General features: G+C 69.9%; 106 protein-coding genes, 2 tRNA genes and 1 other RNA gene (1 of these 109 only partly in view). 57 read left to right on the top strand and 52 right to left on the bottom strand.

The genetic code is table 11. From position 1 onward, the window contains the following. From ABD235_RS21375 to ABD235_RS21400, 6 genes are all read right to left on the bottom strand, one after another. Nucleotides 1-1,129, bottom strand: partial view of a hypothetical protein gene (locus ABD235_RS21375; RefSeq protein WP_344176683.1) — the 5' portion only. 644 nt of this gene lie to the left of the window's left edge; only the first 1,129 of its 1,773 coding nucleotides appear in the window; the start codon lies at nt 1,127-1,129; the stop codon falls past the left edge of the window. Then, nucleotides 1,122-1,952, bottom strand: a complete 831-nt coding sequence (locus ABD235_RS21380; protein ID WP_344176685.1) for a hypothetical protein — start codon at nt 1,950-1,952, stop codon at nt 1,122-1,124. The genes ABD235_RS21375 and ABD235_RS21380 overlap by 8 nt, the downstream gene beginning before the upstream one ends. Further along, nucleotides 1,952-4,282: a glycosyltransferase gene (locus tag ABD235_RS21385; protein WP_344176687.1), complete on the bottom strand. Its 2,331-nt coding sequence runs from the start codon at nt 4,280-4,282 to the stop codon at nt 1,952-1,954. The genes ABD235_RS21380 and ABD235_RS21385 overlap by 1 nt, the downstream gene beginning before the upstream one ends. A 191-nt stretch (nt 4,283-4,473) precedes the next feature. After that, nucleotides 4,474-5,235 carry an N-acetyltransferase gene (locus ABD235_RS21390; protein ID WP_344176689.1) on the bottom strand — a complete coding sequence of 254 codons (762 nt, stop codon included), beginning with the start codon at nt 5,233-5,235 and terminating at the stop codon, nt 4,474-4,476. 17 nt (nt 5,236-5,252) lie between these two features. After that, nucleotides 5,253-6,392: a dTDP-4-amino-4,6-dideoxygalactose transaminase gene (gene rffA / locus ABD235_RS21395; RefSeq protein ID WP_344176691.1), complete on the bottom strand. Its 1,140-nt coding sequence runs from the start codon at nt 6,390-6,392 to the stop codon at nt 5,253-5,255. A gap of 11 nt (nt 6,393-6,403) precedes the next feature. Then, complete coding sequence (locus ABD235_RS21400) at nt 6,404-7,399, bottom strand: glycosyltransferase family 2 protein (protein WP_344176693.1); 996 nt, start codon at nt 7,397-7,399, stop codon at nt 6,404-6,406. A gap of 149 nt (nt 7,400-7,548) precedes the next feature. Here ABD235_RS21400 and ABD235_RS21405 point away from each other — a divergent pair, with 149 nt between their 5' ends. Both ABD235_RS21405 and ABD235_RS21410 read left to right on the top strand, forming a co-directional pair. Then, entirely contained in the window at nt 7,549-9,792 is a 2,244-nt protein-coding gene (locus tag ABD235_RS21405; protein WP_344176695.1) for a hypothetical protein, read from the top strand. 58 nt (nt 9,793-9,850) lie between these two features. Next, nucleotides 9,851-12,100, top strand: a complete 2,250-nt coding sequence (locus ABD235_RS21410) for a hypothetical protein (RefSeq protein ID WP_344176696.1) — start codon at nt 9,851-9,853, stop codon at nt 12,098-12,100. Here the strand turns inward: ABD235_RS21410 and ABD235_RS21415 are convergent. Further along, entirely contained in the window at nt 12,085-13,113 is a 1,029-nt protein-coding gene (locus ABD235_RS21415) for a PseG/SpsG family protein (protein WP_344176698.1), read from the bottom strand. The genes ABD235_RS21410 and ABD235_RS21415 overlap by 16 nt on opposite strands. 183 nt (nt 13,114-13,296) lie before the next feature. On the opposite strand from ABD235_RS21415, the gene pseB reads away from it, so the two are divergent. The 8 genes from pseB to ABD235_RS21455 all read left to right on the top strand — a co-directional run bounded on the left by pseB (nt 13,297) and on the right by ABD235_RS21455 (nt 21,454). Then, nucleotides 13,297-14,280 carry a UDP-N-acetylglucosamine 4,6-dehydratase (inverting) gene (pseB, locus tag ABD235_RS21420; protein WP_344176700.1) on the top strand — a complete coding sequence of 328 codons (984 nt, stop codon included), beginning with the start codon at nt 13,297-13,299 and terminating at the stop codon, nt 14,278-14,280. 4 nt (nt 14,281-14,284) lie between these two features. Then, nucleotides 14,285-15,409 carry a UDP-4-amino-4,6-dideoxy-N-acetyl-beta-L-altrosamine transaminase gene (pseC, locus tag ABD235_RS21425; RefSeq protein WP_344176701.1) on the top strand — a complete coding sequence of 375 codons (1,125 nt, stop codon included), beginning with the start codon at nt 14,285-14,287 and terminating at the stop codon, nt 15,407-15,409. A 37-nt stretch (nt 15,410-15,446) separates the two neighbouring features. Next, nucleotides 15,447-16,910 (top strand): hypothetical protein, encoded by a 1,464-nt coding sequence (locus ABD235_RS21430; RefSeq protein ID WP_344176702.1) that lies wholly within the window; start codon nt 15,447-15,449, stop codon nt 16,908-16,910. Then, nucleotides 16,910-17,773 carry a hypothetical protein gene (locus ABD235_RS21435; RefSeq protein WP_344176704.1) on the top strand — a complete coding sequence of 288 codons (864 nt, stop codon included), beginning with the start codon at nt 16,910-16,912 and terminating at the stop codon, nt 17,771-17,773. Before ABD235_RS21430 ends, ABD235_RS21435 begins: the two co-directional genes overlap by 1 nt. Further along, nucleotides 17,770-18,501 (top strand): cytidylyltransferase domain-containing protein, encoded by a 732-nt coding sequence (locus tag ABD235_RS21440; protein WP_344176706.1) that lies wholly within the window; start codon nt 17,770-17,772, stop codon nt 18,499-18,501. The genes ABD235_RS21435 and ABD235_RS21440 overlap by 4 nt, the downstream gene beginning before the upstream one ends. Before the next feature lie 84 nt (nt 18,502-18,585). Then, nucleotides 18,586-19,386, top strand: coding sequence for a class I SAM-dependent methyltransferase (locus ABD235_RS21445; protein WP_344176708.1), 801 nt, complete (start codon nt 18,586-18,588; stop codon nt 19,384-19,386). Between the two features lie 89 nt (nt 19,387-19,475). Further along, the gene (locus tag ABD235_RS21450; RefSeq protein ID WP_344176710.1) at nt 19,476-19,817 is read left to right on the top strand and encodes a DUF485 domain-containing protein; all 342 of its coding nucleotides are present in this window, start codon (nt 19,476-19,478) and stop codon (nt 19,815-19,817) included. Next, a complete protein-coding gene (locus tag ABD235_RS21455) occupies nt 19,814-21,454 on the top strand; it encodes a solute symporter family protein (protein ID WP_344176712.1) in 1,641 nt (546 codons plus the stop codon). Before ABD235_RS21450 ends, ABD235_RS21455 begins: the two co-directional genes overlap by 4 nt. A gap of 3 nt (nt 21,455-21,457) precedes the next feature. On the opposite strand, the gene ABD235_RS21460 is transcribed toward ABD235_RS21455, so the two are convergent. Further along, entirely contained in the window at nt 21,458-22,096 is a 639-nt protein-coding gene (locus ABD235_RS21460; protein ID WP_344176715.1) for a winged helix-turn-helix transcriptional regulator, read from the bottom strand. Between the two features lie 49 nt (nt 22,097-22,145). Here ABD235_RS21460 and ABD235_RS21465 point away from each other — a divergent pair, with 49 nt between their 5' ends. From ABD235_RS21465 to ABD235_RS21475, 3 genes are all read left to right on the top strand, one after another. Further along, nucleotides 22,146-22,586, top strand: coding sequence for a pyridoxamine 5'-phosphate oxidase family protein (locus tag ABD235_RS21465; RefSeq protein ID WP_344176716.1), 441 nt, complete (start codon nt 22,146-22,148; stop codon nt 22,584-22,586). 159 nt (nt 22,587-22,745) lie between these two features. Further along, the gene (locus tag ABD235_RS21470; RefSeq protein ID WP_344176718.1) at nt 22,746-26,357 is read left to right on the top strand and encodes a discoidin domain-containing protein; all 3,612 of its coding nucleotides are present in this window, start codon (nt 22,746-22,748) and stop codon (nt 26,355-26,357) included. 153 nt (nt 26,358-26,510) lie between these two features. After that, nucleotides 26,511-27,023, top strand: a complete 513-nt coding sequence (locus ABD235_RS21475) for a hypothetical protein (RefSeq protein WP_344176719.1) — start codon at nt 26,511-26,513, stop codon at nt 27,021-27,023. Nucleotides 27,024-27,195: 172 nt separating this feature from the next. Here ABD235_RS21475 and ABD235_RS21480 read toward each other — a convergent pair whose 3' ends face one another. After that, nucleotides 27,196-28,008, bottom strand: a complete 813-nt coding sequence (locus tag ABD235_RS21480) for a hypothetical protein (RefSeq protein ID WP_344176723.1) — start codon at nt 28,006-28,008, stop codon at nt 27,196-27,198. 52 nt (nt 28,009-28,060) lie between these two features. Here ABD235_RS21480 and ABD235_RS21485 point away from each other — a divergent pair, with 52 nt between their 5' ends. Next, on the top strand, nt 28,061-28,426 hold the full coding sequence (locus ABD235_RS21485) for a Pr6Pr family membrane protein (RefSeq protein ID WP_344176725.1): 366 nt from the start codon (nt 28,061-28,063) through the stop codon (nt 28,424-28,426). On the opposite strand, the gene ABD235_RS21490 is transcribed toward ABD235_RS21485, so the two are convergent. Further along, nucleotides 28,359-29,345: an ArsR/SmtB family transcription factor gene (locus ABD235_RS21490; protein WP_344176728.1), complete on the bottom strand. Its 987-nt coding sequence runs from the start codon at nt 29,343-29,345 to the stop codon at nt 28,359-28,361. The genes ABD235_RS21485 and ABD235_RS21490 overlap by 68 nt on opposite strands. A 97-nt stretch (nt 29,346-29,442) precedes the next feature. Here ABD235_RS21490 and ABD235_RS21495 point away from each other — a divergent pair, with 97 nt between their 5' ends. Continuing rightward, nucleotides 29,443-30,369, top strand: coding sequence for a superoxide dismutase (locus ABD235_RS21495; protein ID WP_344176730.1), 927 nt, complete (start codon nt 29,443-29,445; stop codon nt 30,367-30,369). Here the strand turns inward: ABD235_RS21495 and ABD235_RS21500 are convergent. From ABD235_RS21500 to ABD235_RS21510, 3 genes are all read right to left on the bottom strand, one after another. Beyond that, the gene (locus tag ABD235_RS21500) at nt 30,366-30,839 is read right to left on the bottom strand and encodes a MarR family winged helix-turn-helix transcriptional regulator (RefSeq protein ID WP_344176732.1); all 474 of its coding nucleotides are present in this window, start codon (nt 30,837-30,839) and stop codon (nt 30,366-30,368) included. The genes ABD235_RS21495 and ABD235_RS21500 overlap by 4 nt on opposite strands. Next, nucleotides 30,800-32,638: an asparagine synthase (glutamine-hydrolyzing) gene (gene asnB, locus ABD235_RS21505; RefSeq protein WP_344176734.1), complete on the bottom strand. Its 1,839-nt coding sequence runs from the start codon at nt 32,636-32,638 to the stop codon at nt 30,800-30,802. Before asnB ends, ABD235_RS21500 begins: the two co-directional genes overlap by 40 nt. Before the next feature lie 88 nt (nt 32,639-32,726). After that, nucleotides 32,727-33,326 (bottom strand): NAD(P)-dependent oxidoreductase, encoded by a 600-nt coding sequence (locus ABD235_RS21510; protein ID WP_344176736.1) that lies wholly within the window; start codon nt 33,324-33,326, stop codon nt 32,727-32,729. 79 nt (nt 33,327-33,405) lie between these two features. Here ABD235_RS21510 and ABD235_RS21515 point away from each other — a divergent pair, with 79 nt between their 5' ends. Beyond that, nucleotides 33,406-33,771, top strand: a complete 366-nt coding sequence (locus tag ABD235_RS21515) for a winged helix-turn-helix transcriptional regulator (protein WP_344176738.1) — start codon at nt 33,406-33,408, stop codon at nt 33,769-33,771. Here the strand turns inward: ABD235_RS21515 and ABD235_RS21520 are convergent. Then, nucleotides 33,761-34,009 (bottom strand): hypothetical protein, encoded by a 249-nt coding sequence (locus tag ABD235_RS21520; RefSeq protein ID WP_344176740.1) that lies wholly within the window; start codon nt 34,007-34,009, stop codon nt 33,761-33,763. The genes ABD235_RS21515 and ABD235_RS21520 overlap by 11 nt on opposite strands. A gap of 205 nt (nt 34,010-34,214) precedes the next feature. On the opposite strand from ABD235_RS21520, the gene acs reads away from it, so the two are divergent. The 5 genes from acs (at nt 34,215) to ABD235_RS21545 (ending at nt 38,956) form a co-directional block, all read left to right on the top strand. Beyond that, nucleotides 34,215-36,191 (top strand): acetate--CoA ligase, encoded by a 1,977-nt coding sequence (acs, locus tag ABD235_RS21525; RefSeq protein WP_425553158.1) that lies wholly within the window; start codon nt 34,215-34,217, stop codon nt 36,189-36,191. An 83-nt stretch (nt 36,192-36,274) separates the two neighbouring features. Continuing rightward, nucleotides 36,275-36,928 carry a hypothetical protein gene (locus ABD235_RS21530; RefSeq protein ID WP_344176742.1) on the top strand — a complete coding sequence of 218 codons (654 nt, stop codon included), beginning with the start codon at nt 36,275-36,277 and terminating at the stop codon, nt 36,926-36,928. Continuing rightward, entirely contained in the window at nt 36,925-37,365 is a 441-nt protein-coding gene (locus ABD235_RS21535) for a hypothetical protein (protein ID WP_344176744.1), read from the top strand. Before ABD235_RS21530 ends, ABD235_RS21535 begins: the two co-directional genes overlap by 4 nt. A gap of 251 nt (nt 37,366-37,616) precedes the next feature. Then, nucleotides 37,617-38,105, top strand: coding sequence for a hypothetical protein (locus ABD235_RS21540; protein ID WP_344176745.1), 489 nt, complete (start codon nt 37,617-37,619; stop codon nt 38,103-38,105). Then, a complete protein-coding gene (locus ABD235_RS21545; RefSeq protein ID WP_344176746.1) occupies nt 38,102-38,956 on the top strand; it encodes a hypothetical protein in 855 nt (284 codons plus the stop codon). The genes ABD235_RS21540 and ABD235_RS21545 overlap by 4 nt, the downstream gene beginning before the upstream one ends. A 59-nt stretch (nt 38,957-39,015) precedes the next feature. On the opposite strand, the gene ABD235_RS21550 is transcribed toward ABD235_RS21545, so the two are convergent. The 3 genes from ABD235_RS21550 to ABD235_RS21560 form a co-directional block, all read right to left on the bottom strand. Beyond that, the gene (locus ABD235_RS21550) at nt 39,016-39,777 is read right to left on the bottom strand and encodes a GntR family transcriptional regulator (RefSeq protein WP_344176749.1); all 762 of its coding nucleotides are present in this window, start codon (nt 39,775-39,777) and stop codon (nt 39,016-39,018) included. Between the two features lie 201 nt (nt 39,778-39,978). Then, complete coding sequence (locus ABD235_RS21555; RefSeq protein ID WP_344176750.1) at nt 39,979-41,268, bottom strand: ArsB/NhaD family transporter; 1,290 nt, start codon at nt 41,266-41,268, stop codon at nt 39,979-39,981. A 37-nt stretch (nt 41,269-41,305) separates the two neighbouring features. After that, nucleotides 41,306-41,752: a CBS domain-containing protein gene (locus ABD235_RS21560; RefSeq protein WP_344176752.1), complete on the bottom strand. Its 447-nt coding sequence runs from the start codon at nt 41,750-41,752 to the stop codon at nt 41,306-41,308. Between the two features lie 286 nt (nt 41,753-42,038). Between ABD235_RS21560 and nhaA the strand changes: the two genes are divergently transcribed. The 3 genes from nhaA to ABD235_RS21575 all read left to right on the top strand — a co-directional run bounded on the left by nhaA (nt 42,039) and on the right by ABD235_RS21575 (nt 44,748). Then, a complete protein-coding gene (gene nhaA, locus ABD235_RS21565) occupies nt 42,039-43,253 on the top strand; it encodes a Na+/H+ antiporter NhaA (RefSeq protein WP_344176754.1) in 1,215 nt (404 codons plus the stop codon). A 191-nt stretch (nt 43,254-43,444) separates the two neighbouring features. Next, the gene (locus tag ABD235_RS21570; RefSeq protein ID WP_184801666.1) at nt 43,445-43,846 is read left to right on the top strand and encodes a phage holin family protein; all 402 of its coding nucleotides are present in this window, start codon (nt 43,445-43,447) and stop codon (nt 43,844-43,846) included. A gap of 113 nt (nt 43,847-43,959) precedes the next feature. Further along, complete coding sequence (locus ABD235_RS21575) at nt 43,960-44,748, top strand: alpha/beta fold hydrolase (RefSeq protein ID WP_344176758.1); 789 nt, start codon at nt 43,960-43,962, stop codon at nt 44,746-44,748. An 18-nt stretch (nt 44,749-44,766) separates the two neighbouring features. Here ABD235_RS21575 and ABD235_RS21580 read toward each other — a convergent pair whose 3' ends face one another. The 7 genes from ABD235_RS21580 to ABD235_RS21610 all read right to left on the bottom strand — a co-directional run bounded on the left by ABD235_RS21580 (nt 44,767) and on the right by ABD235_RS21610 (nt 52,158). After that, nucleotides 44,767-45,486 (bottom strand): hypothetical protein, encoded by a 720-nt coding sequence (locus tag ABD235_RS21580; protein WP_344176760.1) that lies wholly within the window; start codon nt 45,484-45,486, stop codon nt 44,767-44,769. Further along, nucleotides 45,483-45,977: a SigE family RNA polymerase sigma factor gene (locus ABD235_RS21585; protein ID WP_344176763.1), complete on the bottom strand. Its 495-nt coding sequence runs from the start codon at nt 45,975-45,977 to the stop codon at nt 45,483-45,485. The genes ABD235_RS21580 and ABD235_RS21585 overlap by 4 nt, the downstream gene beginning before the upstream one ends. 717 nt (nt 45,978-46,694) lie before the next feature. Next, nucleotides 46,695-47,867, bottom strand: coding sequence for a MarP family serine protease (locus tag ABD235_RS21590; RefSeq protein WP_344176766.1), 1,173 nt, complete (start codon nt 47,865-47,867; stop codon nt 46,695-46,697). Then, complete coding sequence (locus ABD235_RS21595; protein ID WP_344176768.1) at nt 47,864-48,631, bottom strand: NUDIX hydrolase; 768 nt, start codon at nt 48,629-48,631, stop codon at nt 47,864-47,866. Before ABD235_RS21595 ends, ABD235_RS21590 begins: the two co-directional genes overlap by 4 nt. Beyond that, nucleotides 48,628-49,197, bottom strand: coding sequence for a TlpA family protein disulfide reductase (locus ABD235_RS21600; RefSeq protein ID WP_344176770.1), 570 nt, complete (start codon nt 49,195-49,197; stop codon nt 48,628-48,630). Before ABD235_RS21600 ends, ABD235_RS21595 begins: the two co-directional genes overlap by 4 nt. Then, nucleotides 49,194-49,979, bottom strand: coding sequence for an endonuclease III (nth, locus tag ABD235_RS21605; protein ID WP_344176772.1), 786 nt, complete (start codon nt 49,977-49,979; stop codon nt 49,194-49,196). The genes ABD235_RS21600 and nth overlap by 4 nt, the downstream gene beginning before the upstream one ends. A gap of 310 nt (nt 49,980-50,289) precedes the next feature. Further along, a complete protein-coding gene (locus ABD235_RS21610; protein ID WP_344176774.1) occupies nt 50,290-52,158 on the bottom strand; it encodes a hypothetical protein in 1,869 nt (622 codons plus the stop codon). 184 nt (nt 52,159-52,342) lie between these two features. Here ABD235_RS21610 and ABD235_RS21615 point away from each other — a divergent pair, with 184 nt between their 5' ends. Further along, entirely contained in the window at nt 52,343-53,020 is a 678-nt protein-coding gene (locus ABD235_RS21615) for a cyclic nucleotide-binding domain-containing protein (protein ID WP_184801658.1), read from the top strand. A gap of 117 nt (nt 53,021-53,137) precedes the next feature. Here the strand turns inward: ABD235_RS21615 and ABD235_RS21620 are convergent, their stop codons facing one another. From ABD235_RS21620 to sp36, 4 genes are all read right to left on the bottom strand, one after another. Then, complete coding sequence (locus tag ABD235_RS21620; protein WP_344176776.1) at nt 53,138-53,926, bottom strand: MBL fold metallo-hydrolase; 789 nt, start codon at nt 53,924-53,926, stop codon at nt 53,138-53,140. After that, nucleotides 53,926-54,759 (bottom strand): NUDIX hydrolase, encoded by an 834-nt coding sequence (locus tag ABD235_RS21625; RefSeq protein WP_344176778.1) that lies wholly within the window; start codon nt 54,757-54,759, stop codon nt 53,926-53,928. Before ABD235_RS21625 ends, ABD235_RS21620 begins: the two co-directional genes overlap by 1 nt. Nucleotides 54,760-54,865: 106 nt before the next feature. Then, complete coding sequence (locus ABD235_RS21630; RefSeq protein WP_344176781.1) at nt 54,866-55,327, bottom strand: RidA family protein; 462 nt, start codon at nt 55,325-55,327, stop codon at nt 54,866-54,868. Next, nucleotides 55,324-55,485, bottom strand: a complete 162-nt coding sequence (gene sp36 / locus ABD235_RS21635) for a Sp36 family protein (RefSeq protein WP_012918129.1) — start codon at nt 55,483-55,485, stop codon at nt 55,324-55,326. The genes ABD235_RS21630 and sp36 overlap by 4 nt, the downstream gene beginning before the upstream one ends. Before the next feature lie 62 nt (nt 55,486-55,547). Between sp36 and bagA the strand changes: the two genes are divergently transcribed. The 5 genes from bagA (at nt 55,548) to ABD235_RS21660 (ending at nt 63,519) form a co-directional block, all read left to right on the top strand. Beyond that, nucleotides 55,548-56,498, top strand: coding sequence for an ATPase BagA (gene bagA / locus ABD235_RS21640; RefSeq protein ID WP_344176785.1), 951 nt, complete (start codon nt 55,548-55,550; stop codon nt 56,496-56,498). Then, nucleotides 56,495-57,616, top strand: a complete 1,122-nt coding sequence (gene bagB, locus ABD235_RS21645; RefSeq protein WP_344176787.1) for an ArsA family ATPase — start codon at nt 56,495-56,497, stop codon at nt 57,614-57,616. Before bagA ends, bagB begins: the two co-directional genes overlap by 4 nt. 160 nt (nt 57,617-57,776) lie before the next feature. Next, the gene (locus ABD235_RS21650; protein ID WP_344178706.1) at nt 57,777-58,427 is read left to right on the top strand and encodes a phosphotransferase; all 651 of its coding nucleotides are present in this window, start codon (nt 57,777-57,779) and stop codon (nt 58,425-58,427) included. An 85-nt stretch (nt 58,428-58,512) separates the two neighbouring features. After that, entirely contained in the window at nt 58,513-60,867 is a 2,355-nt protein-coding gene (gene lon, locus ABD235_RS21655) for an endopeptidase La (protein WP_344176789.1), read from the top strand. A 252-nt stretch (nt 60,868-61,119) separates the two neighbouring features. Continuing rightward, nucleotides 61,120-63,519, top strand: a complete 2,400-nt coding sequence (locus ABD235_RS21660) for a transglycosylase domain-containing protein (protein ID WP_344176791.1) — start codon at nt 61,120-61,122, stop codon at nt 63,517-63,519. A gap of 69 nt (nt 63,520-63,588) precedes the next feature. Here the strand turns inward: ABD235_RS21660 and ABD235_RS21665 are convergent, their stop codons facing one another. After that, entirely contained in the window at nt 63,589-64,056 is a 468-nt protein-coding gene (locus ABD235_RS21665; RefSeq protein ID WP_344176794.1) for a GatB/YqeY domain-containing protein, read from the bottom strand. A 26-nt stretch (nt 64,057-64,082) separates the two neighbouring features. Here ABD235_RS21665 and ABD235_RS21670 point away from each other — a divergent pair, with 26 nt between their 5' ends. Then, nucleotides 64,083-65,018: a metallophosphoesterase gene (locus ABD235_RS21670; RefSeq protein ID WP_344176796.1), complete on the top strand. Its 936-nt coding sequence runs from the start codon at nt 64,083-64,085 to the stop codon at nt 65,016-65,018. A gap of 46 nt (nt 65,019-65,064) precedes the next feature. Continuing rightward, nucleotides 65,065-65,138: transfer RNA gene (locus tag ABD235_RS21675), tRNA-Pro, on the top strand. A gap of 46 nt (nt 65,139-65,184) precedes the next feature. Here the strand turns inward: ABD235_RS21675 and ABD235_RS21680 are convergent. Continuing rightward, nucleotides 65,185-66,309: a serine hydrolase domain-containing protein gene (locus tag ABD235_RS21680; RefSeq protein WP_344176798.1), complete on the bottom strand. Its 1,125-nt coding sequence runs from the start codon at nt 66,307-66,309 to the stop codon at nt 65,185-65,187. Between the two features lie 37 nt (nt 66,310-66,346). Between ABD235_RS21680 and lipB the strand changes: the two genes are divergently transcribed. From lipB to ABD235_RS21710, 6 genes are all read left to right on the top strand, one after another. Further along, nucleotides 66,347-66,985 carry a lipoyl(octanoyl) transferase LipB gene (gene lipB, locus ABD235_RS21685; RefSeq protein ID WP_344176800.1) on the top strand — a complete coding sequence of 213 codons (639 nt, stop codon included), beginning with the start codon at nt 66,347-66,349 and terminating at the stop codon, nt 66,983-66,985. 17 nt (nt 66,986-67,002) lie between these two features. Continuing rightward, complete coding sequence (locus tag ABD235_RS21690; RefSeq protein WP_344176802.1) at nt 67,003-67,470, top strand: hypothetical protein; 468 nt, start codon at nt 67,003-67,005, stop codon at nt 67,468-67,470. Then, nucleotides 67,463-68,161: a carbohydrate-binding family 9-like protein gene (locus ABD235_RS21695; protein ID WP_344176804.1), complete on the top strand. Its 699-nt coding sequence runs from the start codon at nt 67,463-67,465 to the stop codon at nt 68,159-68,161. Before ABD235_RS21690 ends, ABD235_RS21695 begins: the two co-directional genes overlap by 8 nt. A gap of 54 nt (nt 68,162-68,215) precedes the next feature. Next, on the top strand, nt 68,216-69,241 hold the full coding sequence (locus ABD235_RS21700) for a hypothetical protein (RefSeq protein WP_344176806.1): 1,026 nt from the start codon (nt 68,216-68,218) through the stop codon (nt 69,239-69,241). 156 nt (nt 69,242-69,397) lie between these two features. Beyond that, on the top strand, nt 69,398-70,186 hold the full coding sequence (locus ABD235_RS21705) for a CoA transferase subunit A (protein WP_344176808.1): 789 nt from the start codon (nt 69,398-69,400) through the stop codon (nt 70,184-70,186). A 1-nt stretch (nt 70,187) separates the two neighbouring features. After that, a complete protein-coding gene (locus ABD235_RS21710; protein WP_344176810.1) occupies nt 70,188-70,817 on the top strand; it encodes a CoA transferase subunit B in 630 nt (209 codons plus the stop codon). Here ABD235_RS21710 and ABD235_RS21715 read toward each other — a convergent pair. Next, nucleotides 70,807-72,054: an alpha/beta hydrolase family protein gene (locus tag ABD235_RS21715; protein ID WP_344176812.1), complete on the bottom strand. Its 1,248-nt coding sequence runs from the start codon at nt 72,052-72,054 to the stop codon at nt 70,807-70,809. The two genes, ABD235_RS21710 and ABD235_RS21715, sit on opposite strands and share 11 nt — an antisense overlap. A gap of 69 nt (nt 72,055-72,123) precedes the next feature. After that, complete coding sequence (locus ABD235_RS21720; protein WP_344176815.1) at nt 72,124-72,780, bottom strand: SDR family NAD(P)-dependent oxidoreductase; 657 nt, start codon at nt 72,778-72,780, stop codon at nt 72,124-72,126. 77 nt (nt 72,781-72,857) lie between these two features. Here ABD235_RS21720 and ABD235_RS21725 point away from each other — a divergent pair, with 77 nt between their 5' ends. Further along, nucleotides 72,858-73,745 (top strand): carbohydrate kinase family protein, encoded by an 888-nt coding sequence (locus ABD235_RS21725; RefSeq protein ID WP_344176817.1) that lies wholly within the window; start codon nt 72,858-72,860, stop codon nt 73,743-73,745. Here ABD235_RS21725 and ABD235_RS21730 read toward each other — a convergent pair. Further along, on the bottom strand, nt 73,742-74,425 hold the full coding sequence (locus tag ABD235_RS21730) for an NUDIX hydrolase (protein WP_344176819.1): 684 nt from the start codon (nt 74,423-74,425) through the stop codon (nt 73,742-73,744). The two genes, ABD235_RS21725 and ABD235_RS21730, sit on opposite strands and share 4 nt — an antisense overlap. Before the next feature lie 101 nt (nt 74,426-74,526). Between ABD235_RS21730 and ABD235_RS21735 the strand changes: the two genes are divergently transcribed. The 5 genes from ABD235_RS21735 (at nt 74,527) to ABD235_RS21755 (ending at nt 80,630) form a co-directional block, all read left to right on the top strand. Next, complete coding sequence (locus tag ABD235_RS21735; RefSeq protein ID WP_344176822.1) at nt 74,527-75,522, top strand: SPFH domain-containing protein; 996 nt, start codon at nt 74,527-74,529, stop codon at nt 75,520-75,522. Continuing rightward, nucleotides 75,519-76,394 (top strand): NAD(+)/NADH kinase, encoded by an 876-nt coding sequence (locus tag ABD235_RS21740; RefSeq protein ID WP_344176824.1) that lies wholly within the window; start codon nt 75,519-75,521, stop codon nt 76,392-76,394. The genes ABD235_RS21735 and ABD235_RS21740 overlap by 4 nt, the downstream gene beginning before the upstream one ends. A gap of 161 nt (nt 76,395-76,555) precedes the next feature. Further along, complete coding sequence (locus ABD235_RS21745; protein WP_344176826.1) at nt 76,556-78,496, top strand: CocE/NonD family hydrolase; 1,941 nt, start codon at nt 76,556-76,558, stop codon at nt 78,494-78,496. 114 nt (nt 78,497-78,610) lie between these two features. After that, nucleotides 78,611-79,192: a TetR/AcrR family transcriptional regulator gene (locus ABD235_RS21750; protein WP_344176829.1), complete on the top strand. Its 582-nt coding sequence runs from the start codon at nt 78,611-78,613 to the stop codon at nt 79,190-79,192. Continuing rightward, the gene (locus ABD235_RS21755; protein ID WP_344176831.1) at nt 79,176-80,630 is read left to right on the top strand and encodes an apolipoprotein N-acyltransferase; all 1,455 of its coding nucleotides are present in this window, start codon (nt 79,176-79,178) and stop codon (nt 80,628-80,630) included. Before ABD235_RS21750 ends, ABD235_RS21755 begins: the two co-directional genes overlap by 17 nt. Here the strand turns inward: ABD235_RS21755 and ABD235_RS21760 are convergent. Beyond that, on the bottom strand, nt 80,620-81,789 hold the full coding sequence (locus tag ABD235_RS21760; RefSeq protein ID WP_344176833.1) for a trypsin-like serine protease: 1,170 nt from the start codon (nt 81,787-81,789) through the stop codon (nt 80,620-80,622). The genes ABD235_RS21755 and ABD235_RS21760 overlap by 11 nt on opposite strands. A 397-nt stretch (nt 81,790-82,186) precedes the next feature. Between ABD235_RS21760 and ABD235_RS21765 the strand changes: the two genes are divergently transcribed. Then, nucleotides 82,187-83,179: a helix-turn-helix domain-containing protein gene (locus tag ABD235_RS21765; RefSeq protein ID WP_344176835.1), complete on the top strand. Its 993-nt coding sequence runs from the start codon at nt 82,187-82,189 to the stop codon at nt 83,177-83,179. Between the two features lie 96 nt (nt 83,180-83,275). Here the strand turns inward: ABD235_RS21765 and ABD235_RS21770 are convergent, their stop codons facing one another. Beyond that, on the bottom strand, nt 83,276-84,376 hold the full coding sequence (locus tag ABD235_RS21770) for an aspartate-semialdehyde dehydrogenase (RefSeq protein WP_344176837.1): 1,101 nt from the start codon (nt 84,374-84,376) through the stop codon (nt 83,276-83,278). Then, the gene (locus tag ABD235_RS21775) at nt 84,373-85,641 is read right to left on the bottom strand and encodes an aspartate kinase (RefSeq protein WP_344176839.1); all 1,269 of its coding nucleotides are present in this window, start codon (nt 85,639-85,641) and stop codon (nt 84,373-84,375) included. The genes ABD235_RS21770 and ABD235_RS21775 overlap by 4 nt, the downstream gene beginning before the upstream one ends. 273 nt (nt 85,642-85,914) lie before the next feature. Here ABD235_RS21775 and ABD235_RS21780 point away from each other — a divergent pair, with 273 nt between their 5' ends. Continuing rightward, nucleotides 85,915-86,277: an ArsR/SmtB family transcription factor gene (locus ABD235_RS21780; RefSeq protein ID WP_344176842.1), complete on the top strand. Its 363-nt coding sequence runs from the start codon at nt 85,915-85,917 to the stop codon at nt 86,275-86,277. Further along, nucleotides 86,270-86,794: an SRPBCC domain-containing protein gene (locus tag ABD235_RS21785; RefSeq protein WP_344176845.1), complete on the top strand. Its 525-nt coding sequence runs from the start codon at nt 86,270-86,272 to the stop codon at nt 86,792-86,794. The genes ABD235_RS21780 and ABD235_RS21785 overlap by 8 nt, the downstream gene beginning before the upstream one ends. A gap of 338 nt (nt 86,795-87,132) precedes the next feature. Here the strand turns inward: ABD235_RS21785 and ABD235_RS21790 are convergent, their stop codons facing one another. Continuing rightward, nucleotides 87,133-88,338 (bottom strand): MFS transporter, encoded by a 1,206-nt coding sequence (locus tag ABD235_RS21790; RefSeq protein WP_344176847.1) that lies wholly within the window; start codon nt 88,336-88,338, stop codon nt 87,133-87,135. Between the two features lie 101 nt (nt 88,339-88,439). On the opposite strand from ABD235_RS21790, the gene dinB reads away from it, so the two are divergent. Next, nucleotides 88,440-89,642, top strand: a complete 1,203-nt coding sequence (gene dinB / locus ABD235_RS21795; protein ID WP_344176849.1) for a DNA polymerase IV — start codon at nt 88,440-88,442, stop codon at nt 89,640-89,642. Here the strand turns inward: dinB and ABD235_RS21800 are convergent. Genes ABD235_RS21800 through ABD235_RS21815 form a run of 4 tightly spaced genes read right to left on the bottom strand, consistent with a single transcriptional unit; the run spans nt 89,617 to nt 93,608 of the window. Beyond that, nucleotides 89,617-90,804 (bottom strand): Cmx/CmrA family chloramphenicol efflux MFS transporter, encoded by a 1,188-nt coding sequence (locus tag ABD235_RS21800; RefSeq protein ID WP_344176851.1) that lies wholly within the window; start codon nt 90,802-90,804, stop codon nt 89,617-89,619. The genes dinB and ABD235_RS21800 overlap by 26 nt on opposite strands. 25 nt (nt 90,805-90,829) lie before the next feature. Next, entirely contained in the window at nt 90,830-91,405 is a 576-nt protein-coding gene (locus ABD235_RS21805; protein ID WP_344176854.1) for a TetR/AcrR family transcriptional regulator, read from the bottom strand. A 35-nt stretch (nt 91,406-91,440) separates the two neighbouring features. Continuing rightward, nucleotides 91,441-92,091, bottom strand: a complete 651-nt coding sequence (locus tag ABD235_RS21810) for a hypothetical protein (protein ID WP_344176856.1) — start codon at nt 92,089-92,091, stop codon at nt 91,441-91,443. A gap of 47 nt (nt 92,092-92,138) precedes the next feature. Beyond that, nucleotides 92,139-93,608: a serine/threonine-protein kinase gene (locus ABD235_RS21815; RefSeq protein WP_344176858.1), complete on the bottom strand. Its 1,470-nt coding sequence runs from the start codon at nt 93,606-93,608 to the stop codon at nt 92,139-92,141. 120 nt (nt 93,609-93,728) lie between these two features. Between ABD235_RS21815 and ABD235_RS21820 the strand changes: the two genes are divergently transcribed. Further along, nucleotides 93,729-94,763, top strand: coding sequence for an SLAC1 family transporter (locus ABD235_RS21820; protein ID WP_344176860.1), 1,035 nt, complete (start codon nt 93,729-93,731; stop codon nt 94,761-94,763). Here the strand turns inward: ABD235_RS21820 and ABD235_RS21825 are convergent. The 7 genes from ABD235_RS21825 to ABD235_RS21855 all read right to left on the bottom strand — a co-directional run bounded on the left by ABD235_RS21825 (nt 94,651) and on the right by ABD235_RS21855 (nt 104,076). Next, nucleotides 94,651-95,295 carry a DUF5063 domain-containing protein gene (locus ABD235_RS21825; RefSeq protein ID WP_344176863.1) on the bottom strand — a complete coding sequence of 215 codons (645 nt, stop codon included), beginning with the start codon at nt 95,293-95,295 and terminating at the stop codon, nt 94,651-94,653. The genes ABD235_RS21820 and ABD235_RS21825 overlap by 113 nt on opposite strands. Next, nucleotides 95,288-95,887, bottom strand: coding sequence for a recombination mediator RecR (recR, locus tag ABD235_RS21830; protein ID WP_344176866.1), 600 nt, complete (start codon nt 95,885-95,887; stop codon nt 95,288-95,290). Before recR ends, ABD235_RS21825 begins: the two co-directional genes overlap by 8 nt. 1 nt (nt 95,888) lies before the next feature. Continuing rightward, complete coding sequence (locus ABD235_RS21835; RefSeq protein WP_344176868.1) at nt 95,889-96,320, bottom strand: YbaB/EbfC family nucleoid-associated protein; 432 nt, start codon at nt 96,318-96,320, stop codon at nt 95,889-95,891. Between the two features lie 1,048 nt (nt 96,321-97,368). Next, nucleotides 97,369-100,662, bottom strand: a complete 3,294-nt coding sequence (locus ABD235_RS21840; protein WP_344176870.1) for a DNA polymerase III subunit gamma and tau — start codon at nt 100,660-100,662, stop codon at nt 97,369-97,371. Between the two features lie 292 nt (nt 100,663-100,954). Further along, nucleotides 100,955-101,371, bottom strand: coding sequence for a nuclear transport factor 2 family protein (locus ABD235_RS21845; protein ID WP_344176872.1), 417 nt, complete (start codon nt 101,369-101,371; stop codon nt 100,955-100,957). Between the two features lie 95 nt (nt 101,372-101,466). Then, complete coding sequence (gene rfbA / locus ABD235_RS21850) at nt 101,467-102,342, bottom strand: glucose-1-phosphate thymidylyltransferase RfbA (protein ID WP_344176874.1); 876 nt, start codon at nt 102,340-102,342, stop codon at nt 101,467-101,469. Nucleotides 102,343-102,450: 108 nt separating this feature from the next. Continuing rightward, on the bottom strand, nt 102,451-104,076 hold the full coding sequence (locus ABD235_RS21855; protein WP_344176876.1) for a long-chain fatty acid--CoA ligase: 1,626 nt from the start codon (nt 104,074-104,076) through the stop codon (nt 102,451-102,453). A 142-nt stretch (nt 104,077-104,218) separates the two neighbouring features. Here ABD235_RS21855 and ABD235_RS21860 point away from each other — a divergent pair, with 142 nt between their 5' ends. Then, the gene (locus ABD235_RS21860) at nt 104,219-104,686 is read left to right on the top strand and encodes a MarR family winged helix-turn-helix transcriptional regulator (RefSeq protein WP_344176878.1); all 468 of its coding nucleotides are present in this window, start codon (nt 104,219-104,221) and stop codon (nt 104,684-104,686) included. Nucleotides 104,687-104,688: 2 nt separating this feature from the next. Further along, nucleotides 104,689-105,087, top strand: a complete 399-nt coding sequence (locus ABD235_RS21865) for an SRPBCC family protein (protein ID WP_344176880.1) — start codon at nt 104,689-104,691, stop codon at nt 105,085-105,087. 3 nt (nt 105,088-105,090) lie between these two features. Here ABD235_RS21865 and ABD235_RS21870 read toward each other — a convergent pair whose 3' ends face one another. Further along, the gene (locus tag ABD235_RS21870; RefSeq protein WP_344176883.1) at nt 105,091-106,263 is read right to left on the bottom strand and encodes an acyl-CoA dehydrogenase family protein; all 1,173 of its coding nucleotides are present in this window, start codon (nt 106,261-106,263) and stop codon (nt 105,091-105,093) included. 94 nt (nt 106,264-106,357) lie between these two features. Here ABD235_RS21870 and ABD235_RS21875 point away from each other — a divergent pair, with 94 nt between their 5' ends. After that, nucleotides 106,358-107,227, top strand: coding sequence for an alpha/beta fold hydrolase (locus tag ABD235_RS21875; protein ID WP_344176885.1), 870 nt, complete (start codon nt 106,358-106,360; stop codon nt 107,225-107,227). Nucleotides 107,228-107,255: 28 nt separating this feature from the next. Here ABD235_RS21875 and nadE read toward each other — a convergent pair whose 3' ends face one another. Further along, a complete protein-coding gene (nadE, locus tag ABD235_RS21880) occupies nt 107,256-108,071 on the bottom strand; it encodes an ammonia-dependent NAD(+) synthetase (RefSeq protein ID WP_344176887.1) in 816 nt (271 codons plus the stop codon). 130 nt (nt 108,072-108,201) lie between these two features. Here nadE and ffs point away from each other — a divergent pair. Beyond that, nucleotides 108,202-108,298: signal recognition particle sRNA small type (gene ffs / locus ABD235_RS21885), an RNA gene on the top strand. A 102-nt stretch (nt 108,299-108,400) separates the two neighbouring features. Beyond that, entirely contained in the window at nt 108,401-109,297 is an 897-nt protein-coding gene (locus tag ABD235_RS21890) for a TIGR03620 family F420-dependent LLM class oxidoreductase (RefSeq protein ID WP_344176889.1), read from the top strand. A gap of 111 nt (nt 109,298-109,408) precedes the next feature. Here ABD235_RS21890 and ABD235_RS21895 read toward each other — a convergent pair whose 3' ends face one another. Beyond that, the gene (locus ABD235_RS21895; protein WP_344176891.1) at nt 109,409-110,263 is read right to left on the bottom strand and encodes a GNAT family N-acetyltransferase; all 855 of its coding nucleotides are present in this window, start codon (nt 110,261-110,263) and stop codon (nt 109,409-109,411) included. Between the two features lie 107 nt (nt 110,264-110,370). Beyond that, nucleotides 110,371-111,015 carry a CatB-related O-acetyltransferase gene (locus ABD235_RS21900; RefSeq protein ID WP_344176893.1) on the bottom strand — a complete coding sequence of 215 codons (645 nt, stop codon included), beginning with the start codon at nt 111,013-111,015 and terminating at the stop codon, nt 110,371-110,373. 410 nt (nt 111,016-111,425) lie between these two features. Here ABD235_RS21900 and ABD235_RS21905 point away from each other — a divergent pair. The 3 genes from ABD235_RS21905 to ABD235_RS21915 all read left to right on the top strand — a co-directional run bounded on the left by ABD235_RS21905 (nt 111,426) and on the right by ABD235_RS21915 (nt 114,018). Continuing rightward, a tRNA-Ser gene (locus ABD235_RS21905) sits at nt 111,426-111,513 on the top strand. 935 nt (nt 111,514-112,448) lie between these two features. After that, complete coding sequence (locus tag ABD235_RS21910) at nt 112,449-113,342, top strand: aminoglycoside phosphotransferase family protein (RefSeq protein ID WP_344176896.1); 894 nt, start codon at nt 112,449-112,451, stop codon at nt 113,340-113,342. 334 nt (nt 113,343-113,676) lie between these two features. Next, nucleotides 113,677-114,018, top strand: a complete 342-nt coding sequence (locus ABD235_RS21915; protein WP_344176898.1) for a VOC family protein — start codon at nt 113,677-113,679, stop codon at nt 114,016-114,018. The last annotated feature ends 107 nt before the right edge of the window (nt 114,019-114,125 follow it).

The raw sequence follows: 114,125 nt of genomic DNA on the forward strand, positions 1-114,125 counted from the left end.
CGTCCCAGCGCGGGAGGACGTTGCTGGTCTGCGAACGAGCCCAGTCACCCAGCCGACCGGCAAGGTCCCGGAAGCCGGGCACGTCCTCAGCAGCCGCCAGACGGAAGAGCAGGGTCTCCGCAGTGACCCCACCTGGAACAGTCGCCGGAACAACCGAGGAATCAAAAGCCAAAGCACCTTCAGCTTCAACTTCATCCCCAGCAACTACCACCTTCCACACATCACCATCCGCATCAGCGGTCAGTACGGCCGGGTGGCCGGTGGTCTGGGCGTAGATGCTGTGGCTGGGGGTGCCGCCTCGGAGGGCCAGCCAGCCGGTGGGCGTCGACGCCAGGAGGCCGGCGCGGGCGGCGGCTTCGGCGGAGTCGGCGATGGGGGCGAGCAGCGGGACGACCGTCGACGCTGCTTCCAGTGCCTCGACAGCGAGGCGGGTGGGGAGCTGGCCGGGACGGGCTTCCGCGGCGAGGTCCGTGGCGAGCAGGGCGTGCGGGGTCTCGGCGACCGAGAAGCTGGCGTACGTGACCGCACCGGTCAGGCCGACCCGGTCCAGCTCGGCGAGCAGCTGCTCGGTGGAGACCGGACGGGTCGGGTCGTCGTGCAGCGGGCGCCACTCGTCGTCGCCGTGGCGCTGGTCGGCAGGGCGACGGTCCAGCAGGTTCGTGAGGGAGAACTCGTTCTCCAGGCCCAGCACGACCACGGCGTCCGGCGAGCAGACGGCGGCCAGCGCGTCCAGCCGCTGCGACCAGTTCAGGTCCGGGCTGTCGTATCCGATCACCCGGTCCAGACCGTCAGCAGCGACGACCACGTCGTACGACGGACGCCCGGCCTCGGCCAGACCGTCCAGCGCACCCGCCACGACCTGCAGGCGCTCACCGAAGGTCTCGCCGAGCTCACCCGCGTCAGAGACCGAACGGACCAGCAGGGTCGCCTCGGACGCCTTGGCGACGACCGCTTCGACCAGGTCGGCGCCGTGCGGGCCCACGATCAGCGTGCGTGCCCCGTCGGGCAGGACGTCCGTGAGCAGCGCGCGCAGCGCCGGCCCCTGGACAGCCCCCCGCTTGCCGGAGTAGTCGCTCCACGGCTGCATCTCACCGCGGACGACCTCGACGGCCAGCTGGTTGTCAGACACGCTCTCTCCAATCGAACAGCATCCGCAGTTCCGCGGGCGGCATCATCCACGGCACGCCCAGTTCCAGGTCGGTGGTCGCCCGGGCGGCGTCCATGTCCAGCTCCTTGCCCAGCATCTCCGGCCACAGCCGGGCGATCCGGCTCTGCCCGCCGAAGAGCGGGTTCTCGCCTTCCATCTCCATCGGGTCGCCGTACACCGCGGCCTCGCAGCCGGCGGCGATCCCGTAGAAGATCGCGGTCGACAGCCGGTTGGCCGCCACCCGCTTGTGCTTGCGCAGCTCGGCCAGCTGCTTGTAGAGGAACTTCGGGTCGGTGCCCTCGTAGGAGAACCCGCGGCGGCCGAACGAGACCACCCGGAACCCGGCGTCCTCGTAGGACTTGCGCACCTCGGGCCGGTCGTACTCGGTGTAGTACAGGCTGAAGGTGACCGGGCCCGGCTCGGTCTCCCGGATCTCGTCGATCAGGCGCTTGTGGTCGCCCTGGATCTTGCCGCCCTCCCAGCCGTGGAAGAGGAACCAGAGGGTGCCTTCGCGCTCTTCCTCCGGTACGGCGCCGAGCTCGGGCTCCAGCTCCTGCAGGTACAGGAACGGGGCGCCGATGCTGGCGTAGTTGCGGCGGCCGAGCGCGTGCCCGCGGCGCCGGGGTCCGTCGCTCCAGGTGAACCGCCAGGCGCCGTCGTAGAACTCGTGCACCGGGTTCCAGCCGTCCGCGATGTTCCAGCCGTGCTGGAGGTAGCCGCGCAGGCGGGGCGGGTACTCGTCGTCCAGTCCGGCGTACCGGGCCAGGATGTGGGCCTGGCCGTAGTAGTGGTTGTGGTGATGCATCAGCGGACCTCGAGGTGGAGTGTGCCGGCGTGCGGGCGCAGCGCGGCGGTGTGACCGGACTGCTCGACCTCGATCGGCAGCCGGGCGGACAGGAACGGTTCGCACTGCACCGCGTGCTCGGCGCCGTCCGGTCCGGTCGCGAAGAGGATCCAGTCGGCCAGGCTGGCCAGCGGGTCGGTGGAGTTGACCACCGCGTCGGCCGGGATCAGGTCGGCGAGGTCGGCGGCGGCGATCCACCGGCCGTCCTCGACGGTCAGCCGGCAGGCGACGTCGGCGTGGTGGTCGGCGTCGTCCAGGTAGCGCCGCCAGCTGAAGGTGTACCCGTCGCCGGCCAGCACCGCGCCGTCGATCCGCAGTTCCAGACCGTTGCTCCCGGCAACCACATTGGCGTGCTCGGCGGGCAGCCGGAGCGGGGCCTCGTGCAGGTTGACGTAGCCGCCGGTGGAGCGGGTCAGGCTGACCATCCGGCCGTCGGCCAGGTGGTGCACGGCCTGCGGCGCGGCGGTCCAGAGCAGCAGCTTCTCGTCGTCCGTGCCGACCAGCCGGAACGCCCAGGTGGTGCGCTGGGTGAACGGGTCGTCGGGGTTGGTGTCCTCGATGATCGGCCGGACCGGGATCCGCACGGTGAAGTCGCGGCCGTCGCCGCTGAACGTCAGCGGCAGCTCCTGGTCCTTGCCGGCCAGCGGCCGGGTCACCTGCAGCTTCGAGTCCTCCAGGCCGACCGGTACGCGGCCCTGCAGGACCAGTGCGTCAGCGGTCTGGCTGACGGCCGTGAGGCGCGTCGGGTCGACCATGCGGCGCAGCACGAAGGCGCCGTCGGCACCGGGACCCGGCTGGATCCAGCTGGTGCCGTCGATCCAGGCGCCCGGCGGCCAGCCCGGGCTACCGGGCCGCTGGCCACGGAGCTTGCCGTGCCGGCGCAGGCGGCCGGACTTCAGCCGCACCATGAAGTGCGCCGGGGCGCCGGTGCCCTTGAGCTTGCCGAGCAGCGCCTTGTCGAGCCGGACCTCGAAGCCCACCAGAGCCGGGTCGCCGTGCGTGTCGGTCGCGTCGTACCGCCGGACGGCCAGCGGGGTCTCCGCGCCGCCGATGACCAGCGCGATCCGCAGGCTGGACGACGTCTTGGTCTCCAGGTGCCGGATCTCGGCCGTGCCCTTGACCGACAGCGAGCCGTCGTCGAGCCAGCCGACCTCGCGGACGCTGGTGGCCAGCGTCAGGTCCTTCATCGGAAGCCGGTAGAGCTCCTTCGACACCGAGGCGGTCTGGTCCTGGACGCCGGGGTAGTTGTGCTCGAACTGCCACGGACGGCCCGGCCGGGACAGCGCCCGGGCACCGCCACGCAGGCCGCCGTCGTTACGGAAGTGGGCCAGGCGGCGGAGCAGGTCGATGTCACCGGCGGCCAGCGCGGAGTGCTGGATCCGGTCGTAGCTGTGGGCGCGGGCCAGCACCGAGTCGTCCAGGCGGTCCATCAGCCGGCGGGCGAGCTTGAGCAGGTTCTGCTCCTCCTCGGCCGGCGCGGCCCCGAACGCCATCATCAGCGTCAGCAGGTCGATCTGGGTGAAGTGCGCGTGCACCCGGCGCCGGACCTCACGCAGCGTGTCGCCGGTCTCGATCAGGTCCATCACCATCTCGGCCGACCGGACCCGGTCCTCCATGTTGCCCAGCTGGAACTTCTGCTGGGTGATCGACTCGCCGGACTCGCGCTCGCGCCAGTAGTAGACCGGTACGGCGAGCGCGTCGACGGTGACCGCGTCCAGGTGCGCCTTCAGCGTGACCGGGTAGTCCTCGTAGCGGATCGCCGGGAACTCGTAGCCGAAGTCGTCCCAGAACGAGCGCCGGTAGACCTTGTTCCAGGCCATCCGGTCCAGGATCAGGTCCGGGGTCTCGATCACGTGGGTGGCGATCCGGTCCCTGGCGAACGGCAGCCGGTGGATCCAGGACGGCCGGACGCCGGAGCTGTTGTTGAACCGGCGCGCGTTGCCGCCGGCGAACGACGAGCCGCTGTTGTCCAGGGTCCGGATCAGCTTCTCGAAACCGTGCCGGGTGACCAGGTCGTCGCTGTCGACGAAGGTGATGTACTCGCCGTCGGCGTGCCGGACCCCGGTGTTGCGGGCCGGGCCGAGGCCCTGGTTCTCCTGCGCGACGATCCGGAACCGCGGGTCGCGGTCGCAGAAGTCCTGCGCGATCGCGGCGCTGTCGTCGGGGGATCCGTCGTCGACCAGGATCGCCTCGAAGTCGGTCCAGGTCTGCCGCGCGATCGAGTCGAGGCAGTCCCCGATGTAGTCGCGGACGTTGTAGAAGGGCACAACGACACTCAGCCGCGGCGTCACAACGGCAAATCTCCTCGGCTCAGTCGGCGGTCGGTCGACATCCTGGTCGGCACTACCGCCTGACCCGATGCTGCCTGGGCACACGGCGCCGGAGCAACCAAGGTCCGGGCGGCGACCAGTGATCCATCGCCGGTCATGTTAGCACCGCTGCGTAGTCGTCCGAGCGGGTAACGGAGGCAGCGCGGATCTTCTCAGAAACTTTCGGTGTTGTTTACCAAATGCACTGTGAGCAAGGTGTGAACCGGCTCGAAACCGTAACGGGCCCACGCTCTTTGGACCCCCGTGTTGTGCCCCTGCGTGGAGATCACCAGCCGGCGCGCGGTACTGGCGTCCTCGACCGCCGCCAGCAGGTGCGCGTAGCGGCCACGGCCCTGCTCGGCCGGTACGACGCCCGCCAGTTCGATCTCGGTCCAGGACTCCTGCTGGTCGACGGTCGCCAGGGCGAGCACGCGGCGGTCCGGTCCACGCAGTACGACGGCGCCCTCGGCGGCGATGCTCCGCCGCGCCCACTCCTGGTAGCCGGCCAGCGCCAGCGCCCGGTCGAACAACGGGTTGGCGCAGTAGTGGTTCCCGTAGTCGCCGAAGATGTCCCCGACCAGGTCGTCGACCAGGTCGTCGTCGATCGAGGACTCCAGGCCGGCGTTGAACCCGGCCAGCGGCGCCGGGCGGCGGCCTTTGCCTACGGGGAGTGACCAGTAGACCAGCGAGTCCGCCAGGATCGCCGTACGGCGGCCGGCGGCCAGCGCGGCGAACCAGGAGATCTCCCGCGCCGGGTAGCGCAGCACGACCACGTCGGCCGTGGACTTGTCGACCGCGGCGAGCACCTCCTCCAGCGGCGTACCGGCTGAGGCGGAGACGGACACCCGGTCGACGGAGACGCCGAAGCGCTTCGTCTCGTACTCGGAGGGGCTGCTGGTCAGCTCACCGGCCTCCAGCGCGTCGTACCAACCCATGTCAGTCCTGGCCCGGGTCAGAAAGCGTAGGAGAGCAGCGCGTCGATCACTCGGGTCTGCTCCTCCTCGGTCAGCTGGCTGAACAGAGGGAGCCGGACCAGTTGGCCGCTGATCCGCTCGGTGACCTCGCAGCCGCCCGGGCCGACCCGGCCGTACCGCTCGCCGGCCGGAGCCGAGTGCAGCGGCACGTAGTGGAAGGGCGCGGTGATGTTGCGTTCGCGCAGGTGCCCGATCAGGCCGAGTTGGTGCTCGTGGGTCGGCATCAGCAGGTAGTACATGTGCGCCGGGTGCACGCAGTCGTCCGGCACGGTCGGTACGCCGATGCCGTGCGTGGCGGTCCAGTCGGCCAACTCCCGCTCGTACCGCTCCCAGATCGCGTAGCGCGGCGCCTGGATCTGGTCGAACCGCTCCAGCTGGGCGGTCAGGAACGCGGCCAGCGGGTCGGCCGGCAGGTAGCTCGAGCCGATGTCGACCCAGCGGTACTTGTCCACCTGGCCGCGGAAGAACGCGCTGCGGTTGGTGCCCTTCTCACGGATGATCTCGGCCCGGTGCAGCAGGTCGACGTCGTTGACGACCAGCGCGCCGCCCTCGCCGCAGTGCACGTTCTTGGTGCCGTGGAACGACTGCGTGGCCATCAGGCCGAGCGATCCGAGCGGGCGGCCCTTGTACGTGCCGCCGAGCCCGTGCGCGTTGTCCTCGATCACCGCGACGCCGTACTTGGCGGCGACGGCGTTGATCTCGTCCATCGCGACCGCGACGCCGGCGTAGTGCACGACGACGATCGCCTTGGTCCGGTCGGTGATCGCCGCCTCGACCTGGGTCTCGTCGAGGTTCAGCGTGTCCGGCCGGACGTCGACGAACACCGGTACGGCGCCGCGCAGCGCGTAGGCGTTCGCGGTCGAGACGAACGTGAACGACGGCATGATCACCTCGTCGCCCGGGGCCAGGTCGAGCAGCAGCGCGGTCATCTCCAGCGCGTGCGTGCACGAGGTGGTCAGCAGGGACCCGACTCCGCCGGTCAGCTTGGTGACCAGTTCGGTCGCGCGGGCCGTGAACGGCCCGTCGCCGACGACCGCGGCCGAGGTGAAGGCCTGGTTCACGTAGGCGAGCTCGTCGCCCACCAGGTAGGCCTTGGAGAAGGGGATCGGGTCGGGCATGGTGACGGAGCCTACCGCTGCTCGGGATCGCTGGATTCGAGTGCCTCGGCGTAGGTGTGATGGCCCGGATCCTCGAGGCTGTCGTAGCCCACGAGGAACTGCGGGCGCTTCTGGCTGGACAGGAACAAGCGGGCGACGTACTCGCCCAGCAGACCGAGGCAGAGCAGCTGGATCGCGCCGATCACCGCCACGGCCAGAACGGTCGACGTCCAGCCGGGGATGCTCTGGCCGGTCAGCTTGATCACCAGCGCGCCGATGACGAATGCGATCGACAGCAGGCCGCCGAACAGACCGAGCCAGGTGGCCAGCCTGAGTGGTGCCGCCGAGAAGGCCGTGACGCTGTCGAACGCCAGCCCGAGCATCTTGCGCAGGTTGTACTTCGTGACGCCGGCCGCCCGCTCGGCCCGGACGTACCGGACCTCGGCACTCGGAAAGCCCAGCCACGGGATCACCAGCCGGAACACCCTGCCGTCCTCGGGCAGGCCGTTCACCGCGTCCACGACCCGGCGGGAGACCAGGCGGAAGTCACCGGCGTCGAACGGGATCTCCCGGCCGACCAGGCGGCACATCAGGCGGTAGTACATCCGGGCGGTGGTCCGCTTGGCCCAGGTGTCGCTGGACCGGTCGGAGCGGACGCCGTACACGACGTCGACGTCCTGGTCCCGAGCGGCGGCCAGCAGCTCGGCGATCACCTCGGGCGGGTCCTGCAGGTCGGCGTCGATGGTGACCAGGTACTCACCGCGCGCCCGCCGGAATCCGGCCGACAGGGCGGCCTGGTGCCCGGAGTTGCGCAGCAGCCGGACCAGCCGGAGCTGCGGCCAGGTCCTGACCGCCTCGCTCAGCAACGCGGCTGTCCCGTCCCGGCTGCCGTCGTCGACCACGACCACCTCGTAGCTGATCCCCAGACCGTCCAGCAGCGGGTGCATCCGCTCGAAGAAGATCGGCAGCACCTCCTCCTCGTCGTACATGGGTACGACGACAGAGAGCACTGGAACGGCGGTCGGCATCGGCACCTCCTCCTGCGAGGCTACTTGTGCCCGCTCGGCCCCGCTAACCTTCCTTCGTGCCAACGATGACGCTCGGAGCGCCCAGCTTGCCAGGTGCCCCGCCGCGTCAGGAGCAAAAGGCTGTTCGGTGGCGCACTGTGCTCGGTGTCGTGATCAAGGTGGCCGCCGGTGTCGCTCTGGCCTGGCTGCTGATCTGGCTGATGGCCGGGCACTCGTCCGGCGACAGCATCGCCCGGCTGCTGCGGTTCTGGGTCCTGGGCATCACCGTGCCCGGCACCATCCTGTGGCGGCTGGCCAGTCCGTTCCGCCACAACCTGATCGAGGACTTCGCCGCCGGCTCGCTGGTCGGCGTCTCTGTCCTGCTCCTGGTCTACATGGCCGTCGCACCGATCGGCCTGCAGGAGTGGGCCTGGCTCTGGATCGTCCCGGTCTTCGTGGCGGCCGTCTCCGTGCCCTCGTGGCGCAGGCGGTGCCTGAGCAAGGTGGAGCGGCCGGTCAACCCGCTGACCGCCTGGCTGATCGCCGGGGCCTGCGCCCTCCCGATCTACGCGACCGGCCGCTACCGGAACCTGGTGCCCGCGCCGTACGCCGACGCCCGCTCGAACTCGCCGGACATGGCCTTCCACCAGGCCCTGTCCGCCAGCGCGAAGTACGACTTCCCCCTGCAAGCGCCGTACCTGCAGGGCGAGAAGATGGACTACCACTACTTCTGGCACCAGTTCACGGCGGCCACAGCGTGGGCGACGGGCGTGGACCTGACCGATCTCGTCTACACGATCGGCTGGATCCCGCTGCTGCTGGCCGGGTGCGCACTGATCTTCGCGCTGACCGACCGGATCGCTCCGGGCTCCCGCTGGGCCGGCCCGCTCGCCATCGCGGTGGCCGGCATCGGCGGCACGGTCAACGCCTACCCGAACGTGACGCTGCCGGCCGAGGGCCTGACGAACTACGTCTGGGGCAGCCCCACGCAGAACCTGGGCGGCGGGCTGATCGCGCTGATGGCCCTGCTGGGCGTGGACCTGCTCCGCGGCCGCAGCTCGCCGGGCAGCTACGTGCTGTTCGTCCTGATCGGCGTGGCCGCGTCCGGCTCGAAGGCGACCGTGCTGCCGCTGATCATCTGCGGGTTCGGCCTGGTGCTGTTCATCCGGATCTTCTACCGCCGGTTCGCCGTCAACGCGCTGGTCCTGATCGGCATCCTCAGCGCGGTCTTCCTGGCCGCGATCGTGGTGGTGTTCGGCAACCACTCGTCGGGCCTCGCGGTCCGGCCGTGGGTCACGTTCGCCAAGATCGGCACCTACCCGCTGACGGCCAAGGAGGTCGGCTGGGGCGAGTACGACCACGGCGCGATGTGGACCAGCGGCATCATCGTCTGCCTGTCGCTGCTGCTCGGGTCGGCCGGCCTGCTCGTCCTGGCCGGTACGACGGCCCGCTGGTTCCGCGACCCCGGGATGATCTTCCTGGTCGGCATCGCGATCGCCGGCTTCGGCGGGATGGTGCTGACCGACCAGCCGGGCACCAGCCAGATGTACTTCCACCGCACCGCCGTACCGGTGATCGCCGCACTGGCGGCCGCGGGCGCCTGGATGCTGGTGTTCTGGTTCGCCGACCGGCGGTCCGGCATCGCCGTACTGGCTTCGGTGCTGGGCGGTGCGGGCGCGACGTACCTGGCCCGGGAGATCACTCGGGCCAATCCGGGCGAAGGTAAGCCGTTCCGCCGTCCGGACGGCACGCTGGACGGTCTGGTCGCGCCCTGGCTCTGGACCCTGCTCTTCCTGCTCCTGGCGGCCGGACTGGTCACCGGGCTGTGGAAGCTGGCCAAGCGGCGTGGCAGGCCCAGCCGGATCGCCATGGCGTCGTTCGTCCTGGCCGGGATGGGCGCAGGGCTGCTGCTGCCCGTGCAGACGATGCTGAACTACCGCGAGGTCACGCTGCAGCCGCTCACCGACAAGTACCCGCTCGGCCCGACGCAGACCCAGACCGACGCCGCGCACTGGCTGCGGGACCACACCTCGCCGTCCGACCTGGTCGCGACCAACGCGCACTGCGCGATGAAGAACGCCTCCGGCTGCGACGTCCGGCACTTCTGGATCTCCGCACTGTCCGAGCGGCACGTGCTGGTCGAGGGCTGGGGCTACACCAACACCATCAACGACCTGGTCGCCGCCACCGGCAAGAGCCCCAACGGCCTGCCGTTCTGGGACGAGCAGAAGCTCGAGGACAACGACCGGGCGTTCACCTCGCCGACCCGCGACAACCTGCGGCTGCTGCGCACCAAGTACGGCGTGCGCTGGCTGTACGCCGACCCGACCCAGACCGCCGTCTCGCAGAACCTCGACACGCTGGCGACGCTGCGCTACGCGACGCCGGACGCGCTGATCTACGAGCTGCCCTGACCACTGTTCGTGACACGGGTGTACCTGTTCGTGGTCTAGCCCGATTAGGGTGACCCGCATGGCTAGAGCGAGACGGCGCGGGCCGAGGGAACGCGGCACCGGCTCGATCGCCGGTCTTGCTGCCGTCGTACCGGTCGCCGTGCTGGCGCTGGTGATGATGGACCGGCACGCTCCGGTGCTGGACGTGCTGAAGTTCACGGCGTTCGTCCTGCTCGGTGTCGGACTGCCAGGCCTGGTCCTGTGGCGACTGATCGGCGCGTACCGCCGCAACCTGGTCGAGGACTGCGCAGCCGGCTTCGCAGTCGGTACGGCGGCTCAGCTGCTCGTCTACCTGGCCGGCTCGTCCGTGGGGCTGCAGCGCTGGTCCTGGGTGTGGGCTCCGATCGTCCTGGTCGTCGGTGTGATCGACGGGGACGTCAGGGCTCGCGTGTGGCGCCGAGTTGAGGCTCCGCTCGGGCCGGTGACCGCCTGGCTGCTGGCGGCGTCCACGGCGCTGGTGATGCTGCTGATGTACGCCAAGGGCCCTGGGCGCTACGCACCGGCGTACACGGATCCGAACGTCGCCTTCTCGGACATGGCGTTCCACCAGGCGCTGGCGGCGAGCGCCAAGACCGACGTACCGATCGTGCCGCTGTGGGTCTTCGGCGAGCCGATGAAGTACCACACGTTCTTCCACCAGGTAGCTGCGGCGACTTCCTGGTCGACCGGCATCAACCTGACGAACCTGCTGTACGCGCTGCTGTGGGTGCCGCTCGCACTGGCCTGCTGTGCGCTGGTGTTCACGTTGACCCAGCGCTTCCTGGCGAAGCCTGGTGAGGAGCCGCATCCGGGAGCTGTCTGGGCCGGGCCGTTCGCCGTACTGCTGGCCGGAGTGGGTGGCACGCTGCAGCCGCTGCACGACATCTCGCTGGGCAACATCTCGATGGCCTCGAGCCAGTACCTGAGCCCGACGCAGAACCTGGGCATGATGCTGGCGCTGCTGCTCGCCGTACTGGCTGTGGACCTGCTGCGGGCGAGGCCTGTCCGTAGCCGGTGGATCCTGTTCGTGCTGGTCGCACTGGCCTCGTCCGGTGCCAAGGCGACGATCCTGCCGCTGGCGATCTGCGGGTTCGGACTGGTCTTCCTGGCTCGCCTAGCGACGAGGCGCTCGACCTGGCGAGCTCTGGTCGGCGGGCTGGTCGTGCTGGTGATCTTCGTCGCCGCCGCGATCGTGGTGTTCGGTGGTGAGTCGTCCGGCCTCCAGATCAAGCCGGCGCAGATCTTCATCCAGCTCCAGCCGTACGCCGCGCTCCGGCACGGCACCGGCGTGGACCGGGCCGCGCAGCTGCTCAGTGCGGCGACGACGACGGCCGCGTGGGGTCTGGCCGTGGTCGGCGTGCTGTTCCTTCGCAGGTTCTGGCGGGACCCCGGTGTGGTCTTCCTGGCCGGTGCCGCGATCGGCGGCTTCGCGGCGAGCGTGCTGACGTCGCAGCCCGGAGTCAGCCAGGTCTACTTCTACCGGACCGCTTTTCCCTTCCTGGCGGTGCTTTCCTGCCTCGGCCTGGCCCGGCTGACCGACAAGCTCGGCGACCGGCGGGGCGGCGTACTGGTCGCTGCGGCAGCCGGTCTCGGGCTGTTCGGCGCCGGCTTCGCCAGAGTGGCGTCGGACGACGTGTCCGGCGTGAAGGTGCCGTTTCTCCTGACCCTGCTGGCCTTGCTGGTGGCCGGACTGGTCGCAGCCATCGCCTGGCGACTCGGCGGCCGCAGTGGTGGCCTCTTCACCGCGGCACTGGCCTCACTGGTCGCCGCCTGCATGGCCGGCTCGACCTCACTCCCCCTGCTGACGCTCGTCTCCGACCAGGCAACCCTCGTCATCTACGGCAAGGTCGCCGGTGGCGGGCCGACCACCGCCGAAGCCGACGCGGCCCGCTGGCTGCAGGCGAACACGGGCAAGGACGACCTGGTCGCCACGAACGCCCACTGCATCGTCCAGCGCGGTGACGTCTGCGACAGCCGCCACTTCTGGATCGCCGCCCTGTCCGAACGCCAGATGCTCGTCGAGGGCTGGGCCTACACCAACCGCGCCAACCGCATCTCCGTCACCGAGGGCGGCAACCCCAGCCTGCTCGAGTTCTGGGACCGCGAGCTCCTGGCCACCAACGACGCCGCCTTCACCTCGCCGTCCGCCCCGATCATCGACCGCCTCCGCCGCTACGGCGTCCGCTGGCTGTACGCCGACCACCGCGCCGGCCTGGTCTCCCCCGACCTGAAGCAGTACGTCCGCCTCCGCCACGCCACCCTGGACGCCACGATCTACGAGATCAGGTGAAAGAGGGCGTCGGCGACGCGGACTCGGCCCTGGCCGTCGACCAACTGGTAGCCGGCGGCGGCCAGGCGGGCTCGCTCGGTCGGGTCCTGCAGCAGCGGGCCCAGTACGGCGGCGGCTGCGGTGGGGTCTTGTTTGAGGTCGGAGAGGACGCCGATGCCTACGGCCGCGCCGGTGGCTACCGTGCGTTCGTAGCCCATCACCTGGTTGTCGACCACGCAGACCAGGCCGGCTGTCGCGCCCAGGCACAGCAGCTCCCAGGTGGAGGTGCCGGAGGCGCTGATGACCAGGTCGGAGGCTACGACGGCCTTGGCGAGCTGGGACGTGGGGCCGATCACCTCGACGTGCTGGCCGGCTTGCAGGTCGACGGCGGCGATGGCGGCGGCCAGCTCGTCACCGGGAGCTACGACGAGCGCCTCGAACGCCTGATTGGTGGCTGCCAGGGCGCGGACGACGTGCGGGCCGGCTCCGAACGCGTCGGTGCCGCCGAAGAAGGCGAAGACCTTCGGGACGGCGTTCGTCCGGACCGTCGGGGGCTCGCTGGGCCGCAGCTCGAGGATCTCGTTGCGGAGCAGGACGTAGTCGAGCCCGGCCAGCCGGACGGCACCGGCGGGCAGCTCGGGGGTGTCCTGCTCGGAGCCGAGGTTCTGGTCGACCAGGATGTCGGCCACCGCCCCGCCGTACCCGCCGTCGACGATCGCCAGGCTCGGGAGTCCGCTCGCCCGTACGGCGGCGAACACGGCCGGGTCCAGGTCGTAGGAGTCCCAGACCACCGCGGTCAGCTCCAGCCGCCCGAACAGCGTCAGGTGCTCCTCAGCGGTCCACACCGCCGGCTCGACCGCGATCCCCCGGCTCCGGATCTGCTCGTCCGCCCAGGGCACCGTGTGGCTGTCGCAGACGAACACGACCTCGGCACCGCGCCGTACGAGCTCCTCGGCGAGCGCCAGACTCCGCATCACGTGGCCGATCCCGCGCTTGGGGCCTACGTCACACCTGACACCGATCCGCGAGTTCACGCCCAGACCGTACCGGGTGAGCTGAACCACGTGGGACGGCGGCGAACTTCTGGGGCGGATGGGGCGTCTGTCCACAGGCGGGCCAACCGGTGATTGAGGCATCCGACGGGCAGCCCGCTATCGTACGGAGTTGCTGCTCAGGCGGCTGTCCGGAACTGTCCCCTCAGAAGGGTCCTACTCGACGTGTCCATCCTCACCGGCTCCGACATCCTCGTCACCGGAGGCACCGGCTCCTTCGGCAAGGCGTTCATCCGCTACGCGTTGGACAACCTGGACCCGCGCCGGATCATCATCTTCAGCCGCGACGAGCTCAAGCAGTGGGAGGTCCGCCAGCTGTTCGGCGACGACCCGCGGCTGCGGTTCTTCATCGGCGACATCCGCGACCGGCAGCGGCTGAACCGGGCCATGCACAAGGTCGACTACGTCGTCCACGCGGCCGCCCTGAAGCAGGTCGACACCGCGGAGTACAACCCGTGGGAGTTCGTCCAGACCAACGTGGTCGGCTCGCAGAACGTGATCGAGGCCTGCATCGACTCCGGCGTGAAGAAGGTCGTCGCGCTGTCCACCGACAAGGCCTCCAGCCCGATCAACCTGTACGGCGCGACGAAGCTGACCGCCGACAAGCTGTTCATCACCGGCAACCACTACGCCGCCGCCTACGAGACCCGCTTCTGCGTGGTCCGCTACGGCAACGTGATGGGCTCGCGCGGCTCGATCATCCCGAAGTTCCGCGCCCTGCACGAGGCCGGCCAGTCGCTGCCGATCACCGACCTGCGCTGCACCCGGTTCCTGATCACGCTGCCCGAGGCCGTCCAGTTCGTGGTCGACTCGTTCGAGCAGATGCAGGGCGGCGAGCTGTACGTGCCGCGGATCCCCTCGATGAAGATCACCGACCTGGCCCAGGCGATCGCGCCGGGCGCCAAGATGCACGACATGGGCCTGCGCCCGGGCGAGAAGCTGCACGAGGAGATGATCAGCCCGGAGGAAGGCCGCCGCGCCCTGGCGATCGGCGACCGCTACGTGCTGCAGCCGGACCTGGCGACCTGGGGCTACCAGCCGCCGGCCGACGGCGTACCGGTCGCGGACGGGTTCCACTACACCTCGGACAACAACGAGGAGTGGTACACGATCGAGGAGATCACCAAGATCCTCGAGAGCGACGTCTGAGCCGATGCTGCCCTACGGACGCCAGTCGATCAGCGACGAGGACATCGAGGCCGTCACCGCGATCCTGCGCGGTGACTGGCTGACCACCGGGCCGACCGTCACCGCGTTCGAGAACGCGATCGGCGAGCTGTCCGGCGGCCACCGCGCCGTCAGCTGCACCTCCGGGACGGCGGCCCTGCACATGGCGTACGCCGGTCTGGGCGTCGGGCCCGGTGACGAGGTCGTCACCACGCCGATGACGTTCGTGGCGACCGCGTCCTGCGCGGCGATCCTCGGCGCGAAGATCGTGTTCGCCGACGTCGAAGAAGACACCGCGCTGCTCGACCCGGCCGCCGTCGAGGCGGTCGTCACCGACCGCACCAAGGTGATCGCGGCCGTCGACTACGCCGGCCACGCCGCCGACTACGACGCGCTGCAGCCGATCGCGGACCGGGTCGGCGCGAAGACGCTGGACGACGCCGCGCACTCGGTCGGCGGCACGTACAAGGGTCGCCCGGTCGGCGACCTGGCCGACGTCACGACGCTGTCGTTCTTCCCGACCAAGAACCTGACCACCGGTGAGGGCGGCGCGGTCGTCGCCAAGGAGCCGGCGGTGGCCCAGCGGGTGCACGAGTTCCACTTCATCGGGCTGGTCCGCGACGCCGACCGGTTCGAGATCACCGACGAGGGCCCGTGGCACCAGGAGGTGCACGAGCACGGCCTGAACTACCGGCTGACCGACATCGCCTCCGCGCTCGGGCTGTCCCAGCTCAAGCGGCTGGACGCGTTCAAGAAGCGCCGCTCCGAGATCACCGCGCGCTACAACGAGGCCTTCGCGGGCGTCGACGGGCTGCGGACCCCGGCCCAGCGCGACTACGTCGACCCGGCCTGGCACCTGTACCCGGTCCGCGTCCTCGGCGGCCGCCGCCGCGAGGTTTTCGAGGCGATGCGCGCGGCCGGCATCCTCGTCCAGGTGAACTACATCCCCGTCTACTGGCACCCGGTGTTCGCGAACGCGGGCTACCAGCGCGGCATGTGCCCGAACGCGGAGCAGTTCTACCGCGAGGAGATCTCGCTGCCGATGTACCCCGACCTGACCGACGCGGACGTCGATCGGGTGATCGAGACGCTGACGAAACTGGTCTCCTGATCACCTTTTCTTGCGGAGAGTCAGAGAATTGACCACTGTGACATCTGATCAGTCCTCGGAAGAGACCAGTCCGGCACGCTCGGTGATGATCGCCGGGGAGCTGCTGAACTGGTCCGACCTGCACCCGTCGGACGCCCGTCCCGCGGTCGGTGGGCCGGTGGCGGCCGAGTTGCTGGCCGCCGTCGTCCGACCCACCGACTCCGTGCTCGTCGCGGGGCCGCACTCGCTGGAGCTGCTCGAGCAGCTCGCCAAGACGGCGGCCTCGGTCGACGTCCTGGCGCGCTCGGCGCCCGACGCCGAGGAGATCGCGCAGGCGCTCGACGTCCGCGTCTTCTGCGGCACGCTGGACCACTTCGGCCCGGAGCACGGCGAAGCGTCGTACGACGTGGTCGTGGCGCTCGACGGGGTGCCTCGGCTGATCGGGCCGGATACGCTGGTACTGCCGTGGGCGGACGGGCTCGCGGCGCTGAAATCCCGGCTCGCCCCGGGAGGACGGCTTCTGCTCGGTGCCGAGAACAGCTTCGGCATCGAGCGGCTGGTCCAGCCGGACCCGACCATCACCGTCCCCCGCGACGAGGACTGGCCGGCGGACGTCCGCGGCGACGCCGCGGCCCCCGCGGGGTTGAAGGCGGTGCTGAGCGCGCTGCAGACCGCTGACCTGCGGGTGACCAGCACGTATGCCCTCTTCCCGACCCTGGTCGAGGCCTCGGTCGGGCTGAGCAGCGTCGACCAGGCGCTGGCTGCGGCTGTGGTGGCCCGGTCCGTCGCGGCCCGGTTCTCCGGGCCGACCTTGACCGACCCGTACCGGACCACCCAGGAGGCAGTGGCTGCCGGCCTCGGGATGGAGTTGGCGCCGGGCTGGTTCTTCGTCGTGGGTGCGGAGTCTCCCGGCGTACTGCCCGATGGCGCTGTCCCGGCCGGACCGGGAGTGCTGCTCGAGGAGGAGCTGTTCACCGCGCTCCGGATCGACGACCACGCGGCGCTGCGGCGCATCATCCCGGCGTACGTCGAGTGGCTGCGGGGGCAGGACGCGGCGACCGCCGCGGTCGCCTCGGCCGACAACGTGATCAGCGACGGTACGACGTACCGGCTGTTCGGCACCGCGCCGGCGCTCGAGAGCACGGGCGACGCGCTTGTGGTGGCGCAGCTCGGGCGGTTCGCCCGGCGCTCGCTGGAAGCGGGCTCGCGGCAACCATGGGCCGTCGGCAGCGCGCCGCGCGACCTGACCGCCCGCCTGGCGTCGATGGCAGGCATCTCCGTCACCGACGAGCTCTGGGCCGCCGTTGCCGACAACAACGAGATGATCCGCCCGCAGGGCAGCGCCGAGCAGCTGGCCACGATCGCCCGGCTGGCCCAGGAGCTGGCCGACGCGAGCACGCAGGCCACCTGGTTCGAGGGTCAGTTGAAGGGGATCCGGCGCTCCAAGCCGTACCGGGTCGGTCAGGCGGTGCTCAACCCGGCCCGGGTCGTGGTCAAGCGCGTCCGCCGTGTGGTGCGCTGATGCATCACGCCAACCACTTCTACGGCCACGCGCACATCATGGCCAAGTACGCCGGGCTGCCGGCCGGTGATCCGCCGACCATCTGGGGCTACCTGCAGCACGGCTGGAACATCCTCGACGGGTTCGCGTACAACACCGCGTTCGTGGCCGGGATGCCGAAGTTCGTCTGGTCCGACACGGTCCGCCGCCGCGGCTGGTCGATGGGCCTGCGCAACTACTCGGTGATCGGGTCGGCCTGGCTGTACCTGCTGGAGCTGCACCCCGAGCTGGCCGCGCCGGCCCCGGATGCCGCGGGCACCATCTTCTACCCGTTCCACGGCTGGGAAGGGCAGAACGTGCTCGGCGACCACGCCGAGATCGTTGCCTCGATCAACGAGCACGAGACCGGTCCGGTGACCGTCTGCCTGTACTGGAACGAGTTCGAGAACGAGGCCATCAAGCAGGTCTACACCGACGCCGGTTTCCGGGTGATCACGCACGGGTACCGGGGCCTGCACTGGCGCAAGACCGACGCCGACTTCCTGCTCAAGCAGCTCAAGGAGCTGCGCAAGCACCGCAGGGTCGCCTCCAACCGGCTCAGCTCCGCGGTGCTGTACGGTGCTTCGATCGGACTGCAACCGGGCGTGTACGGCGACCCGATGCTGCTGGAGAACGAACACCCCTCGTTCGGCGGCCAGGCCCGGATCCGGCGCCTGTGGCCGGAACTGAACCAGCCGTACGTGCCGCTCGACCTGGCCAAGGCGTTCACCGACGCCGAACTGGGCGTCGAGCACCTGGCCGGACCGGCCGAGATCCGTGACCTGTTCCGCTGGACCGATCCGGCGCTGCTGGTCAAACCCAGAACTGCGAAGGTGTTGTCATGAAGATCGGGATCATCACCCAGGCCCGCGCCACCAGCACCCGGCTGCCGGCCAAGGTGCTGCTGCAGGCCGGCGGCCGGACGTTCCTCCAGCACCACCTGGACCGGCTGGCCGCGACCGGCCTGCCGGTGATCGTGGCCACCACCACGAACTCCGACGACGAGCCGATCGTCGAGCAGACCACCGCGGCCGGTTTCCCGGTCTTCCGGGGCAGCGAGCTCGACGTGCTGTCCCGGTTCGCCGGCGCGATCCGCGAGCACGGGCTGGACGGCGTCGTCCGGGTCACCTCGGACTGCCCGCTGATCGACCCGGGCGTCATCACCGAGGGGGTCGACCGGTTCGAGGCCGAGGCCGCCGAGAACCTGTACGTCTCGAACTGCCTGGAGCGGACCTACCCGCGCGGCATGGACTACGAGATCTTCTCCGGGCCGCGGCTGCTGCGGGCCGACGCCGACGCGACGATCCCGGCCGACCGCGAGCACGTCACGTCGTACCTGCACCAGAACCGGACCGGCGACATGCGGCTGCTGAACATGCCGTGGGACGGCGGCGACGCCTCGCAGTACCGGCTCACGCTGGACACGCCGGACGACCGCAAGCTGCTCACCACGCTGATCGAGGAGTTCGACGCGGCGGACCTGAACTGCGCCGACCTGGTCGCGATCATGGGCAAGCACCCCGAGCTGCACGCGATCAACGAGCACATCGAGCAGAAGAAACTCGGAGAGTAGAACAACTGCCGCGTCACTATTCGCAGACACGCCCTACCGCGCGCCCTGACGTCACCGGGCGCGGCTACGGCATGATTTACGGTGATGACCACCGACGACCCAGGACCTGAGCGCGCCCGCTCCTTCGGCGCCGTGGCGGCCGCGTACGACGCGGGCCGCCCGACGTTCCCCGCCGAGGCGCTGTCGTGGATCCTCGGGCCGGGCCGTCTGCAGGTGCTCGACCTCGGCGCCGGGACCGGCAAGCTGACCGCCGTGGCGGCCGCGCTCGGCCACGACGTGGTCGCGGTCGACCCGTCGGAGGAGATGCTGACGGTCTGCCGCAAGGTGCCAGGGGTCGACACGATGGTCGGCGCCGCCGAGTCGATCCCGCTGGCGCACGGCTCGGTCGACGCGGTGATCGTCGGGCAGGCCTTCCACTGGTTCGACCACTCACGGGCGCTGCCGGAGATCGCCCGCGTGCTGCGGCCGAACGGCGTACTGGGCCTGCTCTGGAATCACTACGACACCGTCGTCCCGTGGGTACGGCGGCTGCACCGGGCCATCCTCGGTGAGGACTTCCTGGCCGGTGCCGACCAGTTCGACCCGATGCCGATCCTGCTGCAGTCGGACCTGTTCGCCCAGGTGCAGACCGGCCGGTTCCGGCACTGGCACGACCTGGACCGCGGCGGCCTGCGCCAGCTCGCACTGTCGCACTCGCGGGTCTCGGTCCTGACCGAGTCCCGTCGCGAGTCGGTGCTCGAGCAGATCGACGGGATCTACGACGGCACCGCCCGTCCCCCTGAGCCGCTGCGGATGCCGTACTTCACCAACTGCTACCGCACCTGGCCGAGCGACCTGGCCAACTACCAGCGCACCCTCGACGCGCCCGTCGCACCACCTCTCTGACGCCCTCGGCAACTTTTTGGTCGCGGTGGGTCACAAACGCGCCCGCGGGGGCTAACGTGCATCTGTTCGTTCCCGACTGAGGGGTGCAGATGGAAGACGACGCAGTGCGCGAGCGGGACGCCCGCGCCTACGAAGCGGTGCACGAGGCGGCCGACTTCACCGAGCTGAAGCGCCGCTACAAGAACTTCGTGGTGCCCTGGACCATCACGTTCATGGTCTGGTACCTGGCCTACGTGGCCTGCAACAACTGGGCCCGGGACTTCATGAGTACGCGCGTGGTCGGCCACATCAACATCGCGCTGATCTTCGGCCTGCTGCAGTTCGTCTCCACCTTCGTGATCGCCTTCCTCTACGGCCGGTTCGCGAACCGCAAGCTCGACCCGCTCGCGAGCGGGCTGAACGCCAAGTACAAGAGGGAGCGCCGCCGGTGAACACTCTGCTGATTCCACTCGCCGACGCCGAGCCCGGCAACCAGGCGCTGACCATCTCGCTGTTCACCGCGGTGGTTGCCGTGACGCTGTACATCACCTGGTGGGCGTCGCGGCAGAACAAGACCACCGCCGACTACTACGCCGGCGGCCGCTCGTTCAGCGGTTCGCAGAACGGCCTGGCCGTGGCCGGCGACTACATGTCGGCCGCGTCGTTCCTCGGCATCTCCGGCCAGATCGCGCTCTACGGGTACGACGGCTTCCTGTACTCGATCGGCTTCCTGGTGGCCTGGCTGGTCGCGCTGCTGCTCGTCGCCGAGCTGCTGCGCAACTCCGGCCGCTTCACGATGGCCGACCAGCTGGCGTTCCGGATGAAGCAGCGCCCGGTCCGGACGGCGGCCGCGTCGTCCACGATCGTCGTCTCGATCTTCTACCTGCTGGCCCAGATGGTCGGTGCGGGGTCGCTCGTCGGCCTGCTGCTCGGCGTGAAGAGCGAGGGCCTCAAGGCCGGCGTGATCGTGCTGGTCGGCGCGCTGATGATCGTCTACGTGACGATCGGCGGCATGAAGGGCACCACCTGGGTGCAGATCGTCAAGGCCGTGCTGCTGATGACCGGCACGCTGCTGATCACGTTCCTGGTGCTGCTGAAGTTCGACTTCAACCCGTCCAAGCTGCTCGGCGCGGCCGCGGCCAACTCGGGCAAGGGCGAGGCGTTCCTGCAGCCCGGTCTGCTGTACGGCAAGGACCTGGTCGGCCAGATCGACTTCCTGTCCCTCGGCCTGGCCCTGGTCCTCGGTACGGCGGGCCTGCCGCACATCCTGATCCGCTTCTACACCGTGCCGGACTCCAAGTCCGCGCGGCGGTCGGTGCAGTGGGCAATCGGCCTGATCGGCGCGTTCTACCTGATGACGCTGGCCCTCGGGTTCGGTGCGGCGGCGCTGCTCAACACGGGCAAGGACAGTGCGGTCGCGACCTCGAAGGGCAACACCGCGTCGGTGCTGCTGGCCGAGGTGGTCGGCGGTGGCGCCGACTCGATCGGCGGCGCGATCCTGCTCGCGCTGATCGCGGCCGTTGCCTTCGCCACCATTCTGGCCGTGGTCGCCGGGCTGACGCTGACGTCGGCCTCGTCGTTCGCGCACGACCTGTACGTGAACGTGATCGCCAAGGGCAAGGTGACCGAGCGGAACGAGATCCGGGTCGCCCGGTTCGCCGCGATCGGGATCGGCGCGGTCGCGATCGGGCTGGCGATCCCGGCGCAGAAGCTGAACATCGCGTTCCTGGTCGCGCTGGCCTTCGCCGTCGCGGCCTCGGCGAACCTGCCGGCGCTGCTGTTCAACCTGTTCTGGAAGCGGTTCAACACCTCCGGCGCCGTGTGGAGCATCTACGGCGGCCTGATCAGCGCCGTGGTGCTGGTGATCTTCTCGCCGGTGGTGTCCGGCTCGTCGACCTCGATGATCACCGGCGCCGACTTCTCCTGGTTCCCGCTGTCCAACCCCGGCATCGTCTCGATCCCGCTCGGCTTCCTGCTCGGCGTGATCGGCACCTTCGTCGGCAAGGACCGCTCCAGCGAACTGCGCTACAACGAGCTGTCCGTCCGTTCGCTCACCGGCGCCGGCGCGGAGGGCGCCACCAAGCACTGACCGTCAGATCCGGAAGAGCTGACTGAAACGGGTCAGCTCGGATTTCGGCCCGTTGATCCCCACCAGGCCGTCCGCCAGCGCTTCGGCGGGCGTGACCGTGCCGTCGAGCAGTGGGGTCAACGGGCCGAACGCTTCGATCACCAGCGTCGGCTTCTCCGCCGCGCCCGCCTGCACGTGGAGCTCGTCGCGCTCGACGACCGCGTGCACGACCACCTCGCCGAACCGCACCTCGTACGTCGCCTTCGCCGTGCTCGCCGCCGGCTGGAACGTCGACCGCAGCGCCATCACCAGGACGTCGGTGTCGGCGATCTCCCCCGGCCGCAGCTCACCGAGCGACCGGGCTCCCCAGCGCCCCAGCTCGAGCACGACCGTGTCCAGCGCGGCGCCGTACGGCGTGAGCTCGTAGACGATCGCCCGGGACGGGCTCGGCTCGATCCGGCGGCTGACGAGACCGGCCGCCTCGAGCTCCTTCAGGCGCGTCGCGAGCACGTTGGTGGGGATCTTCGGCAGCCCGTTCTTGAGGTCGGTGTAGCGCTTGGGGCCGACCAGCAGGTTGCGGATCACCAGCAGCGCCCAGCGCTCGCCGACCAGCTCGAGCGCGCGGGCGACCCCGCAGTACTGCCCGTACGTCTTCGCCGTCATAGGACAACTCTACTTGACAGAGTGCACTTGTTTTTATGAAGCTTGCTTCATGGCGACCATGAGCAAGCAGCAGCGAGAGCAGTTTCTGGCCGGCCCGCACGTCGGTGTGGTGAGCGTGAACGGCGCCGACGGGGAGCCGCCGACCAGCGTGCCGACCTTCTACGCCTACGAGCCGGGCGGGCTGATCACGATGTTCACCGGGACGCAGCGGAGGGTGCCGAAGCGGATCGAGCGGATCAAGGCGGCCGGCGCGATCACTCTCGTCGCGCAACGCGAGGAGCAGCCGTTGGCGTACGTGACGGTCGAGGCGGAGCTGGTCGAGATCGGCAGACCGACCGCCGAGCAACTGGTGACGATCGCCCGCCGGTACATGCCGGAGGAGCACGCGACCGGTTTCGCCGCGGGTGAGCTGGGCGATCCGGAGAGCACGATCGTCTTGTTCACCTTCCGGCCGACCCGGTGGTTCAGCTCGGACACGTCAACGGACTGACCGATCACGAACCGTTGACGCTCGCGGAGCGCTGCCGTAACAATGAGCCAGCGCTGCGCAAGAACTTGGCAAAGATCGAGCAACTTCTAGAACTAGCCTGCAATTTTCTTGGCAGCGGCTGTCCCCCTCACCACCGCCCATCAGGAGAGGCCGGATGCCATGAGAACCAGATCTGGAAGGTGGCGCCTGCTCGCCACCGTGCTCGCGAGCAGTGTGCTGTTGTCCGCCGGACCGGTCTTCGGACTCCCGCAGGACGTCCCGGCCGGCAGCACCGCCGCCGCGGCCGTCCTGGCCGGGCCGAACCTGGCCGCCGGCAAGGCTGCCTCGGCCAGTACCAGCACCCAGAGCTACGCCGCGTCGAACGTGACCGACGGGAACCAGACCACCTACTGGGAGAGCGCCAACAACGCCTTCCCGCAGTGGGTCCAGGTCGACCTGGGCTCCTCGGTCAGCACCAACCAGGTCGTGCTCAAGCTGCCCAGCTCCGGCTGGGGCTCGCGCGACCAGACTCTCGCCGTCCAGGGCAGCACCGACGGCCAGAACTTCACCGACCTGTCCGCCTCGGCGTCCCGGGCCTTCACGGCGCCCGGCAACACCGTGACCGTCGACTACGGCGCGGCGACCGTCCGGTACGTCCGAATCCGGATCACCGCGAACACCGGCTGGCCCGCCGGTCAGCTGTCCGAGCTGGAGGTCTACGGACCGGCCACCGGTGACACCCAGGCTCCCACCGCCCCGGGCAACCTGTCGTTCACCGAGCCCGGCACCGGCCAGATCCGGCTCAGCTGGAGCGCGTCGACCGACAACGTCGGCGTCACCGGGTACGACGTGTACGCCAACGGCCAGCTGCGCACCAGCCTCGGCGGCGGCGTCACGACGTACACCGACACTCAGCCGGCCTCGACGTCGGTGACGTACTTCGTCCGGGCGAAAGATGCCGCGGGCAACCAGTCGCCGAACAGCAACAGCGTCACCCGCGGCGGCAGCTCCGGCCCGGGCAGCAACCTCGCGCTGCGCAAGCCGATCACGGCGTCCGGGTTCGTGCACACGTTCGTGGCGACCAACGCGAACGACGACAACGTCACGACGTACTGGGAGGGCAACGCCAACCCAGCCACACTGACCACCGAGCTTGGTTCCAACGCCGATCTCAGCTCGGTCGTCGTCCGGCTCAACCCGGACAGCGCCTGGGGCAACCGGACGCAGACGTTCTCGATCCTGGGCCGGGAGCAGAGCGCTTCGGGGTTCAGCACGATCGTGGGCTCCGCGGCGTACAACTTCAGCCCGTCCTCGGGCAACACCGTGACGATCCCGGTCAGCGCGCGGGTCGCCGACGTGCGGCTGAACTTCACCGGCAACACAGGTGCTCCGAGCGGCCAGGTCGCCGAGCTCCAGGTGATGGGCGTGCCCGCCCCGAACCCGGACCTCACGCTGTCCGGGGTGTCGTGGACGCCGACCTCGCCGGTCGAGACCGACACGATCACCGTCCGCGCGACCGTCAACAACACCGGTACGGCGGCTGCGGGCGCTTCCGTGGTGAACTTCTACCTCGGTGAGACCAAGGTCGGTACGGCTTCGGCAGGCGCGCTCGCCGCCGGTGCGTCGACCACCGTCACCGCGTCGATCGGTAGCCGCGACGCGGGCAGCTACCCGCTGAGCGCGAAGGTCGACGAGGCGAACACGATCGTCGAGCAGAACGACGCCAACAACTCGGCGAGCAGCGCCTCGCCGTTGGTGGTGACTCCGGTGGCGAGCTCCGACCTGGTGGCGGGCGCGGTCACCTGGACGCCGGGCAACCCGTCGGCCGGGACGAACGTCGCGTTCTCCGTTGCCATCCGCAACCAGGGCTCGATCGCGTCGGCCTCGGGGGCGCACGGGATCACGCTGACGCTGCTCAGCGGGAGCACCGTCGTACGGACTCTGACTGGTTCGTACTCCGGTGCGATCGCCGCTGGTGCGACTGCCCCGGCCGTGTCCTTGGGGAGCTGGCCGGCGGTCAACGGGCGGTACTCCGTCCGCGTCGTCCTGGCCGACGACGCCAACGAGCTGCCGGTGAAGCGGACCAACAACACGTCGGAGCGCCCGTTGTTCGTGGGGCGCGGCGCGAACATGCCGTACGACCACCTGGAGGCGGAGGACGCGTCCGTCGGCGGTGGCGCCACGGTGGTCGGCCCGAACCGGACCATCGGCGATCTCGCCGGGGAGGCCTCCGGCCGGAAGGCCGTGACGCTGAACTCGAACGGTGCGTTCGTCGAGTTCACCACCCGGGCCAGCACGAACACCCTGGTGACCAGGTTCTCCATCCCGGACGCGGCCGGCGGTGGCGGAATCAACTCGACCGTCAACGTGTACGTCAACGGCACGTTCCACAAGGCGTTGCCGCTGACTTCGAAGTACGCCTGGCTGTACGGCGCGGAAGCAAGCCCGGGCAACTCGCCGGGCGGCGATCCCCGCCACATCTACGACGAGGCGAACCTGATGCTCGACGGGACCTTCCCGGCCGGCACGAAGATCAAGCTCCAGAAGGACGCCGCGAACACCACGAACTACGCGATCGACTTCGTCGACACCGAGCAGGTGGCGCCGGTCGCCAACCCGGGTTCGACGTACGCGGTGCCGGCCGGCTTCGGTCACCAGGACGTGCAGAACGCGCTCGACCGGGTCCGGATGGACACCACCGGCACCCTCGTCGGCGTCTACCTGCCGCCGGGTGACTACCAGACGTCGAGCAAGTTCCAGGTCTACGGCAAGGCGGTCAAGGTGCTCGGCGCCGGCCCCTGGTACACGCGGTTCCGGGCGCCGACGACGCAGGACAACACCGACGTCGGGTTCCGCGCGGAGGCCTCGGCCAACGGGTCGTCGTTCACCGGCTTCGCCTACTTCGGCAACTACACCTCACGGATCGACGGACCCGGCAAGGTCTTCGACTTCTCGTCCACCGCGAACATGACCATCGACAACATCTGGGTCGAGCACATGGTCTGCCTGTACTGGGGTGCCAACACCGACAACTCCACGATCAGGAACTCGCGGATCCGGAACATGTTTGCCGACGGCATCAACATGACCAACGGCTCGGCCGGCAACACCGTCAGCAACAACGACGCTCGCGCCACCGGGGACGACAGCTTCGCCCTGTTCAACGCCACCGACTCCGGCGGCGGGGAGGTCCGGGACAACGTCTTCGAGAACCTGTCGTCGACGCTGACCTGGCGGGCGGCCGGCATCGCGGTGTACGGCGGCACGAACAACGTGTTCCGCAACCTGTACGTCGCGGACACGCTGGTCTACTCCGGCATCACGATCAGCTCGCTCGACTTCGGCATCCCGATGAACGGCTTCGGCGCCACCCCGCCGACCCGCTTCGAGAACATCTCGGTGGTCCGCGCCGGCGGCCACTTCTGGGGCGCCCAGACGTTCCCCGGCATCTGGATCTACTCCGCCACGAAGATCTTCCAAGGCATCCGCCTCACCGACGTCGACATCGTCGACCCGACGTACTCGGGCATCATGTTCCAGACCGACTACGTAGGCGGCAGTCCGCTGTTCCCCGTCACCGACACCATCCTCACCAACGTGTCGATCTCCGGCGCCCGCAAGTCCGGCGACGCCTTCGACGCCAAGTCCGGCTTCGGCATCTGGGCCAACGAACTCCCCGAACCCGGCGAGGGCCCGGCCAGAGGCACCGCGGTCTTCAACAACCTCACCCTCACCAACAACGCGGTGGACATCCGCAACACCACCAGCACGTTCACCATCACCCGCAACTAGCCGCCCAACAGAACGGCCGCCGATCATCCGATCGGCGGCCGTTCGCCGCACCCGGAAACTGCCCTGAGGTGCCCCACGATGCCCTCGTGTCCCGCGTCACTTAGCCCGCTTCCGCGTGAAACCGTCGTCCCTTGCCATCAAGAGGCGGGGGAAATGCCAGTTCACGTGTTTGTCGATGAGAGCAAGTCCAAGGGGTTTCTGATTGCGGCCGCCCGGTGTCCGGCTGAGGAGGTCACCGTCCATCGAAAAGCCTTGCGCGGTTTACTTCTCCCTGGGCAGGAGCGCCTGCATTTCCGTCACGAAACCGATGCCAGGCGCAAGCAGATCTTGGACGTAGTGAGCGAGTTCCACCTGCTCGTCGACGTCTACCACGCGGAACGCGAGACCCTCGCGGCGCGCCACGCCTGCCTCGAGGCGATCGTGCGCGACGTCGCGGGCACCGCGGCTCGGCTTGTCATCGAGCGGGACGAGTCGACGTACCAGCGCGACCGCCGAACCCTGCACGCGGCGTGCTATCGCTTCAACTGTCCGGAACTGCGCTGGGACCTGCTGGCACCGAAGCTCGATCCTCTGCTGTGGGTGCCTGACGCGGTGGCCTGGGCGTGGACTCGCGGAGGCAACTGGCGCCGGCGAGTAACTCGCTTCACCGACGCCAGGAACCTCTGAACGCGCGAAACCCGGCTCACCTACCGTCCGGAAGGCTGCCGGGTTCACTTCAGAGGACTCTACTGTCCCAAGCAGAGCCAACAATACCGCGCGGGGTGGTCCAAATGAAGGGAAGCTCGGGGCAGTTCAGCATCTGCCCTGCATTGCCCCGACGAGTTGTTCTCCAAGCTGGTTATGGCTGGGGATCTGCCCGCCTGCGGTGGCGGGAGAGGAGGTAGGCGGCGGCGCTCAGGGCTGTGAGGATCGCGCAGGTGTAGCTGAGGTTGCGGCTGAAGTGGGCGTCGGATCTCTTGGACTGGGTGGCGCCGGCGGGGCGGGCTTGGGTGGGGTTGGTGATGACGTACTCGACCTGCTGGGTGCCGCCGGGGTCGGGGACGCGGGATTCTTCTACGCGGTCCTCGGCTTTGACCTTGGTGGTGTACTCGCGGCCGTTGGCGGTGAAGCGGACTTCCAGGTAGCGGTCGCCGAAGCCGCCGGGGCCGTCGTCGTAGCGGAGGATCGTGGCGGGGGCGGTGGCCAACGGGGCTTCGAAGGGGCCTTGATCGGCGGAGAAGTAGCCGTCGGCGAAGAAGACGGCGGCCATCAACGCGAAGAACGCGATCAGGCCGGCGGGGACCAGCGGGTCGCCTCGGCGGCGCCAGGTGGGTTCGTCGGGGGTGGTGGAGGCGTGTCTGCCGGTGGAGGCGGGGAGATCGACGTACGTGGCGGGGCTGATGCCGCGGAGCCAGAGGCCGACGAGGACCAGTACGGCGTACAGAGCCCAGGCGGTGATCGCGAGGAGGCCGGCGATGGCGCCGGTGAAGAAGTAGTCCTCGGCGGAGGCGCCCGTGAGAACGGCGATCAGGGCGAATAGGCCGCCGAGGGCGGCCGCGCAGCCGAGGAGGCCGAGGACGAAGACGAGGGGAACGGATCCGCCGGTGGACTCGCCGAGTTGGTAGAGGCGGCACGGGCCGACGAGGAAGATCCTTCGCAGCAGTCGGCGCATGGGGTGAGGATCGCAGGGCAGCGGGGCACGCGCGGGGAGGCCCACCGCGAGCGTGGGGCTCCCCAATCTCTCCCGCTGGGCGCTGGTCGCGACGATCGGATTCCACTACGTCTCGCCCTGGGCGACGCTGATCGCCTGGCTGGTCTTCGGGCCACGCCCACGGATGACCTGGGCAACAGTCGCGGCGGCCTTCGTCTGGCCCATCACCTGGCTGGTCTACATCTTCGTCCAGGGCAGTTTCACCGACTGGTATCCCTACCCGTTCCTCGACGTGACCGACCTCGGGCTCGGCGTCGCCGTTCGGAACGCGGCGTTCGTCGTCGTCCTGGGAATCGCTCTGGCAGTGGGCTTCAAGGCACTCGACGGACGGCTGCCGGCTCGGTCGGGGAGCGCAGCAGGTGGTGCCCGGTTGCGGTGAGGGAGTGCAGCGCGGTTCCGCCGGCCCGGTGGGTGGTGATCAGGCCCGCTGCGCGGAGGATGCGGGTGTGGTCCGAGGTGGAGGCCAGGGAGATTCCGCAGCGGCGCGCGAGTTGCGTCGTACTGGCTGAGGCGGCGAGGGCTCGGAGCACCGTGGCGCGGGTGCGGCCGAGCAGGTCGGCCAAGGCGTCGGTGTCGTCGGCCTCGTCGAGGAAGAGGTCGGCGCAGGGGTAGACGAGCACGGGCCGGCGATCGGGGACGTCGAGGGCGAGGCATTCGGCGGTGAAGGCGGACGGATACAACTGCAGTCCCCGCCCCTCCAGCCGGATGTCGAAGGTCGGTCCGGCACCCAGCCCGTACGACGTGAGCACGGGACTCGTCCACGTGATGTCCGAGTGCAGGCCGTTGAGCATCGCGTCAACCCCACCGAGCAGCAGTGCCCGCGAGCGCAGCGCGAGGTCCGCGCCGTACCGGCGCTCGAGCTCGCTGCCGGACGGCGTCAGCACCTGCTGGTGGAACTCCCGTACGGCGTTGCCGAGCGCACGACGCGACCCGGCCCGCCCGGCCAGCAGCCCTTCCATGAACGGCTCCACCTGCGCAGGCAGCCACGGGCCGAGCTGGTCCCTCACGACTTCGGCCGGCGTATCGCAGAGCACCTCGACGGCCGCTTCCAGCCCGGGCGCCTCGACCACCGGCGTCAGGAAGTCCGGGAACTGCCCACCGGGCGCAATCAGCTTGAACAGCGGCCGCATCGACGGCCGCACCCGAGGCCCGGCCACCCGTCGCCAGCGCCGCGCGGCCGGCGGGATCGCGCGGTCACCGAGCACACGGGCCGCGAGCGCCGCCTCCCACAGCGGTTCGGGCTCGGCCGGGAACACCACCCGCCCGAGGTCCGCTGCCGTGAAGTGGATCCGGATCACAGGCTCGATTGTGCCCACCGGCAGGTCGACCCGGCGAGTCCTTCGGCCCAGCCCGAAACCGGTCGCCGCGCCGGCCGCCGGAATCCACGCTGATCCGATGAGACTCCGCACCCTCGCAGCCCTCGTCCTCACCGCCGCCGTCGTCGGCCAACCGCTCTCCGCCCAGGCCCACGTCCCAGGTCGGCCGGCCCACCCCTCGACGTACGTCGTCTCCACCACCCCCGGCGACACGCCGGAAGGAATCGAGGTCACCCGTGACGGCACGATCTACGTCACCAGCGTCGGCACCGGCGCCGTCTTCAAGGGCTCGGTCCGCGACCCACGGCTGCGGCTCTGGCTCCCGGCGGGCCGCGACGGGCGCACCTCCGCGACCGGGATCCACACCGACCGCTGGGGGCGCGTCCTGGTCGCCGGCGCGAGCACCGCGAAGCTCTTCCTGTACGACGCCCGCGGCCGTCTCCTGGTGACGCGGTCGGCCCAGGAAGGGGCCTTCCTCAACGACTTCGTCGTCGTCGGCAACCATGTTTACGTCACCGACTCCGCCCACAACCAGATCTGGCGGGCGGCGCTGACCCAGCACGGCCTCGGCGAGCTCGAGCCGTGGCTGACCCGCGACCGGATCGAGCCGATTCCGTACTTCCTCAACGGGATCGTCAGCGACGGCCACGTCCTGCTGGTCGGCGAGCAGGGCCAGGACCTCACCTACCGGATCGATCTGCGCACCAAGCAGGTACGGCCGCTGGAGGTCGACGGCATCCTTTCGGGCGACGGCTACCTGCTCGAGGGCCGCCGCCTGTACGCCGTGTACAACGCCGGCGCGGGCAAGTACGTCACCCGGTTGGCCCTGCTCGACAAGACCCTGAGCCGAGCCACGCTCGTCGCCGATTCCCAGCCGGGCGCGCCCGGGGCGACCCCGACCACGATCGCCCGCGACGGGAACCGGCTGCTCTGGGTCAACAGCCAGCTCGACGTGGCGCCCGGCACCCCGCCGTACACGGTTTCTGTGGTGCGCGGACTGCGCTAGAGGTCGTCGGCGACGCCGTACAGGATCTCGCCCGCTTCCAGCACCTTCTCCCGATCCTCGGGCGTGAGATCGGTGAGGATCGCGGTGAGGGCCTGTCCGGCGTCGGCCCGCATGTGCGCGACGGTCTCGGCGCCCAGCTCGGTCAGCTCGACCGCGGTCGCGCGGCCGTCCAGGGTGTCGGGCCGGCGGCGGACCAGCCCGGACGTCTCCAGCACGGCGACGGTCGTGGTCGCGGTCGGCTGCGAGCAGGGCACCTTGTTCGCGATCGTGCCGATCCGGACCGGCTGCTCGCGGGCGATCACCAGCAGTGCGATGAACTGGGTCGGGTGCATCGAGGTCGACATCGCGGTCTTCCTCAGGTGCCGGACGATCCGGTGCATCGCCACCATCAGATGGACTGCCTTCTCGTCCAGCACGATCACCCCGTCGCTCAGGCCGCCCGGATCTCGGGACGGTAGATGTCCACCCATGTTGCCAGTGAGAGCAACTGTTCCAGGTTCTGCCGCGCACCGGCATCGGATTCACCCTGAAGACTCGCTGAGACTTTCCCGCGGTCGGCGAGCGCGAACACCGGGTGATCGTCGGTGAGCAACTGCCGGGCCTGGTCGGCCAGCGCCACGACGTACGCCGGATCCTGCGTCTGCGGGTACGGGCTCTTCGTCCGCGTCGCCACGGACTCGGGCAGGACGTTCCGCGTGGCGGCACGGAGCAGGCTCTTCTCCTGCCCGTCGAAGGTCTTCAGCGACCAGGGCGTGTTGAAGACGTACTCGACCAGCCGGTGGTCGCAGAACGGCACCCGGACCTCCAGCCCGACGGCCATCGACATCCGGTCCTTGCGGTCGAGCAGCACGCGGACCATCCGGGTCAGGTGCAGGTAGCAGATCTTGCGCATCGTCCACTCGTGGTCGCTCTCGCCGTCCAGCCGGTCGATCTCGCCGACGGCGTCGTCGTACCGGCTGCGCACGTACGAGCGAAGATCGAGCCGCTGCAGCAGATCGTCCCGCAGCAACGACTTGCTGGTCCGCCGGAGCCCGCGGTACGCCAGCCACGGGAACGTCTTGGCCTGCTGCACCTCGGGATCGTGGAACCACAGGTAACCGCCGAAGATCTCGTCGGCCGACTCCCCCGACAGCGCGACCGTCGACTGCTCCCGGATCGCCTTGAACAGCAGGTAGAGCGAGCTGAAGATGTCCCCGCCGAGCGGGGCGTCGTTCGCGCGGACGACGGTACGGCGTACAGCCGGATCGGTCAGCGCCGCGTTGTCGAGCACGATGTCGGAGTGCTGCGACTTCACCAGGTCGGCGACGTCGTGCACGTACGGCGTGTCCGGCGTCGTCCGGAGCTCGCTGGCCACGAAGTTCTCGGCCTGACCGGCGAAGTCGACCGCGAAGCTGCGCACCTTCTCGCCGTCCTCCGCGAGCTGCTGCGCGGCCAGACCGGTGATCGCGCTGGAGTCGAGCCCTCCGGACAGCAGCACGCAGCGCGGGACGTCGGCAACCAACTGCCGGCGGGTGATGTCGTCGAGCAGCTCGCGCACGTGCGCGACCGAGGTGTCCTGGTCGTCGGTGTGCGGGCGGGTCTCGAGCCGCCAGTACGTGCTCTTCCGTACGCCGTTCCGGTCGACCGTCACGACCGTGCCCGGCTCGACCTCGGCCATCCCCGCCCACAGCGACAGGCCGGGCGTCTTGGTCATCGTGAGCAGCTCGCGCAGCCCGTCGTCGTCGACCGCCGGCGTGGCGAGCGGGTTGGCCAGGATCGCCTTCGGCTCCGAGCCGAACAGCACGCCGTCGTCGGTCGGGTAGTAGAAGAACGGCTTGATCCCCATCCGGTCGCGGACCATCACCAGCTTGTCCTCGCGCGGGTCCCAGATCGCGAACGCGTACATCCCGTTCAGCCGCTCGGCGAACGCCTCGCCCCACTCCAGGTACGCGTGCAGCACGACCTCGGTGTCGGAGTCGGTCGTGAACGCGTGCCCGCGGGCGCGCAGCTCGTCCTTCAGCTCCAGGTAGTTGTAGGCCTCGCCGCTGTAGACCATGCCGACGGTCGTCGTACCGCCGTCCCGCGCCGGTACGTCGACCGCCATCGGCTGCTCGCCACCCGGAAGGTCGATCACGGCCAGCCGCCGGTGCCCGAGCGCGACGTGCGGGGCCCACCAGGTCCCCCGCGCGTCCGGGCCCCGGCAGGCCATGGTCTCGGTCATCGCGTCGACGGTCGCGTGCTCGGCCGCCAGGTCACGCCGGTAAGCCACCCATCCGGTGATGCCACACATGCGTCGTCTCCTGTCGTCTGCGAGATACATTCGCCTCCAATGTATTTCGCACCGATGGTGACGACAACGGTGCTTTCGGTGAGGAACCTCATGCTCTCCGTACGCCGAGCAGTACGCCGTGGTGCCGCGGTTCCTCGATCTCGTCGAGCAAGGCGATGGCGAGGTCGGCGTACGAGATGCGACTGGTCGCGTCGCCGGGAGCGAAGCGGTAGGAGCCGGTGCGCTCGGGGTTCTCGTGGTCGAAGTCGCCGCTGGGCGTGATCGAGACCCAGTCGGCCTGCGAGGCGGCCAGTGCGTCGGTCGCCGCTTGGTGCGCCTCGAAGAAGGCGCGGTACTCCGTGGGGTAGCCGGGCGAGTCCATCAGAAGCGTGCCGTTGTCGCTGGCAAGGATCGACGCGAGGCCGACCCAGACGAGGCGGGTGGTGCCGACTCCTTCGGCCAGGGCCTTGCCCGCCCGAGGGAAGAAGTCGGGCGCCGGGTCGTAGACGGCCGCGATGACCGCGTCGTGCCCGGCCGCGAGGCGTGCGACGGCCTCGGGGTCGGTGACGTCGGCGGCCGTCGCGTCCAGCTCGGCGTACTTGCTGGGATCTCGGACGGCCGCGGTGACCTCGTGGCCGCGGCGGCGGGCCTCGTCCGCGGCCGCCCGTCCCGCTCGTCCGCCGGCGCCGAACACCAGGATCTTGCTCATCTTCGGGTCCCTTCTCGTCGTGTCCGGAGAAGGTAGGCGGACCGGTGGTTACCGCCCGGATACTGGCTAGGCTGGTCGCATGGAGCCGTTGCGCGCGGACATGTTCGACGAGATCTGCCCTTCGACGCTGAACCCGTTCCGGTTCGGCCGGGACAAGTGGGCAGCCCTCGTGATCGCCTGCCTGGAGGACGGCCCGCGCCGCTTCTCCGAGCTCCGCGTCCCGCTGCACCGGGTCACGCCGAAGGTGCTCACCCAGTCACTGCGCCACCTCGAGCAGGACGGTCTGATCACCCGCACGGAGTACGCCGAACCGGTGCGCCGCGTCGTCTACGAGCTCACCCCGCTCGGCCACAGCATGCTCGGCCCGATCCGCACCGCCTGCGCCTGGACGGCCGACCACTGGGACGAGCTGCTGGACGCCCACGAGGCGGGGATCACCAGATAGGTAGCTGGCTCCGGACCGCGGCCCGCGTACGGCGGACGCGGCGTTCGCGGCTGTGCACCCGGCGCCGCGCCGCGCGGGAGATGCGGCGGTCGGCGCCGGCGAAGGGGTGGTCCGCCGGGAGCGGACCGATCGGCGGCTGCGCGGCGTACTGGACCGGCTGAGCGGCGTACTGCATCGGCTGGGCGGCGTACTGGACGGGCTGAGCGGCGTACTGAGGCTGAGGGGACTGCTGGTACACGGGACATCTCCTGGCGGTAGGCGACACGGATCCGATGCTCACCGCCGCCGTTCGGTTCCCGGTGTGACCCCGTTCACTGAACCTCCCGTTCGGCGCAGATAGAGGTCTGCTCGGCGAACCACCAGTACCGCGGGTGGTCTGCCATTGGTAGAAAGGGGGCGGCGCCCGGGCGCGCCGACCGGCTATCGACGAGGAGTCCGCGACCGTGACCAGTTCCGAGCCCCAGTCCCCAGCGCTGTCGAACCTGATGCACGAGGAGCGGCGTTTCGACCCGCCGGCCGAGCTCGCCGCGCAGGCGAACGTGAAGGCCGACGCCTACGAGACGGCCGCCGCGGACCTGGAGGGGTTCTGGGCCGAGCAGGCCAAGCGGCTGACCTGGGCCGTCGAGCCGACGCAGACGCTGGACTGGAGCAACCCGCCGTTCGCGAAGTGGTACGCCGACGGCAAGCTCAACGCGGCGTACAACTGCGTCGACCGGCACGTGGAGAACGGCCTCGGCGACCGGGTCGCGTACTACTTCGAGGGCGAGCCGGGTGACACCCGCGAGATCACCTACGCCCAGCTCAAGGACGAGGTGTCGAAGGCCGCCAACGCCTTGCTGGAGCTCGGCGTGCAGGCCGGCGACATCGTCGCGATCTACATGCCGATGATCCCCGAGACCGTGGTCGCGATGCTCGCCTGCGCCCGGATCGGCGCCCCGCACACCGTCATCTTCGGCGGTTTCTCCGCGGACGCGCTGAAGGGCCGCATCCTGGACTGCGACGCCCGCGTCGTGATCACCGCCGACGGCGGCTACCGCCGGGGCGCGCCGGCGGCGCTGAAGCCGGCCGTCGACACCGCGCTCGAGGACTGCCCGGACGTGCGCAACGTGCTCGTGGTGAACCGGACCGGCCAGGAGACCGCGATGGTCGAGGGCCGCGACCTGTGGTGGGACGACTTCGTCGGCAAGCAGTCGACCGAGCACACCCCGGAGGCGTTCGACGCCGAGCACCCGCTGTACGTGATGTACACGTCGGGCAGCACGGGCAAGCCGAAGGGCATCCTGCACACCACCGGCGGCTACCTGGTGGGGACGTCGTACACGCAGTGGGCGGTCTTCGACCTCAAGGCCGACACCGACGTCTACTGGACCGCCGCCGACATCGGCTGGGTCACCGGGCACAGCTACATCGTGTACGGCGCGCTCGCGAACGGGACCACCTCGGTGCTCTACGAGGGCACGCCCGACACCCCGCACCAGGGCCGCTGGTGGGAGATCGTGCAGAAGTACAAGGTCTCGATCCTGTACTGCGCGCCGACCGCGATCCGGACGTTCATGAAGTGGGGCAAGGAGATCCCGGCGAAGTTCGACCTGTCCACGCTGCGCGTGATCGGGTCGGTCGGCGAGCCGATCAACCCCGAGGCCTACATCTGGTACCGGGAGAACATCGGCGGCAACAAGGCGCCGGTGGTCGACACCTGGTGGCAGACCGAGACCGGCATGCACATGATCTCCCCGCTGCCCGGCGTCACCTCCGGCAAGCCGGGCGCGGCGATGAAGGCGATCCCGGGCGTGAGCGTCGACGTCGTCGACGACGCGGGCAAGTCGGTGCCGAACGGGTCCGGCGGTTACCTGATCATCGACAAGCCGTGGCCGTCGATGCTGCGCACGCTGTGGGGCGACGACGAGCGCTTCAAGGAGACGTACTGGTCGCGCTGGCCGGGCGTCTACTTCGCGGGCGACGGCGCCAAGAAGGACGAGGACGGCGACATCTGGCTGCTCGGCCGGGTCGACGACGTGATGAACGTGTCCGGCCACCGGCTCTCGACCACCGAGATCGAGTCCGCGCTGGTCTCGCACCCGAAGGTCGCCGAGGCCGCCGTCGTCGGCGCCTCCGACCCGACCACCGGGCAGGCGATCGCGGCGTTCGTGATCCTGCGCTCGGAGGCCGGCGACGGCGGACCGGACGTCGTCCAGGAGCTGCGCAACCACGTCGCCAAGGAGATCGGCCCGATCGCGAAGCCGCGGCAGATCATGGTCGTGGCCGAGCTGCCGAAGACGCGGTCGGGCAAGATCATGCGCCGCCTGCTCCGCGACGTCGCCGAGAACCGCGAGGTCGGCGACGTCACCACGCTGGCCGACTCCACGGTGATGGACCTGATCAAGACCAACCTCGAGTCCGGCAAGGCCGACGAGGACTGATCCGTTGGGCCTGTACGCCGCTGGGCTCGGCGGCGTACAGGCTCTTCGCCGAGGTGGACCGGGGCGCGCCCTAGCCTGAGGGCGTGCAGACCCTGGAGGCGAAGCGGATCGCGAAGACCAACGACGAGCGGGCGGCGTTGGCGGCTCGGCACGGGTGGGGCTTCGCGACGGAGGGCTCTGGGCTGGCGGACCGGTGGCGGTACGCGTTGCCGTTCTGTCTGCGCGGGAAGGACGAGCTCGCGTTCGGCGTGGTGAGCGGGCGGCACCACGGGCTGCGATTCACCGCGTTCGACTACCACCGTCAGGTCACACTCGAGGCGGTGCGCGACGCCTGGACGGACGGCAAGGTCCCGAAGCCCGGCGCCGTCCGGATCAACACGGTGTGGGCGATCGAGCTGCCGGCGAAGGTCCCCTGGTTCCAGATCGTGGAGAACGCCGACCCGGCGTACGACCTGAAGGGCATGCCGGAGCCGCTCACCACGAACCCGAACTTCAGCCGCTGGTACCGCCTGGTGAACACCAACCCGCAGGTCGCCGCCCAGATCCTGCACCCGGAGCTGATGAAATCCATGCGCCGCAACAAGCTGCACACCTGGGCCTTGATGGAACAGGACCTGGTGGCGACCGTCTACCCGATCTTCGGCCGCACCCGACCCGACGAGCTGCTCAAGACCCTCGACCGCTTGACCGGCCTGATCTCACTCCTGCCGCTTCCCGTCCTCGAGCAGTACCGATGACCGCCCTGGTAGCGATCCTCCACGCCGGCCTGGCCGCCGCATGGGTCGGCGGCATGGCCTACTCGCTGTTCGTCATCCAGCCCAAACTCGCCAAGTTCTACGCCCGCGACCCCGACTCCCGCGAGGCCCTCACCCTGATCATTGCCTCAGGCAACCGCTGGAAGGTGATCGGCCTGATCGGTGTGATCGCCGCCAGCGGCGTCGTCCTCCTGCTGCTGGACACCTCCCACTGGTGGATCCACCTCGTCAAAGCCGTCCTGCTCCTGGCCGCCACCGCCATCTTCTGGCACGTCTCCTGGCGCCACTGGCCCCACCGAGTCTTCGCGACGGCCGCCGAGCTCCCGACGTACCAACGCCGCCTGCGGATCCTGGCCACCATCATGCTGGGCCTGACCGGCACGGCCTTCGCCCTGGGCGTCGCCGCCAACCACCTGTGATCACGGATCTGCGACTACTCAAAGTTCAAATGATCGATCCATAGACTCACCCTGGGTAACTGCGTAGCATCGCGAAAATGTGGGGAACCAGGGGTGGACAACGATTTTCTGTGGTGGGTCTACTGTCCGGAGCAATGCTCCTGGCAGCCGGGTGTGGGGGCGCAGCCGAGACCACCGACCAACCGACTGCAACGACAACTGTCACGGTGACTACGACCGTCGCGGCACCGTCTCCGACGGACAGTCCGACGGTGCCCATCGAAACGCCGGTGACGGACGACTCGGGTGAACCGACGGACTCGGCGACGCCGGTCGCCCTCGCGACAGATGTCGCCGGGCGTCCTTTGGTGCTGGGCAACATCTTCAAGTACCCCGATGGCTGGAAGGACGGCCGGTACGACATCGCCGACCGTAAACAGGCGACCGGCATCGGCGGCACCCTGAGCGGCTGTGGTTACGAGGAGACGCTGGAACTGCGGCTGGCGAACAACTTCGGGCGGCTCAAGCTCGAGTTCGGCCAGAGCAACTCGTCGGAGACCTCCGACCAGGTGCTGGTCGTGAGGATCGACGCCAACGGCCAATACCGCGACCAGAAGAGCGTCAAGCTCAACCAGATCGCGGCCTTCGATCTGCCGGTGCCGAAGGTGAACGCGCTGAAGGTCATCGTGTCGCTGAAGAACACCGCGGAGTGCAACGGCGGCGCCGTCGAGGCGGTGCTCATGAACATGGTCCTGTCTTGACCGATCCGGACGTCCCGGACAGCTCTGCAGCGAAGTCGTCGACGAGCACTCGGCGGGGAGTCGTGTTCGGGCACCTCGATCGCCTGAACGAGCACCCGGTCATCAAGACGCTGGTCGCGATCGGCGAGCTCGTCGGACTTGCGGTGTTCGTCGTCGGTGGTCTCGTCGCCGTGGCCCACTGGCTTGCCCCCGGAGATCCGGCAACAACCAGGTCTCCTGAGACGAGTGTCGTTACGCCGATGCCATCACCGACGCCATCGCCATCGACCTCTTCGAGTACGTCAGTTCCACCGTCGACGGCAGGCCCGGCCTGTTGGACCTCGCGTCGTACGGCGGTCGACTGCCGTGACCAGCATCGCCTCGAAGAGATCCCAGAGGTTTCGAACTGCGACCTTGGCGCGGTCGTCGACTTCCTTGGCGGCGTGCCTGCCCTCGATGTCACCGTGGCGCGGGCCGGGAAGTCTCCTACCGGTAAATGTGCTGTGGACGCGGGACGAGAGGTCTACGGATCGGCGCGCGACGCTCTACGCGGCGAAGCCGGCGCGAGCTGGCGGCGATGTGTGGATCGGCGCGTCACGAAAAACGTGGCCTGTTCCGCCTTGCACAGCGGCGAGTACGTCGCCACCGGGAGCCAGCGGCGGGCCACCGCGGCCGAATGTCAGCTTGCGTCCGCCAAGTACCTCGACCAGGTCCCCGGCGCCCTCGTCGAGGATCTCGAGGTGCGGGTGTTCGACGTCGCCAGTGGGACCAAGGATCCGGCCCGTTGCATCATCGACGCCCGAGGCAATCATCTTCTGACCACCTCGGTCCACGCGCTGGGCTCGCGCCCGGTGCCTGTCTTCTCCCAGTGACTCCGATCAGGCGGGTGTTCCGGAGCCATTCGGCAATCGCCCGACCATTTGATACTTGATCAGGTTGTGCGGTAGGCGACGGTGATGTCGTAGCGGTCGGAGCGGTAGGTGGAGCGGCCCCACTCGATGACCTCGCCGGCGGCGGTGCGGGGGGCCGAGGTGATGATCAGGCAGGGGGTGGTCTGGTCGATGCCGAGGAGGGCGGCGTCCTCGGGGGTGTCGGGTGGGGCGGCGACGATCGAGGCGGAGACCATGCCGAGGGAGACGCCGTAGCGGGTAGCCAGTTCGCCGTACAGGGAGAGCTCGTCGAACGAGAGTGCGTCCAGGCCGGGGAAGCGGTTGAGGGAGAGGTTGGTGCGCTCGATCGCCATCGGCTCGCCGTCACCGGTGCGGAGGCGGACCAGGTGGAGGACGGGGGTGCCGACCGGCACCTCGAGCTCGGCGGCGAGGGTCTCGTCGGCGGCGCCGACCCGGTGCTCGAGGACCTTCGCGCCGGGCGTGATGCCGCGGGTGTGCATGTCCTGGCTGAACGACGATGCGAGCAGCTTGTTCGGGCGTGGTTCGGCGACGAACGTGCCACCACCTGGACGCCGCGCGGCCAGGCCCTCGGCGACGACGCGGTCGACCTCCTGGCGGACCGTCATCCGGGCCACCCCGAACCGCTCGGCCAGCACCCGCTCCGAGGGCAGCACCGTCCCGGCCGCCAGGCTACGGGTGAGGCGCTCCAGGATCTCGCGGATCTGGTCGCCCTTCGGCCGGTCGGTCCGCAGCTCGGTCGGGAGCTCGGCGAGGTCGCCGGGGTTGTTCCTTGGGCGCGCCATGGTGTCGTGTTCCCTGGGGATCTGGCCGGCAAACCGGTTGCCGGGACTCGGTCGTTCGTCATCGTTGCGGTCGGTCGACCGTTCACCGACAGTACTGGCCGGAGCCCCAGGACGGCCAGCGATCATCCTCCCAAACCGAGGCCCCCGCGTCGAGCGGCCGAGGGTGTGATGCAGATAGGAAACCGCTCGCCGGAAAGGCGTTCACGCCAGGACGAAGTACCGCAGCCACAGGTACGGCGCGGCGACGACGATCGTGATCGCCATCATCACCACACCCTTGCGGGTGAACTCCCAGAACGAGATCGGGTACCCCGCGCGCAGCGCCAGGCCGATCACCACCACGTTCGCGCTGGCTCCGACCGCGGTGGCATTCCCGCCGAAGTCGGCACCGATCGCGAGCGCCCACCACAGCGCGTCGGCCTGGGTCGGGTCCGGGATTCCCTTGGTCAGCTCCAGCACGACGGGGCTCATCGTCGCGACGTACGGGATGTTGTCGATGATGCCGGACAGGACCGCGGACACGACCAGGATCAGCATCACCGCGAACAGCGCCCGGCCCTCGGTGAAGTCCTGGACCTTGCCGGCCAGCGTCCCGATCACGCCGGTCTTCACCAGCGCCCCGACCATGACGAACAGACCGGCGAAGAACAGCAGGGTCTGCCACTCCACGGCGCTCATGTAGTCACGGGTGGCGACCCCGGAGATCAGGACCAGCAGCCCGGCGCCGAGCAACGCGACCACCGACGGTTCGACGTGGAACACCGAGTGCCCCACAAAACCGATCAGTACCGCGGTCAGGACGATGCCGCTCTTCACCAGCAGCCGTTTGTCCTCGATCGCCTCGCGCTCGTTCAGGCGCATCACGTTCTCGACCTTGGCCGGGTCGACCTCGAAGGAGCCACGGAACAGCCAGGGCACGACCAGACAGAACACGACCAGCACGATCACCACCAGCGGCGCCATGTGGACCAGGAAGTCGTTGAAGGTCAGCCCCGACCGGCTGGCGATGATGATGTTCGGCGGGTCACCGATCAGCGTCGCGGCACCACCGATGTTGGACGCCATCACCTCCGCGATCAGGAACGGCACCGGGTTGATCCCGAGCCGCTCGCAAACGAGCAGCGTGACCGGCGCGATCAGCAGCACCGTGGTCACGTTGTCGAGGAACGCCGAGGCCACCGCGGTGATCAGGGTGAGCAGCAGCATCACCCGCAACGGCGATCCCTTGGCCCGTTTGGCCGCCCAGATCGCGACGTACTCGAACACCCCGGTACGGCGCAGGATGCCGACGATCACCATCATCCCGAGCAGCAGGAAGATGACGTCCCAGTCGACGCCGGTCTCGTGCGAGTAGAACGCGTGCTCGGAATCGGTCACCCCGAGCGCGAGCAGCACGGCCGCACCGCCGAGCGCGGCCAGCAACTTGTGGGTCCACTCGGTCGCGATCAGCACGTAGGCGATCACGAACACGACCACCGCGATGACGGTCATCCGGCCACCGCCCGGCGGCCGCGAGGCGGTACGACGGTCAGTGCGGCTTGACGACCAGCTCGAGCAGCCGGGAGGCGCTGATCGCGCCGGTGATCTCCTGGTCCTTCACCACCGCGACCAACGGGCAGCGCAGCCGGGCCATGATCGCCGCGACCTCCAGCACCGTGTCGTCGTGGTTGACCACCGGCAACTCGGTGGGCTGCGCGGGCAGGAGTTTGCGGACCGTCACGCCGGTCAGCTTCTCGGCGACCTGGTCGGCCGGCGACTCGTCGATCACGCGGGCCAGCGACGGATCGTCCTGGACGTAGCTGGGCACCAGGAAGCGGACCACCTGGGAGGCCGGCAGCACCGAGTGCGGGCGGCCCTTCTCGTCGACCACGATCAGACCGGGCAGCCGCCGCGAGGCGAGCAGTTCGACCGCCGCGAGCGCATCGCTGTCCAGGCTGACTACCGGAAACTCCTCGGCCATCTGTTCTGCGTGCACTTCTGCAGCCTACGCGGCGGCAGTGCGGCGGCGTGAGATCTCTCACAGCCTTCTGCCAGGAACCGGGCCGTGTCACAGCGCCTCCAGGATCGTCGACCGGCCCGCACCCCGGACGGGGACGGGCACTGCCGACCAGACTTCCCGGCGCTCCAGCGGTAAGCCTCTCCCATCGCGGAGCCGGGCGCAATCACCGTCGATCGCCTAGACTGATGCCGAACGCAACACGGTGTGCCGGGAAGTCTGGTCGGCGAGTCGTCCGACCGATCCCGGAACGAAAGGGTTGTTCATGCCCCCAGTCACGCGTGTCCGCCGCCGTCGTCGTGCGTTCCCTCGCATCCTGACAAGTGAGCGCGCTTTCCTGGCCGACACCTTGCGGGCCGAGACCACCGGTGGCCTGCTGCTGCTCGGCGCGGCGGTGATCGCGCTGATCTGGGCCAACTCCCCGTGGCAGGACGCCTACCACCACCTGCGCGAGGCCCAGCTGGGTCCGTTGACCGTCGAGGCCTGGGCCGCCGACGGCGCGCTGGCCCTGTTCTTCTACCTGGCCGGCGTCGAGCTCAAGCGCGAGCTCGTCGTGGGCACCTTGTCGAAGCTGAGCGAGGCCGTCGTACCGGTGGTCGCCGCCCTCGCCGGAATGGTGCTTCCGGCAATCATCTACCTGGTGGTGAACCTGACCGCGACCGGCGGCCGGACCGAGGGCTGGGCGGTGCCGACCGCGACCGACATCGCGTTCGCCCTGGCGGTGCTGGCGATCGTCGGGTCCTCGCTGCCGGGAGCGCTGCGGGCGTTCCTGCTGACGCTGGCGGTGGTCGACGACTTCGGCGCGATCCTGGTGATCGCGGTGTTCTTCTCGCACGGGTTCCACCTGCTCGCGCTGCTGGCCGCACTGGCGCTGATCGCGGTGTTCGCCGTGCTGCAGCGGTTCCGGATCCGGACGCCGCTGCTGTACGTCCCGGTGGCGCTCGGCGCCTGGTGGTTCATGCACGAGTCGGGGATCCACGCGACGATCGCCGGCGTCGCGCTGGGCCTGGTCACCCGGGTGGTCACCGATCCCGGCGAGGACCACGCACCGGCCGAGCGGATCGAGCACCGGCTGCGGCCGTGGTCCGCCGGACTGGCCGTGCCGTTGTTCGCCCTGTTCGCCGCCGGCGTGACCCTGAGCGGCGGTGCCGTCCGGGAGATGCTCACCGACCCGGTCGCCATCGGCATCGTCGCCGGTCTGGTGGTCGGCAAGTTCCTGGGTGTCTTCGGCGGGGCCTGGCTGACGGCGCGCTTCACCCGCGCCGAGCTCAACTCGGACCTGGCCTGGCGCGACGTCGCGGCCGTGTCGGTCCTGGCCGGCATCGGGTTCACGGTCGCACTGCTGATCGCGCAGCTCGCGTTCGGCGGTGACGTGGCGCAGACCGAGCGGGCCAAGGCCGCGGTCCTGATCGGGTCGGTGATCGCCGCACTGGTCGCGGCTGGGCTGCTGTTCCGGCGCAACCGCGTGTACGCCGACTGAACCGCCGACGCCCACCACTGATCAACCCGGCGCGCCGGCGGCCCCGCACGCTCAGAGCCCGGCGGGAATCGGCGCCGACTCCTCGGTTGATCAGTGGTGCGCGTCGCCTCTGCGGGTCGGTGTTCGGCGATTGGGTACCGGCGGTTCGTCGTACGCGGCGGTAGGGTCGGGGCAGGGACGGAAGGAGCGCCATGTCGATGGGGCAAGAGGACGAGCCGACGGTCGGGCAGCTCGTCGCGAACGCCAGCCGGGATCTGTCCAGCTTGGTGCGCAGCGAGATCGAGCTGGGCAAGGCCGAGCTGAAGAAGACCGCGGTGAAGGCCGGGACCGGGGCCGGGTTGTTCGGCGGTGCCGCGTTCCTCGGGTTGCTCGCGATCATCCTGCTGTCCATCGCTGCGGCGTACGGCGTCAGCGCGCTCGGGCTGCACCCGGCGCTGGCGTTCCTGATCGTGGCGGTGGTGTACCTGCTGATCGCCGCCGTCCTCGTGCTGATCGGCAAGAACCAGCTCGGCCAGGCGAAGGGCCCGCAGCGCGCCATCGAGACCTCGAAGGAGTCGGTCGAGGCGCTCAAGGCGGTCGGGAAGGGCGACTGAGCCCCGCCGGAGTCTCCGACCTGCTCGTCGACGGGCCCTGGTCGCACGCCCTGGTCGCGGCCAACGGCGCCCGGTTCCACGTCGCCGAGTGCGGTACGGCGGACGATCCCCTGGTGCTCTTCCTGCACGGTTTCCCCGAGTTCTGGTGGGCCTGGCGGCATCAGCTGCCGGCTGTCGCCGCGGCCGGGTACCGGGCGGTCGCGATGGACCTGCGCGGGTACGGCGCGAGCGACAAGACGCCGCGCGGGTACGACCCGTTCACGGTGTCGGCCGACGTGTCCGGCGTGATCCGCTCGCTCGGCGCGTCCGAGGCGGTCGTGGTCGGGCACGGGTGGGGCGGGTTCGTCGCGTGGTCGGCCGCCGTACTGGCTTCCCGGCAGGTCCGGGCGGTGGCGGCGGTGTCGGCTCCGCATCCGTTGATGCTGCTGCGGTCGGGCCGGCCGCGGGCGGCAGCGCAGGTCGGGTGGTTCCAGCTGCCGATCCTGCCCGAACGGCGGTTGCTCGCGCACGACGGGATCCACATCGAGCAGCTGCTGCGGGCTTGGGCGGCCCCGGGTGGCGACTTCCCGGACGCGGAGGCGTCGCGGCGGTACCGAGCGGCGCTGCAGGTCTGGCCGGCGCCGCACTGTGCGTTGGAGTACCACCGGTGGTTCGTGCGGTCGCGGCTGCGGACTGACGGGCGGCGGTACTCGGCGCGGATGCGTGAGCCGATCGACGTACCGGTCCTGCAGGTGGTCGGCGGATTGGACGGCGCTGTGGCGCCGGCTAGCTGGATCACGCCGCCGGAGTTGATCGCGGCACCGCTGCGGCACGAGGCGCTGACGACGGTCGGGCACTTCCCGCACGAGGAGGCGCCGGATCAGTTCACCGAGGTACTGCTGGACTGGCTGCGGACGGTTTAGGAGGCCTAAAGGCCGGAATCAGGAGACCGCTTCCGGGCCGACCGTGCCGGTGACCTTCCAGTCGCCGGCCTTCTGATCGAGGCGGAAGGTGAGCCAGCGCGCGGACAGGCAACCGCGCCAGACGCCCGCGTCGATCTCGACGTGGTCGCCGCGATCGACGATCTTGCCGACGTTGACGTACGGGCCTCCGGCGTCCGGGGAGCAGGGGTCGGCGAGCGCTGGCCGCTTGGCGATCCACTCGATCTTCTCCGGGGCGACGAGACTCGCGATCCCGCCCTTCTCCAGGTCGGTGAAAGGCTTGCCGCGGCCACCGTTCTCGTTTTCCTGCGGGGCGTCGATGACGTAGTACGTCGGTGCGCCTGGTTCGCGCTCGATGATGCCTTTGATCGCCGCCGCCCACATCACCACCGCCTCGGTCTGCACGATCGGCTGGACGGTGGGGGTGGTCGTCGTGGTGGCGGCAGGCGCCGGGAGGCTGGTGGGTTGCGGAAGGTTCTGGCGGACGACGATCGCGCCGCCGAGCACGACGACCACCGCCGCCGCCCCGGCGAGCACCGGGGTCAACCGGCGGTTTCCGGACCGGCCGGCACCCCACCCACCGCCGCTTCCGGCGCCAGACCCGGCGCCAGCACCGGAAGCCGCGGTTTTGGTTGCTTCAGGCAAGTGATCGACCTGGTGTTCTTTGTCGGCGAAGGTCTCGCGCAGGAGCTCGCCCAGCTCGTGGTCGGACTTCGTCATCTCGTCGCTCCTAGGTCGGCGCGCAGGGCCGCCAGGCCCCGGGCCGCGTTGGACCGCACGGTGCTCGCCGTACACCCGAGCACGGTCGCGATCTCGTCGTCCGGAAGATCCTCGTAGTACCGCAGGACCAGTACGGCGCGTTGCCGGCGGGGCAGCTTCGCGAGCAACCGCCAGGCGGCGTCCCGCTCGACCTGCCGGCCGCTCACGTCCTCGGTCGTCGGCGTCTCGTCGAGCTCGGCCAATGGCAGTTCGCCGTTCTTCAGCCGGCGCCGCCAGCTGAGGAACTCGTTCACCACCATCGTCCGCAGGTACGCCTCCGGGTGCTCCAGCCGCCCGATCCGCTTCCACTTGCGGTGCGCGCGGGCGAGCACGGTCTGCACCACGTCCTCGGCGGTGTGCACGTTCCCCGCCAGCATCAACGCGACCCGCAGCAGCCGCCGCTCGCTCGACCGCACCACGTCGTCGAACCCCGAAGGCACCTCGCTGGTCACCGTCACACTCTCCCAACGCCGCGGCCCACCCGATCCGCTGCATCGCCGGAAGAAAAAGGTCTGATCGCCGGGAAGCAACCGAGCGGGATCCGCAGGGGGCGGGAGCGAAGCGGGACGGGAGCAAAGCAGGAGCGGGTCGAGGCGGGGCGCAGCAACGCGGGGCCGCGCGGGAACGAAGCGGGACGGGACCGAGGCGGGCGCAGCAACGCGGGGGCCGCGCGGGAGCGGGACGGGAGCAAAGCGGGAGCGGGTCGAGGCGCGCCGGGCGCGAGCGAAGCCGGACGGCGCGAGGCAGGGCGGGAGCGAGGCGGGGCGGGAGCGAAGCGGGACGGGAGCGAAGCGGGAGCGGGTCGAGGCGGGCAGGGCGTGAGCGAAGCCGGACGGCGCGAGGCAGGGCGGGAGCGAGGCGGGGCGGGGTCGAGGCGGGGCGCAGCAACGCGGGGCCGCGCGGGGAACGGGAGCGAGGCGGGACTGCGGCAGCGAGGTGGGACGGACCGGGGCGGAACGAGGCGGACGGGGCGGGAACTAGGCCGCGGCGAGGTTGGGCGGGTGCGAGGCGGGGCGGGTGCGAGGCGGGGCGGGAACGAGGCGGGGCAGTGCCGGGGGCGCGGGAACTGGAGCGGGCGCGGCCGACGAAGCCCGGGCGGACAGCGCCGCGGGGTTCGCGGCGGCGGAGCCGCTCGCGGTTGGGGGCGACGGGCTCTCCCCCACCCCCAATCAGGTGCAGGTGCGGGTGGAGACTTCCTTCGTCGCCTTGTTGCCCTGGTCGGCGGCTTCGGCGACCTGGGCGGCGGTGAGGACGTAGCCGGTGCGGTTGTCCTCGACCGAGGCGGCGAAGACGACGCCGTACACCGTGCCGCGGGTAGAGATCAGCGGGCCGCCGGAGTTGCCGGGGCGGACCGACGCCCAGATCGAGAAGGCCTTGCGGGTGACCGTGCGGTCGCCGTAGATGTCCGGGCCGCGGAGGCGTTCCTCCGAGCGGATCCGGGCCGGTTCGGAGTTGAACGGGCCGTTCTCCGGATACCCCAGGACGACGGACGCCGCGTCGGCCTTGCCGCTGTCGTCGAACACCAGCGGCTGGGCGTTCAGCTTCGGCACGTACAGCACCGCGACATCGACCTCCGGGTCGAACAGCACCACCGTCGCGTCGTACGAGCGCTTGTCGACCTCGACCTTCGGGTTCTCGACGCCGGCCACGACGTGCGCGTTGGTCATCACCCGCTGCGGCGCGTAGACGAAACCAGATCCCTCGAGACCGCGCGAGCAGTTCGCCACGCCGGTCACCTTCGCGATCCGGCTGTACGCCGCCTTGACCGCCGCCGTCCGCCCGATCCCGCCGTCCGGCGGCTGGGTCTCCCGGATCCGCTCGGGGACGAACGGGTCGAGGAAGCGCGGGAACAGATCGGTGTTCACCACGTCGTTGAAGGCCTGCAGCGCCTGGTCAGCCCGGTTCGGCAGGACCTCGTCGACCTTGGCCAGCAACTTCGAACCGCGCACCGCCGACGTGACGTCCGGGATCCGCGCCCCGCTCACCGCGACGCCGAGCACCCACGAGACGACCAGCACCGAGGCCGCGGCCAGCACCGCACCGCCGAGCGCGTCGACGGCCTTGACGGGTTTCCAGGAGATCTTGTTCCGCAGCCGCGAGCCGAGCAGCGCGCCGATCGTCCGCCCGACCGAGGCCAGCAGGATCACGAGTACCAGCGCCGCGAACGAGACCTCGACGCTCGGGTCGAAGTTGTCCAGGACCTTCGGTACGCCGTACACGCCGACGGCGGCGCCGGCCAGCAGGCCGAGCGTCGCGCAGGCGCCGAGGATGAAGCCCTCGACGTACCCGGAAACGGCCACCAGCACGGTGACCGCCACCAGCACCCAATCGAGAATGCTCACTCCACACCCTCCGGACGCCCCAAGTCGTGCTCGATGGCAGTCAGCCGCCGCTCCTCCTGCGACCGCTGCCCCTCACTCCGCCAGGCCGCCTCGACCAGTCGGTCGGGCAACGGTACGACGCGAGCCGGGTCCCAGTCGCGCGCCCAGCCGCCGAGCAGCAGCAATTTGTCGAGCAGACCGGCGGTGAAGCCCCAGATGAACAGGTCGCCGATCACGAACGCCGGGCCGGTGAAACCGGACGGGTGGATGCAGTTGACGCGGTTCGCCGGGTCGGCCAGCGCGGAGAGCGCGACGCGGTGCACGGAGGCGACCTCGGCCGGGTCGACGACGGCGACCGGCGACGGTTCGCGCCACCAGGCGAGCACCGGCGAGACGCCGAAGTTGCTGACCGGGACCCAGAGCGCCGGCCAGACCGCGAACACCTCGACGCCGGTCGGGTCGAGCCCGGTCTCCTCCTCGGCCTCGCGCAACGCCGTACGGATCAGGCCTTCGACGCCGGTGCCGTCCTCCTCGTCGCTGCGGCCGCCGGGGAAGGCCATCTGGCCGGCGTGCGAGCGCAGCGTCCAGGAGCGTTCGGTGAGCAGGACGTCGGGGCCCTCAGTTTCGTTGCCATCAGCAAGCAAGATGAGGACGGCGGACTCGCGGACGGCCGGGTCGTCGGGCGGGAGGAACCGCGAAAGTTCGTTGGGATCAACGGTTTTCGAGGCCGTGAGCAACTGGTTGAGCCAGGCCGGCAGCTCGGTGTCGAACGTCGTCGCGGTCACAGGTCGACCCCCAGTTTGTCCTTCACCAGCTGGTCGAGCTCCTGCTGGGACTTCAGTACGCCGCGGTGCACGTAGACGACCTTGCCGTCCCCGTCGACGAACGCGGTCAACGGCGGACCGCCGATCTTGAGCGGCTGCTGGACGGCCTTCTCGGCGTCGACCAGATGCGGGTAGGCGAGCCCGTGCTCTCCTGCGAACTCGACCGCCAGCTCGCGGCGCGGATCCGCGTAGTCGATGCCGAGCAGCTTCACCTTCCCGCCGGCCTTCTTCTGCAGCTCGGCGAGGAACGGCGCTTCCTCCCGGCACGGGCCGCACCACTGCGCCCAGACGTTGAGGACCAGCGGACCCCGCAGATCAGCCAGCCGTACGTCGGGGCCGTCGCCCAGGCAGGGCAGAGTCACATCAGGCAGGCCGTTCGCGACCGGCGGCTTGGAAGGCTCCGCCTCACAGGCCAACGCCTGCTCGGGAGCCTTCGTGGACGGCGAACTGCTGGTCTTCTCGGTCCCACAGGCGGTGAGCAGCAGAAGAGTTGCGGCCAGCAGCACCGCCGTACGGACCTGTCTCACGCGGGGACCTTGACGAGTTTGGCGGCCAGGTCGGGGTCGGTGGGGCCAGTGCCGTACGACGGGCACCACTGGGCGATCGGGCAGGCGCCGCAGGCGGGCTTCTTGGCGTGGCAGCGGCGGCGGCCGTGGAAGATGAGGCGGTGGGACAGCATCGTCCAGTCCTTCTTCGGGAACAGCGCGCCGATCAGGTGCTCGACCTTGACCGGGTCCTCCTCCGTGGTCCAGCCGAAGCGGCGGACCAGGCGGCCGAAGTGGGTGTCGACGGTGATGCCAGGGACGCCGAACGCGTTGCCGAGCACGACGTTCGCGGTCTTGCGGCCGGTGCCGGGGAGCTTGACCAGCTCCTCCAGCGTGCCGGGCACGACACCGTCGTAGTCGTCGACGAGCGCCTGGCCGAGCTTGAGCAGGCTGTTCGTCTTCGCGCGGAAGAAACCGGTCGGCTTGAGGATCGCCTCCATCTCCTCGCGGTCCGCCTCGGCGTACGCCTGCGCGGTCGGGTACCGGGAGAAGAGCGTCGGCGTCACCTTGTTCACCGTCACGTCGGTGGTCTGCGCCGACAGGATCGTGGCCACCAGCAACTCCAGCGGCGACGTGAAGTCGAGCTCGCAGTGCGCGTCCGGGTAGGTGTCGGTGAGCACCTTGTGCATCTTGCGCGCCCGCCGGACCAGCTGCGTCGGCGTCTCGTCGGCGTATACCGGAGCCTTCCGCGGCAGCTTCACGGGCGGGTTGAGAACCGGGGCCGGAACCGGGTGCGGATTGGGGTCCGCGACGCGCTGGGTCATGCAGGCCAGCCTACGTGCGGCACTCCACCCGATATCCGCGGCTCACTCCCCGGAATCCGCGGCCGGGCCCAGCGGCCGATGTCCGCGGCCCGGTGTCGCGGCCGGGCTCCGCGGCCGATGTCCGCGGCCCGGTGTCGCGGCCGGACTCCGCGGCCCGGTGTCGGCGGCCCGGTGTCGGCGGCCGGGCTCCGCGGCCGGGCGCTCGGCGGCGGAGCTCCGCGGCTGGGCTCCGCGACCCGGTGTCCGCGACCCGGTGTCCGCGGCCCGGTGCCGCGGCCGGGCGCTCGGCGGCGGGGAGCTCCCGGCCGCGTCAGTCCGGTACGGCGGTCAGCGGCGCGGTGCGCAACGGGACGGTGATCGTCAGGTGCCGCCCGCCGGGGTGCGGAACCGGCGGGTCGATCGCGTTCAGCCGGATCGCCAGCTCGTCCAGTACGGCGACCGTCGAGGCGAGATCCGTGACCGCCGTACCGTCCGGCGGCAGCTTCGTCTCCGCCTCGGTGGGCGGGTCGTCGCCGAAGTAGCGCGCGGTGTCCGTCCCGACCAGCCAGCAGGCCAGCGAGATCGTGACCTGCCCGAGCGCGTGGATGCTGACCCGCACGTCCGCGTAGTAAGAGGAGCCCTCGTCGGCGATCCGAGCCGTGGTCGCACGCTCCTGCCCGTCGGCGTCGCCCGGCAGCAGCTCCCGTACGGCGGCCTCGACCGCGGTGGCCAGCAGGTCGTCGTACGAGGACAGCCCCGGCCGAGCCTCGTCCTCGTCCTGCCGCGGCACCCACGCACTGGCCCACTGGTCGCCCGCCTGGACACGGGCCCGGGCGAACTCGACAGCCGTACCGATACGCGCTTGTTCGGCAAGCAGTTCGATCACACCGCGCATGCGGCTCTCGTCGGCGTACCAGGAGCTGTACGCCGCATGCGCGGCCAGCGCCGCCCGGACGCCGCGCTCGGCCGGGGCACCTCCGTCGGCGTCCCCATCTCCGCTGGCGTCCCCATCCCCGCTGGCGTCCCCGTCCCCGTCCGCGTTTCCGCCGACCTCGGCGTCCGCGTCCTCGCCAGCATCCGCATCCCCGCCGGCGTCCCCATCCGCGTCCGCGTCCGCGTCCCCGTCGGCGTCCGCGTCCCGGTCCCCGTCGGCGTCGGCGTCGGCGTCGGCGTCGGCGTCGGCGAGCACAGCTGCCCACCAGGCCTGGCCCGCCAACCTGTCGCCGTCCGCCAGGTCCGCCAGCTCGTCCAGCCGCCGGAGCCGACCCAGGGCTCGAACCAGCTGGTGCCGGAAGACCAGGCTCGTGTCACCGCCGCCCGCGGCCCTCCGGCGGAGTTCGTCGACCTCGCCGTGGTCGGCCAGGTAGGCGGCGAGTACCTGGACCGACGGGCGCTCACCGGCGTCGGCGCGCGCCCGCAGCTCGTCGACCAGCCCGTGCGCCGCTCGCAGACGGGCCGCCTTCCTCGGCGCACCCCGCTGGTCCGAGGCGTCCAGCACGGCCAGGGCCTCGTCGATCCGGCTCCCGCCTGCCTCGTCGACCCAGCTCCCGCCTGCCTCGTCGACCCGGCTGTCGCCGGCCGCGTGGGCCGTCGGCTCCTCCACCTGCCCCTCCTGGGCGAGCGTCTCGATCGGCACACCTGCCTCGTCGTCACCACCGGCGGCGTGGAGACGCGGATCGTCCGCCCGCTTCTCCGCCCGGTACGTGGCCAGGCGGACCGAGCTGGCAGCCAGCGCACGCAGCTCGTCGGTCCGGTCGAGCTCGCGCAGCAGTGTCCGGAGCCTGGGCTGATCGGCGGGCAGCCGGCTCGCCTTCAGCTTCTCGACGGCTTCGTCGAGCCGGCCGTCCAGCAGCAGATCGTCGACGTACGTCGTCGGCTCCGGCGGGTACACGGCAATGTCCCGCCCACGGATCAGCTGGACGAGCTCCGCGCCTCGCTCGCCGACGAACTGCCGCAACTGCACCTGGTCGGCGTCCGGATCGGCTTCGAGCAACCGGATCGCCTCGTCGAGGCGCCCGTACTTGCGGAGCAGGAGGACGAGAATCCCCCGGTGCCGCGGCTCCTCGCTCGCCCGCAGCAGCTCGGCGGCCTGGTCGACCTCCCCCTGCCCGGCCAGCAGCCACGCCTGGCGGACCACGTCGGAGCGCTGCTCGACGGGGCCCTTGGCGCCTGCGAAGCGTTTCCTCAGCCACTCGAGCACGCCTCATCCTGCCCCGCCCAGGAGGCCGTCGGACGGCCTTCCCGGCGCGTCCCGGGCCACCTAAATGGCGGTTCCGTGACCGGAGGAAGTACGGTTTTGAGGCGGCCGGGTGCTTTCTGCCCGGCGCCGAAGGGGCTCGCAGCCCCTTTCGAAGCTTGCAGTAGAGGTCCGAGGAGGCCATTTCGTGGACGCCGCAGTGCTCCGACAGGCACCGCTGTTCAGTCAGCTCGACGACGAGGCAGCGACCGCGCTCGCCGCGTCGATGACCGAGAACCGGCTGCGCCGCGGCCAGGTGCTGTTCCACGAAGGCGACTCCGGCGACCGGCTGTTCGTCGTGGTCGAGGGCAAGGTGAAGCTCGGCCGCACCTCCGCGGACGGCCGGGAGAACCTGATCGCCGTGCTCGGCCCGGGCCAGATGTTCGGCGAGCTGTCGCTGTTCGACCCCGGACCCCGCTCCGCGACCGTCACCGCCGTCACCGACGCGTCGATGATGTCGCTGACCCACGACGAGCTGCTCCGCTGGCTGGCCGGGCGGCCCGAGGTCGCCCGCGGCCTGCTGCTCCAGCTCGCGTCCCGCCTGCGCAAGGTCTCCGACGTCGTCGCCGACCTGGTCTTCTCCGACGTACCGGGCCGCGTCGCCAAGGCCCTGCTCGACCTGGCCAGCCGCTTCGGCCGGACGGCGGACGACGGCGTGCACGTCCACCACGACCTGACCCAGGAGGAGCTCGCCCAACTGGTCGGCGCCTCCCGCGAGACCGTCAACAAGGCCCTCGCCGACTTCGCCTCCCGCGGCTGGGTCCGCCTCGAGCCCCGCTCGGTCGTCCTGCTCGACGTCGAGCGCCTCCAGCGCCGAGCCCGCTGACCCCATGGGCCGGGTGCGCTGACCGCGACGGCGGCCACGCGGACCGCCCTACCCCCGAGCGCCCGCGCCGCACCAGCTACCGGTACGCCGTACCGGCAGCTCCCGGCCGACGGCCGGTCAGCTGTTCAAGTACTCCAGCTGGGCCCGCACCGATCTCTCGGCTGCGGGCCACAGCTTTTTGTCGACGTCGGCGTAGACGTTCTCGACGACTGCTTCCGGGGTGGTGTGGCCGGCGGCTACGGCGGCGCGGACCTGGTCCAGGCGGTCGCGGCGGTGGTCTAGGTAGTAGGTGAGCACCCCGGTCGGGTCCTCGATGACCGGACCGTGGCCCGGGAGCAGGCGGGCGACGCCGGCGGGTGAGTTGGCGAAGGCCCGGAGGCTTTCGAGGGACTCGAGATAGGGGCCCAGGGCACCGTCCGGGTGGGCGACGACCGACGTACCGCGGCCGAGGACGGTGTCGCCGGTGAGCAGCGAGCCGTCCTGCGGGAGCCAGAAGCAGACCGAGTCGAGCGTGTGGCCTGGCGTCGGGAGGACCTCGATCCGCAGGTCGCCGGCGCCGATCACGTCGCCCTCGGCCAGGCCGTGCGCGTGGTCGGTCGGGATCCGGTACGCCGGGTCGACCGCGCGGACCGGGCAGTTCGCCTGGTTCGCGAACCAGGCGGCGCCTTCGGAGTGGTCGAAGTGGTTGTGGGTGAGCAGCACCGTCTCGACCGTCGCGCCGGCCGCCGCGACGGCGTCCAGTACGGCGCGCAGGTGCTCCTCGAGCAGCGGGCCGGGGTCGACGACGACGGCCCGGTCGGAGTCGGGGGCGCGCAGGATCCAGGTGTTGGTGCCGTCGAGTGTCATCGGGCCCGGGTTCGCGGCGAGCACGCGGGCGGCGTACGGGGTGAGCTGCTCGGCGGTCATCACGACTCCGTGGTCTCGAGGAAGGCCTGGTCGTTCTCGATCCGCACGGTCGGCTGCACGGGCGTGATCCGGCGGTCGGTGGCCGAGTCCAGTACGGCGGCGACGTCGGCGTACGGGGTGAGGTCGCGGCAGCACAGGTACGTCGGCGGCAGCATCAACATCTCGCCGGCGTCGACGGCCGCGACGGCGTCGGCCGGGCGCATCCAGGCGACCTGGTCGGACTCGCTGGTCACGTCGCGGGTGACCTGGCCGGCCGGGAGTGCCGCGACGAAGAAGCGGGTGTCGTAGCGGCGGGGCTCGAACTCGGGGGTGATCCAGTGCGCCCAGGGGGCGAGCAGGTCGGCCCGGAGTACCAGACCGCGCCGGTGCAGGAACTCGGCGAACCCCAGCGAACGGTCCTCGAGCGCTACCCGGTCAGCCTCCCAGTCCGCGCCGGTGGTGTCGCTGACGACGGTCTCGGTGGACTCGCCGGCCAGCAGGACGCCGGACTCCTCGAACGTCTCCCGTACGGCGGCCGCGACGTACGCCGCCGCCGTCTCGGCCGAGCACCCGAGCCGCTCGCCGAACCACTCGGGCGGGGGACCTTCCCACGAGTCGGCGATGCTCGAGTCGGTCGCGTCCACGCGCCCGCCCGGGAAGACGGTCATGCCCGCGGCGAACGCCATCGACTGCTGGCGCCGGAGCAGATAGACCTCAGGCCCTGCCGAGGCGTCCCGGACCAGGATGACCGTCGACGCCGGCCGAGGCTCGACCGCCGCACGGCCCTCCCGCACATGCGCGAGAGCCACCTCCGCCATCCGCCCGGACAGCAGCTCAGACCTCAGATCACGCACTGCTCGTACCTTCCGATGGGAGTTGGGGAGGCGCCGCGCCCTCGGACCGAGCCGGCCGGTAGGTGGGGGCAGGGCTTTGCCTGGCCACCACCTGTCGGCGTACGGGTCAGGCGACCTCGACGATGAGCTCTACCTCGACCGGGGCGTCCAACGGCAGGACCGGGACGCCGACGGCGCTGCGGGCGTGCTGGCCGGCTTCTTCGAAGACCTGGCCGAACAGCTCGGAGGCGCCGTTGGCGACCTGGGGCTGGCCGGTGAAGTCGGGGGTGGAGGCGATGAACGCCACCGCCTTGACGATGCGCTTGACGTTCGCCAGGTCGCCGATCTCGGCCTTGACCGCGGCCAGGGCGTTCAGCGCGCACTGCTGGGCGCACTCGGCGGCCACCTCGGCGGTGACCTCGCCGCCGACCTTGCCGGTGGCGATCAGGGCGCCCTCGCGCAGCGGCAACTGGCCGGAGGTGTAGACCAGATTGCCGGTCCGGACCGCGGGGACGTACGCGGCGACCGGCTTGGCGACGTCGGGCAGCTTCAGCCCGAGCGCGGCCAGGTTCTCCTCGGGGTGGCTCATGACTCGGTGATCTCCCGCTTGAAGTAGGCGACCAGGTTCTCCGGGTTCAGCCCCGGGACGACCTGGACCAGCTCCCAGCCGTCCTGGCCGAAGTTGTCCAGGATCTCCTTGGTCGAGTGGACCAGCAGCGGCGCGGTGAAGTACTCGAACTTCTTCATGAGGTGGACTCTAACGGGCGTCGTGGACGGTGTGCTGTGGGCCACGTCCTACGCTGGGGACCATGGCGAGGCTGCATGTGGTGACCGGCAAGGGCGGCACCGGGAAGACGACGGTGGCCGCCGCCATGGCGCTGTCCCTGGCCGACGAGGGCAAGCGGGTGCTGCTCGTCGAGGTCGAGGGGCGCCAGGGACTGGCCCAGCTGTTCGACGTACCGCCACTGCCGTACGTCGAACGCCGGATCGCCGTCGGACCCGCGGGCGGTGAGGTGTTCGCGCTGGCCGTGGACGCCGAGGCCGCGCTGCTGGAGTACCTCGACATGTACTACCACCTCGGCCGGGCCGGGAAGGCGCTCGACAAGGTCGGCGCGGTCGACTTCGTCACCACCATCGCGCCCGGGCTGCGCGACGTGCTGCTGACCGGCAAGGTGTACGAGGCGACCCGGCGCAAGGCGCACGGCAGGCTCGCGTACGACGCGGTGGTGCTGGACGCGCCGCCGACCGGCCGGATCGGCCCGTTCCTGAACGTCAACCACGAGGTCGCCGGGCTGGCCAAGATGGGCCCGATCCGCAACCAGGCGGACGCGATCATGGGCATGCTGCGCTCCGACGTGACCCGGATCCACCTGGTCACGCTGCTGGAGGAGATGCCGGTTCAGGAGACCCTGGACGCGGTCGGGCAGCTCGAGGCGCTCGACCTGCGGATCGGTTCGATCGTGGTGAACATGGTCCGGCACAGCCCGCTCGACGACGAGACGCTGGCCCTTGCGGTGAAGGAGAAACTGCCCGCCGCCGAGCTGGCCCGTGGTCTGAAGGCGACCGGGATCTCGGCGAGCAAGCAGATGGTGAGCACGCTGGCGGCCGAGGCGCGCGACCACGCCGTACGGATCGGCCTGGAGCGTGAGAACCGCGACCGGATCGATGCCTTGGGCAAGCAGGTGACGGAGCTGGCGCTGGTGCCGGACGGGATCGACCACGGGGCTTTGTTCGACCTGGCTGAGGAGCTGCGTTCGTGACCGCGCTGGATCTGGATGCGTTGATCGACGACCCGAAGACGCGGATCGTGGTGACCTGTGGTGCGGGCGGGGTCGGCAAGACGACCACCGCGGCGGCGCTGGGACTGCGGGCGGCCGAGCGGGGGCGGAAGGTCGTCGTACTGACGATCGATCCGGCCCGGCGGCTGGCGCAGTCGCTCGGGCTGACCGAGCTGGACAACACACCGCGCGCGGTGAAGGACGTCGACGGCGCGAACGGCGGCAGCCTGGACGCGATGATGCTGGACATGAAGCGCACCTTCGACGAGGTGGTGCTGGCGCACGCGACGCCGGAGAAGGCCGAACAGATCCTGGCGAACCCGTTCTACGTCGCGCTGTCGTCGTCGTTCGCGGGGACGCAGGAGTACATGGCGATGGAGAAGCTCGGCCAGCTGCACAAGCAGGCCGAGCGGACCGGCGAGTGGGACCTGATCGTGGTCGACACCCCGCCGTCGCGTTCTGCCCTCGACTTCCTCGACGCGCCCGAGCGGCTGGCCTCGCTGCTGGAGGGCCGGTTCCTGCGGCTGCTGCTCGCGCCGGCCCGGGGGCCGCTGCGGCTGATGTCCGCGGGCGTGAACCTGGCGATGTCGGTGATGAACAAGGTCCTCGGCGCGCAGGTGCTGACCGACGTCCAGACCTTTGCGGCCGCGTTCGACACGCTGTTCGGCGGGTTCCGGGAGAGGGCGGAGAAGACGGTCGCGCTGCTCCGGGAGCCGCACACCGCGTTCCTGGTCGTGGCCGCGCCGCAGAACGACGCGCTCCGCGAGGCCTCGTACTTCACCGACCGGCTCCGCGAGGAGCGGATGCCGCTCGCGGGCGTCGTACTGAACCGCGTGACCACGACGCACGCCCCCGATCTGTCGGCCGAGCGCTCCCTGGCCGCCGCCGAGAAGCTGACCGAGGCCGGCAAGTCGGACCTGACCGCCGCCGTCCTCCTCCTGCACGCCGACCGCATGCAACAGGTCGTCGGCGAGACCAAACGCGCCGACCGCTTCCGCCGGGGCCACCGCGCGATCGCCACCGTCGACGTCCCCGCCCTCCCCGACGACGTCCACGACCTGGCCGGCCTCCGCACCATCGGCGACCTGCTGACCGCGTGACGTTCACCGCCGGCTGGAACTCGTCCCAGCGGACGGCAGCGGTTGCCTGGATCCAAGAGCAGCTGGACAGGTACGGAGCGACACTCACCGGCGAGATCTCAGCACCGCGCCTGATGCCCTGGTCGGCGACGATGCGGGTCCCGTCGAGCGCGGGGACGCTCTGGTTCAAGGCGAACGGCCGCGGTACGGCGTACGAGCCGCGGCTGCTGGTCGCGTTGCAGGCCCGGGCACCGCGTTGGACACCTACCGTCGTCGCCGTGGACGACCAGCGGGCCTGGTCCCTGACCGAGGACGGTGGCGAGCAGCTCAAAGTCGCGGCTGGCGGTGCAGGCTGACCCTCGCCTGTGGGAGCGAGCCTGGCTCCGGAGCAGTCGCACTCGCTGCCGACCACGCGCGGTGGTGCGCGGAGCTGGCCCGGAGCGGCATCGCCGCCACCCTGCAGCACGACGACCTGCACGACGACAACGTGCTGATCGGCCGCTCCGGTGACGTGCGGTTCCTCGACTGGGGCGACGCGTCGGTCAGCCACCCGTTCGGCGTACTGGTCGGGGTGCTGGACGGTGTCCGCCGCGATCCGCGCTTGGCCGGTGACGAGCACCGGCTGCGGGACGCCTATCTGGAACCATGGACAGCGGAGCACGAACGCGCACACCTGGTCGCGGTGAGTGACCTCGCCGACCGGGTCGCCCGCATCGGCCGGGTGCTCAACTGGCACCGGCTGCTGGCGCCGCTGGATCCGGCCGAGCGACGGCAGTACGCCGAGGCGCTGGCGGGCTGGCTCGCCGAGGCACTGCCCTCGTCTTCGCCGTGAGCGAACGGCGAGGGGCCTGGGAATGACCAGGTCACGTCCACCGTTGAGCCTGTCAGACTCAATCTTCAAGTGAGGGTGTGACAGCGTGACTGAGACGTTGAATCTTCCTGTTCTGCCGTTGGACGACGTCGTGGTCCTGCCTGGAATGGTCGTGCCGGTTCGGCTGGCCGACACCGAGGCCCGGGCTGCGATCGACGCGGCGCAGGCGTCCGGGCAGGACAAGGTGCTGCTGGTACCGCGCCTGGACGGAAAATATGCGAAGGCCGGGACGCTCGGTGAGATCGAGCAGATCGGCCGGCTGCCGGGCGGCGCCCAGGCGGCCGTGATCCGGGGTACCGCCCGGGTCCTGATCGGCGCCGGGACCACTGGTCCGGGTGCGGCCCTGTGGGTCGGCGCCACGGTGCTGAACGAGATCACCGACGCCCAGTCGGCGGAGCTCTCCCGCGAGTACAAGTTGCTGGTCACCAGCGTGCTGGAACGCCGCGGTGCCTGGCAGGTCATCGACTCGGTGAAGCAGGTGAACGCTCCGGCCGAGCTGGCCGACCTGGCTGGCTACGCGTCGTACCTGAACGACGCCCAGAAGCTGGAGCTGCTGGAGAACGCGAACGTCACCGAGCGGCTGACCAAGCTGATCGGCTGGGTGAAGGACCACCTGGCCGAGCTCGAGGTGTCGGAGTCCATCCAGAAGGACGTCCAGGAGGGGATGGAGAAGCAGCAGCGTGAGTTCCTGCTTCGCCAGCAGCTCGCGGCCGTCCGCAAGGAGCTGGCCGAGCTGGACGGCAAGGCCGAGTCCGAGGAGGAGGACTACCGGGCCCGCGTCGAGGCGGCCGACCTGCCGGAGCACGTCCGCAAGGCCGCGCTCGCCGAGGTCGACAAGCTGGAGCGGACCGCGGAGCAGTCCCCCGAGGTCGGCTGGATCCGGACCTGGCTGGACACCGTGCTCGAGCTGCCCTGGAACGAGCGGACCGAGGACGGCTACGACATCCGTGAGGCCAGGGCGATCCTGGACGCGGACCACGCCGGCCTGGACGACGTGAAGGAGCGCATCACCGAGTACCTGGCCGTACGGCGCCGCCGCGCGGACCGTGGCCTCGGAGTGGTCGGTGGCCGCCGCAGTGGCGCCGTACTGGCCCTGGTCGGTCCTCCTGGTGTCGGCAAGACCTCGCTGGGCGAGTCCGTGGCCCGTGCGATGGGCCGGAAGTTCGTCCGGGTCGCGCTGGGTGGTGTCCGGGACGAGGCCGAGATCCGTGGTCACCGGCGGACGTACGTCGGTGCGCTGCCGGGCCGGATCGTCCGGGCGATCACCGAAGCCGGTTCGATGAACCCGGTGGTGCTGCTGGACGAGATCGACAAGGTGGGCGCGGACTACCGGGGTGACCCGACCGCGGCTCTGCTGGAGGTCCTGGACCCGGCGCAGAACCACACCTTCCGGGACCACTACCTCGAGGTCGAGCTGGACCTGTCGGACGTGGTCTTCCTGGCCACGGCGAACGTGCTCGACTCGATCCCGGCTCCGCTGCTGGACCGGATGGAACTGGTGCAGCTGGACGGGTACACCGAGGAGGAGAAGGTCGTGATCGCTCGCGACCACCTGCTCCCGCGGCAGCTCGAGCGGGCCGGCCTGACGGCCGAGGAGGTCAACGTCGAGGAGTCGGCGCTGCGCCTGCTCGCCGGCGAGTACACCCGCGAGGCCGGCGTACGGCAGCTGGAGCGGTCGATCTCCCGCGTACTGCGGAAGGTGACGGCCAAGCTGGCGCTCGGCGAGGACCTCGGTGGATCGGTGACGGTCGCCGCGGACAACCTGAAGGCCTACCTGGGATCGCCCAAGTTCACGCCGGAGTCGGCGGAGCGGACGGCGCTGCCGGGAGTGGCGACAGGCCTGGCCGTGACGGGTGCCGGTGGTGACGTGCTCTTCATCGAGGCGTCGCTGGCGGACAAGGAGACCGGTCCGACCGGTGTCACGCTGACCGGTCAGCTGGGTGACGTGATGAAGGAGTCGGCGCAGATCGCGCTGTCCTACCTGCGCTCGCACGGCGCGGAACTGGGACTGCCGGTCGGTGACCTGGCCGAGCGGAACACCCACATCCACGTACCGGCCGGAGCGGTCCCGAAGGACGGGCCGTCGGCGGGTGTCACGATGACGACCGCGCTGGCGTCGCTGCTGTCCGGGCGGCCGGTCCGCTCGGAGGTCGCGATGACCGGTGAGGTGTCGCTGACCGGCCGGGTGCTCCCGATCGGTGGCGTGAAGCAGAAGCTGCTCGCCGCCCACCGGGCCGGACTGACCACGATCCTGATCCCGAAGCGCAACGAGCCCGACCTCGAGGACGTCCCCGCGTCCGTCCTGGCCGAGCTCACCGTGCACCCGGTCAGCGACGTCCGCGAGGTGCTCGAGCTGGCGCTGGTCCCGGCGCAGGTCGACGCCCGGCAGTACGCCGCCTGATCGACCCGGTCCGCCGGCCCTCGTGGCCGGCGGACCGGAGCAGGAACCCCCTGACGGCCGACCGACCCACCTGTCCCGGCGGATCGGTCGGCCGTCCTCCTTTCGGATGATTTTTCGCGCGAGGGTCAGGCCGGTACGTCGTACCGGCTGCTTCGCGCCCGCTGCAGACGTTCAACGGGCCTTGATGGTTGGCGTGACGTAGATCACATGCTCGACTACGGCGTGGCTCGGCGATCCCGTAGGCTCTGACGCATGCGCGTCAGGGAGAAGGGCGACCGCGGCGTCGTCCAGTCGGTGGTTCTGTTCCTCGGAGTGAGTGTCCTGTCGGGCGCGCTCGCCGCCGGTCTGGCGATCCCGTTCGCGGGACTGGCCGGGTTCACGACCGAGAAGACCCACGAGACACTCCAGGACCTCCCCCAGGAACTGAAGACCGCTCCACCCGCGCGGACCAGCAAGATCGTCGCCGCCGACGGCTCGCTGATCGCCTACCTGTACGAGCAGAACCGGGTCCCGATCACGCTCGCCCAGGTCAACCCGATCATGCGCAAGGCGATCGTCGCGATCGAGGACGACCGCTTCTACGAGCACGGCGCGCTGGACGCCAAGGGCACGCTGCGCGCGATGCTGCGCAACCAGTCCGAGGGCTCCGTGCAGCAGGGTGGTTCGAGCATCACGCAGCAGTACGTGAAGCTGAGCCTGATCGCGAAGGCGAAAACCCCCGAGGAGTACCAGGAGGCGACCGCGTCCACGTACCAGCGCAAGATCGCCGAGCTGCGCTACGCGGTGGCGGTCGAGAAGGAGTTCTCCAAGGACGAGATCCTGGAGAAGTACCTGAACCTGGCGAACTTCGGTGACGGCGCGTACGGCGTCGAGGCGGCCGCCCGGCACTACTTCTCCACCACCGCCGCGAAGCTGACCCTCCCGCAGGCGGCGCTGCTGGCCGGCCTGGTGAAGAACCCCACCGGCTACGACCCGACCAACAGCCCCAAGCGGGCCAAGGACCGCCGCGACGTGGTGCTGCGCCGGATGCAGGAGCTCAACGTCATCACCGCCAAGCAGGCGACCGACGCGATCCGCACCCCGGTCTACGACCCGAAGAAGGTCAACAAGGTCCCGAACGGCTGCGCCGCGTCGGACTACCCGTTCTACTGCGAGTACGCCTACTCCAAGCTGCTCGAGAACCCGGCCTTCGGCCCGGACGAGAAGAGCCGCGCGCACTACGTGAAGACCGCCGGCATCACCGTGAAGACCTCGCTCGACCCGAAGATCCAGCGCGCCGCCGAGGCCGCGATCAAGTCGAAGTCGAAGCCGGCCGACACCACGATCGCCGCGGTCACCATGGTCCAGCCGGGCAGCGGGCTGGTGAAGGGCATGGCGCAGAGCAAGCCGTACGGCGACGGGACGAACCACACGACGTCGTACAACTACAACGTCGAGAAGACCTACGCCGGTGGCTACGGCGGGTTCCAGAACGGGTCGACGATGAAGGCGTTCACCATCGCCGCCGCGATCCAGCAGGGCATCCCGCTGAACTACCGGATCAACTCGCCGTCGCCGATCGACCTGAGCGGGGTCAAGTTCAAGACCTGCACCGGGACCACCAGCGATCCCGACTACCACCCGAAGAACTCGACCCGCAGCGGTGACCTGACCATGATCGAGGCGGCCAAGGCCTCGACCAACACCTACTTCCTGCAGCTGTCCCAGCGCACCGGGCTGTGCGCGATCGCCACCATCGCGGCGAAGCTGGGCATGCGGGACGCGCAGACGCTGCAGCCGCTGCAGCAGGTCATCTCGATGACGCTGGGCGTCGACAACGTCAGCCCGCTGATGCTGGCCAACGCGTACGCGACCTTCGCCGCCCGCGGCAAGTACTGCAAGCCGCTGGCCGTCACCTCGATCACCAGCGCGGCCGGCAAGCCGATCAAGACGCCGGGCATCGACTGCAACCAGGCGCTGGAGCAGCCGGTGGCCGACGGCGTGAACCGGGTTCTGCACGAGGTCATGGGCAAGGGCGGCACCGGTAACCGGCTGAACTTCGGCCCCAGCGACCTGGCCGGCAAGACCGGAACGATCCAGGACAACAAGGCCGTCTGGTTCTCCGGCTACTCCTCGACGATGGCTGCGGCCTCCGTCGTCGCCGACGCGAAGCTGCCGTACACGAACCTGATGTACGGCCACACCCTGAACGGCAAGGACATCGCCGACCCGAGCGGTTCGGGCACCGCCGGACCGATCTGGGAAGCCGCGATGCGCGCCGCGCTGAAGGGCACGGCCGAGACGCACTTCGTCCCGCCGAGCGACAAGACCATCCGCGGCGACGTGAAGGACCTGCCGTTCGTCACCGGCATGTCGGTCCAGGACGCGACCAACCGGCTCCAGGGCGCCGGCTTCCAGGTCACCGTGGCCCCCGGCCAGGTCGACTCGCAGGAGGCGACCGGCACGGTCGCCTACACGTCCCCCCGCCAGCGCGACGGCGCTCCGGAGGGCTCGCTGGTCACCATCTACATCTCCAACGGCAAGAACGGCCAGCAGCCACCGCCCCCGCCGACCAGCCCGCAACCCCCGAACCCGCCCAACACGGGCAAACCAGGCGGCAATCCCCAGTGCCCGCCGTGGCACCCGAAGTACCCCAACTGCGGGGGACGCTGACCTGAATCACCAGAGGGCCTTCCCCCCAAGGGAAGGCCCTCTGGTGTTCCACGGACTGCCGCGCTCTGGTCAGGCGCCGAGTTGGCGTTTGACCTCGGCGGAGACGGCGCCGCCGTCGGCCTTGCCCTTGACCTTGGGCTGGAGGGCGCCCATCACCTTGCCGATGCCGCGCGGGCCGAGCTCGGCGGCGCCGGTGGCGGCGATGGTCTCGGTGACCAGGGCGGCGATCTCCTCGGCGGTGAGCTGCTCGGGCAGGTACTCGGCGAGGATGTCCGCCTCGGCCTGCTCCTTGTCGGCCAGCTCGGCGCGGCCGGCGTCGCGGTAGGCGGTGACGGACTCGCGGCGCTTCTTGGCCTCGGCGGTCAGGACGTCGAGCACCTCGGCGTCGGACAGCTCGCGGGCCTCCTTGCCGGCCACCTCGGCCTTCGTCACGGCCGTCAGTGCCATCCGCAGCGTGGACTTGCGGATGTCGTCGCGGGCCTTGAGGGCCGCGGTCATGTCGTCGTGCAGGCGTTGCTTCAGCTCGGAGTTGGACATAGGGGAGATTGTGGCAGGCTGGAGCAATGAGCTTCCGGGGGCTGGCCACAACGACGCTGAAGACCGCAGGTGTGATCGGCGCGGTGGGCGCCGCCTGCGTGGGGTACGCGGCGGCCGTCGAGGTGCGCTGGTTCACGTTGCGCCGCTTCACCGTCCCGGTGCTGCCGCCGGGCGCGGACCCGCTCAAGGTGCTGCACCTGTCCGACCTGCACCTGATGCCGACCCAGGAGAAGAAGATCCGCTGGGTCAACGAGCTGGCCCGGCTGGAGCCGGACCTGGTCGTCACCACCGGCGACAACCTCTCCTCGCCCGACTCGGTGCTCCCGCTGCTGCGCGCCTACGGCGCACTGCTGGACCTGCCGGGCGTGTTCGTCTTCGGCTCCAACGACTACTGGAAGCCGCACTTCAAGAACCCGGCGAACTACTTGCTCCCGGCCAACAAGCAGAAGCACAAGCCGCACGGACCGGACCTGCCGTTCGAGGAGATGCGCAGCGCCTTCACCGACGCCGGCTGGGCCGACCTGAACAACCTCAAGGCCACGCTGAAGGTCAACGGCCTGCGGCTCGACTTCGCCGGCACCGACGACCCGCACATCAAGCGCGACCGGTACGCCGAGGTCGCCGGCGAGGTCGACTCCTCGGCCGACCTCTCGATCGGCGTCACGCACGCGCCGTACCAGCGGGTCCTGAACGCGTTCGTCGGCGACGGGTACCCGCTGATCCTGGCCGGGCACACACACGGCGGGCAGCTCGCCGTACCGCTGTACGGCGCTCTGGTGACCAACTGCGACCTGGACACCTCCCGGGTCAAAGGCCTGAGCACGTGGGGGTACGAGGACCGTCAGGCCGCCCTGCACGTGTCCGCGGGACTGGGCACTTCGCCGTACGCGCCGGTGCGTTTCGCGTGCCGTCCGGAGGCGACTTTGCTCACGTTGGTGCCCCGGATCCATGCCGCCGATTAACCCGATTTCGTCCCAGGCCAGGGCGCATGTAAGCTGACTCCGGCTTCGGGCTGTGGCGCAGTTTGGTAGCGCGCGTCGTTCGGGACGACGAGGTCGCAGGTTCAAATCCTGTCAGCCCGACAGAAGAGGGCGGTGACTCGCAAGAGTCACCGCCCTCAGTCATTTCTCACGCCGGTACGACGTCCGCGAGCGGCCGCCAGAAGTACCCGAAGTCGTCCCGCGGCCCGTCCACCCAGCGCTGCGAGAACACGACGCCGATCAGGTTCCGCGACGGATCCACCCACGCGCTGGTCCCCGCCCCGCCGAACCAGCCGTACCGCCCGACCGACGTCCACGGCTCGGTCACCGCCGTGTCGATCGCGACGCCGAGCCCCCACGACATCGCCGGGCCGCACAGCTCGGAGATCCCGGCCCGCCCCTCGGGCGTGAGCTGGTCCGTGGTCAGTTGCTCGCGCAACTCGCGCGGCAGCAGCCGGTCGTCCGCCAGCGCCGCGAGGAACGTCAGGTAATCCTCGACGGTCGACACCAGTCCCCCGCCGAAGCTCTCGAACGCCCGCGCCTGCTCGAACGCCCCGCCGTACTCGCCGAACTCCTGGCCGCCGTCGGCCAGCGACCGGTAGGCGGTCGGCAGCGTCTCGCCGTCGGCCTGGAAACTCGTGGCCCGCATCCCCAGGGGCCCGGTCACCCGCTCCCGCAGTACGGAGCTCAACGACGTACCGGCGACCCGGCCGAGCAGCACCGACAGCACGTCCATGCCTGCGTGGTAGAGCCAGCGAGTCCCCGGCTGGTACGCCAGCGGGACCCGCGCGAAGCGGGCCATGAACTCGTCCGGCGTCATGAACGGCGGCAACGGCCCTTGGTGCACCAGCTCGACGTACTCCTTGGCCACCGGCAGCTCGGCCGGCAAGGCGCCCTGTCCCAGCGTCATCGCCAGCAGATCCCGGACGGTGATCGGGCGGTCCGCCGGTACGGTCCGGTCGACCGGTGCGTCGGGTGCGACCAGCACGCGCGGCTCGGCCAGCTCGGGCAGCCACTGGGCGACCGGGTCGTCCAGTGCGAACAAGCCGTCGGCAACCATCGACAGCGCGACCACCGCGCCCACGGGCTTGCTCAACGACGCGATGCGGAAGCGCGTGCCGGTCCGCATCGGCTGGTCGGAGTCGAAGGCGAGCGTGCCGGTCGCGTAGTACGACGTCCGGCCGGCGTACCGGATGGCGGCGGTGAAGCCCGGCGCCTGGCCGTCGGCGACCTGCTGGTCCAACGAGCGCCGCACCGGGGCGAAGTCAGTCATGACCGTCACGCTAAACGGGTCCACCTACAGTGGACGGGTGAGCGTGCTGCAGCGGGTGGATCTGGGCGAGGTCGAGTACGAGGTGGCCACCAAGGACATGAAGTCCTGGGTCGAGGAGCGCACCGACGGGACGGCGGGCGACCGGCTGTTCCTGCTGAGCCATCCGCAGGTCATCACGTACGGGTCGCGGACGTCGCCGGCCGATCTCCCGGCCGAGACGGCAGGGATCCCGGCGGTGGCGGTCGATCGTGGCGGCTTCGCGACGTACCACGGCCCTGGCCAGCTGGTCGGTTACCTGGTGATCGACCTCAAGCAGCGCGGCGCGGTCGACGTCGTCCGCTGGGTCGAGAACGGCCTGATCACCGCGCTCGGCGAGCTCGGCTTCCCGCTCGTACGCCGGGAGACGCCGCGCGGCGAGAGCAGCCTGGTCGGCGTCTGGACCGAGGACCACCGCAAGCTCTGCTCGATCGGGATGCGGATCCGCCGCGGCGTGACCAGCCACGGGTTCTCGATCAACGTAGATCCGGCGATGGACGTGTTTCACACGTTCACGACCTGCGGCCTGCACGACGTCACGATGGTCTCCCTGGCCGAGCTCGCGGCCGAGCAGGGCCGACCGGTTCCTACCGACGCCGAAGTCCGCGACGCGGTGGCCGCCGCGCTGGGAGCCGTCTGACCCAGTAGCCTGCGGCCATGGGCGAAGCCGACGACGAGGTCACCCGGCCGCTGCCGGAGGAGACCGGCGATGGCGATCAGAAGCCGGCCTGGCGGTTCGACGTACCGCCGGTTCCGCCGCTGCTGATCCTCGCGGTGGTCGGGGTGCTGGCCGGCTTCGTCACGATCGGCATGGTGTGGCTGAGCGAGCGCGGGTGCGAGCGGTTCCGCGACACGTCCAACTGCGGCGCCTGGGGCTTCCCGCTGCTGGTGCTGACCGTCGTGGTCGCGATCGTGCTCGGCGCGACCGCGCTGAGCCGCCTCGCGATGCCGCACCCGCGGCTGGTCGCGTTCCTCGGCGTCGGCTTCATGCTGCTCGTCGTGCTCGGCTTCCTCGCCGACGATCTGTTCAGCACCTGGACCCTGCTGGTGCTCCCGGTCCTGACTGCGACTACCTTCCTGCTCGCCCACTTGCTCGCCGGACTGCTGGAGCGCGCCGATGCCTGATCTGCCCCGCTACAAGGCCCACCGCACCACCACCTCGCCACCGATCGACGGCACGCTGACCCACCCGGCCTGGGCGGAGGCGGCCTGGACCAGCGACTTCGTCGACATCCGCGGCGACCAGCCGGCACCGTCGTACCGGACCCGGGCCAAGCTGCTGTACGACGACGAGTACCTGTACCTCGGCGCTGAGCTCGAGGAGCCGCACGTCTGGTCGACGATGACCGAGCAGAACACGTTCCTGTACGAGGAGAACAACTTCGAGCTGTTCCTCGACCCGGACGGGGACCGGCTGAACTACTACGAGTTCGAGATCAACCCGCTCGGCACGATCTGGGAGCTCACGCTGCCCAAGCCGTACGCCGACGGCGGCGTCGCGATCGACCCGACCAACCTGCCCGGCCTGCGGACCGCCATCCACGTCGACGGCACGCTGAACGACCCGAGCGACGCCGACGCCGGCTGGAGCGTCGAGGCGGCCTTCCCGTGGGCTGAGCTGGCGCGGCACACCCACGCCTCGACGCCGCCGCAGCCCGGCGACGAGTGGCGGATGAACCTGATGCGGGTCGAGTGGTCGCACGACGTCGTGGACGGCGCGTACCGCAAGGGCTCGCAGCAGGACTTCTGGGTCTGGTCGCCGCAGGGCGAGGTCGACATGCACAAACCGGAGCGCTGGGGCGTGCTGGAGTTCTGACGGGGTACCTACCCCGCCTGTGGAACTGAACCGGGCGGGGTGACAATGAGTGATGTGGAATCTTGGGGCGGCGGGTACGACGACGACCTGTCGTACCTGATCGACCTGGTCGAGCACCCGGACCCGTTGCGCACAGCAACCAGCTCCCGGCGGGCCGCGGTCCGGACCGCGGCCGAGGGCGACCAGGTGGTCGCCGCGATCGAGCGGGCCTGCGAGAGCGATCCCCGGATGGCGCTGCGGCTGGTGGCCGGGCTGTCGAGCTACTGGTGGTCCCGCGGGCTGCAGGACGAGGCCTCGGCCGCTGCCGAGCGGGTGCTCGGCATGCTGGGCCGGACCGTGCCGCCGGGGCTGGAGGAGGAGTACTTGCTCGCTGTCCTGCACGGAGCCTCGTCGGCCGAGCAGGAGCAGCTGGAGCTGGCTCAGCAGGTGGTGCTGGACGGCGTGGGCCCGTTCAAGTACCCGGTGACCGTCCTGCTGTGGTCGCTGGTGTTCGGGCCGTTCGAGTCCAGTACGACGGTTGCCGACGTACTGGCTCGGCACGAACGGGACGGGGACGCGTGGACCCGGGCCGCGGTGGAGCTGGTCAAGGGGTACCCCGGGCTGGTCGACATCGCTCCGGCGGAGGCCGAGCAGTCGCTGCGGATCGCGCTGGCGCGCTTCCGGATGCTGGAGGACCGCTGGGCGATGTTCCTGGCGCTGACCGGCCTGCGGCAGATCACCGACGACCTCCTGCCGGTCACCAGCGAGGCCGTGGAGCTGGCGGAGGAGCTGGGCCTCGACGAGGAGGCCGGGCTGCTCCTGTGCGAGCGCGGCGACCTGCATCTCCGCGCGGGACAGCTGGAGGCGGCCCGAGCCGATTACGCGCGGGCACTGGACCTTGCCGAGGCCTCCGAAGACACAGAGTCCGCCGCTGCCGCCCAGATCGGCCTGGCCCGGGTCGCCCGCCACGCCGGCAACCTCATCTGCGCCCGCGAACATCTGGCCACGGTCCTCGCCACCTGCCCGGAGGACCACGCCGACGCCCGAGCAGAAGCCACCCACGAGCTCCAGGCAGTCTGCGCCGCCGAAGCCACGGCCTAGCCGGGCCATGTGGTGGGAGCACACGGCGGCGTGTGACGCCGTGGCACAGCGGCGTACCGGCTGTGGTTTCGCCCACAGCGGGTAGATCTCGCCGGAAGGTCGGGGGCTGGTTAGAGTCGAGCTGATCGAGCCCTCGAACTGCAACGGAGCAGCCGGATGGACAAGACGTACGGGTCGCCGCAGGACGCGGTCGACGACATCGGCGACGGCGCGAGCCTGGCGGTCGGCGGGTTCGGGCTGTGCGGGAACCCGATGCAGCTGATCGACGCCATCCACGCCAAGGGGGTGAGCGGGCTCAGCGTCGTGTCGAACAACTGCGGTGTCGACGACTGGGGCCTCGGCATCCTGCTCGCCGACAAGCGGATCGCGAAGATGACGTCGTCGTACGTCGGGGAGAACAAGGAGTTCGCGCGGCAGTTCCTGTCCGGCGAGCTGGAGGTCGAGCTGACCCCGCAGGGAACGCTGGCCGAGAAGTTGCGGGCCGGCGGCTGCGGGATCGCCGCGTTCTTCACCCTGGCCGGGGTCGGCACCCAGGTCGCCGAGGGCGGGCTGCCGCAGAAGTACAACACCGACGGCTCGGTGGCGAAGGCCTCGGAACCGAAGGAGACCCGCGAGATCAACGGGACGACGTACGTGCTGGAGGAGTCGATCACGACCGACTTCGGCCTGGTGCACGCGCTCAAGGGCGACACCCACGGCAACCTGGTCTTCGACCGCAGTGCGCGCAACTTCAACCCGCTGGCCGCGATGGCCGGCCGGATCACCATCGCGCAGGTCGAGGAGCTGGTCCAGCCTGGTGAGCTGGACCCGGACGAGATCCATCTGCCCGGTGTCTACGTCCAGCGAATTGTTGCTGTCGGCAAGGACATCGAGAAGCGGATCGAGAAGCGTACGGTGCAACCGCGGGAGTCGTACGAGGCTCAGCGCGAGAAGCTGGAGGCCTGAGATGCCCCTCACCCGTGAGCAGATGGCCGCCCGGGCCGCCGCCGAGCTGGAGGACGGCTCCTACGTCAACCTCGGCATCGGTCTGCCGACGATGGTCCCGAACTACATCCCGGACGGTGTCACCGTCGTGCTGCAGTCCGAGAACGGCATTCTCGGCGTGGGCCCGTACCCGGTCGAGGGCGACGAGGACCCGGACCTGATCAACGCCGGCAAGGAGACCGTCACGACGTTGCCGGGGGCATCGTTCTTCGACTCGTCGCTGTCGTTCGGGATGATCCGCGGCGGCGCGATCGACGCCGCCATCCTGGGCGCGATGCAGGTCTCGGCCACCGGCGACCTGTCGAACTGGATGATCCCCGGCAAGATGGTCAAGGGGATGGGCGGCGCGATGGACCTGGTGCACGGCGCCAAGAAGGTGATCGTGCTGATGGAGCACGTCGCCAAGGACGGGTCGCACAAGATCCTGCAGGAGTGCGACCTGCCGTACACGGGCCGCGGCGTGGTCAACCGGATCATCACCGACCTCGCCGTCCTGGACGTCACCGACGACGGGCTGCGGCTGGTCGAGCTCGCCGAAGGGGTCACCTTCGACGAGCTGCAGAGCAAGACCGGGGCGCCGATCAAGCAATGAACCGGACGTCCGGGTGCCGCGGCGAGTCGTGCCAGGCGCCCGGACGACCGCGCAGGTGCTGGTCGAAGAACGCCGGGACGTAGGTGTTCAACGTCCTGAGGATCCGGGCCGGGTCCACCGTGCCGATGGTGTTGGCGACCAGCTCGGGCGGCACCGTGAAATGGCGCTGGAACCACGGGATCAACGCCTGGTGGTCGATGAACGTGTAGTGCCGCCCGTTCGGCACGTTGAGGTCGCGCTTCCAGCCGGTCGATCTCTCCCAGAACAATCCCCAGGACGGGTCGGTGCGGTGGGTCTGCGGGCCGCCGTTCGGCCCGGTGCCGCCGGCTCCGAAGAGCAGGAACGGGCGGTCGAGGCCCTGGGCGACCACCGGGCAGTCGGCCGGAGTGGCGTAGCCGTAGCCGAGCGTGCCGTCGAGATCCATGCCGGCTCGCACCCGCCGGTCGACCAGCATCACGTCGGCCGAGGTGATCCCGCCGGCCGAGTGGCCGTACGCGCCGATGCGGGCCAGGTCGAGGATCTCCCCCAGCCCCCGCGGCAGCCGCCGCCCGTCAGCATCCGGGGTGCGCCCCTGCGCCAGTCGTTGGAGTGCGCCGAGCACCTGCCGTACGTCGGCGACGCGCGTCGCCCGGGCCAGCGGCGCGTACGGCTCCGGAGGCAGCGTCTGGACGGCGACCCGCCCGCCGGGGAACTCGACGGCCGCCGCTTCGTAGGTGTGGTCGACGGTGACGACGACGTACCCGCGGCTGGCCAGCTCGGCGACCATGATCGAGCCCAGACCGCGCGGTACGCCGAAGCCGGGTGAGAACAGCACGACCGGGCGCCGCCCCCAGCTCCGGCTCACCGGCGCCGACTGCCCGGCGTGGACACGAGCACCTGCCCAGTCGACAGCGTGCACCGGCTGCTGGAGGGCGATCGCGGCGCCTTCGGCGTACACCTGCGCGGTGAGTGGCGGCAGGTACGACGCGGGCTCGGTACGCCGGGCCGCCGGGTACCAGATGCTGATCATCAGCTCGCGGGGACGGCCGGGGACGAACGGGTCGTCGCGCTCGGCGTCGACGAGATGCAGTTCGGTGGTGCCGACCGGAAAGGGCCCGGTCGGTCGCGGGAACCGCAGCTCCAACGGGCGCCGACGGGTCGGCCGGGCAAGCCCGGCCGGAGGCGGACCGGCGACGGCTGTGCCGGTCGTGGCGAGGGCTGCGGCTGTGCCTGTGAGCAGGAGACGACGAGTGAGCATGCGTCGACTCTGCCGTTCGGCGGTCCGCCCTCGCCGCTGCCGATCGCCAGGCGTCACCCCTGTCGAAAGTCAGAGCTGCTCGAAGTGGAACGAGCGGATGAAGCAGTCCCGGGGCTGGCCCACCGCGAACAGCACGCAGTCCACCACCGACTGCGCGGTCAGCTCGGCGCCGCTCTCGCGCGGGCCGGTCTGGACGAAGTCGGGTGGGAAGAGCGAGATGACCCGGATCCCTTCGGGACGCAGTCGCGCCGACAGGATCTCGGCGTACCCGGCCTGGGCGTGCTTGGCGGCGTAGAAGGCGGGATGGGCCGTCGAGCGGTGCTGACCGGGTTCGCCGGCGGCCGAGATCAGGTTGACGATGTCGCCGCCCGGGGACGCCCTGAGCAGCGGCAGGAGGTGCTCGGTGAGCAGGACGGTGCCCGTCGCGGCACCCGCGATCATGTCCGCGACGTCGGCGGGTGCCGCGTCACCTTCGAGGTAGCGGGCGCCGCTGTTCACGAGTACGTCGAGACGGTCGAGACGTAGCGCCGCGATCGACTCGGGCGACGCCAGGTCGAGGGCGACGGCCTCCGCCGATCCACCCGCCGCACGGACGAGCGCGACGGTCTCCTCGGCCGCGGACGTCGTCCGGGCGGTGGCGATCACGTGCGCTCCGGACGCGGCGAAGGCGAGCGCGAGCAACCGTCCGGTGTCCCGGCCCGCGCCGGTGATCAATGCGTGGTTCATGTTAAGAAGCAGACCACTTCAAGGGCTGTCGAGGTCAAACTCTCCCGGGGCTTGTGCGGCTCGGTGAGGATGGGTCCATGGACTTGGACGTGCTCGTGATCGGCGGCGTGGGCATCGACACGGTCGTGCGCGTTCCGGGCCTGCCGTTGCCGGACTGGGAGACCATCCACGTCGAGCCCGTCGAGACGTACATCGGCCACACCGGCCACGGCGTCGTCCTCGGCTGCCACCTCCTCGGGCTCGAAGCCGGCCTCGCCGACGTGATCGGCGACGACGCGGAGGGCTGGTGGATCCGCTCGACGTACGAGCAGCTCGGACTGCCGCTCGCGATCGCGACCCACCCGAGCGGGACCAGGCGCAGCGTCAACCTGCTGGCGCCTGACGGGACCCGGACCTCCCTGTACGACGGACGCCATCCGGCCGGCATGTGGGTGGACCCGGTGCTCTGGCGCGACTGGGTCGACCGCGCGCGCCACGTGCACGTCTCGATCATGGACTTCGCCCGGCGGGCGCTGCCCGACGTACTGGCCGCCGACTGCACGGTGTCGACCGACCTTCACGACTGGGACGGCGACAACGAGTACCACCGGGACTTCGCCCAGTGCGCCGACATCGTGTTCGTGTCGACCAGCGCGCTGCGCGAGAAGGCGATCGACTGGATCTTCGCCAGTGGCCGGGCGCAGGCCGTGATCGCGATGGCCGGCGCCGACGGCAGCTACGTGCACGTCCGTGGCGAGGACCCGGTTCACGTGCCCGCGGTCGACCTCCCGGGCCGGCCGGTGGTCGATACGAACGGCGCCGGCGACGCCTACGTGGCCGCCTTCCTCACCACCTGGCTGGACGGTCGCTCGTACTACGAGGCCGCGAAGGCGGGCACGATCGCCGGCGCCTGGGCCTGCGGCTCGCCGGGCACGCACACCGACCTGATCCCCGCGGAGCAGCTGATGCTGCTCATCAACCGCTAGCCGCGTGTCAGCGGCGGGTGGAGCGTGACCGCCGGGCCGCGGCGGAAGAGCTGGGCCGGGCGGCCGCCGTCGCGAGTGGTCGTGGCACCGAGCGGTACGACGAAGCCTTCCGTCCGGGTGGCCTTGCGGTGGAAGTTGCGTGGGTCGAGCGGGACGCCCCAGACGGCTTCGTAGACGCCGCGCAGCTCGGAGACGGTGAACTCGTCGGCGCAGAAGGCGGTCGCGAGCGGCGAGTACTCGAGCTTGGCCCGCGCGCGCTCGACGGCGTCGGTGAGGATCCGGTGGTGGTCGAACGCGAGCCGGCCGGGATCGTCGAGGATCTCCGCGACCGGGATCCAGGACGCTGACGCCGCGTCCGACCCGGCGACGGGCGTCGGCAGGTCGGGGACGAGCGCGAGGTACGCGACGCTGATCACCCGTCCGCGCGGATCGCGCCCGGGTTCGCCGTACGTCGCCACCTGCTCGAGGTGGATCCGGTCCGAGCCGACGCCGGTCTCCTCGGCCAGCTCGCGGCGGGCGGCCTGCTCGAGGCCCTCGCCCGCGCGGACGAAACCGCCGGGCAGCGCCCAGCGGCCACGGTGCGGCGGGATGCCGCGGCGGATCAGCAGCACCTCGAACGAGCCGTCCTGGACGGTCAGGATCACCAGGTCGGTGGCCACACCCATCGGGTCGAAGTCCATGACGCCCACCTTAATCGTCACCTTGACGAAAAGCGATCCGACGCCTTATCGTCAAAGTGACGACAAAGCGGGCCGGAGTGTCCGGCCGTGAGGAGACAGCGATGGCAGACATCACCCGGTTCCGGTTCATCAGCCACCTGCGGGCGAACCCGACCACCCACGTCCGGCACCTGCGGAACGGGAAGCTGGTGCACGACGGGGCCGGCCAGGCGTTCTGGTTCCGCGCGCTGAACTCGGCGCTGAGCGAGGTGCCGGTCGACGACCGCGAGCAGCCGCTGCTGTTCCACGGGCGGACGGTCGACTTCCAGGACGTCGTGGTGCAGGCGACCGTGACGTACCGGGTGACCGACCCGGCGCTGGCCGCGACCCGGCTCGACTTCGGGATCGACCCGGACACGGGGAGGTGGCGGGCAACTCCGCTCGAGCAGCTCGGCGGGCTGCTGACCGAGCTGGCGCAGCAGACCGCGCTCGACCTGCTGGCGCGGATGACGCTGACGCAGGCGCTGTCCGAGGGGATGGCGTCGCTGCGGCTGGCGGTGAGCACCGGCCTGCGTGAGGACCAGCGGCTGACCGGGCTCGGGATCGGCGTCGAGGACGTGCGCGTGGTCGCCGTACGGGCTGAGAGCGACGTGGAGCGGGCGTTGCAGACTCCGACGCGCGAGATGGTGCAGCAGGCGGCCGACAAGGCGACGTACGAACGCCGCGCGATGGCCGTCGAGCGGGAGCGGTCGATCGCGGAGAACGAGCTGCAGAACCAGATCGAGCTCGCTCGGCGCGAGGAGCAACTGGTCACGCAGAAGGGTCAGAACGAGCGACAGCGCGCGACCGAGGCCGCTGCGGCCGGCCGGATCGAGACGGAGGCAGCGGCAGGGCGCAGGCGGGCGATGAGCCAGGCGGAGGCGGATGCCAAGCGAGTCATCGGTGCCGCCGAGGCTGCCGCGGAGAAGGCATTGCTCGACGCGTACGCCGAGATGGACCAGGCGACGATCCTGGCCCTGGCGATCAAGCAGGGCGCCCTGCCGGAGATCGGGACGCTGAACCTGACGCCGGACCTGATCACCCCGCTGCTCAGCAAGCTCGTCGGCGACCAGTCATGAGCCTGCCTCCCCGGGCGGTGCTCGTGCACCGGGCGACCGAGCTGAGCGAACTCGTCGCCCGGCACGGGACGCGCCAGCAGGCCGGGTTCTTCCTGCAGACCCGCGGGCGGGACCTGGCCGAGCTGGACAAGCGCCACGAAGCCCAGCAGAAAGCGCTGGCCACGGTCTCGGCCGCCGTCCCGCTGGACTGGCGGCGGGCGGTGGCCGAGCGGGGTGACCTCGACCGGTTCGTGTTCGGCCCGGAGGATGTGGTGATCGCGATCGGGCAGGACGGGCTGGTGGCGAACGTCGCCAAGTACCTCGACGGCCAGCCGGTGATCGGCATCAACCCGGAGCCGGCCCGCAACCCCGGCGTACTGGTGCCGCACCCGCCGGACGCGGTCGCCGACCTGCTCCGCACGCGGAACGTCGAGGAACGCACGATGGTCGTCGCCGGGACCGACGACGGTCAGCGCCTGCTGGCGCTCAACGAGGTGTACGTCGGCCACCGGACCCACCAGTCGGCCCGCTACCGCCTCGCCTCGCCCGAGGGCCTGGAAGAACGCCAGTCGTCCTCCGGCCTGCTGGTCGGCACCGGAACAGGATCCACGGGGTGGTGCCGCTCAGCCTGGCAGGAACGCCGCAGCCGCCTCGCCCTGCCGGGCCCGCTCGACCCGGCGCTGTGCTGGTTCGTCCGCGAGGCCTGGCCGTCGCCGGCGACCGGTACGTCGTACACCGAGGGCGTCCTCACCGCGCAGGACCACCTGACCGTCACCGCCGAGGCCGACCTGGTCGTCTTCGGTGACGGCATCGAGGCCGACGCCCTCACCATCACCTGGGGCCAGCGCCTCGACATCACCGTGGCCGACACCCGCCTGCGGCTGGTCCGCTGATCGACTCGAAGTATTTCCCGTGATCTCCACGGATGGTGACCGGTCGGGTGAGATGCGTGCTGACAGCGGTGTCACGTTCTGCATAAGGTGCGTTCACCACAACGGCCCTGTCGAGGGAGGGCCGAGGTGCTCCACCCACCGCCCACAGGGGAGCTACAGGCATGCGCAGATCCAGAAAGGGCTCGGCCGTCCGTACCGGAGTGGCCCTGCTCGCCACCGCGGCACTGGCGCCGATCGCGTCGCTGTCCGCGACCGCCGGACCGCCGGGCAAGCCGTTCGTCCAGGGGACGCAGACGGTCGCGGCGTACGACTACGGCAACGCGATCCACGAGCGGATCCAGGTCGACGTACCGAACGTCGACGCCGACGCGAACGGCGTCAAGGACCAGGTCACGGTTGACATCATCCGGCCCGGCGAGGCCGCCGAGGCCGGGATCGACGTCCCGGTGATCATCCAGGCGTCGCCGTACTACGCGGGCGACCCGAAGAACTACTTCGACGCCGCCGGCACCCGGCAGGTGTACGGCAGCTGGCTGGACAACTACTTCGTCCCGCGCGGGTACGCCGTGGCCTTCGTCGACATGCCGGGCACGTTCCGCTCGACCGGCTGCAGCGACGTCGGCGCCGACTACGAGGTGCTCGGCACCAAGGCCGTGATCGACTGGCTGAACAACCGCGTCCCGGGGCACACACCGGACGGCGCTCGCGCGAAGGCGGACTGGTCGACCGGCAAGGCCGGCATGATCGGCGTCTCCTGGAACGGCACGATCGCGAACTCGGTGGCCAGCACCGGCGTCCGCGGGCTGGAGACCATCGTGCCGATCGCGGCGATCTCCAGCTGGTACGACTACACCCGCGGCTTCGGGGTGCCCTTCTACGACGAGTACATGGGCTTCCTGCACGACTACGTGAGCAACGACGCGTCCCCGCGCTGCGAGGAGCTCACCGGCGAGATCGAGCAGGACTCCGACACCCGCACCGGGTCGTACAGCAAGTTCTGGGACCCGCGGAACTACCGGCTCGACGCGAGCAAGGTGAAGGCCAGCGTGTACGTCGTGCACGGGCTCGGCGACGAGAACGTGAAGACCCGGCACTTCGGCGAGTGGTGGGACGAGCTGGCCAAGCGCAACGTGCCGCGCAAGATCTTCCTGCACCAGGGCGTGCACCTGGACGGCTTCAGCTTCCGCGACGAGTGGGTCGACAAGCTGCACCCGTGGTTCGACTACTGGCTGCAGGGCCTGCAGAACGGCGTGATGCAGACCCCGCAGGCGACCGTGCAGCGTGAGGACGGCTCGTTCGTCGACGAGCCGCGCTGGCCGGCGGCCGGCGTGAAGAACACGAAGCTGACGCTGAGCAAGCCGCTGGACTCCAAGACCGGCGGGCTGTCGATCGCGGCGCCGTCGTCGGACCCGATCAGCTTCACCGGCACCAGCCAGGAGTCGGTCGACACCGTCGTACTGGACCCGACCGCGCAGCGGACCGATCGCGCGGTGTTCCTCAGCAACGACCTGGAGCAGTCGGTCCGGATGTCCGGCACCGGCAAGGTCACCGTCCGGGTCAAGGTGAACAAGGTTGCCGCAGGCATCAAAGCGCGGCTGGTCGACTACGGTACGGCGACCCGCTACCGCGACGTCACCAACGTGCCGAACACCAGCGTCTGCTGGGGTGACGGCAACACCCTCGACACCGGTTGCTACGCCAAGACCCAGATCAACACGGCGGTCTCCGACGCGTCGATCGCGGTCCGCACACTGGCCGACATCGGTCACTACAAGTCGCTCAACCGCAAGGAGTCCCTGCAGTCCGGCAAGTGGTACGACCTGACCTTCGAGCTGAACGCCGACGACGTCGTCTTCAGCGCCGGGCACCGGCTCGGCCTGGTCCTCACCGTCGAGCCCGACAACCCGTCGGTCCCGTTCACCGGTGCGACCGTCACGCTCGACCCGACCCGGTCGTCCCTGACCCTTCCGCTGACCAACGCCCCGGACCTCGCGACCGCGGACACCCCGCAGTCGCGGATCGCGGCCGACTCCCTGGCCCAGCCCGAGCCGTCCAAGGATCCCGTCGAGCTGATGCGTCAGTTCGTCGAAGCTTCGCGCTGATCCCCGTCGTCGCGGCCCCCGATCCGGTGCGGATCGGGGGCCGCGGTGCGTTCAGGGGTGATTCAGAGTCATTCCCCTATACGCCGTATAGGCATTTACCGTTGAATGCTCGGTATGACCGAGGTGACGACGAAGGACCGCATCACGGCAGCCGCGAGCTGGCTGCTCACCGAGAAGGGCGCCGAGGGCGTCAGCATGCGCCGGGTCGCCGCCGCGGTCGGCATCACGCCGATGGCGATCTACCAGTACTTCCCGGACCGGGACGCGCTGCTGCACGAGGTCGCCGACGCCGCGTTCGCCGAGCTGACGGCCCGCTGGGCCGCCGAGCCGCGCAGTACGGCGGCCGACGCCCGGCTGCGCGAGATGCTCGCCGACCACGTCGACTTCGCGCTGGCGCAGCCGCGGCTCTACGCGTACATGTTCACCGAACGACGCGACCAGGCCCGGCAGTTCCCGGCCGATTTCAAGGCGCGCCGGTCGCCGACCTTCACGCTGCTCGCCGACGCGATCGCGGCCGGCGTCGACCAGCAACTCTTCCGCGACGACGACATCTGGGAGTCCAGCCTGATGATCGCCGCCTTCGTGCACGGCCTGATCCAGCTCTACCACGGCGACCGGATCGGCATGCCCGCCGAGGACTTCCGCGCCCTGTGCCTGAGCCTGGGCGAAAGGATGATCGATGGACTCCGTCTCTGACCACCCCCGCCGGTACGCCGTACTGGCGATCCTGCTCACCGGCGCGGCCCTGTACTTCGGGTCCGGGCTCAACACTCTGCCCGCTCTGACCTGGCTCGCACCGGTGCCGATCTTTCTGGTGGCGCCCTGGCTCAGCGCACGGTCGGCTGCGGTGACAGCCTTCGCCGGCTGGTCGCTCGGGCTGGCGAACCTGTGGCGCTACCTGCTCACGGATCTCGAGCTGCCGCCGGCCGCTCTGGCCTTCCTGCTGCTGCTCGCCGGTGTGTTCACGCTGACGGTGCTGCTGTTCCGCGCGTTGGCGGTCCGCCGCCACTTCGTTCTCGCCGCGGTCGTAGCGCCCGCCTGCTGGGCTGCGTGCGACTACCTGATCGCCACGGTCTCACCGCACGGCGCGTTCACCAGCCTCGCCTACACGCAGGCCGAGGTACGCCCGGTGATCCAGCTGGTCTCACTCACCGGGCCGTGGGGGATCTCGTTCCTGCTCATGCTTCCCGCCGCGGTGCTGGCGATCTGCTGCGCACCCGGCGTACGGCGACAGGCCGTGCTGCGGGCTTCGGCCGGGTTGCTGGTTGTTGCCGTTGGCGTCTTTTCGTACGGATCCTGGCGCCTGAACGACGTTCCGCCCGCACACGCGCAGGTCCGGATCGCGATCGTGTCGGAGAGCACCGACGACGACTCGAACTGGGCATCCCCCGGTGGGCCGTCGATCCTCGCCAACTACACCCGCGCGATCGAAGCGGCCGCATGGCAGGGTGCTCAGGTGGTGCTGCTGCCGGAGAAGATCATCGACGTCCAGTCCTCGGCCCTGCCGGGGTTGACCGATTCGTTCGCGAAGCTTGCTGCAGGCAACAAGGTCGTGCTCGTCGTCGGGCTGACGGTTTTCGGAGAGCAGGACCACAACCGGGCGCTGGTGTTCTCACCGGACGGGCGCACACCCACGGCGTACGACAAACACCACCTGATCCCTGGCATCGAGCCGTACGCCTCCGGCGACCAGCTCGGACTGATGGACGGTCCCGACGGCGAGCGGTGGGGTGTGCTGATCTGCAAGGACCTGGACTTCCCGGCCCTGTCACGTCAGTACGGCAAGGCCGGCGCCGACCTGCTGCTCGTCCCCGCCCTCGACTTCGACACCGACGGCTGGCTGCACAGCCGGATGGCCTTGCTGCGCGGTGTGGAGAACGGCATCCCGATCGCCCGCAACGGCAGCAAAGGCCGACTCACGCTGACCGACCAGCACGGCCGGCTGGTCAGCGAGCTTCCGGCCGCCTCGAACCAGTCCGTGACGCTCGTCGGCGACCTGAACCCTGGCATCGCGCGAACGCCGTACACCCGTTGGGGCGACTGGTTCGCCGTCCTGTCCATCCTGCTCACCGTGATCGGCGCCTCGGCCTTGGTGCGACCGAGACGCCGACCGGGTGGTGCTGCTAGAGCGTGATCGACCAGGAGTTGATGTAGCCGACGTCGGCCGAGGCGACGTCCTGGACCTTGAGGCGCCAGGTGCCGTTGCGGGTCTCGTTGCTGACCGTCGCGGAGTACGTCGTGTTGATGTTGTCGCCGGAGTCGCTGCCGGAGTTCTTCAGCCGGTACGACGAACCGTCGGGAGCGAGCAGGTCGATGACCAGGTCACCCCGGTAGGTGTGCACGATGTTGACCGCGACCTGGGCGGACGACGTGCTGCCGGTGCAGCCGGTCGCCGTGACCGAGCTGGTGACGGCGGCGCCCCGGTCGGGGATGCTGACGTCGGTGTTGTTGGTGAACGGTCCGCACGTCGGGGTGGGACCGCCGCCGCCGAGGTTCGCGGCCGCGGCGGCGATGGCCGACGCGAACGTGCTCACCTGGGTGTAGACGCCCGGCGCGCTCGGCCGGGCGCACCCGTCGCCGTGGCTGACGATACCGACCTGGATCCACGCGTTCGCGTTGTCCCGGCGGAACATCGGTCCGCCGGAGTCACCCTGACAGGTGTCGACGCCGCCGGTGGCCATCTGCCCGGCGCACAGCTCGGCCGGGAAGATCAGGTCGCTGTAGTACGAACCGGCGTCCCGGCACGTCACGTCGTCGACGTACGGGACGTTCGCCTTCAGCAGGTACCGCTGCTGCGCGCCACCCTCGGTGGCCGCACCCCAGCCGGCCACCGTGAAGGTGCCGGTGTCGTACGCCGTGGTGGTGGTGATCGGCAGCGTCGGTACGCCGGTGATCGGCGTGGCCAGCTTGATCAGCGCCCAGTCGCCACCGGTGCTGGTGCCGTAGGTGGGCGACCGGTGCACGTACGTCGACTTCACCTTGGTGGCCGACGTGTCCTGCAGGTCGACCACGCCGACGGTGGCGGTGATCGTCGTGTTGTTGCCGGTGGAACCCACGCAGTGCGCGGCGGTCAGCACGAGCTGATTGGTGTACATCGCACCACCACATCCCATGGACAGCCTCACCATCCACGGAAACTCACCTTGCAGCGCGCGGGTTCCACCGACGACTCGGGGGCCGGGCTCATCCTGGGCGGAGGTGGGCGCGGCGCTCGCCGAGTGGGCGGGCACGATGACCAGGGCGGCGGTCATCGCGCTCAAGACGGCGGATCGGAGAATCTTGGTCAGAAGCATGGGCGGTGCCTCCTCGAAAACTGCTGCGGTTGCACAGTTTGTACACCCTCCGGCACAGCCGGTGATGGCACTGGAGTGCGAGGGCACCGATGCGCCGGGATCGAGACCCAACCGAAACGGGCGGCGCTGCCGCGGCCGAGAACTCAGGCCAGAATTGGAACAGCAGCCCGGCGGCGCTCAGGTGGTCCGTCGCCGGGCTGCTGGACCTCAATTCTCGCTCACAACTGCGCGGAAATGGTGGCCAGATGGTGACACGGCACAAGAATGCTGACGGGACAACAAAGCTCGCTCAGTGCAGTGACCGGAACACGGACAGTACGATCCGCGGCGTGCGGATCGTTCTACCCTGGAGTGGCGGTAGCCCACGGTGACCGCGGCCGGGAGGGAGGGGACAGCCATGAGCTCGACCGACACGGAGCGTGCCGAGCACTTGCGCGTGCTCGGGCTCAACGACGACGAGATCCTGGTCTACCAGCACCTGCTCCGGGCCGGCCCCTCGTCGATCGGTGAACTGGACGCGGCCGTCGCCGGCCGCGGCGTCGGCATCGACGACGTACTCGGTGGACTGGTCCAGGCCGGCCTGGCGCGGCGGTCGGGATCGGACCACTCGCGGTTCCTGCCGGTGCCTCCCGACGCCGGCCTCGAGGCGCTGACGCTGCGCCGCGAGTCCGAGCTGAAGCAGGCGCGGATCGAGGTCCTGAACGCGTACGACGAGTTCCGCCGGACCGTGCACAACGAGTCGACCACGCACCTGATCGAGGTGGTCACCGGCACCGCGATCGTCGAGCGGATCAACCAGATCAAGGGCAGCGCGCAGCGCGAGATCCTGGCGATCGACTCCCCGCCGTACTACCTGGGCGCCGGGCCGAACCAGATGGAGATCGAGCAGCTCAACCGCGGTGTCGCCTACCGGGTGGTCTACTCGCCGGAGTCCGTCGAGGTGCCCGGGTACCTGACCGAGAACATCCTGCCCTGCGTCGAGGCCGGCGAGCAGGCGCGCGTACTGCCCGACGTACCGGCGAAGCTGACGATCATCGACGGCTCGATCGCGTTCGTGTCGATGTCGGTGCGCGACACCGACGTGAACCGTTCCCTGCTGATCATCCGCCCGAGCAGCCTGCTGACCGCCCTGATCGGCATGTTCGAGCTCTGCTGGCGCAACGCACTGCCCCTGCACGCCTCGGTCGGCGCCGAGGACGACCGCCTGGAACCCATCGAACGCCGCCTCCTGGCCCTGCTGGCCACCGGCGCCGCCGACGACACCATCGCCCGCACCCTCGGCATCAGCCGCCGCACGTTCTTCCGCTACCTGGAACGCTTGATGAACCGCACCGGAGCCAGCACCCGCTTCCAGCTGGCCCTGCACGCCGCCCGCGAGAACTGGTTGTAAACAAGGGACCTCGGACACCACAACGGGACCTTGAACACGCTATTTCTTGTTCAAGGTCCCGCTGTCGTGTTCACAGTCCCGCTACTGCCCCGAGGGTCAGGCCTTCACGAACTCCTTGGCGACGACCTCGGCGATCTGCGCTGTGTTCAGCGCGGCGCCCTTGCGCAGGTTGTCGCCGCAGACGAACAGTTCCAGCGCCTGCGGGTCGTCCAGCGACTTGCGGATCCGGCCGACCCAGGTCGGGTCGGTGCCGACGACATCGGCCGGCGTCGGGAACTCGCCCTCGGCCGGGTTGTCGAACAGGATCACGCCCGGCGCGTCCCGCAGCACCTCGCGCGCCTCGTCGACGTCGACCTCGCGCGCGAACCGCGCGTGCACCGACAGCGAGTGCGTCGTGATCACCGGCACCCGCACGCACGTCGCGGACACCTTCAGATCCGGCAGGTTGAGGATCTTGCGCGACTCGTTGCGCACCTTGAGCTCCTCGGACGACCAGCCGTCCTCCTTGAGCGACCCGGCCCACGGCACGACGTTCATCACCAGCGGCGCCGGGAACGGCCCGAGCGCGTTGCCGATCACCCGGCGTACGTCGCCCGGCGTCGTCCCGAGCTCACGGTTCCCGGCGACCTTCATCAGCTGGTCGTACAGCGCGTCGATGCCTTCCTGACCGGCGCCCGAGGCCGCCTGGTACGACGCGACGACCAGCTGCTCCAGCTCGTAGCGGTGGTGCAGCGCGCCCATCGCGACGATCATCGACAGCGTCGTGCAGTTCGGGTTGGCGATGATGCCCTTCGGCCGGTTGCGCGCGGCCTCGGCGTTCACCTCGGGCACCACCAGCGGCACGTCGGGGTCCATCCGGAACGCGCCGGAGTTGTCCACCACGACGGCGCCCTTGGCGGCCGCGATCGGCGCCCAGTGCGCGGAGATCTCGTCCGGTACGTCGAACATCGCGACGTCGATCCCGTCGAAGGCGGCCTCGGAGATCGCGACCACCTCGACCTCCTCGCCGCGCACCTTCAGCCGTTTGCCCGCGGAACGCTCGGACGCGATCAGCCGGATCTCCCCCCAGACGTTCTCGCGGGTGGAGAGCAGCGTGAGCATGACCGTGCCCACGGCGCCGGTCGCGCCGACCACCGCCAGGGTGGGCAGGCCGGCCCGCTCGTCGATCGTGGAGTCCGCAGCGTTCACCGGGGTCACCGTCCTGTTCCTCCGTAGACGACAGCTTGGGTGTGCTCGTCGTCGAGGTCGAATGCGGTGTGCGCCGCGGTCACGGCGGCGTCCACCAGGTTCTCGTCCACCACCACGGAGATGCGGATCTCCGAGGTCGAGATCATCTCGATGTTCACGCCGGCGTCGGCCAGCGCGGAGAAGAACTTCGCCGAAACACCCGGGTGCGAGCGCATCCCGACGCCGATCACCGAGACCTTGCCGATCTGGTCGTCGTACAGCAGCTGCTCGTAGCCGACCTCGTCCTTCATCCGCGCCAGCGCGGACATCGCCCGCGAGCCGTCGGCCCGGGGCAGCGTGAAGGAGATGTCGGTCCGGTTGGTGGCGACCGCCGAGACGTTCTGCACGATCATGTCGATGTTGGTCTCGGCGTTGGCGACGGTCTCGAAGATCCGCGCGGCCTCGCCCGGCTTGTCGGGGACGCCGACCACCGTGATCTTGGCCTCCCCACGGTCGTGGGCCACGCCGGAGATGATCGCCTGTTCCATGTTCTTGACATCCTTCGCATCGACGACCCAGGTGCCTTCCTTCTGCGAGAAGGAGGAACGCACGTGAACCTTGACGTTGTAGCGCCGCGCGTACTCGACGCAACGCAGGTGCAGGACCTTCGCACCGCAGGCAGCCATCTCGAGCATCTCCTCGTAGGAGATCATCGGGATCTGCTGCGCGGCCGGCACGATCCGCGGGTCCGCGGTGAAGATGCCGTCCACGTCGGTGTAGATCTCGCAGTAGTCCGCCTCGAGCGCGGCGGCCAGCGCGACCGCGGTCGTGTCGGAGGCGCCGCGGCCCATCGTGGTGATGTCCTTGGTGTCCTGCGCGACGCCCTGGAACCCGGCCACGATCGCGACGTGGCCCTCGGCCAGCGCGTCCTCGATCCGGCTCGGCGTGATGTCGATGATCCGGGCGTTGCCGTGCGCGGAGGTGGTGATCACGCCGGCCTGCGAGCCGGTGAACGACCGCGCCTCGTAGCCCAGGTTCGCGATCGCCATCGCCAGCAGGGCGGCCGAGATCCGCTCACCCGAGGTGAGCAGCATGTCGAGCTCGCGCGGCGGCGGCAGTGGCGAGACCTGCTGCGCCAGGTCCATCAGTTCGTCGGTGGTGTCCCCCATGGCGGAGATGACGACCACCACGTCGTTCCCGGCCTTCTTCGTCGCGACGATCCGTTGGGCCACACGCTTGATGCAATCGGCGTCAGCGACCGACGAACCGCCGTACTTGTGCACGACGCGACCCACAGCTGTGTCTCCTCAAAGCTTGGTTCCCCAGCAGCTCACACTGGTTGCGGTTACGCGGTGCAGTCGCTTCCTCGGGGCAGCACCAGGCGTGTTCGTTCGGCTCATTCTAGCCGTGACCTTCTCGTTGTCTCCTGCCTGACCAGGACCTGGGCTACCCGTTCGGCGGCCGGCCGTACGGCGCGCAGGAACGCTGGCGGTGACTGCCCGGCACCGAAGACCTTCCGGGGAGTGGACCACTTGTTTATATAAGTCATCGCTGAAATACTGGGGCGCATGCACGCCTTCGACATCCTCGGCGACCCGGTCCGGCGGCGGATCCTCGAACTGCTCGCCGACGGCCAGCTGCCGGCCGGCCAGATCGCCGCCACCATCGGCACCGAGTTCGGCATCAGCCAGCCCGCCGTCTCCCAGCACCTCCGCGTGCTCCGCGACAACGGCTTCGCCACCGTCACCGTCGACGGCACCCGACGCCTGTACGCCGTCGACACCGACCCCCTCCGCGAGATCGACGCCTGGCTCGACCGCTACCGCAAGTTCTGGACCAACCGCCTGGACGCCCTGGACACCGAACTCCGGCGCGGGCGCCGTACGTCGTCGTCCTCGTCGCCAACCTCCACGGAGACTCCCGATGCCTGACCTCGGCCAACTGCTCGACACCGCGCGCACGATCACTCACTCGACTGACCACACCTACGCCGTCGTACTCCGGCGCACGTACGAGGCGGACATCCAGGACGTCTGGTCCGCCTGGACCACTCCGTCCCGCCTCAGCCGCTGGCTCGGTCAGGTCACGGGCACCCGCGAGGTCGGCGGCACCGTCCACCTGACCATGTCCCCACCGGACCAGGACGTCGCTACCGTCCAGATCACCACCTGCAACGCCCCCACTGCCCTCCAAGCCCACTGGACCTGGCCCGGCGAACCTGACTCCACCGTCGACCTCCACCTCGAGCCCGCCGGCAGCACCACGATCCTGACGCTCACCCACTCCCAGGTGACCGAGCAGACAGCCGTCCAGTACGGCTACGGCTGGGAAGATTTCCTCAACCGCCTCACCAACCTCCTCGCAGACGAGGATCCGGCAGCAGTCTCCTGGTCCGAGGCCCAGCAACACCTGAAGCCGCTCTGGGAAGACCTGTTCACCAGAGCTTGACCTGACAGCACACTCCAGGGCACCGACCTCCCAAAGAGGGACACACCCCGCCCCCGCACGCGACCGACGACAGCAGCAGGACACCGCCTTCGAGGCGTTCTCGTCGCGGCTGGCTCGTTGGCCTGGCGGGTGCGCGGTTCAAAGCCCCGGTCACGGGCGGGCTCGCTCGTAGGGCGGATTGGTCGCGCTTCAGCGACCACTCGCTCGCTCAGACTGCCCCGGCGGGTAAGGGGCTGGGCACCCAGCCCGCCGGCGGCCAGTACGCCAACACACTGCTGGCCCTCGGCCACCCCCAGCGTGTTGGCACCACCCGCAGCTGGGCGCCACCTGCAGCGCGGTCAGGCGACAGCGACCTCTTCCACGGCGGCCTCTTCGGACGGCCGATGGGGCGGAATGTGGAGCAGCGACAGCGTCGCCAGCAGCGTGAGCACCGCGGCGAGCAGCCACACGTAGCGCACCCCGAACGTCTCCACGACCAACCCCGCGACCGCCGAGCCGACCGCGCCGCCGATCATCGCGCCGCTGCCCATCCAGCCGAAGATCTCCGTGCGGACCGAGTCCGGCGTCATCGCACCCAGGCGCTCGTACAACGCCCCGACCGTCGGCGCCAGCACGCACCCCGACAGCAGCAGCGCGATCCCGAGCGACACCGGCGACCACGTCGCGAACACGCACGCGAGCATGCCGACGGACACCAGCAGCGACCGCCGCCAGACGAACGAGTTCCGCCGGCCCGGCAGCGCGCCGACGATCAACCCACCGGCCAGGCTGCCAACGGCCCACACGGTCTCCAGCACACCGGCGATCAACCGGTTCCCGTGGTCGTCGGCGAACGCGACGATCCCCAGCGACACCGACGCGAACGCCGTCACGCAGAAGGCGAACGCCAGGATCAGCGGCAACCGGTGCCGATGCCAGAGCAGCTGCGGCGCGGTCAACCGCCGTACGGTCTCGTCGTGCCGCATCGCCGGCTGCTGCTGGACGCCGTACCACCAGACCGAGACCAGCGCGATCGCCGCGGCCGACAGCACGCCGGCCCGCGGGTTCACGAAGCTGACCACCAGCGCTCCGAGCATCGGGCCGATCGCGAACAGCACCTCCTGGGCGGTCGCGTCCAGCGCGTACACCGCGCGCAACCGCGGCCCCTGGACCAGTCGCGGCCAGGCCGCGCGCAGCGTCGCCGTAATCGGCGAGACGAAGGCCCCCGCGAGCGCGGACACCACCGGCATCAACCGGTACCAGTCGTCGGGCAGCAGGGCGAGCACGAACATCGCCAGGCTCCACGCCATCCCGGTCCCGATGACGACCCACTTGCCACCACGGCGGTCGGCCAGCCGGGACCAGATCGGCCCGCCCAGCGCCGTACCGATCGAGTAAGCGCCCGCGACGACGCCCGCCCAGCCGAAGTTCCCCGCCGCGTCCTTGGCCAGGAACGACATCGGCACCGCCGAGGCCATCACCGGCAGCCGCGCCACCAGCGCCGAGGCCAGCAGCGACGCCACCCCACGAGTTCTCCAGAGCGCGCGGTACGCCGACAGGTCCATAGACCGCATTCTGTCCTGTCACCTCAACCCCCCGCCTCAGGATTTCTCCCTACTCAGAACGAATGGCATCCCTAGCTGCCACTGACAGTGTATGCGAACATATGTTCGTGTCCCAAACCGGCGAGGCGACGACCCTGCACGCCGACCTCGACGCGTTCTACGCGTCGGTCGAGCAGCGCGACGACCCGCGCCTGCGCGGCCGGCCGGTGATCGTCGGCGCCGGCGTCGTGCTCGCCTGCAGCTACGAGGCCAAGGCCCTGGGCGTCCGCACGGCGATGAACGGCGGCCAGGCGATGCGCCGCTGCCCGCAGGCGATCGTCGTCCAGCCGCGCATGTCGGCGTACTCCGAAGCCAGCAAGGCCGTCTTCAAGGTGTTCGAGGACACCACCCCGCTGGTCGAGGGCCTGTCGATCGACGAGGCGTTCCTCGACGTCGGCGGCCTGCGTAAGATCGCCGGTACGCCGGTGGAGATCGCCCGTCGCCTCCGCGCCGAGGTGCTCGCCAGGGTCGGCCTCCCGATCACCGTCGGCGTCGCGCGGACCAAGTTCCTCGCGAAGGTGGCCAGCGGCGTCGCCAAGCCCGACGGCCTGCTGGAGGTGCCACCGGACCGCGAGCTCGAGTTCCTGCACCCGCTCGCGGTCGAGCGGCTGTGGGGCGTCGGCGAGGTCACCGCCGAGAAGCTCCGCTCCCGCGGGATCTCGAAGGTCGGCGACGTCGCCATGCTGCCCGAGGCCGCGCTGGTCGCGATGCTCGGCCGCGCCTCGGGCCGGCACCTGCACGCCCTCGCCCACAACCGCGACCCGCGCCCGATCGAGGTCGGCAAGCGGCGCCGTTCGATCGGCTCCCAGCGCGCGCTCGGCCGCTCGCCGAAGTCGCCCGAGACCCTGGACGCCGTACTGGCCGGGCTCGTCGACCGCGTCACCCGCCGGATGCGCTCCGCCGGACGGTCGGGCCGGACCGTCACCTTGAGGCTGCGCTTCGACGACTTCACCCGCGCGACCCGCTCCCACACGTTGCCCCAGGCAACGGATCACACCCGCACCCTGCTGGTCACCGCCCGCGCCCTGCTGGCCGAGGCAACGCCACTGATCGAGAAGCAAGGCGTCACCCTCGTCGGCATCGCGGTCGGCAACCTCGAGAACGAGTCGGCTACCCAGCTCGCACTACCGTTCGACAAGGCCAGCAACGACGAGCTGGACAGCACGCTCGACCACGTCAAGGACAAGTTCGGCATCAACGCCATCACCCGCGGCATCCTGCTCGGCCGCGACCAGGGCCTCACCGTCCCGATGCTGCCGGACTGATCTCGACCTCTTTCGGTACGACGGCCTGCAGCTTCCTGGCGAGCACGACCGTCACCAGCGCGAGCACCGCGAACCCCGCACCGATCCACCCCAGCACCGAGTACCCCGCCCCCGCGTCGAGCGCCAGGCCACCGACCCACGGCGCCACCGTGATTCCGACATTGAAGGCCGAGATGTTCACCGCGGCCGCCAGCGTCGGCGCATCTCCGGCCAAGCTGAAGACTCGGGTGTTCACCGCCGGATTCGTCGCGAAGCCAGCCGTACCCAGCAGCGTGATGGCAGCAACAGCAACGACCGGCTGCGCAGTCCACACCGCCAGTACGACGGACAGCAGCACCACGCCGGTCAGGCCGGCGAAGAGCGTCCCGAAAGGCCGCGCGTCCGCGGACCGCCCACCGATCGTGATGCCCACCAACGCACCCACGCCGTACAGCGCGAGCACCGCCGGCACCCAGTCGTCGGTCAGCCCGGTCACCTCCACCAGCAGCGGCGCCAGGTAGCTGAAGATGACCAGCAACGCGCCGACCGACAACGCCGTCGTCGTGTACGCCAGCCACAGCGGAGGATTGGCCATCGCGCGGAACTCGTCGCGGATCTTCGGGACGCTGCTCGCCGACCGGCCACCCGGAACCGTCGCCACGACGCCGACCATGGCGATCGTGGACATCGCCGCGACTCCCCAGAACGCCGCGCGCCACCCGAGATGCTGGCCGACCACCGTCCCCAGCGGCAGACCGAGGATCGTGGCCACCGTCAGCCCGCCGACCAGGACGCTCATCGCGCGTCCGCGCCGGTCGGGCGGTACCAGCCCCACGACCGTGACCGAGGCGACAGCCCAGAACCCGGCGTACACGAAGGCCCCGACGACGCGCGTGATCAGCAGTACTTCGTAGTTCGGCGTCAGCGCGCCGGCCACGTGGGCCAGCACGAAGACGGCGAGGAAGCTCAGCAACGCCGTACGCCGTGGCCAGCGCAGCGTCACGACCGCGAGCACCGGCGCACCCACCAGCATCCCGATCGCGAACGCCGAGATCAGCAACCCCGCGGTCGGAATCGAGACGCCGAGGTCGCTCGACAGCTCGGGCAGCAGTCCGGCGAGCATCAGCTCGGACGTTCCCTGGGCGAAAATGGCAAGGCCCAGGACGAAAATGGCAGGCGGCATCGAAAGTCCCCTCAGGAAGATGCAGTCAGACCAGGGCGGCCAACGCGGTCGCCGCGACCGCGTTCAGCGCGGCGCGGTCGGTCCCACCTCGCGCCAGCACCCGGATCCCGCAGATCGTCCCGACGACGAACTGCGCCAGACTGCGGGCGTCCTTGTCCGCAGCGATGTCCCCGTCGCGCTGGCCGGCCTCGATCGCCGTCGTCAGCGCGGTCAAGCGGATCTCCTCGTCGGCCCGCAACTGCTCGGCGACGACGGGATCGTGCGGCGCGAGCTCGATCAGCGAGTTGACCACCAGGCAGCCGGGCGGCTCGCCTTCCGGCGGGTCGACGGCGCCGTCCAGCATCGTCCGGATCTTCTCGAACGTCGGCCGGTCGCCGGCCAGCAGCTCCAGCGTCGACCCGGTCTTGCGGTCGATGTACCGCGCGAGCGAGCGCTCGAACAGCTCGTGCTTGCCGGCGAAGGTGTTGTAGATGCTGCTCCGCCCGAGCCCGGTCGCCTCACACAGGTCCTGCGTCGAGGTGCCTTCGTAGCCGTTCGCCCAGAACGCGCGCATTGCCGCGTCGGTCGCGGCGTCCTCGTCGAACATCCTGGGTCGAGCCATGCAGAGGAGCGTAGCACGGTTTTGGATCGATCAGTTCAGAACTCCCGCGGGTAGCCGATCTCGGCCAGGTCCTCCTTGAGATCGGCCAGCCGGCGGTTCCGGTTGAGGATCGTCACGACGTACTCGCTGAGCGGCATCAGCGCGTAGACGTGCCGGATCGCATCCAGGTCGAGCGCGACCTCGTACTGCTCCTCGGCGAAGGTGAGATAGCCCTCCGGCCCCTCGGTCAGCAGCCCGAAGAGCCGCTCGGCACCGTCGTCGCCCTGCGGCTCGACCGGCCCGGCGGTCCAGTCCCCGTCCGTACGCCAGAAGCACACCGTCGCGTTCAGGACCCCGCCTTCGTCGTCCCGAAAGGCCGGCTCGTCACGGGCCGCGTGCAACTCGGGCGGCAGGCCGTCGACCAGCCCGGGCCAGAGCTCGCCGTTGTTCCCGTACGGCGACATCTCCGACGCGTGCGCGAAACCGCGCGCGAAGACGCCGTCCGGCGAGAACACGATCGAGTACTCGTCACCCGACCCGTCGACCATCAGCGCGGCCTCCTCAGTCGACGACCAGCGCGCGTCGAACGAGTAGTACCGGTACGCCGGGTCCTCGCAGACGATCAGGTCGAGCACGGCGAGCGCGCGGCTGACCCGTCGTACGGTCTGGACGTCGGGCAACCGGGACAGCAGTTCGTGAACGGACACCCGCCCATTCAACCGGTTCGCGTCGACAACGCCGCCACCGACCTGGCTCAGTGGTTCGCGTCGAACAGGCGGCCGGCGTACCAGGTGAGCGCGGAGCGGAGCTCACCGATCTGGCGAAGCCGGCGGCGGCTGGTGGCGCCGTGCGCGACCGGGAAGACGCGGTGTCCGCCGTGGAAGCGGCGAGGCGAGGCCGGCAAGTCGGTCGCGCGTTGTGGCTCGATCCAGACCACGAGCCAGACCCGCCGGGAGTGACCCACGAGGCGGATCCGGGACACGCTCGACCAGGGGACGGATCCGGTCCGGCCCGCGCGGGTAGTCGTCAATCCGTCGGCATTCAGCACCAGGCTGACCTTGCGGCCGAACAGGAACGGAATTCTGAAGGCAAGGAACCACAGGCCAACGAGGCTGATCAGCCAACAGACCAGAGCCTGACCCCCGAAGCCCATCTCGGCGGAGTACGACGAGAAGCGGCCGGTCGCGATGGTGAAGGTCAACAGCCAGAGGGACATCAGGATCGAGTAGGTCCGGCTGGTGGTGAAGGTGGGGCCTACGGGCTCCGGGCGCGACGGCGCGCCCGGCCTTGGCTGCACCTGCTTGGCCTCTCCCTCGACAGGCAAGCGCGCCGGCGCCGGTGGATCCGCAAAGGTGCTGCTCCTGGGCATCTCGTCCACCCGCGTCGGTGGTGGCGGCAGCTGCACTGTGCTTGCCATAGGCAACGGCACCGGATGCACCGGACTCAATGCCTTCAGTACGTCGCCCGGCGCCGGCCGCAACTCCGGCCTGCGCTGCAGGCACCCGCGGACCACTCCGGCGACATCGTCCGGCAGCGGCGGAATCCGCGGCTCCTCGTGCACGACCCGATGCATCAGCGCGCTCAACGGCCCGCGCCCGAACGGCCCCTGCCCGCTCGCCGCGAACACCAGCACCCCTCCGAGCGAGAACAGATCCGACGCCGGCCCGATCGCCCCGCCGGTGATCTGCTCGGGCGACAGGTAGCCCGGCGTACCGACGACGATCCCGGTGGCCGTCAGATTCACGTCCTCGAGCGCCCGCGCGATCCCGAAGTCGATCACCCGCGGCCCGTTGTCGGTGAGCAGGATGTTCGACGGCTTGAGATCGCGATGCACCACGCCGGCGCGATGAATCGCGACCAGCGCCTCGGCCAGCCCGGCGGCGACGTACCGCAGACCGTCCGGCCGCAGCGGCCCTTGCCCGTCGACCGCCTGCTGCAGCGTCGGCCCCGGCAGGTACTCCGTCGCGAGCCACGGCCGCTCGGCGTCCGGATCGGCGTCGACCACCGCGGCCGTGAACGCCCCACCGACCTTCCGGACCGCCTCGACCTCTCGTCCGAACCGCGCCCGGAACCCCGGATCGTCGGCGAGCTCGGGCCGGACCACTTTCAGTGCGACCAGTCGACCGCCCGGCGACCGGGCCAGGTGCACGGTGCCCATCGCCCCGCTGCCCAGCCGCGACTGGACCACGAACGGACCGACCACCGCCGGGTCCTCGTGCTGCACTCGCGCCTCCTCGGCCTCACCGGCGACTCACGCTATCCCACGCCCGGGAATATTCGGAGGTCATCGCACGCTCCGTTGAGACGACTGGTCATTTTGCTTTCTCGGAGAGGGATGATCGTGATGACCGCACCGGCTGTGAAGGCGTTCCCGCTGAACTACTTCGGCATCGCCTTCGGTCTGACCGGCTTGGCCGGCACCTGGACCGCCGCGAGCGACGCCCTCGAGATCAACCGGGTTGCCGCCAACGTCCTCTGGCTGGTCGCCCTGGCCGTCTGGCTGGTCAGTCTGGTCCGCTACTTCCGCGGAGCCCGTACTGCGCGTCAGGTGCTCACCGACCTCGAGCACCCGGTGCTCGGCCCGTTCGCCTCACTCGCACCGACCACCGGCATGCTGTACGGCGCGGCGCTGAGCCACTACGCCCCCACTGCCGGGCGGGTCGTCGTACTGGTGATGTTCGTCCTCGGCCTCGGTGTGGCCACCCTCTTCTTCACCAGGCTGCTGGTCCGTCAGCGTGACATCGACCAACTGCACGCCGGCTACCTGCTGCCGACCGTAGCGGCCGGTCTGATCGGTGGGCAGAGTCTGGCGACCGTCGGACTGCCTGAGCTCGGCTACGGGTCGTTCGGCGTGGGCATCCTGATGTGGCTGCTGCTCGGCGCCCTGCTGCTCGGGCGCCTCGCCTTCCGGCCGGCGCTACCCGCCGCGCTGGTCCCGACCCTCGCGATCTTCGCGGCGCCGCCGGCCGTCGGCGGGAACGCCTGGTTCGCTCTCGAAGGACGGCCGGACCTGTTCCAGCACGCGCTGCTCGGCGCCTTCGTGCTCCTGATCCTGGCGCAGCTGGCGCTGGTCCCGACGTACGCGCGGCTGCCGTTCGGGCTGGGCTTCTGGGCCCTGACCTTCACCACCGCGGCCAGCGGCACGTACGGCATCCACTGGCTCGCCGCGACCGGCGTACCGGGCGCGGACGTCCTGACGGTCGTCGTACTGGTACTCGTGACCGCGGTGATCGGTTGGGTGGCAGCGCAGTCCGTGCGGCTCGTGCTCAGCGGCGCTGGACGACTTCCTCGGCGACCTCGACCAGTTCACGGTCGGACGCTTCGGTCTCCGGATCGTGAGCCGGTTCCAGCCGGTCATGCGCGATCAGCGACTGAATAGCGCGCAGTACGGCGCTCGCCGCGGCGCCCCAGGTGGAGACGTAGGAGAACTGCCACCACCACAGCGCCTCGATGATCCGGCCGGACTGGTAGTGCGCGAGGCCGTGCACCAGGTCGGTAGCGATCGCGGTCAGGTCGTCGGAGAGCCGGTTGACGGTGATCTCCGGCGGCGCGGCGTACGGGTCGAAGACCTCGGCGTACTCGTCGAGTCCCTCGAACAGCACCGCGAGCCGGTCGCGCATCGCGTCCAGGTCCGGGTCCGGTCCGGCGTCGCTCTCGAAACGCTCCGCCGGGACGAAGTCCTCGAACGCACCGAGCCGGCCACCGGCCAGCAGCAGCTGGCTGACCTCGAGCAGCAGGTACGGCAGCGAGGCGAGTCCCTCGTCGACACCGTCCTCGTCCGGCTGCGCCGCGATGTCGCGCACCGAGATCAGGAAGCTCTGCACCTGGTCCGCGATCTGCTCGGCGAACTCGGTCAGGTCCTCGTTGTCGGTGTCCAACGCGCGTTCCGCAATATCGGTTGATTCAGTCATCGATCGATCGTCGCCCTTCAAACGCCCGTCCGAGTGTGACCTCGTCGGCGTACTCGAGATCACCGCCTACAGGTAGTCCACTGGCCAAACGAGTCACACGCAACCCCATGGGCCTGAGCAACCGGCTCAGGTACGTCGCGGTCGCCTCACCTTCGAGGTTCGGATCGGTGGCGAGAATGATCTCGGTCACCTCACCGCTGGCCAGCCGTTGCATCAGTTCGCGGATCCGCAGCTCGTCCGGACCGATCCCCTCGATCGGCGAGATCGCGCCGCCGAGCACGTGGTACCGGCCGCGGAACTCGCGGGTCCGCTCGATCGCGACCACGTCCTTGGCCTCCTCGACCACGCAGATCAGCGCGAGGTCGCGGCGCGGGTCACGGCAGATCCGGCACTGCGTCTCCTCGGAGACGTTGCCGCAGATCTCGCAGAACTTGACCTTCTCCTTGACCTGGATCAGCACGTGAGCCAGCCGGCGGACGTCGGTCTCGTCGGCGGCGAGCAGGTGGAACGCGATCCGCTGCGCGGACTTCGGACCGACGCCAGGGAGCCGGCCGAGCTCGTCGATGAGGTCCTGGACGGCCCCTTCGTACACGTCAGCCCGGGTTCTGACCGGGCTCGGAGCCCGGACGGGTGAACCCGAAGTTCGGACCCTGGTCGTTGCCCGGCAGCTGCTTGCCCGGAAGCTGGTCGTCGCTCTGCACGGTCTCGGGCGCACCGCCGCCGAACCCGGGCAGACCTCCACCCAGACCACCGGCCAGCGGCCCCATCGCACGAGCCGCGACTTCCTTGGCATTCTCCGACGCGTCCCGTACGGCGGCCACGATCAGGTCGGCCAGCGTCTCGGTGTCGTCCGGGTCCACCGCCTGCGGGTTGATCGTCAGACTGAGCAGCTCACCCGTCCCGGAGACCATCGCGGTCACCAGACCACCACCCGCGGTGCCCTCGACCTCCTGGTTCTCCAGGTTGGCCTGAGCCTCCATCAGCTGGCTCTGCATCGCTTGTGCCTGTGCGAGCAGCTCGGACATGTCAAAGCCCCCGCCCTGCCCACCGCCACCGTCGAACACGCGATCTCCCGTCGGACTCTTCCGCTTGCCCTGAGCCTAGCCGGTCGCCCCGACAACCCCAGCCCCGGTCAACGACCGAGCGGAAACCGATATGTGTCCACACCCTGTGGGCAGCACTTATCCACAACATGTGGAAAACATGTGCACACCCCAGCGCGTCGGTCGCCGCCTATTTCCATCCACACTTCATCCCCAACCCTGTGGACAACCTGTTGACGCCCGGCCGTCAGCCCGCCGACCCGACCGCTCCGGGCATTCCCCTTCCGCTTCCCGCCAACTCAGGCACCCGCGGCTCCCCGCTCTCCGTTCCGCGCTTCGGTTCCTATCAACCCAAGCGCCCGGCCCGACGGCTCCCCTTCCCCGCCTCGGTTCCCCACCGACCCAGGCGCCCAGCCCACGGCTCTGCGACTCTGCGGCTCCGCGCTCCCCCTCCCGCTTCGGTTCCCCGTCAACCCAGGCGGCCGGCCCACAGCTCCGCGGCTCCGCGGGCCCACGCTCCCCGTCGCCGCTTCGGTTCCTGGTCAACCCAGGCGCTCGGGCCACACGGCTCCGCTTCCCGCTTCCCCGCTCCCGTTCCCCTGTTCAGGCACCTGCCCCACGTGGCTCGGGGCTCCCCCCGCCCAACCGCCCGTTTCCCGGCCCGCCGCCCGGCCGCCCGGCTGCCCGGGCTGGCCGGCTGCCCCGCCCGCCCGGCGCAGCCTCGGCCCCGCCCACCGCGGCCTACCTCCAGCTCCGCTCACCTTGCGCCGGTTGCCGAGGCCACGCCTGAGTGGCGTCGAGGATCGGGCGGGCGGGAGGTTGATCAGTGGTGCGCGTCGGCCGGAAGTCGCCAGCACGTGCGGATCGGCCGCGGCCTGCTCGAGGTCGTCTCGCTGCTTCGCGATGGTCGCCCTGCGGCTCCTGCCCCACCCGCTTCGCCCCAGCGACCTGCGGGCATACCAAAGCAGCCCGTCCCCAGACAGGCTGCTTCTCAGCCGCCACCTACCTCAGCGACCGCACCGAACCACCCTCAGTTCGGCTCTTCAGTGATGATCGAAGCCCCGAGCGTCTCCCGCAGCAGATCGGTGTGCGACCGAGAGTCCTCTTCGAGCACGATGTCGTCGTCCCCGATCGCCATCGCCTCTTCCTCAGGCGTCAACGGCGCCTCCTGAACCTCCGGCGCCGCCGCAGCCTTCCGCGCCTGCTCAGCCGCCACCGCAGCCTCAGCCGCCCGCCGCTTGCTAGCGGCCTGCTCTCGCCGATCCACCTCAGGCGCCGCCGAAGGAGCAGGCGGCCCACCCGCCTGCTGATCAGCCTGCAGCGGAACCCTCACCTCACGAGCGAATTCCTGTACGGCGACCGCCCCACCCGCCTGCCCAGCACCGCCAGCAGCAACGCCCTGCCCAGCCACCCCGGCACCACCAGCGCCCGAACCGACAGCTCCACCACCCGCGCTACCCACACCCACGCCACCACCGACACCGGCGCCGCCAGTCCCACCAACACCTGTATCGCCGTTCCCACCAGCCCCGGCGGCCTCCGCACCGCCAGCACCCGCATCGGCCCAACTCGCCGATCCACTCGCCCCCGAAGCCCCGCCAGCACCGGCGTTCCCACCGGTTCCGACCCCGCCAGCACCCGCACTCCCACCGGCTCCAGCCCCGCCAGCACCCGCGTCCCCGCCGGCACCGGCCCCACCCGGCGCCGAACTTCCGCCAGCACCCGCAAAACCACCACCGGCAGGCGATCCCGCCGCAGCCGGCCCACCGTGCTCTGACCCGCTCACTCCAGCGCCGCTGCCAGGCCCGTCGTACGCAGCCGCAGCCCCCGACCCACCAGAGCCCACGCCACCAAACCCAGCGCCGTCAGAACCGACTCCTCCAGAGCCTGCCCCGCCGGCCCACGGCCCACCTGCCCCCGGCCCGTCGGATCCTGCACCCGCAGCACCCCCACCGGCGGCACCCGCACCTGAGCCCGGAGCACCCGCACCCGCAGCACCCGCGCCCGTTGCGCCGGCACCACCGCCGTACGAACCGCCGGCGCCGCCACCATCACCGTACGAACCAGCACCCCCCTGAGCGCCGGAGCCCGCACCACCATCGCCGTACGATCCACCAGCACCCGGACCAGCGGCCCCCGGCTGACTACCCGTCGCCGGCCCCTGATCCCACGACGAACTCGGCGGCGCAGAAGGCGGCCCAGCCGGAGGCGCCGCCCCCGACCCAGCCCCCGGGTCGGTCGACGGATCCACCACGGCCTCGACCCGCCGGTCCAATCCGATCGTGTCGATCATCGCCTGCCGCAGGATCTCGTCACTCCCGGACCGCGCAAAGCTCTCCCGAGCCCCCGCGTTCACCAGCCCCAACGTCAAGATCTGGTCATCTATGGCGATCACCTGAGCGTTCTGGCTGAGCATGATCCAAGCGAACCGCCGCTTGCTCTTCACCGCCTCCAGCACCTGAGGCCACAACCGCCGAACATCCGCCAGCCCCACAGCCCCGCTCGATACCGGCGCAGCAGCAGCCGGCGCCACCTGCGCAGCCGCAGGCGACTGCCCGCCAGTCACGCCGGCAGCCGAACCGGACTCATCAGCCCAAGCCCCAGTCCGATTCCCACCGCCAGAAGCAGCGGGTGCCGAAGCCCCGCGCCCAGTCCCACCAGCCGCAGCACGAGCCGACCCGGCAGCAGTGCCACCCGCCGTGGACGCCCCGCCCGCAGAACCAGCACCGCCACCCGAGCCAGAACCACCAGCAGCAGCAGCCGATCCACTCACACCAGAGCCATCAGCCGCACCCAGCGCCGCACCGCCCCGGCCGCCATCCTCCGTCGCCGAGCTACCTGCTCCGCCGGCAGCCCGACCGTCAGCCACCCCGGCACCCGGCGTACCAGCTCCAGCTCCAGCTCCAGCTCCAGCTCCAGCTCCAGCCGAGCCTGCAGCACCAGCTCCGCCCGAGCCACCGGCACCCGCCGAAGCAGGCCCACCCGAGCCACCAGCCGACGTCGTACCCCGACCAGCTACCTCAGCCCCACCAACCGAACCCGAGCCACGCCCATCAGCACCAGCAGCAGCCGCCCCAGAACCGGGCTGCACAGCCGGCCCCGCGTCCGCCGTACCAGCAGGCACTCCGATCGTGAGCCGCCGCTCCATCCGATCCAACCGAGCCTGAATCCCGTTGGTCGAGTCATCAGCCCCCGGCAGCAGCACCTTGGCGCAGATCAGCTCCAGCTGCAGCCGAGGCGCAGTCGCCCCGCGCATCTCCAGCAACCCGGCCGCGACGATGTCCGCCGCCCGAGTCAGCTCGGCCGCGCCGATCCCAGCGGCCTGGGTCTGCAACCGCTCGCCCTGGTCCTCCGCCGCCTCGATCAAGCCGGAAGCGACCGCGTTCGGCACCGCCGACAGGATCACGAGATCGCGCAACCGCCGCAGCAGGTCCTCCGCGAACCGCTTCGGGTCCTGCCCGGTCTCGATCACCTTCTCGACCGTCTCGAACACCGCCCGGCTGTCGTGCGCCGCGAACCCGTCAACGCAAGCGTCCAGCAGCGAGTCCGGCGTGAACCCGAGCAGCGCAACGGCCAGCTCGTAAGTCACACCCTCCGGCCCGGCTCCACCGATCAGCTGGTCGAGCACACTCAGCGAGTCACGCACCGACCCAGCACCGGCACGCACCACCAGCGGCAGCGCGGCCGGTGCGATCGCCACGCCCTCGGCCTCGCACAGCGTCGCCATGTAGTCCCCCAGCGCCTTCGGCGGCACCAGGCGGAACGGGTAGTGGTGGGTCCGGGACCGGATCGTCCCGATCACCTTGTCCGGCTCGGTCGTGGCGAAGATGAACTTCAGGTGCGGCGGCGGCTCCTCGACCAGCTTCAGCAGGGCGTTGAAGCCCTGCGTGGTCACCATGTGCGCCTCGTCGATGATGTAGATCTTGTAGCGGCTCTCGACCGGCGCGAAGAACGCCCGCTCGCGCAGGTCCCGCGCGTCGTCGACACCACCGTGCGACGCCGCGTCGATCTCGATCACATCGATGCTGCCCGGCCCACCGCGCGCCAGGTCGGTGCACGACTTGCACACCCCGCACGGCTCGGCGATCGGGCCCTTCTCGCAGTTGATCGCCCGCGCGAGGATCCGCGCGCTGGTGGTCTTGCCACACCCGCGAGGACCGGAGAACAGATAGGCGTGGTTCACCCTGTTGTTGCTCAGCGCGTTCCGCAACGGTGCCGTGACATGGTCCTGCCCGATCACCTCGGCGAACGTCTCCGGGCGATACCGGCGGTACAACGCAAGGGGTGCTTCCACGACGGCAACCCTAGCGCCGAGCGCCGACATTTCCTCCCCAGCCCATCACCGCCAGCGATTCCACTCGGTACGACGTACGGCCGCCCTCCCACCCAGCGATTCCACCCGGTACGACGTACCGGCACCCTCCCGCCCAGAGATTCCACCCGGTACGACGTACCGGCACCCTCCCGCCCAGAGATTCCGGTCGGTACGACGTACCGCCGCCCTCCGGCCCAGTGATTCCGCTCCGGCGACACCGGCGCCCGCCCACGCGTCCCGCAGCTCGCACCACGGCCTCCCCCGCGTCACCCCGCCGCCCTCGGCGTTCGACGCAGCTCGCTCAACCCGCCAGCGCGGTGACAGCAGCCGGATCCCAGTAGTACGGCCGGAACTCCGTCACCAGGCCGTCGCGAACCCGGTTGACCTGGACGAGCGACGTCTCCAACGACCGCCCGCTCGACCGAGCCGTGAACCGGACCTCCAGATGCACCGCGACCTGGTCCCCGTCCGCGACCTGCCGCGTCGACAAGAATTCGAGCCCGGACCAGGTCGCACTGAACTCACCCAGGAAGTTCTCGATGCCGTCCGGCCCCCGCCAGACTCCGCTGTACGGCAACCCCGGCTGCGACCACAGACACACTTCGTCGTCCAGCAACGCCGCCACCGGCCCGAAGTCGGCCAGCCCGCGCCCACCTCCAGCGACGTACTCGGCCTCAGCCCGGTAGAACCGCTCCAGCACAACTCCCGCAGATGTCATACCGACGACCGTATTTTCAGACCGTCGGCAGATCTGGCGGGATCACGCCGTGAGGCTCGACCAAGCCGATCACTCAGCCCAGCGGCCCTTCCTGCTCAGCCCAGCGGGCCTTCCTCCAAGAGCCCGTGCAGGTACGTGCCGTACCCGGACTTGGCCAGCGTGTCCGCGCGCGCCTTCAGCCCGTCGTCGTCGATGAACCCGCGGCGCCAGGCGATCTCCTCCGGGCAACCGATCTTCTGCCCCTGCCGCATCTCGACCGCGCGGACGAACTCCCCGGCCGCCATCAACGAGTCGAACGTCCCGGTGTCCAGCCACGCGGTACCCCGCGGCAGCACCTCGACCTGCAGCCGCTTGGCGTCCAGGTAGACCTCGTTCACCGACGAGATCTCCAGCTCACCCCGCGCGGACGGCTTGATCTCCTTGGCGATGTCGACGACGTCGGCGGAGTAGAAGTACAGCCCCGGTACCGCGTAGTTGCTCTTCGGCTCCTTCGGCTTCTCCTCGATGCTGAGCGCCTTCCCGTCCGCGTCGAACTCAACCACCCCGTAGGCCGTCGGGTCCGCGACCCGGTAGGCGAACACCACGCCACCGTCGACCTCGTTGAACGTCTGCAGGTGCACCCCGAGCCCGGGCCCGTAGAAGATGTTGTCGCCCAGCGCGAGCGCGACCGGCTCGTTCTGGATGAACTGCTCACCGATCAGGAACGCCTGCGCCAGCCCGTCCGGGCTCGGCTGCACGGCGTACGAGATCTCCATCCCGAACTGCGAACCGTCACCGAGCAGCCGCTGGAACTGCGCCGCGTCGTCCGGCGTGGTGATGACCAGGACCTCACGGATGTTGGCCAGCATCAGCGTCGACAGCGGGTAGTAGATCATCGGCTTGTCGTAGACCGGGAGCAGTTGCTTGCTCGCAGCCATCGTGAGCGGGTGCAGTCGGGTGCCGGAACCGCCGGCCAGGATGATCCCTCGCATGCGACCGCACCTTACCGACGTTCGCGGTCCATGCCACATCGACCACTGGTCCACTCACACCACAGACCACACCGAGCTCACGCCGAACTGCTGCCACAACTCCGACTCTCACTCCAAGTGGTACTCCGCGAACCGGGTCCGCAGGTCCTTCTTCGAGAATTTGCCGACCGACGTCTTCGGCACCTCGTCGATGAACTCGACCGCGTCCGGCAGCCACCACTTCGCCACCAGCGGCTCGAGGTACGCCAGGATCTCCTCGCCCGTCGCCGACTCGCCCTCCTGCAGCACCACGCAGGCCAGCGGCCGCTCGTCCCACTTCGGGTGCGGTACGCCGATCACCGCCGCTTCCTTCACCGCCGGGTGAGCCATCAGGAGGTTCTCCAGCTCCACCGAGCTGATCCACTCTCCACCGGACTTCACCAGGTCCTTCGTCCGGTCGACCAGCCGCACCGACCCGTACTGGTCGATCGCCGCGACGTCGCCGGTCTTCATCCAGCCGTCGTCGGTGTTGAGCTCGACCCCGGCATCAGGCCGGTAGTACTCCGCCGCGATCCACGGCCCGCGCACCTGCAGCTCGCCCGTCGCCTCGTCGTCCCAGGGCAGCGGCGTCGTCGACCCCGGCTCCACGATCCGAACCTCGACACCAGGCAACGGCAACCCCTGCCGGGCCCGCAGCTTCGCCTGCTCGTCCTCCGGCAGCCCTTGATCGCGAACGGGAACGTGCGAGGCCGTCGCCACCGGGCTGGTCTCCGTCATGCCCCACGCCTGCAGGATCGGCTTGCCCAGCTTCTCCCGGAACGCCTCCGACAGCGCCAGCGGCACCGCCGACCCACCGCACGGGATCCGCCGCAACTTCGGCAGGTCGACACCGTCGAGCAACGGCAGCAACCCCTGCCAGATCGTCGGTACACCAGCCGACAGCGTGACCTCTTGTTCTTGCAGGAGCTTCAGAATCCCCTGCGGTGACATGTCCGGCCCCGGAAACACCAGGCTCGCTCCCGCCATCGGCGCCGCGTGCGCGAGCCCCCAGGCGTTCGCGTGGAACATCGGCACCACCGGCATCACGGTGTCGGTCTCGTGCAACCCGATCCCCGCGTTGGTCAGTACGCCGATTGAGTGCAACCAGGTCGAACGGTGTGAGTAGACGACGCCCTTGGGATTCCCCGTCGTGCCGCTCGTGTAGCACATCGCGGCGGCCTGATTCTCGTCCTCGACGTGGAACTCGACCGGCTCGGCCGCGGCCAGCAGCTCCTCGTAGTCATGGAACCGATCGTCGTCCGGCAGTTCGACCCCCGGCGCCCCGGCCGGCAGGTCGTCCATCACGACCACGTGCCGCAGCAGAGGCAGCCGATCCAGGAGCGGAAGGAACAGCCCCAGCAGCGAGCGGTCCACGAAGACGATCTCGTCCTCGGCATGGTTGGCGATGTACACCACCTGGTCGGGGAAGAGCCTGATGTTGAGCGTGTGCAGGACCCGCCCGGTGCAGGGCGCGGCGAAGTACAGCTCGAGGTGGCGCCCCGAGTTCCAGGCGAAGGTGCCGACCCGGCCGTCGGCACTGATCCCCAGGTTGTCGAGCACGCCGCCCAGGCGTCTGGTCCGTGCGGCCCACTCGCCGTACGTCATGGTCACGGGCGCTGGGCCGCCGGTGTGCACGGTCTTGTCCGGGAAGAACTGCTCCGCCCGGCGGAAGATGGTGTCCAGGGACAGCTGGTAGTCCTGCATCAGACCCTTCATGGCCCCACTGTGCCAGTTCCGGTGGCGCCTTGACCATGACCTCACCGCGCACTTTCTGCGCACTTTCCACGCACTCACCCAAGGCGCAGCGGTGCCGGCAGCAACAGATGTCATGACATACGTGTCGTGTAATCTATTAGCCGTGAAGCCGGCCGAGGAGCTGCGGTACCTGGTGCTCGCGATCCAGCGCGAGGGAAACCGCCTGTTCGCCGCCGATCTCCGTCCGCTCGGCGTCACCCCGTCACAGGCCGAAGTCCTGCGCGTCCTGCGGGACCACGGCCCGTTGACCCTCAACGCGCTCGGCGGTCTGCTCGTCTGCGAGACCGGCACGAGCCCGAGCCGCCTGGTCGAACGACTGGTCGGCCAAGGCCTCGTACGGCGTGAGACCGACAAGGTCGACCGCCGCTACCTGGCGCTCAGCCTGACCTCGCGCGGACGTCAGCTCTGCCGACGCATCGTCACCGCCGAGGAGCGTCTGCACCGGCGGATCGACGACCTGGTCGCCGGACTGCCCGTCGACGAAACCATCAGCACGCTGCGAGCCGTCGCCGAGGCCTTCCCGGCCGGAGCGGCCCTGGCTCGCCGGCGCGACACCGTGAAGGAGAAATAGCCATGGAGTACGCGAGCTCGACCATCCCCGCCTCCCGGGAGGCAATCCGGCGCGCGCTGCTCGACGCGCGCGCCCTGCCGGAGTGGAACGAGGCCTTCGTCTCCGTCGACGGCCCAGCCACGCCTGCAGTCGGTACGCCGTACAAGCTGAAGGTCCGCCCCCGCTTCACCGGCGAGCTGAAGTACACGGTGATCGAGCCCGACCGCGTCGAGTTCGTCTGGGAGGTCCCCGGCTTCCACGAGACCGCCAGCTGGATGATCGGGCCAGACGGAGAGGTCACCCACGCCTTCAGCCAATCAGGCCCGCTCGCCACGGTCCTGCGCCCGGCGTACCGAGGAATCGCCGCCGTCCGCCTCGGCCGTCTCACCAACCGCCTGACCCAGCTGGCTCGCGCTGCCTGAGACCTAGTGGAAGTGCGCGCCCGGCTTGCGGTAGCCGCGGAGTAGGTCCCGGGAGATGATCAACCGCTGCATCTCGTCCGTGCCCTCGAAGATGCGCCACAGGCGGACTTCGCGGAACCACCTCTCGATCGGCAGCTCCTTCGTGTAGCCCATCCCGCCGTGGATCTGCAGCACCCGATCAGCGACCCGGTTGACTGTATTGGTTCCGTAGAGCTTCGCGATCGCGCTGTCGTGCTGCGGATGCCGCCCCTGATCGACCACCCACGCGGCGTACAGGACGAGCCAGCGAGCCGCCTCCAGCTCGACTTCCGAGTCGGCGATCATCCACTGGATCGCCTGGTTGTCCGCGATCGCGCGCCCGAACGTCTCCCGGCTGTTCGCGTGCTCGATCGCCAGCTCGATCAACCGCTCGCAGGCGCCGATGCCCCGTGACGGGATCAGGAACCGACCCTTCATGATCCAGCGCATCGCCAGTTCGTACCCCTGACCGATCTCGCCCAGCACGTGATCGGCCGGCACCCGCACGTCGTCGAAGTTGAGCGTCGCGGGCACCGCCTGACCCATCGTCACGATCGGATCCGACGTCCAGCCCCGCTCGCGGTCGACGAGGAACGCGGTGAAGCCGCCCTTCGAGCCCAACTCCCCGTCCGTCACCGCGATCACGATCGCGAAGTCGGCCTCGTTGCCCCCGGTGATGAACGTCTTCTCGCCGCGGATCACCCAGTCGTCGCCGTCGCGCCGCGCCGTCGTCCGGATCGCCCGGGTGTCCGACCCCGCGCCCGGTTCGGTGATCGCGAAGCACGACTTGCGATCGCCCGAGATGGTCGGCAGCAGGTACTCCTTGCGCTGCTCCTCGTTGCACTCGTAGAGGATGTTGTCGGCCTCGCCGCCGAAGGAGAACGGTACGAAAGTCCGTCCGAGCTCGCTCGTGATCAGCGCCTGGTCGACGGCCGACAGGTCCATCCCGCCGTACTCCTCAGGCGTGCTCAGCCCCCAGAACCCGAAGCTCTTCGCCTTCTCCCGCAGGGCCTTCACGACCTCCGGCTCAACGCCCGGCAGTCCTTCCCGCTCGCGCCGCAGGACGTCGTTCTCCAGCGGCATCAGCTCCCGCCGCACGAACTCCCGGGTGGTGGCCCGGATCGCCTGCTGTTCCTCGGTGAGCGAGAAGTCGACCATGCAACGCCTCCTGGATTCTGCGTCCGGAAGAATGCCTGAAGAGTTCCTACTGAGTGCATTCTTTGCCACCTTAGGCCGATCTACTCTCGATCACATGTTGACCGAGATTCGCGACACCCGCCTGTACGTCGACCAGCGAGGCGCCGCCGACGCCCCGCCCTTGCTCTACCTCCACGGTGGCCCAGGGGCGGGGTCCTACGACTTCCTCACCTTCCAAGGCGATCGACTGGCCGAGCGGCTCCAGGTGATCGGCGTCGACCAGCGCGGCGTGCAGCAGTCCGACCCGATCGACGGGCCGGTCACCGAGGACATCGTGATCGCGGACTTCGAGGCGCTGCGGGAGCGGCTCGGGTTCGAGCAGTGGGCGATTCTCGGCCACTCGTACGGCGGCCGCCTGGCGCTGCGGTACGCCGCCAACCATCCGTCGTCGGTCAGCCGGGTGATCTTCGAGAATCCACCGTGGGACATGGTCCTGGCGACCCGCACGTTGGTCGAGTCCGCCAAACCGCTGCTCACGGAGCTCGGCCTGCTGGACGAGGCCAACAGGCTGCTCGCTTGGACGGGTCCTGCGACCACCGAGATGTGGACCGATCGGACCACCCTGCTGCAGCAGCTCGGGGAGCGCCGGATGGAGATCTATCTCGGCCCGACCTCCCGCGACCTGGTGCTACCGGCCGGCGATCTCCCGGAGGAGATCCAGGAGCGCGCCGGGTACTTCGCCCAGACCATTGCCCAGAGCACCAGCTTCAACGAGTCCCTGCTTCCGCTGCTGGCCCGCCTGTCCCAGCCGGCCCTGCTCATCAAGGGTGAGCACGACCCGGTCACCAGTCCCGAGGAAATCCACCATTTCCGTACTGACGTCTCCGACGGGACCTACCGCCTCTTCGAGGGCGCGGGCCACTTCGTCCACGCCGAGCAGCCCGCGGAGTACACCGATGCCGTCACCGACTTCGTGCTCCGGTGACCTGTGGGCGGTTGTCCGCCCGCAGGCCTCAGACGGCGATCGGGACGGCGCGCTTGTGAATCGTGCGGCGGTGGTAGCCGATGATGGTCTCGGCCGCCTCGGGCTCGATCTCCTGGCCTTCGAGGAAGTTGTCGATCTGGTCGTAGGTGACCCCGAGCACGGTCTCGTCCGGTACGCCGGGCCGGTCGGACTCGAGATCGGCGGTCGGGACCTTGCCGGTGATTTCCGGGGAGGCGCCGAGGCGTTCGCCCAGGGCACGGACCCGGCGCTTGGTGAGGCCGGACAGCGGCGTCAGGTCGCAGGCGCCGTCGCCGTACTTGGTGAAGAAGCCCATCACCGCCTCCGCGGCGTGGTCGGTGCCGACGACGAGACCGCCGCGCGCGCCGGCGACGGCGTACTGGGCGATCATCCGCTGGCGCGCCTTGATGTTGCCGGTGTGGAAGTCGACCCGGTCGCCGAGGCCCGCGTGAGCGACCGATTCGACCATCGCGTCGGTGGCCGGCTTGATGTCGACGGTCAGCGTCTCGTCCGGCTTGATGAACTCGAGCGCCCGCTGCGCGTCGTCCTCGTCGTGCTGCACGCCGTACGGGAGCCGCATCGCGACGAAGCTCGCGTCACCACCGTCGGCCCGAACCCGCTCGACGGCCAGCTGGCACAGCCGCCCAGCCGTGCTCGAGTCGACACCGCCGCTGATCCCCAGCACGTACGCCGAGGAGCGGGCCAGCCGCAGCCGGTCGACCAGGAAGCCGATCCGTCGCTCGATCTCGAGGTCCGCATCGAACGAGGGGGACACCCCGAGCTCGGCGATGATCAGTTCCTGCAGGTAGCGACGGTCCTCGCTCATCGATCTCCCTCACCGGTCGAATCCTGGAGTCCAGTATCCAAGTCGGCTTCCGGCACCCCTTCTCCACCCCCGGCGGGAGCCGGTGCCGGAGCCGATTCTCGATCCGCGGCGACGATCCCGTACACTCTTGGCTGGTTCCCCGCGTGGCGGTATCTCGCCCAACTCCCCCAGGGCCGGAAGGCAGCAAGGGTAAGTGAGCTCTTCCGGGTGCGCGGGGAATCCTTATGTCCGGCCCCGGCCAGGTGCGTCCTCCCTGTCGCCGAAACCGATGAGTCTCCCCATCCACATGCCCCGCGTGAGCAGTTGGCGGGCGACCTAAGGTGGGTCACGTGAACAAGCCGTCGTTCGGATCGTTCGGGATCACCACCGGGTTGACCAGTTCACCGGAATCGCTCGACGCGGCCCGGATCGCCGAAGACCTGGGCTATCCAGCGATCTGGCTCTCCGGCGGACCGCTTCCAGGACTTCAGACCATCAGGGACCTGGTCGAGGCGACGAACACGATCAGGTACGTCAGCGGCATCCTGTCGGTCGACACCTATCCGGCCGAGGACGTGGCAGCGACGTACGCCGCGATCGAGGCGCAGACGCCCGGCCGGTTCACGGTCGGCCTCGGCGGGGCGCACGGGCCACGTCCCTTGGCCGCGCTCGAGGAGTACCTCGACCAACTCGACGGCGTACCGGGTGAGCAACAGCCCCCCGGCGGGTCGGACGAACAGCAGTCGCTCGGCAGGCCGGACGCCCCTCAGCCGGTCGGCGTCCCGGCACAGCATCGCCTGCTCGCCGCCCTCGGGCCGCGGATGCTGAAGCTGGCAGCCGAGCGGACTGCCGGCGCGTATCCGTTCCTGGTGACCGCGGACTACACCGCCGAGGCACGGGCCATCCTGGGCGACGACAAGTTGCTCGCAGTCAGCCACCTGGTGGTCGTCGAGCCCGACGCCTCGCGGGCCCGCGGAATCGCCCGCGACACCCTCAGCTTCTTCACCGGCCTGCCCGGCTACGCCGCCAACCTCCGCCGCATGGGCTTCACCGACGACGACTTCGCCACCCTCCCGGACCACATGGTCGACGCCCTGGCCGCGTGGGGCACTCCGAACCAAATCGCCGACAGCCTCCACAAACACCTGGCCGCGGGCGCCGACCACGTCGCCATCAACGTCATCACCGGCGTCACAGGCCCCCAACCAACCGACCAATGGCGAGCCTTGGCCCCCGCCCTGCTCTGACGGCCGTCGGTGATGACGCCTCGAAGTCACCCGTCCGGCCGCCCAGCCCGATCGGCGCCGGGCGCCACAGCGATGGCCGGTCGTACTTGCTGGAGCAGGAGCCGTGCGCACCTAGCGCTTCTGGCGAGCGAGTAGCTCAGGGATCCAGTGGTGGCCGTACCGCTCCTGCAGTTCGGGGCGTTGCCAGTCCGAGCCGGTGACGATCCCGCGGCACAGCGCCGAGCCGCACGAGCAATTCATCTGCCAGTCCGGAACGCCCGTGCTCGTGCCGTAGTCGCTGGTCAGCTCGTCCCCAGGAGCGAGGTCTCGGCGAGCGGTCAGGGTGACAGCGTCGGTCCACCAGGTGTTCGGGTCGCAGCTGTGGTTGCCGTACGCAATGACCGGCCGCGGGTCGTTCGGCAGTACCAGGTGCAGATCTTCCGCGAGCGTGATTGTGTCCACCGGCGGGTGCTCGAGCAGCTCGGTCAGCTCAGCCGTCGACACCTTGCGCCCAGCCAGTACCGACACGACCTCACCCGCAGCGATCGGCGCCGTGGCGAACAATCCTTGCCCAGCGATCCCCGAGTCCCGTACGGCAAGGTGCGGGTGACCCCAGCAGAGCGCCTTCTCGTACAGCCGGGTGCTCGACGTCAGCTTGTCGTACCGGTACGGCTTGACCTCCCCCGTCGCCTCGAACCCCTGCCGGACCCAGAATGGCGCGGCCACCTCGGCGTTCGTGTCGACCACCGCCAGCCGAAGCCGCCGCACCTCCGGCCACTCGTCCGCGACGTACCGTTCGACCAGCCCGTACGTCGTACCGCCGATCCCGCGCCCGTGGCGATCGCCGCGGACCTGGAGAAGCCCGATGAACGCGTACGACGGGTCCGGGTAACCGCGCAGCAGATCGACCACCGCAACCAGTTCGCCGCCCTCGAAGGCGCCAAGCACGACCTTCGCGTCCTCCGCCAGTCCCTCCGGGCGCATCATCAACAGACTCTGCGCATCCGCCGGCCCGGGCGGATACCCCGTGATCCGCTCGGTGTACCCGGGGTCTGACTCGATCAAGGACTGAACAGCGTCAACGTCAGCCGGATCTATCGGACGGATTTCCACACGGCCTCCAACTCGTCGACGCTCCCGGCCATGATCGCCGGAACGTGCTCGGTGACCAGCTCAGCCGGCCAGTCCCACCAAGCGATCGCCAGCAGCCGCTCGACGTCCTCATCACTGAACCGCCGCCGAATCACCTTCGCCGGATTCCCACCGACGATCGCGTAGTCGGGCACGTCATCAACCACCACGGCCCCCGCAGCGACGACCGCCCCGTGCCCGATCCGCACGCCCGGCATCACCTTCGCGTCCAGCCCGAACCACACGTCGTTCCCCACCACCGTGTCCCCACGCCCCGGCAACCCCGTGATCAGCCCGAAGTGCTCGGCCCAGGCCCCGCCCATAATCGGAAACGGGTACGTCGAAGGCCCGTCCATCCTGTGGTTCGCCCCGTTCATCACAAACGTCGTACCGGTCCCCAGCGCGCAGTACTTCCCGATCCGCAACTTCTCCGGCCCGTAGTGATACAGCACGTTCCGAGCCTCGAACGCTTCCGGATCATCCGGGTCGTCGTAGTAGGTGTACTCCCCCACCTCAATCAACTCCGACTGCACCAAAGGCTTCAGCAAAACCACCCGCTCAGCCCCCACCACCGGCCGCAGGACGTCAGGATCAGGCACTCCACTCATCCCCCGACCCTAAAGCCCACCCCCGCTCCCCAACCTCCCGTTTTCAGCACACCCGTCCTGCCGACCACCGACGCACCCAGGACTATCGACCAGCACTCGTAAACACCGCCCGGCCATCGAAGGCGAGGCGCTCCTCACCCCGACCACTGGTCTGCTGAGCGAAACCGATCGGGTTGTCCAGGTCCGCCGTGGTCGACAGCAGTCCCGGTCCGACTGCCGAAGGCGGAGTACGTCTCTCCCCGGCCCCACCGACGCGACCGACTCCCGACACCAGTCGACCGCCGACCGCCGCCTATGAAGGCGACCACCTACCCGGAGGCGCTGGACGGAACGCGCCCGCCCCGCGCCGCCACCGACCTCCCGACCCCCGATTTCCCCCTGCCCGCCCCGCTCGCGTATCCTCTCCGCTTGGAGGATTCGCCTAGAGGCCTAGGGCGCACGCTTGGAAAGCGTGTTGGGGGCAACCCCTCACGAGTTCGAATCTCGTATCCTCCGCCACTCTCCGAGGGGCCCGATTGACCGGTGTTTCCGCTGGTCAGGGCAATATGTGGTCGCTCGTGGAGAACGAACACGGTGTGGGGCGGTTCCCGGTCAGGGGATCGCCCCACAGTCGTTTCGTCTCGATTTTCGTCTCAGGGGCCTCGACGCCGTCGATAGGACGCCCGCCGCTTCGTCCTTCGCGTCCGTGTGTTCTGCCCGGGCTTCGTCCTCGGCTCCCATCGACAGCAGCCTGCTGACCCCGCCTGACGAGGTCCGCGCTGGCACGTACTCTCCCGCGCCTGTGTTCACGTGCTCTCTGCCCGCGCTGTGTCGGGGACGGCCTGCTGTGCGCCTTGTGTTTGCGGGGAGCAACGACAGTGCGACGTACGGGCTGGTCTGGGTCGCCCGTGCGGTGACGCGACCAATTCCCGCGCGGACTGAGTCGCTCACGTTGCGGCCGCTGGGAACGGCGACAGCAGGTGGAATCGCCGGGCGGCGGTAAGCCGGGCGGTCATCCCGGCGGTGGGCCGTGGGGGTGGGGAAACGGGTGGCCAGGTCAGCAGCAGGCGAGCGGAGAACGGGTGGTCACCTCGGCAGCGGGCGGCGAACTGCGGGAGGCGGGTGGTCTCCCCTCCCGCGATGCGGGCAGGGGGCGCCGGGGAACCGGTCGTCATCTCGGCGGCGGGCTGCGGCGGGGACATGGGTGGTCACGCGGGCAGCGGGGAACCGAGTGGTCACCTCGGCGGCAGCCTGCAGACGGCGAAGCGGGTGCTCACCTCGGAGGCGGGCGGCGGCCCTCCGACGCGCGCGGCGGGAAGCGGGGGCCGCCACCGACGCGGGCGCCGCGAGCGGCGGGAAGCGGGTGGTCACCCCCGAGCCGAGCGCGGTGAAAACGGGCTGCGGGCGACCTCGCGACCGGGGAGCATGGCGGGGTGGATGTGGCGGAGGTGGCGATGCATGACGATCAGGTGAGCGTGACCGTGGAGACGGTGGCGGGGTTGGTTCGGGAGCAGTTTCCGCAGTGGGGTGGGGAGAAGGTTCGGCTGGTTCGGTCGGACGGGACTGTCAATGCGATCTTTCGGATTGGGGACGGGCTTTCGGCGCGGTTTCCGTTGCGGCTGGGTGAGGTTGCTGAGGTGCGGGCGGTTTTGGAGCGGGAGGCTGCGGCTAGTGCGGAGTTGGTGAGGGTGTCTCCGTTCCCTACTCCGGAGCCTGTGGCTCTGGGCGAGCCGGGGGTGGGTTACCCGATGCCGTGGTCGGTGCAGACGTGGTTGCCGGGGACGATCGCTACGGAGGCCGATCCGAGTGGGTCGGAGGGGTTTGCGGAGGATCTGGCGACCTTGATTGCTGCGCTTCGGAAGGCGGATACGAGGGGGCGGCGGTTCAGCGGCGGCGGGCGTGGGGGCGTGCTGACGGATCACGACGAGTGGATGGAGGAGTGCTTCCAGCAGAGCGAGGGGCTGCTTGATGTGCCGCGGCTGCGTGAGGTGTGGGGGCGGCTGCGGGAGTTGCCTCGTGAGGGGGGCGATGTGATGAGCCACGGTGATCTGATTCCGGGCAATGTGCTGGTTGCGGGTGGGCGGCTCAGTGGAGTGCTCGACGCCGGCGGGTTTGGACCGGCCGATCCTGCGCTGGATCTGGTGAGTGCCTGGCACCTGCTGCAGGCAGGCCCGCGGCAGGTGCTTCGGCGGGCGTTGGGGTCGAACGATCTCGAGTGGGAACGCGGTAAGGCGTGGGCGTTCGAGCAGGCGATGGGGCTGGTTTGGTACTACGTCGAGAGCAATCCGGCGATGAGCAGGTTGGGTCGCCGGACACTCGAGCACATCCTGAGTTCGACCGAAGCCTGAGCCCCGCCGGAAACTGAGTCGGGCGACCGCGGGAACGGGTGGTGTTAGGTTCGCCGGCATGGTGTCGGCTCGGGAGTTTCATGCGGCGGGCGGGGTGGAGGACTGGCGGTCGCTCTACCACCTGGTGTCGGCGCATTTCAGGACTGATTCCTTGAGCGAGGGGATTGCGCTCCTCGAGGGCATCGGGCGGGTCGTAGGAACCGCGGAGAAGCAAGTCAGGGTTGATCTGCGGGCCGACGGAGTGACTGTTTCGTTGGGGCGGCGGGATGTTGATGCGGCTCGGCGGATCTCCGCAGTTGCGACTGAGCTGGGGCTTGCCGCGGATCCGAGCGCCGTGCAGCTGGTGAACGTGACGCTGGATGCGCTCACAGGGGAAGCGGTGTTGCCGTTCTGGCGCGCTGTGCTGGGGTACGGACAGCTTGGGGAGGACTACCTGTTCGATCCGGTACGGCGGGGGCCGGGGTTCGGGTTGCAGCAGATGGACGTGGCTCGGGGTGGCCGGAACCGGATGCACCTCGACGTCGCGGTGCCGCACGAGCTGGCGGAGGAGCGGGTCGCCGCGGCGTTGGCGGCGGGTGGGCGGTTGGTGTCGGACGAGCACGCGCCCAAGTGGTGGGTGCTGGCTGATGCTGAGGGCAACGAAGTGTGCATCGCCACCTGGGTCGGGCGCACCTGACCTACCTGTAAAGGATTTCAGGGAATTTGCCCGTTGGGGCAGAGCTGCCTGATAGGGAGTGGACGCGGAGTTCCACGACAATGCAATTGTTTGCTTGAGTGGCACCC

The sequence above is a fragment of the Kribbella lupini genome (assembly GCF_039529595.1).
Classification (GTDB): Bacteria; Actinomycetota; Actinomycetes; order Propionibacteriales; family Kribbellaceae; genus Kribbella; species Kribbella lupini.

Coding starts and splice junctions, on each gene's coding strand:
- ABD235_RS21400 (WP_344176693.1), bottom strand. CDS start 7,399: ATGCCGACCGCCGTTCCAGTGCTCTCTGTCGTCGTACCCATGTACGAC.
- ABD235_RS21440 (WP_344176706.1), top strand. CDS start 17,770: ATGAAGATCGGGATCATCACCCAGGCCCGCGCCACCAGCACCCGGCTG.
- ABD235_RS21740 (WP_344176824.1), top strand. CDS start 75,519: ATGAGCCTGCCTCCCCGGGCGGTGCTCGTGCACCGGGCGACCGAGCTG.
- ABD235_RS21695 (WP_344176804.1), top strand. CDS start 67,463: ATGCCTGATCTGCCCCGCTACAAGGCCCACCGCACCACCACCTCGCCA.
- ABD235_RS21705 (WP_344176808.1), top strand. CDS start 69,398: ATGGACAAGACGTACGGGTCGCCGCAGGACGCGGTCGACGACATCGGC.
- ABD235_RS21500 (WP_344176732.1), bottom strand. CDS start 30,839: ATGGGTGGACATCTACCGTCCCGAGATCCGGGCGGCCTGAGCGACGGG.
- ABD235_RS21580 (WP_344176760.1), bottom strand. CDS start 45,486: ATGACGAAGTCCGACCACGAGCTGGGCGAGCTCCTGCGCGAGACCTTC.
- ABD235_RS21535 (WP_344176744.1), top strand. CDS start 36,925: ATGACCGCCCTGGTAGCGATCCTCCACGCCGGCCTGGCCGCCGCATGG.
- nadE (WP_344176887.1), bottom strand. CDS start 108,071: ATGAGCGAGGACCGTCGCTACCTGCAGGAACTGATCATCGCCGAGCTC.
- ABD235_RS21510 (WP_344176736.1), bottom strand. CDS start 33,326: ATGAGCAAGATCCTGGTGTTCGGCGCCGGCGGACGAGCGGGACGGGCG.
- ABD235_RS21470 (WP_344176718.1), top strand. CDS start 22,746: ATGAGAACCAGATCTGGAAGGTGGCGCCTGCTCGCCACCGTGCTCGCG.
- ABD235_RS21720 (WP_344176815.1), bottom strand. CDS start 72,780: ATGAACCACGCATTGATCACCGGCGCGGGCCGGGACACCGGACGGTTG.
- bagA (WP_344176785.1), top strand. CDS start 55,548: ATGGCGAGGCTGCATGTGGTGACCGGCAAGGGCGGCACCGGGAAGACG.
- ABD235_RS21745 (WP_344176826.1), top strand. CDS start 76,556: ATGCGCAGATCCAGAAAGGGCTCGGCCGTCCGTACCGGAGTGGCCCTG.
- ABD235_RS21840 (WP_344176870.1), bottom strand. CDS start 100,662: ATGTCGGCGCTCGGCGCTAGGGTTGCCGTCGTGGAAGCACCCCTTGCG.
- ABD235_RS21825 (WP_344176863.1), bottom strand. CDS start 95,295: ATGACTGAATCAACCGATATTGCGGAACGCGCGTTGGACACCGACAAC.
- ABD235_RS21495 (WP_344176730.1), top strand. CDS start 29,443: ATGAGACTCCGCACCCTCGCAGCCCTCGTCCTCACCGCCGCCGTCGTC.
- sp36 (WP_012918129.1), bottom strand. CDS start 55,485: ATGAAGAAGTTCGAGTACTTCACCGCGCCGCTGCTGGTCCACTCGACC.
- ABD235_RS21450 (WP_344176710.1), top strand. CDS start 19,476: ATGGAAGACGACGCAGTGCGCGAGCGGGACGCCCGCGCCTACGAAGCG.
- ABD235_RS21680 (WP_344176798.1), bottom strand. CDS start 66,309: ATGACTGACTTCGCCCCGGTGCGGCGCTCGTTGGACCAGCAGGTCGCC.
- ABD235_RS21550 (WP_344176749.1), bottom strand. CDS start 39,777: ATGGCGCGCCCAAGGAACAACCCCGGCGACCTCGCCGAGCTCCCGACC.
- ABD235_RS21865 (WP_344176880.1), top strand. CDS start 104,689: ATGGAGTACGCGAGCTCGACCATCCCCGCCTCCCGGGAGGCAATCCGG.
- ABD235_RS21515 (WP_344176738.1), top strand. CDS start 33,406: ATGGAGCCGTTGCGCGCGGACATGTTCGACGAGATCTGCCCTTCGACG.
- ABD235_RS21735 (WP_344176822.1), top strand. CDS start 74,527: ATGGCAGACATCACCCGGTTCCGGTTCATCAGCCACCTGCGGGCGAAC.
- ABD235_RS21410 (WP_344176696.1), top strand. CDS start 9,851: ATGGCTAGAGCGAGACGGCGCGGGCCGAGGGAACGCGGCACCGGCTCG.
- ABD235_RS21465 (WP_344176716.1), top strand. CDS start 22,146: ATGGCGACCATGAGCAAGCAGCAGCGAGAGCAGTTTCTGGCCGGCCCG.
- ABD235_RS21555 (WP_344176750.1), bottom strand. CDS start 41,268: ATGACCGTCATCGCGGTGGTCGTGTTCGTGATCGCCTACGTGCTGATC.
- ABD235_RS21855 (WP_344176876.1), bottom strand. CDS start 104,076: ATGAAGGGTCTGATGCAGGACTACCAGCTGTCCCTGGACACCATCTTC.
- ABD235_RS21670 (WP_344176796.1), top strand. CDS start 64,083: ATGAGCTTCCGGGGGCTGGCCACAACGACGCTGAAGACCGCAGGTGTG.
- ABD235_RS21900 (WP_344176893.1), bottom strand. CDS start 111,015: ATGAGTGGAGTGCCTGATCCTGACGTCCTGCGGCCGGTGGTGGGGGCT.
- nhaA (WP_344176754.1), top strand. CDS start 42,039: ATGCCCCCAGTCACGCGTGTCCGCCGCCGTCGTCGTGCGTTCCCTCGC.
- ABD235_RS21570 (WP_184801666.1), top strand. CDS start 43,445: ATGTCGATGGGGCAAGAGGACGAGCCGACGGTCGGGCAGCTCGTCGCG.
- ABD235_RS21660 (WP_344176791.1), top strand. CDS start 61,120: ATGCGCGTCAGGGAGAAGGGCGACCGCGGCGTCGTCCAGTCGGTGGTT.
- ABD235_RS21460 (WP_344176715.1), bottom strand. CDS start 22,096: ATGACGGCGAAGACGTACGGGCAGTACTGCGGGGTCGCCCGCGCGCTC.
- ABD235_RS21730 (WP_344176819.1), bottom strand. CDS start 74,425: ATGGACTTCGACCCGATGGGTGTGGCCACCGACCTGGTGATCCTGACC.
- ABD235_RS21875 (WP_344176885.1), top strand. CDS start 106,358: ATGTTGACCGAGATTCGCGACACCCGCCTGTACGTCGACCAGCGAGGC.
- ABD235_RS21715 (WP_344176812.1), bottom strand. CDS start 72,054: ATGCTCACTCGTCGTCTCCTGCTCACAGGCACAGCCGCAGCCCTCGCC.
- ABD235_RS21765 (WP_344176835.1), top strand. CDS start 82,187: ATGAGCTCGACCGACACGGAGCGTGCCGAGCACTTGCGCGTGCTCGGG.
- rffA (WP_344176691.1), bottom strand. CDS start 6,392: ATGCCCGACCCGATCCCCTTCTCCAAGGCCTACCTGGTGGGCGACGAG.
- asnB (WP_344176734.1), bottom strand. CDS start 32,638: ATGTGTGGCATCACCGGATGGGTGGCTTACCGGCGTGACCTGGCGGCC.
- ABD235_RS21475 (WP_344176719.1), top strand. CDS start 26,511: ATGCCAGTTCACGTGTTTGTCGATGAGAGCAAGTCCAAGGGGTTTCTG.
- ABD235_RS21760 (WP_344176833.1), bottom strand. CDS start 81,789: ATGCTTCTGACCAAGATTCTCCGATCCGCCGTCTTGAGCGCGATGACC.
- ABD235_RS21690 (WP_344176802.1), top strand. CDS start 67,003: ATGGGCGAAGCCGACGACGAGGTCACCCGGCCGCTGCCGGAGGAGACC.
- pseC (WP_344176701.1), top strand. CDS start 14,285: ATGCTGCCCTACGGACGCCAGTCGATCAGCGACGAGGACATCGAGGCC.
- ABD235_RS21870 (WP_344176883.1), bottom strand. CDS start 106,263: ATGGTCGACTTCTCGCTCACCGAGGAACAGCAGGCGATCCGGGCCACC.
- ABD235_RS21910 (WP_344176896.1), top strand. CDS start 112,449: ATGCATGACGATCAGGTGAGCGTGACCGTGGAGACGGTGGCGGGGTTG.
- ABD235_RS21845 (WP_344176872.1), bottom strand. CDS start 101,371: ATGACATCTGCGGGAGTTGTGCTGGAGCGGTTCTACCGGGCTGAGGCC.
- ABD235_RS21780 (WP_344176842.1), top strand. CDS start 85,915: ATGCACGCCTTCGACATCCTCGGCGACCCGGTCCGGCGGCGGATCCTC.
- ABD235_RS21790 (WP_344176847.1), bottom strand. CDS start 88,338: ATGGACCTGTCGGCGTACCGCGCGCTCTGGAGAACTCGTGGGGTGGCG.
- ABD235_RS21630 (WP_344176781.1), bottom strand. CDS start 55,327: ATGAGCCACCCCGAGGAGAACCTGGCCGCGCTCGGGCTGAAGCTGCCC.
- ABD235_RS21620 (WP_344176776.1), bottom strand. CDS start 53,926: ATGACCGCCGAGCAGCTCACCCCGTACGCCGCCCGCGTGCTCGCCGCG.
- ABD235_RS21445 (WP_344176708.1), top strand. CDS start 18,586: ATGACCACCGACGACCCAGGACCTGAGCGCGCCCGCTCCTTCGGCGCC.
- ABD235_RS21380 (WP_344176685.1), bottom strand. CDS start 1,952: ATGCATCACCACAACCACTACTACGGCCAGGCCCACATCCTGGCCCGG.
- ABD235_RS21785 (WP_344176845.1), top strand. CDS start 86,270: ATGCCTGACCTCGGCCAACTGCTCGACACCGCGCGCACGATCACTCAC.
- ABD235_RS21755 (WP_344176831.1), top strand. CDS start 79,176: ATGGACTCCGTCTCTGACCACCCCCGCCGGTACGCCGTACTGGCGATC.
- nth (WP_344176772.1), bottom strand. CDS start 49,979: ATGACCCAGCGCGTCGCGGACCCCAATCCGCACCCGGTTCCGGCCCCG.
- ABD235_RS21725 (WP_344176817.1), top strand. CDS start 72,858: ATGGACTTGGACGTGCTCGTGATCGGCGGCGTGGGCATCGACACGGTC.
- ABD235_RS21820 (WP_344176860.1), top strand. CDS start 93,729: ATGACCGCACCGGCTGTGAAGGCGTTCCCGCTGAACTACTTCGGCATC.
- ABD235_RS21710 (WP_344176810.1), top strand. CDS start 70,188: ATGCCCCTCACCCGTGAGCAGATGGCCGCCCGGGCCGCCGCCGAGCTG.
- ABD235_RS21805 (WP_344176854.1), bottom strand. CDS start 91,405: ATGGCTCGACCCAGGATGTTCGACGAGGACGCCGCGACCGACGCGGCA.
- rfbA (WP_344176874.1), bottom strand. CDS start 102,342: ATGCGAGGGATCATCCTGGCCGGCGGTTCCGGCACCCGACTGCACCCG.
- ABD235_RS21800 (WP_344176851.1), bottom strand. CDS start 90,804: ATGCCGCCTGCCATTTTCGTCCTGGGCCTTGCCATTTTCGCCCAGGGA.
- ABD235_RS21835 (WP_344176868.1), bottom strand. CDS start 96,320: ATGTCCGAGCTGCTCGCACAGGCACAAGCGATGCAGAGCCAGCTGATG.
- ABD235_RS21480 (WP_344176723.1), bottom strand. CDS start 28,008: ATGCGCCGACTGCTGCGAAGGATCTTCCTCGTCGGCCCGTGCCGCCTC.
- dinB (WP_344176849.1), top strand. CDS start 88,440: ATGTTCGTGTCCCAAACCGGCGAGGCGACGACCCTGCACGCCGACCTC.
- ABD235_RS21750 (WP_344176829.1), top strand. CDS start 78,611: ATGACCGAGGTGACGACGAAGGACCGCATCACGGCAGCCGCGAGCTGG.
- ABD235_RS21895 (WP_344176891.1), bottom strand. CDS start 110,263: ATGATGCGCCCGGAGGGACTGGCGGAGGACGCGAAGGTCGTGCTTGGC.
- ABD235_RS21435 (WP_344176704.1), top strand. CDS start 16,910: ATGCATCACGCCAACCACTTCTACGGCCACGCGCACATCATGGCCAAG.
- ABD235_RS21390 (WP_344176689.1), bottom strand. CDS start 5,235: ATGGGTTGGTACGACGCGCTGGAGGCCGGTGAGCTGACCAGCAGCCCC.
- ABD235_RS21665 (WP_344176794.1), bottom strand. CDS start 64,056: ATGTCCAACTCCGAGCTGAAGCAACGCCTGCACGACGACATGACCGCG.